The organism is Bradyrhizobium sp. Arg237L (assembly GCF_029990105.1).
Taxonomy (GTDB): Bacteria; Pseudomonadota; Alphaproteobacteria; order Rhizobiales; family Xanthobacteraceae; genus Bradyrhizobium.
In genome coordinates this window covers 1-108,641 of the sequence record NZ_JAQMIL010000026.1, presented here as the reverse complement: position 1 = coordinate 108,641, position 108,641 = coordinate 1, and the positions used below count along the sequence as shown (strand labels likewise).

Genomic DNA, 108,641 nt, shown 5'->3' with positions numbered 1-108,641 from the left:
AACGCCAAAGCACGCGAGGCGCGTGCCGCTTACGCCAATGCAACTTGACAATCCAGATAGTCGCTCATCCGTCGCGCATTTCATGCGCGCCACCTTCTCCCACAAGGGGAGAAGGGCGCTAGAATCGCGGAATATCCGGAAATGCCAGCTTGCCGCCATGCACGTGGACGCGGCCGAGTTCGGCGCAGCGGTGCAGGGTCGGAAACACCTTTCCTGGATTGAGCAGGCCTTGCGGATCAAAGGCGCATTTCAGACGCTGCTGCTGGTTGAGATCGATCTCGGAAAACATTTCCGGCATCAGGTCGCGCTTCTCGATGCCGACGCCGTGCTCGCCGGTGAGCACGCCGCCGAGTTCGACGCAGCAGCGCAGGATGTCGGCGCCGAAGGCTTCCGCGCGCTCCATCTCGCCGGGCTTGTTGGCGTCATAAAGAATGAGTGGATGGAGATTGCCGTCGCCGGCGTGAAAGACGTTGGCGACGCCGAGCTGGTATTTTTCCGACAGTTCGCGGATGCGCGCCAGCGCCTTCGGCAACGCGCCGCGCGGGATGGTGCCGTCCATGCAGAGATAATCAGGCGAGATCCGCCCGACCGCGGGAAAGGCCGCCTTGCGGCCGGCCCAGAACAGGTTGCGTTCGGCTTCCGAATTGGAGATCTGGCAGGTGGTCGAACCGCAGCCCTGCGCGATTGTCTCGACCCGGCGGATCAGTTCGTCGACCTCGATGCTCGGGCCGTCGAGTTCGATGATCAGGAGCGCCTCGACGTCGAGCGGATAGCCGGCATGGACGAAAGCTTCGGCGGCGTGGATGGCGGGTTTGTCCATCATCTCCATGCCGCCAGGGATGATGCCGGCGCCGATGATGCGCGCGACGCATTCGCCGGCGGCCTCGACCTCGGCAAAACCGACCATCAGCGCGCGCGCCGTCTCCGGCTTCTGCAGGATGCGCACGGTGATTTCGGTGATGACGCCGAGCAGACCCTCCGAGCCGGTGATAATTCCCATGATGTCGTAGCCGGCGTTCTCCGCCGACTTGCCACCGATGCGCAGGACCTCGCCGTTCATCAGCACGATCTCGCAGCCGAGCACGTTATTCGTGGTCATGCCGTATTTCAGGCAATGCACGCCGCCCGAATTCTCAGCGACATTGCCGCCGATCGAGCAGGCGATCTGCGATGACGGATCGGGCGCATAGTAGAAGCCGGCATGCGCCACCGCCTGGCTGATCGCGAGGTTGGTGACGCCGGGCTCGGTCACGACGACGCGGTTGTCGAAATCGATCTCGCGGATGCGCTTGAACTTACCCAGGCCGAGCAGCACGCCGTCCGCCAGCGGCAGCGCGCCGCCAGACAGCGACGTGCCGGAGCCACGCGGCACCACTTTGATGCCCTGCTCATGGCAATATTTCAGCACCCTTGAGACCTGCTCGGTGGTGTCGGGCAACACCACGACCATCGGCGGCTGGCGATAGGCCGTGAGGCCGTCGGATTCGTAGGCCAGCATCTCGGCCGCACTATCGATCACGCCCTCGCCCGGCACGATCGCCCGCAATGCAGCAACGATCTCACTGCGGCGATTGAGAACCGCCTGATCGGCAGCCGGCATCATGATGGCCATGCGGGTCCCTCCAAGCTTTGCGCTTTATCGATTTGTCCGGGAAAATCAAGCATTTCCGGGCTCAAATGGGAAGGCCGGGCGAAACTTGCTGCCCCGCAGATCAAGTTCTCTCTCGGGCAAGCCTGCCGCCGTGAACACTGTCAAAGTTTCGTCACTTGTCCAATCGAGGCAGGCCTGCCACAAGCGACCCGCCCACCTACCAGGGAAGAAACAAAGAGCACCACATGAAAACATCGATCTTGAGCGCGCTGGCCGTCGTCACCTCAGTGTTCGTTGCATCGGGCGCGCAGGCGCAGGATGTTGCCGCCGGCAAGACCTCGTTCAACAAGTGCCTCGCCTGCCATGCGATCGGCGAAGGTGCCAAGAACAAGGTCGGCCCCGAGCTCAACGGCATCGACGGCCGCCACTCCGGTACCGCGCCTGATTACAACTATTCGGACGCCAACAAGAATTCCGGCATCACCTGGAACAAGGAACAGTTCCTCGAATACATCAAGGACCCCAAGGCCAAGATCCCCGGCACCAAGATGGCGTTCGCCGGCATCAAGAACGAGACGGAAGCCAACAACCTCTGGGCCTTCCTCTCGCAGTTCGACAAGGACGGGAAAATCAAGCAGCAGTAACGGTCTCTTCGGTGGCGACGCCCATACAATGCGGCGTTGCCACCTTGTACCATAGTGTGGTACACTGCCTCGTTAAGGCAGTTCGCCTCGCATGATCGTAAGCTTCCGGGATGATTGGCTACGGGCTTTTTTCGTCGAGGACGTCAAGTCGCGAAATATCCCGCCCGATCTCGAAAGTCGGTTGTTTCGTAGGCTTCAGATGCTGGACGACGCGACCACCGAGCGAGATTTGAGGGTACCGCCGAGCAATCATTTCGAGAAATTGCGGGGCAATCTGGCGGGTTTTCACTCTATCCGCGTCAACAAGCAATGGCGGCTTGTATTCCGATGGTCAAACTCCAAGGGCGAAGCGGAAGGCGTCTACCTTGACGACCACAGCTATAGGTGAAGCAGGAGACGGTCATGCTGACGACCAAGCGCAAGCCGGCCACGGTCGGCGAAATCCTCAAGGAAGAATTCATGCAACCGCTTGGGTTGACTCAAGGCGCGCTGGCCGAGGCCATGGGGGTTCAACGCAAGCATGTCAACGAACTCTGCAACGACCGCCGGAGCGTCACTGCCGCGACCGCGCTCATTCTTGCCCGTGTATTCGGCAACAGCCCGGAATTCTGGCTGAACATCCAGCGGCGCAGCGACTTGTGGCAAGCGATGAATTCACCTGGCGAGCGTAAGCGGATCGAGCGTGCGAAGCCGATTGGAAGAGCCGCATAGCTCACTGCTAGACTTTGCGTAACCTTTTCCCTATTCCCCGGTCGCGACACTCCGCGGCTTCCCGATCATCGCTTCGATCTCCGCGATCACAAGGCTAGGCGCGGCATTCTGGATCATGTGGCCGGTGCCCGGCAGCACGATCAGCTTGGCATGCGGCACGGCGGCGGCGAGCGGGCGGGAATGGATGTCGGTCGACACCGTCCTGTCGGCGTCGCCGGCAATGATGGTGAGGGGCGCTTTGATCATGCCGTAGCGCGGCGCCTGCTCGGCGACTGCCGCCTTCAACGTCACCAGGTCGCGCGCATTGGCGATGAATTCGCGCGGCCGCAGCAAGAGCGGCGTTGCTGTATCCTTCACGAAACCGTCCGGCATGGTCTGCGGCAGGAATACACCGCGCGCGCCCGGCGCGGCGAGCAGCGTGCCGAGCGGCAGCGTGATCGTGTAGGCGAACAGCGGGCCGATCACAGGCGTGGCGATCAACTCGTTGTACTTGCCGACGCCGCCCCTCCAGGGATAGGCGACCGGCGCGAGCAGCACGAGGCCGGCCATGCGGTCGGGATCATCGAGCGCCAATCTCAGGCCCAGCGCGCCGCTCCAGGAATGCGCGACCACGACCGCCCGCTCGATGCCGAGCTTCGTCAGCACCTCCGAGATCATCCGGCCCTGAATCGCGGGCGTGGAGCCGCTGGCCCGTGCGCGGGTGCTCCAGCCATGGCCGGGACGGTCGATCAGGATCACGCGATGATCCCGCGCGAGGCGCTCGCCGAGCGGCCGGCGCATCACCTCGAGATTGGAGCTTGCGCCGTGCAACATCACGATCGGTGGCGAGGCCGCCTCGCGCGGACCGATATCGACGACATGCAGCGCATCGCCTGTCACCTCGACCATCAGGCCCTGCGCGGGAAAGGCCCGTTGCACCAGCACGACGCCTAACTGCGTGGCGGCGGCCAGCAGCGCCAGCGCCGCCACTGCGATCACAATCGTCATCGGTAAGGTCCGGTTGATCTGTTGCAGGGGAAAATTACGGCGCCCGGCGACGCCCATGCCCTATCGTCAGGCCACGCCGGTTTTCCACAACGCGCCCATCCTGTGGATAGCGGGTTCATACCAGCGTCATTACCTGTTCCGTAGATTCTCGCCGGCATTCTGCCAAAACGCGCGGCTTGATCGAGATGGAACACGGCAAGCCTGTCCACGCAATCCACAGGAACAGGACGCCGCAGCAACAGTTCATAAGGAAATTCGGAGGAGTATCAATGAGTTCCGATCCCTGCGAGACGGCTATCGACCAGATCGTCGCAAGCTGCAATGGCGACCTGCATGGCGCATTAAGGGCGCTGCTGTTGGTCAATGAGCAACTCGAGGCCGAGCTGCAACAGCTTTATGCGGCAGCGGCGCGCGACCAGTTCACCCGTAGCGGCAGACTGCTGCACTGAGTTCAAGGGCTCAACCCGGCGCCGTCACTTGAGCCCCTATTTGGGGTTGTCGGCCGGCGGTTGATCCCTTGGGCATTGGCTGATCGTGGAGCGGGCGAGCTTGGCGTCATCGACCGAGTTGTAGGGACCGTCGGCAAACCAGATGTTCCCGTCGACGATCGGGTTGCTGGTGACGATGTCGCAGGTGTTGGTGGCGCGATTGCCCACCACCCAATAGAGCCCTTCGGCAAGACCGACGACCGTCGTCGCGACGATCACCGTGCCGGCCAACAGCAAGGATTTCATGGCTTCGCTCCAGGCGGGTTCGAGCGGGAACCAAGCCGGGTAGCGGCAATTGTTCCGCGCCGCAATCGGCTGCCGGAAGTCGTGGTTAATCCCGTGAAACTAGATATCGCGGCCTTCGACCTTTTCGCTGAGCTGCTTCACCAATTCCGGCACCTTCTCCAGGTGCGGATTGATGGCAAGCGCCTTGCGGAAGGCGTCCAGCGCGCGCTTGTCGTCGCCGAGGTCCTGCATGATCATGCCGAGGCCGGCCAACGCGCCGAAATGGCGGGGTTCGCGGATCAGGACCTGCTGGATGTCCTCCAGCGAATGCGCATAGTCATTCTTTAGGTAATAGAGCGTCGCGCGTCGGTTCCAGCCCTCGATATAGTCCGGCCGCAGCTTCACGACGGCATCGAGCAGTTTCAGCGCGACATCGGCGTTCTGGGCGTCCATCGCAGCCTTGGCGCGCACCATCAGAAGCATTGCGGTATCGCTCGGCGTCTGCAGCCACTGCGCCCAGATCCGCGCCTCCACATGCTTGGCGCTGGCCTCATCGGGCGCCGCCTTCAGCGCGCCGAACAGGAAATCCAGTCCGCGGGTACGATCGGCGCCAACCTTCGGCAATTTGCTGGGCGCTTCGGGGAGCTTCTTCTGCTCCTTGGGCGGAGGGATGACCCGGGGATCGCCCTGGGCAAACGCCGCCGCAGGCGCCGCAATCACGATCGCGGCGATCAAAAACGCAAGTTTGCGAGTTATGAGCCTCAGGAATCTCAATTCCATCCGCATAGCTTAAACGCACAACGCCGCGCTGCAAAGCGGCGCGACGTCAAAGACGTGTGAAACGATGCGTCAGGGCGAGCCGACGGAAGGACCCGCGATCAGCCTTGGCGGGCCTTGAAGCGGCGCTGCACCTTGTTGATCACATAGACCCGGCCCTTGCGGCGGACCAGACGGTTGTTGCGATGGCGGCCGCGCAGCGATTTCAGCGAGTTACGGACCTTCATGGGACAATCCTGATGCGTTGAAAGGCCGTGCTCAAGCCCGAACCTAAAACCTGCCCAAATGTGGCGAAATGGGATTCGTCCCGAAAAACGGCCCTGCCGCCCGGGACGGCCGCGTTCTAAGCGATCAGGGGCATAAATGTCAATCTAATAGGCCCGCTACCCGCGGCTTTCTGGCTGTCTTGCGAAAATCGTTATATAGTATAATCAATTTGGAAGCCCCAGGAAGCAAGCCGCTGGGAACCCCAAGGACCTCCAAGAATGCCAAAGCTCAAGCTGCCCGACATCGACAATGTCGTCGCGATCGACATCCACACCCATGCCGAGGAGCCCTGCGGCATGCATGGCGACGACGGCTATGACGACTTCCAGGCGCAGATGGCGGAGTATTTCAAGTCGCCACACAAGCATCCGCCGACGGTGCCGGAAACCGCGGCCTATTACCGGTCCAAGAACATCGCGGCCGTGATCTTTCCTGTCGATGCCGAGCGCGAGACCGGTTTCCGCCGCTACAACAATTACGAGATGCTGGAAGTCGCATCGGAAAATCTCGATGTGCTGATACCCTTCGTCAGCATCGATCCGCACAAGGGCAAGCTCGGCGTGCGCGAAGCGCGGAAGCTGATCGAGGACTATGGCGTCCGCGGCTTCAAATTCCATCCGACCATGCAAGGGTTCTATCCGAACGACCGCCTCGCCTATCCGCTCTATGAAGCGATCAATGACGGCGGCGCGATCGCGCTGTTCCACACCGGCCAGACCGGCGTCGGCAGCGGCATGCCCGGCGGCATGGGGATGCGGCTGAAATATTCCAATCCGATGTATATGGACGATGTCGCCGCCGACTTCCCCGACCTGAAGATCATCCTCGCGCACCCGTCCTTCCCCTGGCAGGAAGAGGCGCTCTCGGTCGCGACCCACAAGCCGAACGTGTACATCGACCTCTCCGGCTGGTCGCCGAAATATTTCCCGCCGATCCTCGTGCGCTACATCAACTCGATTCTGCAGGACAAGATGCTGTTCGGCTCGGACTGGCCGGTGATCACGCCGGACCGCTGGCTTTCGGATTTCGCCAAGCTCGACATACGCGAGGAGATCCGCCCCAAAGTGCTGAAGGCCAACGCGCGGAAGATTTTGGGTATATAAAGTCGCCGGCAGACGATCGAACGGGAGGTGGTCGATGCCAAGCCTCGCCAAGATCGCTGCCATCGTCGCTGCACTCCTGACCGGAAGCGCGACCGCGTGCCTCGCGGGCGATGCACCAGAAGGCCGCCTCGTCGAGATCGAAAATCCGCTTGCGAGCTCGCAGCCTTTGCAAGGTTACCTGCGGCAGCCCCGCAATGCCGGCGCTTTGCCCGCGGTGGTGCTGCTTCATGGCTGCAATGGCGGCTGGCGCCAGCTCGACGACCGCTGGGGCAAGCTGCTCGTATCCTTGGGCTATGTCACGCTCACAGTGGACCGCTTTGGTCCGCGCGGCCTCAGCAGCACCTGCGCCGGCGGCCCGCCACCCGCAACCGTCTTCGATGCCTATCGCGCACTGGACTTCCTCCTGCAGCAGCCGTTCGTCGATCGCGATCGCGTCGCACTTATCGGCTTCTCGCAGGGCGGATTGCTGGCGCTTACCTCGGTCGAGCGCGGCATGATCGAGCGGACATCGAACAACAAATTCCGCGCAGCGATTGCATTCTATCCGCCGTGCCTCGGCATCAAGGATAGCATGACTGTGCAGACGCTGATCCTGATCGGCGAGCTCGACGACTGGACACTGGCCAAGGAGTGCCGCAACCTTGTCGAAGGCCGCGACGACTACGGCATTTCGCGCCAGAAGGGCCTGGGCGTTCCGATCGAATTTATCGTCTATCCCGGCGCCTATCACGCCTTCGATGTTCCGAGCCTTGCAACGCCGGTAAAGTTTCTCGGGCATCGTCTCGAATTCAACCAGGCAGCCAGAGATCAATCGGTCGACGCGGTGCGCAAATTCCTGTATGCGACGATCGGCGGGCAAGAGAGGTTACAATGACCATCAAAGCCGTCGTCTTCGATGCCTATGGCACGCTCTATGACGTCCAGTCGGTCGCTGAAGTGACCGAGGATGCGTTTCCCGGCTATGGCGAGATCATCACGCAGATCTGGCGCATCAAGCAGCTCGAATATAGCTGGCTGCGCTCGCTGATGCGGCACTATCAGGACTTCTCCGTCGTCACGCGCGACTCGCTCGCCTACACGCTGCGGAGCCTTGGCCTGCAATATGACGCCGGAACGTTCGACAGGATCATCGACAAATACCTGCATCTCGATCTCTATCCGGACGCGCTCGCCTCGCTCGAGGCGATGAAGGACAAAAAACTCGCGATCCTCTCCAATGGCAGCCCGGACATGCTGAATGCCCTGGTGCGCAACAGCGGGCTCGACCGCCTGCTGGACGCAACCATCAGCGTCGATGCCAAGAAGGTCTTCAAGCCGAGCCCGGAGGCTTACACGCCGATCGAAGAAGTCCTTGGCGTGCCGCCCTCGGACGTCCTGTTCATCTCCTCGAATCCGTGGGATGCCTGCGGCGCCAAGGCGTTCGGCTTGAATGTCGCCTGGATCGAGCGGGTGACGCCGCAGGCCATGGCGCTCGCCTGCGTCGAAAGCGAGACCTTGCCACCGCTGACGATGTTCAAGGCGCTACGCACACAGATGGATGAGCTCGGCGTTGCGCCGGACTATCGCATCCATGGTCTATCCGAGCTTCCTGCGCTGGTCTCATCCCACAGGTCCTAGAATATGAGTCTGGAATCCGTTCGCGCCTTCTTCGCCGAGAAGGCGCCCGACATTGCCGTGATCGAATCGGCCAAGAGTTCCGCGACGGTAGCACTGGCGGCGGAAGCCCATCGCGTCGAACCGGGGCGCATCGCCAAGACACTGTCGCTACGGGTCGGCGAGCGCGTGGTGCTGATCGTCACCAGCGGCACCTCGCGGATGGACAACAAGAAGGTGAAGGCGCCGTTCGGCGTCAAGCCGAAGATGCTGGGGCTGCACGAGGTCGCCGATATCACCGGGCACGAGGTCGGTGGCGTCTGCCCCTTCGGCCTGAGGACACAGCTCGCGGTCTATTGCGATGTGTCGCTGAAGGCTTTCGACATCGTCGTGCCTGCTGCGGGCTCGACCCACAGCGCGGTCAGGATCGCGCCGTCGCGGATGGCGGAATTGACGTCGGCCGAATGGGTCGACGTCTGCGAGCATCGGCCGCAGGAGGAAGTGTCGGCCTATTCGTCATAACGTCTCGACGGCGCCGACTGATGCTGCACTGGCGGCGCGCCGCGTGCGCGTGGCGCAGATTGCGGCGTCGCACGTGAAGGCGCCTGTTGGGCGCTCGCACTGGATTCGAATACCGCACGACAATCATGGGAGAGTTGCGGCGTGTTCTGCCGCAAACATGCCGTGATCCGGTTGGTATCAGGGATTTGATCGCTGCACAGCCGCCACACATCGGGCGTGCAGGCCATCTGCTGTTCCCAGGTTCCGCGATACTCTTCTGAGAATGCCGGGTTTTGCACGACCAGTCCGGTGCCGATCAGGATCGCACAACCCAGGACAATGCGCGGCGTTCGCATGCAGGATCCTCTTCCAATATCTTGTCGACAAACGTCTCGTTCGATTGCATCTCGGCGTGCCGGTTCCAGGCACATGCCGATTTGCAACTATGACAAATGAATGAGACTTCGGAAGGTTCGCGACCCGCAACAAAACGTGAAATCGCCTACTCCACTTTGCCGATTTTCTTGACCGCTGCGATCAGCCGCGCGCTGTCGTCGGCGACGAATTCGGAAAACTCCGGCGCATCGAGATAGGCAACCGGACTGCCCGCGGTCTCGAACGTCTTGACGACCTCCCGCGCTTTCACCGCTTCCGCCATCGCCTCCCGCAGTCGCGTCATGATCGGCGCGGGCAATGCGCGCTGCGCGAACAGGCCGGCCCAGATGTAGAACTCGACGTCCTTGTAGCCGAGCTCCTTGAACGTCGGCAGGTCGGGAAAGCTGGCGACGCGTTCGGCGCCCCAATTGGCGAGCACCCGCATCTTGCCATCGGCGACCTGCTGCTTCAGCGTGCCAGGCGCGGATGCCACCGCCTGCACCGTGCCGCTCAACAGCGCGGTCAGCGCCGGGCCTGCGCCGCGGAACGGCACATGCAGCAATTTGATGCCGGCGCTCGCGGCAAACATTTCCATCGCGACGTGAAGCGTGCCGTAGGGACCGGACGAGCCATAGGGGATCTGGCCAGGGCGCCGTTTGGCATCGTCGACAAAATCCTGCAGCGTCTTCCATGGAGCGGAGGCCGGCACCGCGAGCAGCGTCGGATCGGCGAGCACGCGCGCGACCGGCGCGAATTGCGACACCTCATAGGCGACCGGGCGGTCGAACAGCCGATCGGCTTCGGGCAGCACGGCGAGCGAGGACAGCGTCATCAACAGCGTGTAGCCGTCCGGCTCGGCGCGCGCCGCCTGCGCATTGCCGACGGAGCCGCCGGCTCCACCGGCGCGGTTGTCGACGATCACGGGCTTGCCGAGGATCCGCTCCAATGCCAGCGCCACCGGCCGCGCCGCGAGATCGGCCTGCCCACCGGCCGGAAACGGCACGATCATGGTGATGTTGCGGTTGGGATAGACAGCGCCTTGCGCGAAAGCAGCGTGCGAAAGCGCGGTTTGCGCGAGCGGCAAGACGGCGGCAGTTTTCAAAAGCTCGCGGCGGTTCATCGGCAGTTTCTCCCCGGTGGTTTTGTTTGGTTTGTGGGGAGAGCCTAACCACAAATTGTAGGGTAGGCAAAGCGCAGCGTGCCCACCCTACACTCACCGAACGATCCTCGAATCTCCTTCATATTCCCACCCCACTCCGCATCGAGCAGGCCACGTTCGACGTAGCGATGAAAACTGCTGTGCGGCCAGTCCGCCACGCGCGTGACGTAACCGTGCTTCACCGGATTGAAGTGAATGTAGTCGACATGCCGTTCGACATCAGTGTCATCGCGGATCGCATGCTCCCAAAAGCGACGCTGCCAGATGCCTTTCTCCCGCTTGACGATCTTGCTTGGGGAGGATCGCGGCTTGTCCTCGACACCGCGTGAGAAACCATCCTTGATGAGGCTCCAGCGAGCGGAGAAGTCAGCATCTTCCTCTGGAAGGGTCCAGACGGCGTGAATGTGGTCCGGCAGAATGCAGATTGCGACGGTCTCAAACGGACGACGTTCGCAGACCGTCCGATAGATCCTTCGCAGGCGGTCTATTTCGCTGACAGGCAAGGTGCTCGCTCGATCGGCAAGAACGACCGTAAAGAAAAAGGTGCTGCCTTTTGCGCGTCGGTACTGCGGCATGATCCCCCCACCGCGCTAGATTGGTGGGCACGCTTCGCTTTGCCCACCCTACGAGACCGTCAACGCCTCTTTCCCTTTACAAAATGCTTCGCCAAAAACTCCGCGAGCACTTCAACGCGCGCGGGGCGCGGGCCGCCAGGGGGCGTCACCAGGTGCACGGCGCCTTCGGGCAGCTTCCAACCCTTGAGGATCACCTCGACCTCGCCGCGCGCGATGGCTTCCCCGACGATGAAATCGGGGAGATCGGCGATGCCGAGGCCGGCGAGAACTGCCGGCAGCAGCGCTTCGCCATTGTTGACGCGCAACTGCCCAGCGGGACGGACGCTCGCTTGTTCGCCGGCCGCGTTGGTGTAGTGCCAGACGCCCGCGGTCGAGAGATAGGCGTAGCCGAAGCATTTATGCTCGGCGAGATGCATCGGATGCGTCGGCCGGCCGTAGCGCTTCAGGTAGGACGGCGCCGCCACCGTGTAGCGCGGCATCGCGCAGAGCCGCCGCGCGATCAAGGATGAATCGGGCAAGCGCGCGATGCGTAGGCCGGCATCGAAACCTTCGCCGATCAGGTCGACGGTGGCATCGCTCAAATGCAGGTCGATCGACACCTCCGGATATTTCTCCAGAAACTCCGGCAACAGCGGCGCGACTGATTTCACTCCGAACGTCATGGGCACCGCGAGCCGCACCAGGCCGCGCGGAGTGACCGATTGTGCCAACGCCTCGTTCTCGGCGGCCTCCCCGTCGGCAAGCAGGCGCGCGGCGCGCTCCGACAGCTTTTGCCCTGCATCCGTTAGCGCCAGCCGCCGCGAGGTGCGGTTGAACATCCGCGCGCCGAGCCGATCCTCGAGCCGGCTGACCGCCTTTGAGACGGTGGCCTTCGACAGCGAAAGATCGGTTGCGGCCCCCGCGAATGACCGCAATTCAACGACTTTTGCGAATATTGCGAGCGCTTCGAAATCCGGGAGTTTTGACATTCTGGCGATTGCCCCTGCCACAAATGGAAACAATGAGTTTCGATAGTTTCTATTTCTATACCACGCCCGACGGCATATCCAAACGAAATCGAAATTTGAGGAACATCCGATGATCGAACTCAGACCCTATGCGAAGCTCGGCGGCGCCGACCATGGCTGGCTGAAGGCGAAGCACCACTTTTCGTTCGGCAGCCACTACGACCCGAACAATATGGGCCACGGCGCCTTGCGCGTGTGGAACGATGACGAGATCGCGCCGAACACCGGCTTTCCGCCGCATCCCCATGCCAATATGGAGATTATCACCTATGTCCGCGAAGGCGCTATCACCCATCAGGACTCGCTCGGCAACAAGGGCCGTACCGAAGCTGGCGATGTGCAGGTGATGAGCGCGGGAAGCGGCATCCGCCACGCCGAGTACAATCTCGAACCGTTGCAGACGAAGATCTTCCAGATCTGGATCGAGCCGACGACGCAAGGCGGCGAGCCCACCTGGGGCTCCAAGCCGTTCCCGAAGGGCGATCGCTCCGGCAAGCTCGTCACGATCGCGAGCGGCTTTAAGGGCGATGCCGACGCACTGCCGATTCGCGCCAAGGCGCGGGTGCTTGCGACCACGCTGAAAGCCGGCGAAAGGGCGGAATATGCGCCGGAGCAAAAGCGGCATCTCTATCTCGTGCCCGCGGCCGGCAGCATCGAAGTCAACGGCGTGCGTGTCGATGCCCGTGACGGCGCCGCGATCCGCGACGAAGCCAAGCTGACAATCACCGCGCTGGAAGATTCCGAGCTGGTGCTGGTCGACGCGGCATAACTTCACTCGTCATGCCCGGCCGCCTGTCCCCGACCTGATCGGGGATGACCCGGTCATCCATCCCCTTCGACAGGTTTCTCGATTGTGATCGATTGCCGGGTCACAAGCCCCGGCAATGACGCTCTAACTTCAACAATACCCAACCAACGGAGAGCCATCATGGCCAAAGTTCTCGTCCTCTATTATTCCGCCTATGGTCACATCGAGGCCATGGCCAATGCGGTCGCCGAAGGCGCGCGCGAAGCCGGCGCCACCGTCGATATCAAGCGCGTGCCCGAGCTGGTGCCGGCCGAAGTCGCAAAAGCGTCATACTATAAGCTCGACCAGGCAGCGCCGGTCGCGAAGATCGATGATCTCGTCAATTATGATGCTGTTATCATCGGCACCGGCACCCGCTTCGGCCGCATGTCCTCGCAGATGGCGAACTTCCTCGATCAGGCCGGCGGTCTCTGGGCGAAGGGCGCCTTGCATGGCAAGGTCGGTGGCGCCTTCACCTCGACCGCCACCCAGCACGGCGGGCAGGAAACGACGCTGTTCTCGATCATCACCAACCTGCTGCATTTCGGCCTCACCGTGGTCGGGCTTAATTACGGCTTTGCCGGCCAGATGAAGCTCGACGAGATCACCGGTGGTTCGCCCTATGGCGCCACTACGATCACCGGCAGCGACGGCAGCCGGCAACCGAGCGCGAACGAGCTTGCGGGCGCCCGTTATCAAGGACGTGTGATCGCCGAGACCGCGAAGAAACTGCATGGCTGATGCGAGTTCGAGGGCGTTCTCGTTTGTGAGCGTGGCCCTATGTAGAGCGTGCGGTCGGAGCCTTCATTTCGATCGCACCTTCATGTTCAAAACCGCATGACTGCAGCCGCCAGGTCCTTGCCCCCCGGACCTGGCGGCACATGCGCGTCGGGGATCACGACATGGTTGAAATGCTTTTCATGGCGCAATTGGTGCGCAGGCCGCTGCAGGCGATGGCGCGGCGCTGGTGGTGCAAGAGTCTTTTCCGCGCCACGCGCGGGCAACGCCGTTGTCCTGAATGCACGAAGTCGTGATGTCGATTTGTCGGCCCGCATGCTTGGAGCTGCCATAACGAACTCGTGATAAAGTGATTGCGTTCACGGTCACTGAGCGCGGGGTCCTGGCATGAGCAACACCAAGCAAACGCAATGGCCGGAACTGCCGACTGCGGCATGGCGTGACACCAGTGCCACGCTGCAGCTCTGGACCCAGATCGTCGGCAAGATCCGGCTGGCCAAGTCGCCCTGGCTGAACCATTCGTGGCACGTCACGCTGCATGTCACGGCGCGCGGGCTGACCACATCGCCGATCTCCGACGGCATTAGAACGTTTCAAATCGATTTCGATTTCGTCGATCACGCCTTGCGTATTTCGACTAGCGACGGCGCTGAGCGGCATTTTGCGCTGGCCGGGCTCTCGGTGGCGGGCTTCTACGCGGCGGTGCTCGCTGCGCTGAAACAGCTCGACATCGACGTTACGATCGACGAAATGCCAAACGAGGTGCCGGACCCGATCCGTTTCCCGGAGGACAACCAGCATCGCTCCTACGATGCTGACGCCGTGCGACGCTTCTTCCAGATCCTCTTGAACTGCGATCGGCTGTTCAAGCAATTCCGCACCGGCTTCCTCGGCAAAGCCAGCCCCGTGCATTTCTTCTGGGGCAGCTTTGATCTCGCAGTGACGCGTTTCTCCGGCAGGAGCGCACCACGCCATCCCGGTGGCGTGCCGAACCTGCCGGATGCGGTGGCGCACGAAGCCTATTCGCACGAGGTGAGCAGCGCGGGTTTCTGGCCAGGCGGCGGCGCCATCGATTATCCGGCGTTCTATTCCTATGCCTATCCCGAACCCGCGGGCTTCCGCACCGCCAAGGTGCGACCCGACGCGGCTTTCTTCAGCGAGTCGCTCAGCGAATTCATCCTGCCCTATGATGCCGCGCGTACCTCCGGCGATCCCGACCAGGCGGTGCTGGAATTCCTGCAAAGCACCTATGAGGCCGCCGCTATTGCCGCAAAATGGGATCGCGATGCGCTGGAATGCCCCCTTGGCCGACCCGGCGTGGTGCGGCAGCTCTGAGTCGCGCCAACTTTAAGGGCGTAGGGTGGGCAAAGCGGCTTCTTGCACCGGTGCTCAAACAGGCTAAGGCGGAAGCGTGCCCACCATCCACGTTCCGCTTGTGACGGTGGGCACGCTTCGCTTTGCCCACCCTACATCCTGCTCAAGCGTGATCGCTTCCGCGCTCTTAATTCAACAGCTCCGGCTTGGTTACTGTTTGCCTGATCTGCGCACCACAATCGGAGCATTCATAGGTGAAGTCGATCTTCGCCAGGCTCCAATGCGGCGCAACATCCGTGACGAACATCGGAAGACCTGCGCAGCTCGGGCACATGATGAAGTCCGGTTCCACGGCATGGTGATGGATATAGGCTGGCATGTCGGCTCTCCTTGCGGAACATTCCCCGGTGGCCCAGCCCGGGAGCCAGCATACGGCGCTGCAGCGATCACAATTGTGGACTTTTGCGAACATAGAAGGAACGCCCACACAATCCTCGTGAGTGTGACAATTCTGCATTGAAGCAGATCAGCTCTGAATCAGTCGGCGCGTAGGGTGGGCAAAGCGACGCGTGCCCACCTTCACGAGCGGAGTGCTTGATGGTGGGCACGCTTCGCTTTGCCCACCCTACAGAATCGTAGTCAGCTCTCTTCTCGCGAAGGCGGCTTGCCGAGCGCGCGTTTCAGATACGTCGCCAGCTTCGGATATCTGCGCAATTCCTGCGCGGTCCGATCACGGAGCGCATGGGGCAATCCGCGCCAACTCAAGGCGGCGCTGATGTCGAGCAATGGCAGGCGTTTCACGCCGAAACGGCGCTTATAGGCATAGTTGCCGATCGAGAAATCGAACTCGCGAACGCCCTGCTTGTGCAGCGCTGCCATGGTGCGCTCGATGATCAGCCGGCCCGGCGAGCAGTTACTCCATTTGTCGCCGGCGTTGCTGATGCGGATCATCACGTAGCGCGAGCCGTTGCGGACACCGAGCAGCGTTGCCGCCACCTCCTCGCCCACCGTCAGCGCCGACACGATGGCATAACCGCTGGCGACACCGTTGCGGACCAGGCTGCGATAAAACGCGGCGCAATTCTCGTCATTGAGGATGAAATTGACTCCCAGGCTCTGCATCCGCGAGCCCTGTTGTGCCTCGGTCGTCGCGAGAATGCGGAGCGCTTCGTCACTGTCCGCGGCGATCGTGAAGCTCGTCGCCGGATCGCGCGTAAACACGCGCCAGCTTCGCTCCAGCTCCTTGCGCACCGTCCGCTCCAGCGTGTGGCGCCAGGCGTCGTAATCGTCGCCCGTGGTGACCAGGTTGCCATTGACTGGGCAAGCCGCCGCACGATCGAGCAGCGACAGCGGATTGGGCCAGCCGTCGAGATCGGGCGCGACCTTGCGCAAGCGGATGAGATCGGCGCCGCCGGGCAGCTTGCGCAACGCGGCGCGCAGGTCGCGCCAGAACGCGCGCGCTGCCGCGGCATCGCGCGGCGCCGCGGACCCAAGCAACGGCGCGTTGTAATCGGTGAGATCAAGGTCGGCGAACTCGATGGTTCGAATGCTGCCCTGCCGACGACGGATCAGCGGCAACAGCGCCGCCGGCTCGCCGGTCGCGGCGTCGGTGATGAAGGCGATCACGGGCGAGACGCCGTCGGTGTCGGCGAAAGCAGCGTACCAGGCTTCATACCATTGCGGATTCTGGAACGCGGTCGGAGGCGCGAACGTACCCCACCGCGCTGCTGCCGGCTTCCAGTCTGTAAAGATCTCGACGAGGTAGCCGGCCGCCCGCGCTTTCGCGTGCGCGGAGAGCCTGCCCGCCGATGTCGCAAGTACCGTCATCGCCACACGCCGCGCTTACGCCGCCTTCGGCAGATCGACGATCTTGCCGAGCTCGATCTCATCGAGACGGAAGTCGATCGGGCGGCGCACGGCGCGCTCGCGCTTCACCCACTTGCCGTCGCGCAAGAGCTTCTGCATCACCTGCTTGGCAACGAAGGATGGACCGTGAAGGTTGCGGCTCTTCGGCGCGTAGCCGAAACGATGACGCAGCATGCCATTGGCGAGATGCAGGATCTGCGCGCGCCGGATCTCGTCGTCGACGTAGGACACCGTCATCGAAATGTTGACGACGCCGAGATTTTCGACCCGATGCGGCGCGTTCAGCGGCCAGTTCAACATCTGGCCAGGCTCGAGATCGATCACCTGGGCATGCTGGTCGTACCAGGAGGCATAGGGTATATCGACCTCGACGTCGAACAGCGCGATGTCTTCGAGGTGCTCCGGCCGGATGAATGGCGGTGTGTTCGGATAGATGTAGACCCGCTTGCGTCCGGCGATCTGGATCAATCCCTGCCCCGGCAGGTCGGAGTGGTAATAGACCTGGGCGTCCGGCGAGGAGACGAGGATGCCTGCCCGATGCGTCGGCGCATCAAAGCGCGGAACCTTGGCGGCGATCTCCGCAAACATCTGGTCGACCATCACGCGGAAACGGCGATCGATGGAGGTGACATTGCGCAGGTTGAGCCAGAGACCACCGCGCGAGATCGCCTCGATCACCTCGCGACCGCTGAGCTTGCCGATTTCGCCTTCGCGCCAGACCCGGCCGGAACCCTTCGCACCTGTCTTGACGAGGCTGTAATGCTCGCGCGGATAGTTCTCGATCAGCTTCGCGAGCTCATCCATCGAGAACGCGGGTTGCTTGTGCATCGCGTGCTCGAGCCGGATCGGCTGATGGCTCCAGAGCTCCGAATGGGTGTCGTCCCATTTGGTGAAGATCTTGCCTGTCGTCATGTCGCGCTCCTGGTCGCCTTGCGTCGTTTTGATCTTCCGATGTCCCGTTACGGGACGACCGGGCAGCCTTCACACGAGGATTGGCAAGATCGGTGCCGGCACTGTTTCGGGCGCTTACCGGAAGCTAAGGTCTGCGCGGTATGCTAACCGAGATCACCCCGGAAGCCCTGCCGCTGCGCGATGACCTCCACACCCCGATATCGGGCGCTGTTCCTCGGCGCGGGAGCCGAGATGCATTGCGGCGTCGGACAGTTCACGCGCTTATTGACTGACGCGATCGAAAAGCTCGACCCCGGCAGTAGCCAAACATTAACCCTGACGCGCGGCCAAGGATCGCTCCACGACATCTGGCGCGCAGTCGGTTCGGCGCAGAGCGTGATCTGCAATTTTCCGATCGTGGCCTGGAAGCGCGTGATCCTGCGGCCGCTTCTCACGCTCGCGATCGCAAAGCTGCGGCGGCGCGAGATCATCCTGGTCGAACATGAATGGGCCGGGCTGAACTGGATGCGGCGGATCACCTACATTCCCGCGGTGTGGGTTGCCGACAGCATCGTCATGTTCTCGCCGCTGGTGCGGAAGGAACTTGCCGATGACGCCGTGGTCAGCTCCGCCGTAACGAAATCCGTGCTGGCGCCACTGCCGCCCAACGTCGAGGCGCCCTCGAAGACCGAAGACTCCGAATTGCGGCGGCGGCTATCAGCGGCACGCGTCAGCGGACGATTGGTGATCGGCCATTTCGGCTCGATCTACCCGGGCAAGCAGCCGAATGCGCTGCTCGAGATCGGCGCGATCCTGAAGGCGCGCGGATTGCGGCCGCTGCTGGTCTATATCGGCTCCTTCATTCGCGGCGTCGACAAGGTCGAGGAGAATTTCCATGCCCGCGCCGCCGAGCTTGGCCTCGGCGAGGACGTGATCGTCTCCGGCTTCGTTGCCTCCGATGCCGAAGTATTCGGCCTCTTCGGCGAGGTCGACGCCTTCTGCTATCCGCTCGACGAAGGCATCACGGCCCGCCGTTCGAGCATCCTCACCTGCGCGCAAGCGGGCCGGCCGCTGGTCGCGACCGGCCCCGCGCTAGCGGACGAGTTCGACCATCATCCGCGCTTCAGGCAGTTGATCGATCGCGGCGCGATCGTGCTGGTTCCGCGTGGATCGGCAGGCGAGGTCTATGCGGATGCGATCCTGGCCGCGGCGAAACGACCACCGCCGCAGGCGCCATTCGATTTCACCGGCTGGTGGCGCGATGTGGCAACGACGGTGGCGGCCGTCATCTATGCCCGCAAACGGAACCGCGCGAGATAGTGCAGGCCGAACACGGCGATCAGGAACGTCGCCCAGATCGGATCGGCGCGGTCGAGGAAGAAGCTCTCCATCGACGACAGATAGAGGCCGAACAGCCATATCCGCAGGAACATCATCGACAGCGGGCCGTCATTGCCGTCCTCGTCGGCGGCCTGGAAATCGCGCAGCGGCTTGACGACAACAGCGGCGATCAGGAACACAAGACCCGGCAGGCCGGTGCCGAGCGCGGTGTCGAGATAACCGTTATGGCTGTGCGAGGCATAGCCTGCCCATTCCTTGCCTTCCTTCAGATTCGTGATCGCATTGCTGCCCCAGAAGGCTTCGAAACCATAGCCGGTCAGGAGCCGCTGATGCAGCGAATCGACGGCAAAGACCCAGATGTCGGAGCGGCCGGTGAAGCTCGTATCCAGCGGCAGGAGCTTTGCGATCGACGCGAGCGTGTCGCTCAGCACCGTGCCGACGCTGAACAGGTTGAGCACGATGAGCGGCAGCAGCAACATCAATGCGCGTCCCCAGAAGGAACGAACGACCGACGTCAGCGAGGTCAGCAGCAGCACGGCCAGGCAAAGCGAGATCGAGCTCTTGCCCGCGGAATAGACCAGGAACAGGGCCGAGAGCGCTATGACGATGACGCCGGAGATCCATCCGCCGGCACGGATGAAGTAGACGCCGAGGAACATCGTCATCGCCATTATCGCAGCGGCGACGTTCTTGTGCCCGAACGCGCCACGCCAATTGCCGGCGAGCGCCGGCTCCTGCGGGTCGGTCGCCAGATGGATCGACAGGTTCGGAGCCAGCAAGATCCCGAGATAGCAGGTCGCGAGCAAGACCAGCGCGGCGATGCTGAACCACCGCATCAACTCGCTCTGCGACTTCGGCAACAGCATCACCGTCGCCGTCACCACCACGACGAATACCGAGAGCGCAAAGCGGCGACTCGAGGTGGCCGGATCGAACGACAGTACGACCGTCAGGCAAAGCCAGGTCCCGAACAGCACATAGGCCGGGGTCAGCAGCGACGCCAACGCCGGCATGTTGTCGCGCATGGTCAACACGAGCATCAGCACCATGAGCAGGCCGAACAGCGCGTAGAGCACGGCCTCCTTGCCGGAGGTCACCTCTCCGACGCGCATGTCGCTGAGATCGTCGAACGGATGCAGCGAAATCCACACCAGCAGCAGGATGCCGATGAAGACCGCGGCGCGGACGAAATCCATCACCGGCCGCCGCCACACATCGGCGAAGACGGCCCGGGCTTCGGACGTGATGAGAAACTCGGTCACGAAACGATCTTCGCCGCGGCGTAGGGTTGCGGCTCGATGCCGAGCACCGCAAGCGCGCTGCCGACGGCCACCATCATCGGATGCATGGCGATGATGGCCTTCCGTTCCCTCAAGACGATGCGCGTGGCGCGGAATAGCGAGAACGGCACCAGGCCGAACATCTTGGCCATCACAGCGGCACGCGACCACGTCGACTGCGCGCCCTTGCGCTCGATGTGATAGTTGATCGCCCCGATCCGCAGGCCGCGCCGCACAATCCAGCCGAGCTTGGTCCGGCTCCGCGGCACCGTCTCCGAGATGGCCGCTTCCGTCGCCCAGTAGAATCGGAAGCCCGCACGGCGGGAGCGTGCAAAGAAATCATGGTCGCCGCCACCTAGGAAATTGAAGCGCAAATCGAACGCGGGGCTGCCGAGGCCAGCGAACACCTGGCGCCGGATCAGGCAATTGCCGCAGCCATAGATCACGGGCACCGGCCCGCTGCTATGATAGGCCGGCGCAAATGCCGGATGACGCTTCAGGCCGCGCTTGCGCTCGTCGTCGAAATTCGGCCAGACCGGCCCGCCGATCACGTCCGCCCCGGTCGTCTCGGCGGCCTCGATCATGCGCTCGAGCCAATCCGGCGAGGCGATCTCGTCGTCGTCAATCATCAGGAAGTTCGCGGCTTGCGGGAAGGTTGCGAGCGCCGTCTCGAACGCTGCGTTGATGGCGTGGCAGTTACCCTGCCGCGGCTCGACGAGGCAAAGGCCATTCAGCTTTCCAGACGCCAGGAATTCCGCGGCCACCGGTGCGCTTTCACAATTGGCCGCGTCGTTCTCGACCACCACGACCGCAAAGCGGCGCGCGGTGCGCTGCGCGGCGACCGATTCCAGCGTCAGCCGCAGATGCTGCGGCCGGCGGAAGCTCGGGATGCAGACTACCGTCTCGACGGAGCAGTCGAGCCCGGGCGAGGCCGCGACCCAGGCGCGGTCCGTTACAAGAAACTCGGTCGCAATCGACATCTTGTTCATGGCTTCAATCCCAGTCCGCGACACGCCGTCCCAGAACGGGTCACGCCACCATCATGGGACGCAATCGTCCCGAAATCGTTGATGGGCGGAGCCGCACGAAAGCGATTCGCAGGGTATGGCCAGGTCATGGCAAAATCCGATCCAGCCACGCGCGGCGCGGCGACGATCTCTTGCGAGGGTTAATCGGAGGGCATTTCGCGCGCTTTCCGCTCCACTGCCATTCGATGAGCATTGACGAGCGCGCGATGGCGCGCGCGTTGGCAGCAATTCGTTAAGGTTAAACACCGTCGAGAGCGCCGGCACGAAGAGCCTTCATCCCCACTGGCATTCGATTTGCTGTTCCTCGGGACGACAAAGAAATCGACCGAGACCGTAACAACACTCGCAAACGTCTGAGGTTTCACCTTGAAAGCGCTAGACCTCGTTTCGCTGGGCACAAAACATGTCCGCAACGCGCTGTCGGAAGAACTCTATCTGCGCACCGGCCGCGATGTCACCCGGCCGGCCGCGATCTTCGCGGAGGTCGTCGAGCGCTGCAACTACAAGTGCCGTTATTGCGATTATTGGCGCCGCCCGAACTACCGCGAGGAAATGTCGATCGAGGAATGGCAGCGCGCGCTCTCGAGCCTGAAGGAATTCATCGGCGCCTATCATGTCGAGTTCGCCGGCGGTGAGCCCTATATCAAGAAGGGTTTCCTCGACCTCGTCCGGTTCTGCCGCGACAACGACATCCATTGGGGCGTGACCACCAATGGCGGTGCCTATCTGAACAAGAAGATCGTTGCGCAGACGGTCGAAGCACATCCCTTCAACATCAACATTTCGATCGATTCGCGCGATCCGAATATCCACAACTATTCGCGCGGCGTCGAAAACTCGCTGAACGACATCGTGCAGGGGATCCGGAACGTCTCCGAGAAGCGCCGCGCCGAAGGATTGGATTTTCCGATCATCATCAAACCGGTCGTGCACAGACTGAACTTCCGCCAGCTCCCGCAGATGGTCGACTGGATCCAGCAGATCGGCGCCACTGCGCTGAGCTTCCAGCCCGTCGAGATGGGCACGCAGGAGGTCGAGGACGAATTGTGGATCGGCGAACGCGAGATGGATGATCTGATCGCGGTTCGCGACGAGTTGCTGCGGCTGAAGCGCCAGGGCGCGCCGATCCTCAATGGCGAGGCCGTGCTGAACGCCTGGCCCAATCATTTCCGCCGCGAGAAGGCGCCGCCGGAGGTCATGCCCTGCCGGGTCGGCATGCGCAACTATTTCATCCGCTCCGACGGCCGCCTCGAGGTCTGCTGGTTCTTCAAGCCGATCGGCAACGTGCGCACCCAGACCGCGCGCGAGATTTGGTACAGCGAGGAAGCGCGCATGCGCCGCAAAGAAACCGTGGCCTGCGACAAGCTCTGTCTCTTCACCTGCCTCGCCCAGCGCACGCTGCAGGACAAGCTTAAGATGGGCCTGACCCTGCTGACGGGAACAAAGGCGCAGGCAAACGAGGTCAACAGCAACCGCAGCCCGGGTGAAGCGGCAGCGTAACCCCTGGCCGCTCGTAATCGCTGATGCAGTTGTCCCGGGTTGCGCTTCGCTTCACCCGGGCTACGAGGTCACTTGGCTGCGAACAGCTTTCGGAACAGCTTTTCCGATTCCGGGAAGCGGCCGGTGTCGATCTGCGTCGGCCACAGGCCATCGACGTTGAAGTAGGCCGCATAAGCGATGCTGTCGCGGTTCTCGACGAACCAGTCGTGCATTTTCTGGATAAAGTAAGGATTGTCGCCGGCGTGGCCGACGCCCCACTCCGGAAAGCTGATGCGCTTGCCGTGGCGCGCGGCGAAATCGCGATGCCATTCGAGACCGAAAGGCGCCTTGAGATAAAGCGTCTGCCAGCGCTCCTCCACCGAGCCTTCCGATTTGAAGTCGTAGACGTCGAGCCCGATATAGTCGACGACATCATCGCCGGGATAGGCGAGATCGGCCGGCATCTCCTGCGCCCCCCAGCCGGGACACCAGTCGAACTTGAACTCATTGGACGCGCGACGGAAGATCTCGGTCACGCGCCGGAATGCCCTGATGTAGTCGGCCTCCTGGCCCTTGGCGAACCAGCCCATCTGCGAAAGATTCATCTCCCAGCCGAGCCGGATGATCGCGCGCGGCTGCGCATCGGAGATCGCGCGTGCCGCCGCCTCGAACTCGGAATCATGCAAGCCGTCTGCGACATCGGCGAGCGGCGTTCCCGTGATCGTCAGCGGCATCGACCAGACCACGTTCCGTTTTGGATTAAGCCGTCTCCAGATGCCCGGCACCCAATCCACTTTTCGAAAATCTTCCCAGGTCGATTGGCCGTAGAAGTCCACACCGAGCACGGACGACGGCTTCTGCTTCAGCCATTTCTCCCAGGCCTGCAGCATGTGCTCGCGGCCGTCGGATCCCCAGTCCACAAAGGCGCCGGCAAACCGCGCGGGATCGGCGCCGAGACGGGAGGCTGCGCCGGCGGCGTCCCGCGCAGGGGTGGCGCCGCCGAGAACTGCGCCGGCCGAGGCCGTCAGCATCCCGCCGACGAAGCGACGCCGGCTCAATCGTTCAGTTCGAGCCATCTGCTCTCCTCGCGCGTTTGCGAAAGAATGGCGCCAATCTCTTGCCCACCGTTTCAAAAGCGGACACCGCGGACGGAACGGTTGTGCCGAAACGAACTGGCGGCACAGCCTTGGTATCACCCGCGGCGCGATTCCGCCCGGAAATCCCGTAATCCCACATGCACTCATACCCGCGCCGAACTGCATCGGCGATGCGCGGATCCGGCTCTGCAATATCCGGGCAAGCCGCGCAGACGGACACGAAACACGGCTTCTTATGGTTACTTCGCGCCGTCAGCGCCGCGGCGATCATCAGCGGCAAGCAAAATTAACCAACGACGATCCCAGCCGCGGCCAATGCGCCGGTTCGGCATCGATCTTGCTGAAAGGTTCGCCGAGGACGAACGGCGGCTTGGAAAGCGACAACCGTGAACGCGATCGCCAGAGAGATCTATGAGATGGACCCAGTTGCGTTGTTAACCCCGACTTACGGGCGCGACCTGGAGATCTGCACCTTGCTTTGTGAGAGCGTGGACCGGCACGTTACCTCGTTCTCCAAGCATTATCTCCTGGTTCCCGACTGCGACCTGCCGCTGTTCGCGCCGCTTGCCGGCGAGCGTCGCGTCGTCATCCCGGCCTCGACCTTCCTGCCCGACTGGCTGCGGCCGCTGCCACGCATCATCCAGCGCCGCCGGCGCCAGTTCTGGTGGTCGCTGCGGGCCAAACCGGTGAACGGATGGCATGTGCAGCAGATCCTCAAGATCGCCGCCACCATCGGACTGCCTCACCAGCGCTTTTGCATCCTGGATTCCGACATCGTGTTCTTCCGCGACTTCGACCTGACACGGTTCGAATATCCAAACGCGATCCCGATGCTGACCATGTCGAATGTAGTGACGGCGGACCAGCCGCGACATTCACGCTGGCTCGTGACCACCCATGAACTGCTGGGGCTGCCGACGCCGCCGTTCCCGGCCGACGATTTCATCGGGCACATCATCTTCTGGGACAAGCAGACCACCCGAGCCCTGGCCGAGCGCATCGAGACCGTCACCGGCCTCGACTGGATCGACGCGCTGTGCAAGACCCGCGAATTCTCCGAATACATGCTGTACGGCTATTTCGTGCAGAACGATGCCGCGGCCTCGCTGCGGCATGCCGCTGTCCCGGACACCCCCTGCGTCAGCTATTGGGACGATCCGAGGCTCAGCAAAAGCGAGCTGCAGGATCTCTTGCGTCGCGCCAACAAGGACGACGTCGCGTTCTCGATCGCATCCTTCTCCGGCACGCCGGTCGAGACCATCCGCGCTGCGATCGCCGAGAGCAACGAAATCCTTTCGCTCACCGGCAGCGGCAAACGCACGGAGTTTGCGGCGTTATGCTGATCGGGCAAGCCAGCATCAACCTGACCGCCAACATCCTCTCGGCGCTGCTGGGGCTGCTCAGCGTGTTCGTTTTCACGCGGCTGTTCTCGCCGCATGATTACGGCGTCTATTTGCTCGGCATCGGCTTCGCTTCCGTGATCAGCGTGTTCCTGGTCGGCTGGTTCCGAAATCTGATCCTGAGCGGGCACGCCCGCAACGACGGCACCGACGTCCGCGGACTTGTACTGTCAGGCTATATCATTTGCTGCCTGACGGCACCGATCGCCTATGTGCTCGCCCGGCTCGCCGGCCTGGACAACACCGCGGCGTTCGCCACGGTGGCGCTCTCGGTCGCGATCGGCCTGTTCGAGCTGACGCAGGACCTGGTTCGCGCGCGGCTGATGGCGCTTTCGGTGATGAAGGCGACGCTGGTGCGCGCCGTCTCCGTGCTCACACTCGGCGTCGTCGTCGCGCTGGTGAGCCCGAATGGCTTCTGGCTGTTGCTTTCCTCCGCCCTCGCCTATCTGCTCGCAGTGCTCGTGCAGTCGCGCACCGCCTGGCGTGGCACGCATGTCAGCTTCGACCGTACTGGTCTCATGGCCGTGGCCAAGACCGGCCTGCCGCTGACGCTGTCGCTGACCCTGCTTGCGATCGCCAGCGTCACCGACCGTTTCATGATCGCCAACCTCGTCGGCGCGGCCGATGCTGGCCGATATGTCGCCTCGCTCGACCTCGTCAGGCAGACGCTGATGATGCCGGCGATGAGCATGGCGGCAGCGTTCTTTCCGCTCGCCGTCCAGATCCACGCCAAGCAGGGTGATGGCGCGGTGCGCTCGCATCTCGCCGAATGTCTCGAGCTATTGCTATCAGTTACGCTTCCGGCTTCGCTCGGCTTTGCCGTGGTCTCCGGGCATGTCGCCAACATCATCCTCGGCCCTGACTTCCGCGAGCTCGCGGCGGAAATCATGCCTGTGATCGCGGTCGCCGTGGTGTTCCAGGTCCTGACGCAGCAGTATCTGCACGCGAGCTTCCTGCTGTCGGGCCGCAACGGCTTCTATCTCGTCAACACCGCCTCGCTGATCGCGGCCAATGTGATCCTGTCCTATCTGCTGGTTAGCCACTACGGTGCCGTCGGCGCGGCCTGGGCGCGGCTCGGCGCCGACATCATCGGCTTTGCCTGTGCGCTGGTGCTGACCCGTTATGCCTTCCGCGTTCCGCTGCCGCTTGGCCGGCTGGCGCTGGTCCTGATCGCCGCACTCGCGATGGCGCTGACGGTCGCCGCACTCGATCGCATCCTGCATATTCCGGATCTCGCCGCCTGCATCGTGCTGGCGGTGGTTGGCATCCTCACCTACGGCGTTCTGGCCTGGCTGTTCGACATCGCAAGGATTCGCGGCCGGCTGAAACACAGCTTCACGGCCTTCAGAGCAAAATTCGCAAGCAGCAATATTGGATAACAGCCAATGACCGACATCCTTACTTTCGGTGCCATCCATGCAACGCTCGCCAATGTCGACACGGCGGGGCCGGCCGCGCATCCGCAGTCGCTGCTCGACCTGCCGCCGGGCGAGGCGCGGCAGAGCCTCCTCACCGTGCACAGCATCCTGGAGGCAACGCTGCCGGCGGGCCCGCTCGCGATCTACGAGGCCGGCGGCGGCTCGACCAGCTTCCTGCCGCTCAAGGTGCTGCGCCGCAGCCACATCACCGTGGTCGACATCGACGAGGATCAGGTCAAAAACAATCAGTACGCGCAGGCAACGATCCTGGGCGACATTCAGACCTACCGTTTCGCACCGAAAAGCTTCGATTTCATCGTCTGCTACAACGTTATCGAGCACGTGCCCGATGTCGAGGCCGCGCTCAGCGGTTTCTGCGAGGCGATCAAGCCGAACGGCTTGATCCTGATCGGCGCACCGAATCCGAAGTCGCTCTCCGGCGTGGTGACGAAGTATTCACCGCATTGGTTCCACGTCTGGTTCTATCGCTATGTGCGCGGCGACAAGAAGGCCGGCCTGCCGGGCGAGGCGCCGTTCCCGACCCATTTCCATCCGCTGGTCACGCTGGGCAAGCTCGAAGCTTTCGCCAGGGCGCACGGCCTGCAGGTGATCTACCGCAAGGTCTATGAGAGCCCGCGCTATCCGGAGATGCGCCTGCGCAAGCCCCTGCTCGCCGCGCTGGTCGACGCCACCGCGAAGGCGATGAACTTCTTCCTGCCCGGCAAGACCGACGTGCGGCACGGCGACTATCATGTGATCCTGCGGAAACTGTGAGAAGATGCACGCGCTGTGGTCCGAAGCCGTCGTGAAGGTCAGCCACCGGCTGGCGATGCATCTGCCGGTCGATCGGGTCCGGCTGCGCAATGCCACGCCGATGGTCAGCTTCACCTTCGACGACCTGTCGAAGAGCGCGGTGACATCTGGCGCCGACATGCTGGAGGCCCATGGCGCCCGCGGCACGTTCTATGTGTCGGGCGGCCTGGTCGGCGTCGACACGGCGAACTGGACGTCAGGCAACGATGACGACGTGCTGTCGCTGCATCGCCGCGGCCACGAGATCGGCTGCCACACCTTTTCGCACCGCCGCACCAGCGATCTCGATGTCAGCTCGCTTGCCGGCGACATCGCCTGCAACCGCCGCTACTTCGACTTGCTCGATCCGTCGATGCAGATCGAAACCTTCGCCTATCCGTTCGGCTACGGCTCGTTCGCGCACAAATACCTGCTCAAGTCCAGGTTTGCGACCTGCCGCTCGATCGTGGAGGGCGTGAACTTCGGCAATGTCGACCTGCAGTTCCTGCGCGCGATGCCGCTGATCGATCGCCAGATGGATCGCGATGCAATCGAGCGGGCCTTCGACGAGGCGCAAATCCATAACGGCTGGTTAATTTTCTACAGCCACGACGTTGCCACCCGGCCCAGCCTGTATGGCTGCTCGCCGGGGCTCCTGAACCACGCGCTGGAAACGGCGGCGAAGCGGAATATTCCGGCGCTCACCATGGCGGAGGCGTTCCGATGCGCGAGCGCTTAAACGCTTTGTTTGCCTTTTCAGTGAATAGTCCCTCAAGGACTATGGTTAATTTTTACTGCTGCGTTGTTGCCGCGCGGTCCGCTCTCGCACATCGCACAGCCCGAAGAGTAACCCCTCAGCCGATGTGTGCGGCGTTTGGAATGGAAGCTGGGGTCGATGCTTGATTACGACCAGCCGATAAACAGCCAGGCCAAGAGCCAGGGCGCCGGCGAGCCGCGCCGAAGCCAGGGCTTCAACGTGGTCGACCTGGTCCTGCTGCTGTGGCGTCGCAAGGCTGCGATCGCGGCTGCCGCGCTGCTCTGCGCCTGCATCGCGGTTGCGATCGGCAAGAGCCTGACGCCGAAGTACGCCGCAACCGCGCAGCTCTATGTCGACCCGCGCGAATTGCAGCTCGTCGAGCGCGAACTGACCCCGCGCGCGCAAGACGTTTCGGGTCTCGCGATGGTGGTCGACAGCGAGGCGCGGGTGATCACCTCCAACAGCGTGCTGTTGCAGGTCATCAAGAACACCAATCTCGACAAGGACCCGGAATTCGGCGGCGGCGGCGATGGCAAGAGCCTCCTCGGCGCGCTGCTCGGCCTGGTCGGGATCGAGCAGCGTCCAACGGCAGAACAGCAGCACCAGGCGACGATGAGCGCGCTGGACGCCCTCAGTCGTCACATCAATGTGCGCAAGACCGACCGCACCTTCGTCGTCGACATCGACGTCTGGTCCTATGAGCCAGCCAAGGCGGCGATGCTCGCCAACGCGCTTTCGACTGCCTACCTCGCCGAATCCAAGCAATCGCAGGCCGCCGCCGCCCGGCGCGCCACCAGGGATCTCTCGGGGCGACTGAAGGAATTGCAGGAACGGCTGCGCAACGCCGAGAACGTGCTTGCCGTCTACAAGGCGCAGAACAATTTCGTCGGCACCCAGGACACGCTGATCGCCGACCAGCAGCTTTCCGCCAGCAACCAGCGGCTCGCCGCCGCGCGGGCACTGACGCTCGATGCGCAGGCGAAGTACGACCAGATCGAGGCCAGCCGGCGCAATTCGAGCGACCCCGGCGCGATCCCCGAGGCGCTGCAGTCGCCGACCATCGCTAACCTGCGCGCGCAATATGCTGATGCCAAAAAGCGGCAGGCCGAACTGCAGAGCGAACTGGGCCCGCGGCATCCGGCGCTCCGGCAGGTCGAGCAGCAGGTCGAGGATCTCCGCCGTACCATCAGGGAAGAGATCGAGCGCTTCGCGCAGGCCGCGAAGAACGATTTGACCCGCGCCCGCGACTATGAGGCATCACTGAACAAGGCGCTGGACGCGCAGAAGCGCCAGAGCGTGCAGATGAGCCAGGCCTCGGTGCGCCTGCGCGAACTCGAGCGCGATGTCGAGGCGAGCCGCGACGTCTACCAGTCCTTCCTCAAGCGCTCGCGCGAGACGGAGGAACAGGAGAGCCTGAACACCTCGAGCGCGCGCGTGATCGGCGAAGCCACCGTGCCGCAGCGGCGCACCTTCCCGCCGGCGATGAGCCTGCTCGCCATGATCGGCTTCGTGCTCGGCGGGCTCGCGGCCGCGGCCTGGATCATCGCCGTCGACCAGCTTGCGCCCGGCGCCGACCCGATTCGGCCGAGCAAGTCGACCTCGCCCGAGAAGCAGACGACAGCGGCGCCGGCGAAACAGCCGGTCCTCGGCAAGCCGGCGCCGCAAGCGGCGGTCAGCGTCATCGAGAAGCCGGTGATTGCCCGGCTGCAGGAATCGGACGTGATGCGCACGCTGGGCGGCATCCTCACCGCCGGCCAGGTCGCCGACGTCACGCGGCTGGGTTGGCCGACATTGCGCGCGGGCTTTCCGCTGATGACCTTCCTCGGCGCCATCCGCGACATGTGCGCGACGCTCAAGAAGCGCGCGCCCGCGTCCGGCACGCCAGTCATGGCCGTGATCGGCGCGGGTTCATCCGTCGACCGCAGCGTGGTGGCGCTGAACGTGGCGCTCTCGGCCGCACGTGACGGCGCCAAGCTGCTGATGATCGATGCCGATCATCAGCAGCGCGAATTGTCGGGCAAGGTCGTCCGGCTTGGCAAGCGCGAGGCCGGCCGCCTCGGCTGGCTCAGCATCGGCAGCAAGGCAACGCGCGCCATCAACACGGCGAACGGAATTTCCATCCTGCCCGTCATCGAAGGCGGAGACGCCAGAGCGGCGGAAGCCATCCGCAAGTCGGTCGCGCAGGCGCGATCCGTCGGCGGTTACGATCTCATCATTCTCGACGGGCCGGCGATGCCGTGGAGCGCGGCTGATCGCAAGCTCTTCGATCTCGCCGACGGCCTCCTCGCCGTGCTGCCGGTCCATCTCGATATCAACGACTGCATGGAAGACATCCTCACCGCGCTCGGTGGCGCGGAGCGCAAGCTGGTCGGCGTCGTCCTGAACGAGCTCAATCCCATGGTGGAGAGCCGTCAGCAAGACAAGCAATATGCGTGAGCGCCGCACCGGCGCTCTCTGACCAGCGAAGGTTCGAAGCGCAGTTGACCGCACTCCGCGCTTCCTTCACCTCCCCTTGAAAAGGGGAGGTCGGTTTGCGCGTGCAACGCGCAAGCCGGGTGGGGATCATCTCTCTCCACGCGCACCTGCGCCCGCGGCTTGACCCCCACCCCGCCCTCCCCCTTTCAGGGGAAGGGAGAACGCCGCTACAGCGGCTTGATCTGCACGTTCCGGAACTTGACCACGCCGGAGCCATATTGAAGCGCGATCGGACCACTCGCGTGCTTGCTGTCCTGCACGTCGACGGTCTTCTGTCCGTTGAGCACGACGACGAGATGCGGGCCCTGCGCCGTGATCTCATAGGTGTTCCACTTGCCCGCCGCCTTGGGCATCGGATTGACCTTGCCGACATCGACGATCGCGCCGGTGCCGTAGGTCGGATCGGGCCGCTTGTCGAAGATATTGACCTCGTAGCAGACCTTGGAATCGATGGTCTTGTTGGTGTCGCAGCGGATGAAGATGCCGCTGTTCGCTTCTTCGTCAGTCCAGAACTCGGCCTTGATCTGGAAATCCTTGTAGGAATTCTTGCTGACGAGATAGGACAGGTCCTTGCCGTCGAGCTTGTCGGCGACCAGCGCGCCGTCCTTCAACGTCCAGTTCGCCTTGCCCACCTCGTCCCAGTCGCCTTTCTTGGTACCGTCGAGCAATGTGACCCAGCCGTCTCCCTCGGCGGAAGCGAGATTGAAGGACATAGCGGTACCGATCAGAAGACCGGCCGCAAGCGTCCACGCATGTTTCATGAAAAGCATCCTCCCGATGTTGTTTTGATTTGTGCGGGCAAACTAATCACTGCCGCGTGCGAGCGCAAATCGATTTCGATGCTGCAGTTGCGTTGTGCGGGGAAGCCGCGCATCCGCCGATCACGCATGCACGCGTGCGTCTTGTCCAGCACCAGCGCCCCCGAATAGCATCGAGCGCAACAGAGATGGACCAACCAAGCGTCCATCCGAAAACGGGAGGAAGTGATGATCGTCAGTGCCTGGCGTTACCTTGCAATCCCGCTTGCCCTCGCCGCCACACTGAGCATCGGCTCCGCCGCCGAGCTCAATCCCGCCGCCGTTGTCTATAAATTGCCTGACCAGATCCCCTGGGGGCCGGTAGATGCGCGCGGCGCGCAGAACGCCGTGGTGGTCGGCGATCCCGCAAAGCCCGGCTTCTACGTGGTCTATACCAAATGGACCAAGGGCAACCATTTCAGCCATCCGCATTTCCATCCGAACGACCGCTATATCGTCGTGCTGCAAGGCACCTGGTGGGTGGGATCGGGAGCGAAGTTCGATCCGGACAAAGGCACCGTGGCGATGCCCGCCGGCAGCTTCGTCACCCATTACGGCAAGCAGGTGCATTGGGATGGCGCCAAGGACGAGGACGCCGTGCTCCTGATCATGGGCGAAGGACCGGCGACCGCGACCGCAGCGGAAGAGAAGTAACGACTTCGTAGGGTGGGCAAAGCGCAGCGTGCCCACCGTCAAGCACTCCGCCCGTGGTGGTGGGCACGCTGCGCTTTGCCCACCCTACACGCACAGCAACCTTTGCTCGGCTGCCGCGTTCATCCTCTCCAACTGTACGGAGATCAACGATGGCAATGGCCACAGAGATCAAGGAACATATGGACGTCATCTCGTCGGACCGGAAGACGGTTGGAAAGGTCGATCATCTCGAAGGAACCGACAAGATCAAGCTGACCAAGCAAAGCTCACCGGACGGACAGCACCATCATTTCATTCCGCTGTCCTGGGTGGACCATGTCGACCAGCACGTTCATCTGAACAAGACCGGCACTGAGGTGACCACGCACTGGCAACACGGCCAGCAATAGCGGCTTTGCGCGGGGCGCGGAGGCGGATATCATGGGAGCACAACAGAGAAGCCCGATGCATCCAGCCGCGAAACTGCAATTTGAGCGCATCGTCGACGAATATGGACGCTGGCGCGCCATTCCGGAAAGCGAACGGCCGCCGGCGCCTGCGTGGTGGTGGGGGCCGGCATTCGAACTGCGCCAATCCATGGTGGAATTGCCGGCCCACTGGAGTATCCGATTGCGCCTCGCCAAGGGCGCGACTTACGCGGCAGGCGCCAGCGTCCTGCTCAAATCGCTTGCCGGCCAAACCTATCTGCCGTGGCCTTATGATTTCTCGCGCAAGGTGAAATCGACCGATTCGGATGTGCGCGACCTGCATGTGCAGCCATCAGATGACAGCGCGTTTCCGCCCTAAATCCGACGCTGCCTGATCGTCCGCGGCATCTTCCTCCGGCTGCAGCGGCGGAGAGATAAGCGCCGGCGCGGAGCGCAACAACTCGGCGAGCTCCCGCGGCGGCAGCGGCTTGCTGAGCCGAAAGCCCTGCATCTCGTCGCAGCCATGGTCGCGCAGGAAGCGCTCCTGCTCGGCCGTCTCCACGCCCTCGGCGATCACGGTCATGCCGAGCGCCTTGCCCATGCTGATGATGGCCTGCGCGATCGCCTGGTCCTCGCTGTCGCGGGCGAGGTCGCGCACGAAGGAGCGATCGATCTTGATGGTGTCGATCGGAAACTGCTTCATCAGCGACATCGACGAATAGCCGGTGCCGAAATCGTCGATCGCCAGGCGGATGCCGCGGCTCTGGATCGCATCCAGCACCCGGATCGTCCAGGGCACGTTGCGCATCACCATGCTTTCGGTGACCTCGAGCTGCAGCAACGCCGGCGCCATGCCGCTTGAAAGCAGCGCCTCGTCGACGTCGTGCAGGAGATTCTCGTCGCCGAATTGCCGCGGCGAGAGGTTGACCGCCATCGTCACCGGTCGCAAGCCGCGGCGCTGCCAAGCCATGTTCTGCGCGCAGGCCTCCTTCAGCACCCAGCGACCGATCGGCACAATCAGCCCGATTTCCTCCGCAAGCGGAATGAACTGGGCGGGCGCGACCTGCCCGAGATCGGGATGGGTCCAGCGCAGCAGCGCTTCGACGCCGGTGATCTGGCCGCTCGCGATGTCGATCTTCGGCTGGTAGAAGAGCGAGAACTGGTCGCGCTCCAGCGCCCGGCGCAGGGCATTCTCCAGCGTCAGCCGTTCGATCGACTGCGTCTTGATCTCCTTGGAGTAGAAGCGGAAGCCGTTCTTGCCGTCCTCCTTGGCGAGATACATCGCCATGTCGGCGTTCTTGGTCAGCGTCTTGGCGTCCAAGCCATCAGCAGGATACATCGCAATGCCGATCGAGGCCGTGGTCTGGCATTCGTGGCCGCTCAGTTGCACCGGCCGGCTGAGCGCCGACAACAGGCTCTCGGCGATCGTCTCGACATCGGCGCGGTCGGTCTCTTCCAGGATGACGACGAATTCATCGCCGCCGAGCCGGGCGATGACGTCGCTCGAACGCAAGGTCCCGCGCAGCCGATCGGCGATCTTGACGAGCAGCAGGTCGCCGGCGTCGTGGCCAAGCGAGTCGTTGATGACCTTGAAGCGGTCGAGATCGATGAACAGCAGCGCGAATTGACGCTGGTGGCGGCCGGCCACCTCGATCGCGTGGCGCAGCAATTCGTTGAAAGTTTCCCGGTTGGGCAAACGCGTCAGGCCATCATGCGAGGCGAGATATTCGATCCGCTCGTCGGCCCTCGCCTTCTCGTCGGCGCGATCGAAATTTTCCAGCGCGAACGAGACGTTCTCGGCGAGACGTCGCAACAGCCCGATCAACTCGGGGCTGAAGGCGCCGATCTCGCAGGAGAGGAAGATGATGGCGCCGATCGGCTTGCCGTTCTTCAATAACGGAAATGCGGCGCCGGAGCGGGTGCCGGCGTCGCGCAGGACCTGATAGAACGGGCTCGAATTGCCGAAATCGCCGAGATAGTCGTTGCTGATGCAGGGTTTCCGCGTGCGGAACGCGATGCCGGTGAGGCTCCGCCCTTCGGGATGCGCCGCATTGATGGACAGACGCACGTTGAAGGCGCGCTCGCCGTCCGGACCGGCCGAGGCGACGTTTTCCAAGTAATCGTCGCCTGGCCGCTCCAGCGCAATCGCGGTCGAGGTGAAATTGCCGCCGACGACGGCGGCCTCGCAGACCAGGTGGAACAGCTCGGTCCGCGACTTCGCCCGCATGATCGCTTCGTTGGTCGCGCTCAGCGCCGCGAACATCCGCGTCAGCCGCTCCTTCTGCTCCTCGGTCCTTGCCTTCTCGTCCGCGCGCTCGAAGCTGCCGAGCGCGAACGACACGTTGTCAGCCAGCCGCTGCAGCAGTTCGGCGAACTCGGCGGTAAAGGTGTCGTGTTCGGACGAGATGAAGAGCATCACGCCGACGGGCTCACCGTCGACGAACAGCGGAAACGCCGCGCCCGATCGTGCGCCCTCGCGTTCGATGATGTCCCGGAACGCACTGTCCTCAATGTCCTTCAGGAAGTTGTTGTTGATGCTGGCCTGCCTGGAACGGAATGCCGTCCCGCAAAGCCCGCGCCCCTCCGGAACGGCCTCGTCGATCGATACCTTGAGATTGCGGGCGTTTTCGGACGTCGGTCCTGCGGTCGCCGCCATCTCGAAATAGTCGCTGCCGGCTGCGACCAGGAAGATGCTGGTCGAGTTGAACCTGGCGCCCTTGCCGGCCGCCTGGCACACCAGCTTGAACATCTCCTCTCGTGACTTCGCCCGCATGATCGCTTCGTTGGTCGCGCTCAGCGCCGCGAACATTCGCGACAACCGATCCTTCTGCCGCTCGGCCCTGGCCTTTTCATTGGCACGTTCGAAATTGTCGAGCGCCACCGATACGTTCTCGGCGATCCGCGCCATCAGCGCGACGATCTCTTCGTCCGTCGCCCACGACCTGCCGACAAAGAACAACAAGACGCCGATGCTCTTCCCGAACTTGGTCACGGGAACCGCGATGCAGGCCATGACGCCGGCGTCGTGTCCCACCTGTCGCCACGGACCGTCCGATTTCGGGATATCGTTGTTGATGCACGGCCGCTGCGTCCGGAACGCCTGCCCGCAGACGCCCTTGCCGTAGATATTGTCCGGATCGATCGAGAAGCGCGTTTGCGTGATCAGGTCGATTGCGTCGCCAGTGCCGGCGACCGGCTCGAGCCAATGGGAATCCGGGTCGGCGAGCAGGACCACGGCGGCAACGGATTTCCCGCTATGGACGGCGGCGTCGCAGACGCGCTGGTAGAGATCGTGCTCGGTCTTGGCGCGAAGGATCGCTTCGTTGGTCGCGCTGATGGCGCCGAACATCTGGTTCAGGCGGCGCATCGCCCGCTCGCTGCTCTTGCGCATGCGCTCATGCTCGAAATTGTCCAGCGCAAACGACACATTGGCGGCCATGCGCGCCAGCAGCGACACCAGCTCGTTGCCGAGCGAGCCGACCTCGCGCCGGGTGACGAGGAAAACGCCGACGCTACGGCCATTGCAGATCAGCGGCATTGCCGCTGCCGCGGCAACCTCGCTATCGCGGGCGCCGGCGCGCCAGGCGAGCGAGCGCTGGTCATTCAGATAGTCGTTGCTGACACAGGCCTTCTGGTCCCGAAACGCCTGTCCGCACACCCCCTCGCCCTCAGGCGTATTCGCAATGATCGAGATGGGGATGCCGCGCAGCCGCGCGACATCCTCGCCGAACCCGACCGCAAAGCGCAGCAGGCTGGTCTCGGCATCCACCAGGAAGACCGCCGTCGCCAGGAAGTCGCCGCTGGAAAACGCGGCCTCGCAGACCTTGGCGTACAGCTCCTCCGGCGATTTGGCGTACAGGATCGCTTCGTTGCTGGCGTTCAACGCCGCGAAGGTACCCCTGATGGTCTGCTCCAAGCGATCAACTCCCTGCGGCCAGTCTCGGCCGGCCCCGCGGGATTTTATGCGGAGCAGAGACCTAAGTGGACGTTAGGAACAGCTATAAGTTGCGAGTCAGAGTAAATGTGGGGCGAACAAAGTCGGATAGAACCCCCGCAAAATTACCGGTTTGTTGACGATTTCTTCTGACGCGGCGCGCCACTGACTGAGGCGCGACGCGACCCCTGCAGGGGCTCGGTTCCCTGCCATGAGACCCGCTGCCCTGAAAAGCCGCGCCGGCGTCATGGCGGACCGGACATTCTGGCCTTGCTCGTCGCCTACTCCTTTGAGACCATGGCGAACCACAAACAAGCAAGACCCGCCACGTGACGCGGGCTTCAACCTGAGGAAACCCCATGCCGATCGTCCACGCCGATCGTCTCACCCGCATCAGTGCGGCGCTGCTGTGCGGCGCCGGCGCGTCGGAGGAGGAAGCCCAGGCGGTCGCGGTCGGCTGCGTCAACGCCAACCTCGCCGGTCACGACTCGCACGGGATCATCGCGGTCCCGACCTATATCGACCGCATCAAGGCCGGCCATATCGTGCCCGGCGCGAAATGGACCATCGTCCAGGAATCGCCGACCACGACCGTGATCGACGGCAATTGGGGCTTTGGCTTCCACGTCAATGCCAAGGCGATGGAATTGACGATTGCGAAGGCGAAGACAGCCAATGTCGCCGCCTGCACCGTGCTCCGGCAGAGCCATGTCGGGCGGCTCGCGCACTATCCGCTGATGGCGATGCGCGAGAGCATGATCGGGATTGCCACCGCCGATTCCGGCCGCTCGCCAAAACACGTCGCGCCGTTCGGCGGCCGTGAAGCGCGGCTCGGCACCAACCCGATCTCGATCGCAGTGCCCTCTGAGCTCGAGGCGCCGTTTTATCTGGACATGGCGACATCGGCGGTCGCGGCCGGCAAGATCCAGCTCGCGGTCGCACGCGGCGAACGGATTCCGACCGGCTGGATCATCGACGCCGAAGGCCGCCACACCACCGACCCGACAGACTATCGCAAGGGCGGCGCGTTGCTACCGCTCGGCGGCAGCGAGGGCTATAAGGGCTCTGGCCTGGCAGCAATGGTGGAAGTCCTGTGCGGCCTGCTCACCGGGCTTGGATTCGGCGTTGAGCCGACCGGGCGCCACAATGACGGATGCTTCATGGCGGTGTTCAATGTTGCCGCCTTCCGTCCGCTGCAGGATTTCAAGCGCGAGGTGGCGGAGTTTGCGCGCTACCTGAAATCGACGCCGCCCTCGGAAGGAAGTCCGGGCGTGTTCTATCCCGGCGAGGTCGAATTTCTGCGCGAGCAGGAGCGCCGGAAGAACGGCATCGAGATCGAGGATGCGACCTGGGACAAGCTCCGCGCGCTCGCCGGCGAGTACGGGCTGACAAAACAGCTCGATCTGGCGTGAAACAGGGATAACGGCATGACACGGCAAATGGCACTAGTCGGCTTCCTGCAGGCGCAGAACTGCACCAATCTGCCGGGCTCCTGGCGCCATCCGGAATCGCGCGACGATTCGATGTCGGCGGATTACTACCAGGAAATCGCGCGGATCCTCGAGGCCGGAAAATTCCACATGGCGTTCTTCGACGACCGTCTGGCGATGCCGGACCGCTATGGCAACGATCACGCCCATACCGTCGAATACGGCATCCGCTGTGTGAAGATGGACCCGGTCATCGTGCTGACCACGATGGGCATGGTCACCGAGAAGCTCGGCCTCGCCTCGACCTGTTCAACCACCTATTACGAGCCGTTCGACGTCGCGCGCCGTTTCGCCACCCTCGACCTGATGACCGGCGGCCGTGCCGGCTGGAACGTGGTGACGTCGGTCAATGACGGCGAAGCGCTCAACATGGGCCGCGAGCACCATCTCGAGCACGATTTGCGCTACGATCGCGCCGACGAATTCATGGAGGTCGTGCTCGGCCATTGGGATTCCTGGGAGGACGGCGCTGTTATCATCGACAAGAAGAGCGGCCGCTACGCCGATCCGACCAAGGTGAAGCGGCTCGATCACGACGGAAAGTTCTTCAAGTCGCGCGGACCCTTCACGGTGCCGCGTTCGCCGCAGGGCCATCCTGTCATCATCCAGGCCGGCGCTTCCGGCCGCGGCCAGCGCTTCGCCGGGCGATGGGGCGAGGTGATCTTCACCGCCGCGCGCAATCTTGCGAGCGCAAGGCAAGGCTATGAGGCGATCCGCAATGAGGCCGCAACGGCCGGCCGCGATCCCGAGCAGATGTTTCTCTGCAATCTGACGACGCCGGTCTGCGGCGCAACCAAGGCCGAGGCGGAAGACCGGATGGCGCTGATCCAGAAGCTGCCGCTGGAGATCGACGCGCTGTCGCTGCTCGCCGAGGGGCTGAATTTCGATTTCGGCGCCAAGGGCATCGACGAGCCGCTGACGACGAAAGAACTGCAGGGCATGCAAGGCATGCTCGGCATCCGCGACGGCGTGCTGAAAACCTCCGGCAAGGCCAATCCGAGCACGCGCGACTTCATCACCTTCTCCGGCCGCGGCCTGGTGCAGGATGCGATCGTCGGCGGACCGAAGGAAATCGCCGATCGGCTGGAGGAGATGTTCGTCGGGCGCGGCTGCGACGGCTTTGTCATTGCGGCGAGCTATGTGCCCGGTTCCTACGCTGATTTCGTTCGCCACGTCGTGCCGGAATTGCAGCGCCGCGGGCTCTTCCACCGTGACTACGCCGGCAAGACGCTGCGCGAGAATCTCGGCCTGCCCCGTCCCGTCGCCGGTGTGTGGAAAACCCAACCGCAGGTCGCGGCCGAATAAGAGAGAAAATCGATGCGTTGGCTCAAATTCACCGCCCAGGGAAAAACCTCCTGGGGTCACGTCGAGGGTGAGAAGGTCATCACCGTGGACGGCGATCCCTTCGGCGAATGGCGGCGCACCGCGCTGACGCATGCACTTGGCGACGTGAGGATCGAGCTGCCGCTGATCCCGCGCACCTTCTATTGCGTCGGGCTGAATTATCTGAAGCACCTGAAGGAAGCCGCCGACAAGCGCGGCGAGATTCCGGCCGTGCCTGACCGGCCCGAGATCGGCTACCGCGCCCAGAACGCGCTGATCGCCCATGACGAGGACGTGGTGATCCCCGCGACTGCAACGGAAAAGATCCACTACGAGGGCGAGCTCGTGGTCGTCATCGGCAAGAAGGCAAAACATCTCGATGCGGCAAACGCGATGTCTTGCGTGTTCGGCTACACCATCGGCAACGACGTCAGCGAGCGCAGTTGGCAGAAGGCCGACCGCGGCCTGTGGCGCTCCAAGAATGCCGACACCTTCAAGCCGATGGGCCCATGGATCGAGACCGATGTCGATCTCGACACCATGGAGACGGTGGTGCGGGTCAACGGCAAGGAGACCAACCGCTTCCGCACCAACGACATGATCTTCGGCATCGTCCCCTTCATCGTCGAATTGACGAAGTATTTCACGCTGTGGCCGGGCGACGTGATCTGGATGGGCACCGACGGCGCCTCGCCGGACCTGAAAGCGGGCGACGTTGTCGAGATCGACATCACCGGCATCGGCACGCTGCGTAACCGGTTCGTGAGGGAGCAGCGATAAGGCTGTAGGGTGGGCAAAGCGAAGCGTGCCCACCATCACGAGCGGAGTGCTCGAAGGTGGGCACGCTTCGCTTTGCCCACCCTACGTCTCAATCCTTCCGCGGCCGCCTGGTGTCGAACGGCAGAGCGACGCCGGTTTTGATCTCCTTCAGGATCATGTTGGTGCGGACATAGCGGATGCCGGGCACGCGGAACATGAATTCGTCGAGAAACTGGTTATACGCGTGCATGTCGCGCACCACGACGCGCAGGTGATAGTCGGCGTCTCCCGTGGTCGCGAAACATTCCAGGACCTCGCTGCGCCGCTTCACCCGCGCCACGAATTCGTCGACGAATTTTGCATCGTGCCGCTCGAGCGAGACATGAAGGATTGCCGAGGTCGCAAAGCCGGCGCGCTCGCGTTCCACCAGCGCCGAATAGCCCGATATCACGCCGGACTCCTCCAGCCCGCGCACGCGCCGCCAGCAGGCCGAGGTCGACATGCCGACCGCCTCGGCAAGTTCCTGGTTGGTCGCGCGTCCGTTCTTCTGCAGCTCGGTGAGGATGCGTTCGTCCTGCTCTTCGACCATGAGGGCATCTCCGTTTGGTAAATTCTACCGAGAATTACAACTCTCTACAAAATCCTACCGCTATGAGGCGCGTCGCAGGGATAAATTGGTAACACTTGCCGGACGGACAGGATTACCGTCGGCTGACCCGAATCCGATGCGAGGCCGGCCATGGACGCCATTCCCTCCCTCGACACCTATCAGCTTTCCGACCGCTACGAACGCGGTGACGGCCGCGTCTTCCTCACGGGCACGCAGGCGATCGTCCGCATCGTGCTCGACCAGGCGAAACGCGACCGCGCGGCGGGGCTCAACACCGCCGGCTTCATCTCCGGCTATCGCGGTTCGCCGCTCGGCGGCGTCGATCTCGAACTCTGGCGCATCGCCGATCGCCTCAAGGCGGAGCGCATCGAATTCCTGCCCGCAGTCAACGAAGACCTTGCGGCAACCGCGGTGCTCGGCTCGCAGCAGGTCGAGACCCAGCCCGACAGACAAGTGCAGGGCGTGTTCGGCCTCTGGTACGGCAAGGGTCCCGGCGTCGACCGTTCCGGCGATGCGCTGAAACACGGTAATGCCTATGGCTCGTCGCCGCATGGCGGCGTGCTTGTTGTCGCGGGCGACGACCATGGCTGCGTCTCCTCCTCGATGCCGCACCAGTCCGACGTCGCCTTCATGAGCTGGTTCATGCCGACGCTGCATCCGGCAAGCGTCGCCGAATATCTCGAATTCGGCGAATACGGCTATGCGCTGAGCCGCTTCTCCGGCATGTGGGTCGGCTTCAAGGCGATCTCGGAGATCGTCGAATCCGGCGCCTCCGTCGCACTGCGCCCGCCGCACGCTTTTCGCGCCCCCGATTTCACGCCGCCGCCCGGCGGCCTGCACTATCGCTGGCCCGATCTTCCAGGCCCTCAGATCGAGGAGCGATTGGAGGCAAAGAAGCACGCGGTCTACGCCTTTGCAAAAGCCAATCCGATCGACCGCCACATCTACGACATCCCGCACGCGACCTATGGCATCGTCACGACAGGCAAGGCGCATCTCGACCTGATGGAAGCGCTGCGGCTGATGGGCCTCGATGAGGCCGCCTGCCGCCGCCTTGGCATCGACATCTACAAGGTCGGCATGGTCTGGCCGCTCGCGCTGCACGATGCGATGGAGTTCGTGAAGGGCAAGCGCGAGATCCTGGTGGTGGAGGAAAAGCGCGGCATCATCGAAAGCCAGTTCAAGGAATATTTCTACGACTATCCAGGCTCGAAGCCGGAGCGGATGGTCGGCAAGCATGACGAGACCGGCGCACGCCTGATCTCATGGATCGGCGAATTGTCGCCACGCGCGCTCGCCGACGTGCTGGCGCAGCGCCTCGACCCAATCTTCCCCGGCCTCGATCTTGCGAAGCGCACCGCCGCGCTCGCGCCCGATGCACAGCGCGTCATCACGGTCGCGGGCGCAACGCGCACACCCTATTTCTGCTCCGGCTGCCCGCACAACACCTCGACCAAAGTGCCGGAAGGATCGAAGGCGCTTGCCGGCATCGGCTGCCATTTCATGGCAAGCTGGATGGACCGCGAGACCTCGTCCTTGATCCAGATGGGCGGCGAAGGTGTCAACTGGGCGGCATCGTCGCGCTTCACCGGCAACAAGCACATCTTCCAGAATCTCGGCGAAGGCACCTATTATCACTCCGGATCGATGGCGATCCGCCAGGCCGTCGCGGCCGGCGCCAACATCACCTACAAGATCCTGTTCAACGACGCGGTTGCCATGACCGGTGGCCAGCCGGTCGACGGGCCCGTGAGCGTGCATGCCATCGCCCACAGCGTCCGCGCCGAAGGCGTGTCGCGGATCGCGCTGGTCTCGGATGCTCCCTCGCAGTTTGCGCCCGCCGACTTCCCCATCGGCGTCACCATCCATCCGCGCGAGGAGATGGATGCCGTGCAACGCGAGCTGCGCGAAATTCCCGGCGTCTCCGTGCTGATCTACCAGCAGACCTGCGCCACCGAAAAACGCCGCCGGCGCAAGCGGGCCCGGATCGAAGACCCGCCCCGCTTTGCCTATATCAACGACCTCGCCTGCGAAGGTTGCGGCGACTGCTCGGTCGAATCGAACTGCCTCAGCGTCGAGCCGAAGGAGACGCCGTTCGGCCGCAAGCGCCGCATCAATCTCTCCACCTGCAACAAGGATTTCTCCTGCCTCAACGGCTTCTGCCCGAGCTTCGTCACCGTGGAAGGCGCCAAGCGCCGCGCGAAGTCTGCGAGCAGCATCGATCCACAGGCGCGTGCCGCCATGCTGCCCCTGTCGCCGCTTGCACCGCTCGATCGTCCCTATGATCTCCTCGTGACCGGCGTCGGCGGCACCGGCGTCATTACCGTGGGTGCGCTGATCAGCATGGCCGCGCATCTTGAGCGCCGCGGCGTCTCGGTGCTCGATTTCACCGGCTTTGCGCAGAAGTTCGGGCCAGTGCTGAGCTACATCCGCATCGCGTCGAGCCCAGACGAACTGCACCAGGTCCGCATCGACCAGGGCGCGGCCGACGCGCTGATCGGCTGCGATGTCGTCGTCAGTTCCTCGGCCAAGGCGTCGGGCACCTATCGGAAGGGCATGCGCGCCGCGATGAACAGCGCGGAGATGCCGACTGGCGATGTCGTACGTTTCCGCGATGCGGACCTTGCTGGATCAGCCCGCCTGCGCGCGATCGAGAACGTGATCGGCTGCGGTCATCTCAGCACGATCGATGCGAATGCGCTGGCCGAGCGGCTGCTCGGCGACACCGTCTATGCCAACATCATCATGCTCGGCTTCGCCTGGCAGCAGGGACTGGTCCCGGTCTCGCTGAACGCGCTGCTCCGCGCGATCGAGCTCAACGGCGTCGCCGTCGAACGCAACAAGCAGGCCTTTGCCTGGGGACGCATCGCCAGCGCCGATCCCGACTTCCTGCCGGGTGCAGATAGGGCGAGAACGATCGAAGCGGAAACGCTTGATCAGGTGATTGCGCGCCGCACCGACTTTCTGACGGCCTACCAGGACGCTGCCTATGCTGCGCGCTACCGGAAAACGGTGAGGCGCGTGCAGGATGCCGAGGCTTCGCTCGGAACCGAGGCGCTGACGGACGCGGTCGCGCGCGCCTTGTTCAAGCTGATGGCCTACAAGGATGAGTATGAGGTGGCCCGCCTTCACATGGAGACTGGCTTCCTCGACGAATTGCGCCAGCAGTTCGAAGGCGACTATTCGGTGAGATATCATCTGGCGCCGCCGTTCCTGCCGGCAAGCAAGGACGCGCGGGGCCGGCCACGCAAGCGCAGCTTCGGCCCATGGATCAGGACGCCGCTGAAGATTCTCGCGCGACTGAAGGCGCTGCGCGGCACGCCGTTCGACGTCTTCGGCTACACCGCCGAGCGCCGCGCGGAGCGGGACCTCATCGCCTGGTATGAAGAACAGATCGATGCTCTGCTCGGGAGGCTCGATGCACGACGCATGCCCGACATCCTCGCGATCGCCAGAGCGCCGATGGAAATCCGCGGCTATGGGCCGGTGAAGGACGCCGCAATCGCCAAGGTGAAGGTGGAGGTCGCGCGCCTGTCGGCGCAGCTCGTGTGAGCTGCGCCGAACGCCGCTGCGTCAGGATCGCGCCGGGGCGTCGCGTTGAGCCGCCGGTGACAGCCAGGTGACCACCACCGTCGCGATCGCCGCAACGGCGATGTTGAGGATCAGCGCGCCGAGCCCGACATAGAAGGTGTAGCTGTCGCCACCGAAGCTGATCGTCGCCAGCGGCTTCAGCCCATTGCTCCAGGCGGTCCACGATCCCCAGCCGATCCCGGCCGCCCAGCCGAGCAGCAACCCCTCGGCGCGGAACCAGCGTGTGAACAGGCTGAACACCAGCGCCGGCAGGATCTGCATGATCCAGAGGCCGCCGAGCAGTTGCAGGTCGAGCGCATATTGCGTCGGCAGGAACAGGATGAAGGCCAACGCGCCGACCTTCACCACCAGCGAGGCGATCTTCGCCACCGATGCCTCGCCGGCATGGGTGATGTCTGGATTGACGTAGGACTTCCAGATATTGCGCGTGAAGAGGTTGGCGGCGCCGATGCTCATCACCGCCGCCGGCACCAAAGCGCCGATCGCGATCGCCGAGAAGGCGAAGCCTGCGAACCAGGACGGGAACAGCGCCTTGAACAGCATCGGCACCACGTCGTTCGGCGAGGACACCTGGATGTGCGCGGCATGGGCCATGTAGCCAAGCAGCGCGATCAGGCCGAGCAGCAGCGTATAGGCCGGCAGCAGGATCGCATTCTTGCGGATCGTCTCGGCAGATTTGGAAGCAAAGATGCCGGTCAGCGTGTGCGGATACATGAAGGCCGCGAGCGCCGAGCCGAGCGCGAGCGTCGCGTAAGGGAGCATCTGCGACGGTTTCAGGATCAGGCCGGTGGCGCCGCCCTTTGCCGTGAAGGCATCATTCGCGGCGGCGAACACTGCGGCGTAACCGCCGAGCTTCGCCGGCACCACTACGACCGCCACCAGCACGACGATATAGATCATCACGTCCTTGACGAAGGCGATCAGCGCCGGCGCGCGCAGGCCGGAACTATAGGTATAGAGCGCAAGGATGACGAAGGCCGCGACGAGCGGCAGTTCGCCGGTTAGTCCCATCGCCTTGATCACGACGCCCATGCCGATCAACTGCAGCGCGATATAGGGCATCGTCGCGACGATGCCGGTGAGCGCGACGACGAATTCGAGCGCGCGCGATTCATGGGTGCCGTGCACGACGTCAGCAGCGGTGACGTAGCCTTTGGCATGCGCCACTTTCCACAACAGCGGCATCACCGCGAACACGAAGGGATAGACGATGATGGTGTAAGGCAGCGCGAAGAAGCCGTAGGCGCCGACCGCATAGACCAGCGCGGGCACCGCGATCACGGTATAGGCGGTGTAGAAGTCGCCGCCGACGAGGAACCAGGTGATCCAGGTGCCGAATTGCCGGCCACCGAGCCCCCATTCATCGAGATGCTCGCTGGTGGCGCCGGATTTCCAGCGCGCCGCCATGAAGCCCATGACGGTGACGAGCGCAAAGAAGAAAACGAAGACGGAAAGGGGAATCCATTCGATCTGATCGGCCATGACGCGCGTCCTCAGGCTTCGTCAGGCTTGCGGCTGCGGTAGACCAGCCAGATCAAGAGTGAAGTGATCGGCACCCAGGCGAGCTGATACCAGTAGAAGAAGGGAAAGCCGAACAGCGACGGTTCCATGAAATTATAGAAGGGCACCCACAACAGGCCGACGAACGGCAGCAGCAACAACAACCACATCGCAGGATTCTAACTCCAGGCTCGCCGGCGACCTCGCGCCGGCTCGTGACCGGAAACGCTGTAACCAGTGGATCGTTGCTGAGCCAAGCACATTTCGACATTGCTGCGTTGCGCGAGCGAGCTTTCATCTCAGCGCTTGGGGAAACAGCCTCGTAGCCCGGGTGGAGCGTCAGCGTAACCCGGGGAAACTCGTAACCGCTGATGCAGATGTCCCGGGTTCCGCGTTCCGCTCCACCCGGGCTACGGTACTAGATCATCCGCGCCACGATCGGGATCCTGCGCAGCGCCATCGTCAGCGCCCAGCTTGCCGCGAGCGTACCGGCGAACACGATGGCGGCCTTCACGCCGGCCGGCCAGGCACGGTCGTAGACCAGGTATTGCAGGTAGATGATGAAGATGTAGTGCAGGAGATAGATGCCATAAGCCGATGGCTGCATGGCATCTAACATGGGTAATTTGGCCTTTGCGAAACGCAGGAAGGTTGCCGGCAGCGCGAACGCCATCGCCGCGCTGAACAGCGCGAAAGCAAAGGCGTAAGCCACTTCCCACCACGTCGGCGGATTGTTGAAATCGATCCAGTTGTGGTGAGCGTAGACCAGGAACAGGATCGCGCCGTAGAACGCGAGCGCGTAGCCAAGCCACAGCAGCCAGCGCTTCGCCACTTCGCCGTCTTCCGCGAAAATGCCCGTGCGCAGGCTGACCACGCCGATGCCGACGCCGGTGAAGAAATAGGCGGCATAGAGCAAGATGCGGCTGGTCTGTATCGGCAGCGGATAACCGCCCGGCTCGAGCCAGCTCGCATCACCGAAGATCAGGCGCATCGGCACGTAGGAGACGAGCGAGACCATCAGGAATGCGGCGAACACCGTCGTCGGCCGGTTGCGTGTCACGAAGATCGCCTGGCCCAAGCCCTTGAGCAGCCGCGGCCCGAGCGACCACACGGCGACGGTCAGAATATTGAACGCGAGCAGCACCCACAAGAACCACGCCGGTCCCGACGGCCACGGCCCGATGGTGAGCGTGTGCCACCAAAAATGGAAGAAATTGAAATCGGTCGTGCCAGGCAAATGATAGCGCAGGAAGGTCGGATAATAGGCCACCGGCATCAGCACGAAGATCGATACCAGATAGGGAATGCCGAGGCGCCAGGTGCGGCTGGCGATGAAATTCGCTCCTCCCCGGCGCGTCAGGCTGTCGTGTACGAACAGGCCCGAGATCAGGAACATGCAGGCCATGAAGAAACTGTCGTTGAACAGCACGACGAGATCGAAGCCGAGCCAGCGCGCTTTGTCGCCGCTGCCGAAATGAGTGTAGTTCACCACCGAATGATGGATCAGCACCAACAGGATGATGAAGGTGCGCGCGCGGTCGAGCGCAACGATGCGGGTCGTCGCGATTGCGCTTTGATCGGTTCCATCGGTCTTGCGCAGCATCGGGGCCGTTCCGGATCAGATTTCTGTTCGATCACTTTTCGAATGCGTCGTAAACGATCTTCTTGACGTTGACCTCAACGTGCCATCGCCCGGAGGGCGCGTTCAAGAGCAGCACGAAGAACATGTCCTGGGCCGGGTCGACGACGATATACGCCCCCGACGCGCCGTCCCACTTGATCTCGCCGGGCGAGCCCGGCGGAGGCGGCACGGCGTTGCCGGCATCGGTGCGGATGCCGAACCCGTAGCCGAAGCCAAAGCCGTCGCCAGGATAATAGAAAAAGTTGCGGGCGACGCCCGATCCCGGCCCGATATGGTCAGTCGTCATCGCCTTAAAGGTTTTCGGGCCGAGGATGGTCTTGCCATCCAGCGTGCCGCCATTGAGCAGCATCTGGCCGTAACGCGCCATGTCGGCTACCGTCGACACCAGGCCGCCGCCGCCGGATTCCCAACGCGTGACGTCGAGCGGATTGCGCTCGACACGCTCGTCACTGCGCAGCCGCCGCGCGTAGCGGGCGCGCTCCGGCGGATCGGTCAGGAAATATTTGGTCGTGGTCATGCCGAGCGGCTCGAACAGCGCCGTCTTCTCGAACTCATAGAGCGATTGCCCCGATGCGACCTCGATGACGCGGCCGAGCACGTCGATTGAATGGCCGTAGTCCCATAGCGTGCGCGGCTGCTCGGCGAGCGGCAGCTTCGCGATCCGCTCGGCGAATTCGGCATTGTCGAAATCGCCGAGATAGATGCCGTCGTAGGCCGCCTTTACCAGTCCCGCGCCATAGAATCCGTAGGTGATGCCCGAAGTATGCAGCAACAGATCCTCGATCGTGACTGGACGGACCAGCGGCACCAGATCGAGCACCGGGCGGCCCGACTCGTCCTTGCGCTCGACGCCGACCTTCATGTTGGCAAAGGAGGGGATGTATTTGCTGACGGGATCGTCGAGCGCGATCTTGCCGCGATCGATCAGGATCATCGCCGCCACGCTGGTGACGGTCTTCGTCACCGAATGCAGCGGAAAGATCGTATCCGCGGTCATGTCGATGTTCGCTTCGACGTCGCGCTTGCCGAAGCATTTGAAATAGATCGGCTTGCCATGCCGCTGGATCAGCAGTGCCGCGCCAGGAATCTTTCCGGCCGCGCTCTGCTCGGTGAGGAAGTCGTCGAGACGCGAGAGCTTTTCCATCGACAGCGGCGCATTCGGTGGCGGTCCGAAGCCTGCGGCCGGCAGCGGCGCGATCAGGCAGGCGAGCATCACGGCAAGCGGCGTCATGATTCGGCGCAATGACACCCGCTTCAGCGCAAACATGCTGCTCCCTCCTGCCCTCCGGTCACCGGCAATTTATTGGATTGCGGCGCGCTGCGCCATCATCTCGTTACAAGCGATGATTTATCGGCGGGCGAATAGGAAAAGGCCGACGAATTGTAGGGTGGGCAAAGCGCAGCGTGCCCACCGTCCATCCACCACCACCCGTGAATGGTGGGCACGCTGCGCTTTGCCCACCCTACGCTTCCGACATCACGAATACGGGTCGATCAGCTTCCGCTGCTCGGCGCTGTGGTCGACCAGCATGTCGATGAAGGTCCGCACCTTCGCCGATAGATGATGGCGGTGCGGATAGACCGCGTTCAGCGAAAGCTCGACGGGCCGGTATTCCGGCAGCAGGCGGACCAGTCGCCCGGCCTCGAGATCGCCGTGAACCATGAACCCTGCAGCGAGGCAAATGCCGGCGCCCTGCAGCGCCGCCATGCGCAGCGCCTCGCCGCTGTTGGTGATGAACCGGCCGGACACCTTCACCGATGCCGGCGCGCCGCCGCGATCGATGAACCGCCACTCGTCCTGGTAAGGATAATTCACATGGCGGACGCAATCGCGCTCGCTGAGCTCGGCGAGCTCATGCACCGTTCCATGCCGTTCGATATAGTCGTGCGAGCAGCACAGCACGTGGCGCCAGGTGGCGAGACTGCGCACGATCAGGCTTGAATCCGGCGGCCGGATCATGCGCACAGCCACGTCAAAGCCCTCGTCGATCATGTCGACCGTGCGCTCGCCCATCGAGAGATCGACCTTGACCTCCGGATAAGTCTTGAGGAACTCGGCGACGACGGGCGCGACATACGGCACCGTGTGGGTATGGGTATAGACGCGCAGCGTGCCTCGCGGCGTCGAGTGCAGCGCGCCCGCGATGTCGTCGGCCTGCTCGATGTCGGCAAGGATTTGGACGCAGCGGTCGTAATAGGTGCGCCCCACCTCGGTAAGGCTGACCTTGCGCGTGGTGCGGTTGAGCAGCCGGACGCCGAGCCGATCCTCCAGCGCCTGGACGTGGTTGCTGACCATCGTCGTGGACATGTTGAGGCGGCGCCCGGCAGCCGAAAAGCCGCCGCTATCCACCACCCGGACAAAGGCCGTCAGGCTGGTCAACCGGTCCATGAGCGAGTTCCCGATTGTTTGCTCTCACTGGATAATCCTTCCAGTTTTTGCGGGATTATCACAGCGCTGGAGACATCGCATCTACCCCACGGATTTGGCGCCCTCCTGCGTGAGGAGGCGCGCCTAAACGCATGCGGGGTAGCCATGTCGACGACATCCTATGTCACTGATACAAAAGAAAAAATAAGCCTGCGCCCGTCGCGGCTGGCGATCAGGCGGGCGGCATTGGCGCTGGCTGCCGTGCTCGGCATCGCCGGCATTGCCGATTTCGGCTACGACTACCTCACCACCGGCCGCTACCTCGAATCGACCGATGACGCATATGTGAAGGCCGATTCCACGATCGTCTCGCCAAAGGTCTCCGGGTACATCGCGCAGGTGCTGGTCGGCGACAACCAGCCGGTCAAGGCCGGGCAGTTGCTGGCCGAAATCGACGACCGCGATTTCCGCGCCGCGCTCGCCCAGGCCCACGCCGATGTCGACGCCTCCGAGGCCGCGGTGCGCAACCTCGATGCGCAGCTCGCGCTGCAGCAGCCGATCATCGAGCAAGGAACGGCCGACGTCGCCGCCGCCGAAGCCAATCTGAAATTCGCGCAGGAAGAGCAGGCTCGTTACGAGGGGCTGATGAAGACCGGCTCCGGCACGGTGCAGCGCGCGCAGCAAACCGATGCCGCGCTTCGTGCGAGCAACGCGCAATTGCAGCACTCCAGATCCGGCCTGCTCGCCGCCCAGCGCAAGGTCGATGTGCTCACCACCGAACGCGCCAAGGCAGTCGCACAGCTCGACCGTGCCCGTGCTATGGAGCAGCAGGCATCGCTGAACCTCAGTTATACGCGCATCACCGCGCCGGTCGACGGCACCGTCGGCGCGCGCTCGCTCAGGGTCGGACAGTATGTTCAGGCCGGCACGCAGTTGATGGCGGTCGTGCCGCTCGACGCCGTCTATGTCGTCGCCAACTTCAAGGAGACGCAGCTCACGAATGTGCGCAACGGCCAGCCGGTCGAAGTCGAGATCGACAGTTTCCGCGGCACCAAGCTGCGCGGCCATGTCGACAGCCTGTCGCCCGCGAGCGGGCTCGAATTCGCGTTACTGCCGCCGGACAACGCGACCGGCAACTTCACCAAGATCGTGCAGCGGGTGCCGGTCAAGATCGTGCTCGATGATATCAGGCTGAAGGGCCTGTTGCGCCCGGGCATGTCCGCGGTGCCGACCGTCGACACCAAGGCCACCGTGCTGGCCGAGCGCGAAGCCAAAAGCCGGCTCGCCTCCGGCGCCGCGCATCCGAACGGGGGCTAGCGGTGAGTTCATCATGCGCTAGCGGACGAGACTAATGACTACGCTACAGCCCACGCTCGACGCCGCGTCCTCCGCGGATCTCAGCCCAAAACCCGCCGCCGCACCGTCCATCCCCGCAAAAATCTGGATCGCGGTGGTTGGCGCCAACCTCGGCGCCTTCATGGCGGTGCTCAACATCCAGATCGTCAACGCCTCGCTGGCGGACATCCAGGGCGCGATCGGCGCCGGCATCGATGACGGCGGCTGGATCTCGACCTCCTATCTGGTCGCCGAGATCGTGGTGATCCCCTTGAGCAGCTGGCTCGCGCAGGTGTTCTCGATTCGCCGCTATCTCCTGATCAATGCGGTCCTGTTCCTCGTCTTCTCGGCGGCCTGCGCGCTGGCACACGACCTGCCGCAGATGATCGCGCTGCGCGCGGTGCAGGGTTTCACCGGCGGCGTGCTGATCCCGATGGCGTTCACCTTGATCATCACGCTGCTGCCGAAGGCGAAGCAGCCGGTCGGGCTCGCGCTGTTCGCGCTGTCGGCGACATTTGCTCCCGCCATCGGCCCGACCATCGGCGGCTATCTCACCGAGAACTGGGGCTGGCAGTACATCTTCTATGTCAACCTGGTGCCCGGCGCGATCATGGTCGGCATGCTCTATTTCTCGCTGGAAGCGAAGCCGATGAAGCTTTCGCTTCTGCGCGAGGGCGACTGGCCAGGGATCATCACCATGGCGATCGGCCTATCCGCACTGCAGACCGTGCTGGAAGAAGGCAACAAGGACGACTGGTTCGGCTCGCCCTTCATCGTCCGCCTCTCCGTCATCGCGGCGGTGGCGCTTGTGGCTTTCATCGTGATCGAGCTGACCACGAACAAGCCGCTGCTCAACCTGCGCCTGCTGCTCCGCCGCAACTTCGGCTTCGGCATGCTGGCTAATTTCCTGCTTGGCACCGCGCTCTACGGCTCGGTGTTCATCCTGCCGCAATATCTGGCACGGATTCAGGGCTACAATGCCGAGCAGATCGGCATGGTGCTGGCATGGACGGGGCTGCCGCAGCTCGCGCTCATCCCGTTGGTGCCGCGCCTTATGCAGCGCTTCGACCCACGCATCATCATCGGGGTCGGATTCACGCTGTTCGCGGCCTCGAATTTCATGAACATCTACATGACCAACGACTACGCCACCGACCAGTTGTTCTGGCCCAACATCGTGCGCGCGATCGGCCAGGCGCTGGTGATGGCGCCGCTGTCGGCGGTCGCGACCGCGGGCATCGAGGCAGAGAATGCCGGCTCGGCATCGGGGCTTTTTAACATGATGCGCAATCTCGGCGGCGCCGTCGGCATCGCGCTATTGCAGACGCTCTTGACCAAACGCGAGCAGTATCACTCCAACGTGCTGATGCAGTCGGTCTCGCTGCTGGAGCAGGCGACCCGCACGCGGATCGAGCAGCTCACGCAATATTTCATGAGCCATGGCGTCGCCGACCATGCCGACGCGACGCACCGCGCCATCGTCGCGGTCGGCAGGATCGTGCAGAAGCAGGCCTATATTCTAGCTTTCAGCGACACCTTCTACGTGATGGGCGTTGCACTGATCGTCGCCCTGTTCGCCGCGGCGCTGCTGAAGAAGCCGGGCGCACTTGCCGGCGGTGGCGCGCATTAGACTAGGACCAGCTCTCCACCGTCATGCCCCGCGAAGGCGGGCATCCAGTAACCGGCGGCTTCTCGATCCAGCACTGACGTCTCTGGAATACTGGATCGCCCGCCTTCGCGGGCGATGACATCGGAGTCTGGGCAGCGGAGCGCCTACACCGCCGTCGCCTTGGCGAATTCGACATAGATCTCGCGCAGGCGGTCCGTCATCGGACCGGGCTTGCCATTGCCGACCTTCTTGCCGTCGATGGCGACCACCCCTTGCACGAACAGGCTGGCGCTGGTGATGAAGGCTTCCTTGGCGGCCAGCGCTTCCTCGATCGAGAACGCACGCTCCTCGACCCGGAGCTGGCGCTCCTCGGCGAGCGCCACCACGGCCTTGCGGGTGCAGCCGGGCAGGATTTCGCTGCCGTTCTGCCGGGTCACGATGACGTCGTCCTGGGTCAGGATGAAGGCGGAGGACGAGCCGCCCTCGGTGACCTTGCCGTCCTCGATCATCCAGGCCTCGCCGGCGCCGGCTTCGGCGGCCGCCTGCTTGGCCAGCACCTGGGCGAGCAGCGCCACGCTCTTGATGTCGCGCCGCTCCCAGCGGATGTCAGGCACGGTGATCACGTTGATGCCAGTCCTGGCCGAGGGCGCGCCGACGATGTCCTTCTCGGAGGTGAACATCACCAGCGTCGGCTTCACCCCCTTGGGAAAAGCAAAATCGCGGCCGGTATCGGCGCCGCGGGTCACCTCCAGATAGACCATGCCGTTGACGAGCTTGTTGCGCGCCACCAGCTCCTTCTGGATTTCCTGGATCCGCGCAATGGTTTCCGGCAGTTCCAGCCTGATCTCGCCGACCGAGCGCTCCAGCCGCGCCAGATGCGAGGCGTTGTCGACCAGCTTACCGTCGAGCACGGCGGCCACCTCGTAGATCCCATCGGCGAACAGGAAGCCACGGTCGAGGACCGACACTTTGGCCTCCGAAAGGGGCACATAGGAGCCGTTGACGTAAGCGATCTTTTCCAAGCGAAGTCTCCCCGGACGTAGTGATGCGACCAGGTTTTCTATACGCAATTCGCTGATGCCGATAGACCTTCCGTCCCAACTCTCTCGCCGTCATTCCGGGGCGCGCGAAGCGCGAACCCGGAATGACAGCGGGGGGCTAATGCTGCAAAATCTTCGACAGAAACTTCTGCGCGCGGTCGCTGCGCGGCTTGCCGAAGAAATCGGCCTTCAACGCATCTTCGACGATCTCGCCCTGGTCCATGAAGATCACGCGATGGGCGACCTTGCTGGCAAAGCCCATTTCGTGGGTGACGACCATCATGGTCATGCCCTCGCGCGCGAGATCGACCATCACGTCGAGCACTTCGCTGATCATTTCCGGATCGAGCGCCGAGGTCGGCTCGTCGAACAGCATCGCGACGGGGTCCATCGCCAGCGCCCGCGCGATCGCGACGCGCTGCTGTTGCCCGCCGGAAAGCTCCGCCGGATATTTCTTCGCATGCTCCTTCAGCCCGACGCGATCGAGCAACTTCATGGCCTTTGCCACTGCCTCGTCGTGTTTGCGGCCCAGCACCTTCTCCTGCGCCAGGCAGAGATTGTCGATGATCCGCAAATGCGGAAACAGTTCGAAGTGCTGGAACACCATGCCGACGCGCGCGCGCAGTTTCGGCAGGTTGGTCTTGGGATCGTTGACCTTGATGCCGTCAAGGATGATCTCGCCGCCCTGGATCGGCTCCAGCGCGTTGACGCATTTGATCAGCGTCGACTTGCCCGATCCGGAGGGGCCGCAGACCACCACGACCTCACCCTTGGCGACGCTGATGGTGCAGTCCTTGAGCACCTGGAAGGTCGGCCCGTACCATTTGTCGACGTGGCGAAGTTCGATCATGCGATTGGTTACCTGACGATGGCGATGCGCGCCTGGAGGCGGCGGACGCCGAAGGAGGCAAGGCAGGAGATGGTGAAATAGACCACTGCCGCGAACAGGTACATCTCGACCAGCCGGCCGTCACGCTGCGCCACCTTGCTGGCGGCGCCGAGGAAATCCGGGATCGACAGCACGTAGACCAGCGAGGTGTCCTGGAACAGCACGATGGTCTGGGTGAGCAGCACCGGCAGCATGTTGCGGAATGCCTGCGGCAGCACGACGTAGCGCATGCTCTGCGCGTAGGTCAGGCCGAGCGCGCTTGCCGCCGCCGGCTGGCCGCGCGAGATCGACTGGATTCCGGCGCGCATGATCTCGGAGAAATAGGCGGCCTCGAACATGATGAAGGTGATGAGCGAGGAGGCGAACGCGCCGACGCTGATCGGGCGCGACGCGCCGGTGAGCCACTGCCCGATATAGGGCACCAGGAAATAGAACCAGAAGATCACGAGCACCAGCGGCAGCGAGCGCATGAAGTCGACATAGAGCCCGGCGATGCGGCCGAGCAGCTTGAAGCCGGACAAGCGCATCAGCGCGATCAGCGTTCCAAACACAAGCCCGCCCAGCGCCGACAGCGCGGTCAGCGTCAGCGTGAACGTCATGCCGTCGACGAAAAGGTAGGGCAGCGAGCGGCGGATGACGTCGAAATCGAAGTTGCCGAGCATGCTATTTCCCCGCGATATAGCCAGGGATCGCGACCTTGCGTTCCAGGAAGCGCATGCCGGTGACGACGACGATATTGACCAGGAGATACATGATGGTCGCGGCCGTGAAGGCCTCGAACACCTGGAAGGAGAATTCCTGCATCGCGCGCGCCTGCCCGGTCAATTCGATCAGCCCGATGGTGATCGCCACGGCCGTGTTCTTCACGGTGTTGAGGAATTCCGAGGTCAGCGGCGGCAGGATGATCCGGTAGGCCATCGGCAATAGCACGTAGCGATAGGTCTGTGCCGTCGTCAGCCCGAGCGCGGTCGCCGCCTGCTTCTGGCCTCGCGGCAGCGCGGCGATGCCGGCGGCAAGCTGCACGGCGACGCGCGCCGACATGAACAGCCCGACGCCGATCGAGGCCGTCCAGAAGGGCGCGTTCGGCATTTGCTTCAACCACAGCCCCGCCGCGCGCGGCAACAGTTCCGGCAGCACGAAGAACCACAGGAAGAGTTGCACCAGCAGCGGCATGTTGCGGAAGAATTCGACGTAAGCGAAGCCGATCCAGCCCGCGACCTTCGATGGCAGCGTGCGCAGCACGCCGACCACCGAGCCGAACACCAGCGCGATGATCCAGGCCGTGAGCGCGGTCTTGATCGTCAGCGCCAGCCCTGACAGCAGCATGTCGAGATAGGTGCCGCTGCCGGTCGGGTTCGGCTCGAAGAAGATCTGCCAGTTCCAGTGATAGTTCAAAGCTCCCCCGCTTCGCTACACGTCCGACCCGCCCATGCAATGGCCGGGCCACCTGAGATGGTTCGGCCCTGCTTCTCCTCATCCTGAGGAGCGGCGTCTTCGCCGCGTCTCGAAGGATGAGGCCACAGGCGGGCCTCATGGTTCGAGACGGCGCTACGCGCCTCCTCACCATGAGGGTCTACAGCTACGCCTACTTACTACTTATACGAATCCGGGTCCGGCGAGTCGGAGGGCTTGGCGAACTCGTTCTTCAGCTCCGCGGCGATCGGCGTATTCAGGTTCAGCCCCTTCGGCGGGATCTTCTGCGTGAACCACTTGTCGTAGATCTTCTGGCCTTCGCCGCCGGTGTAGAGCGCGGCGGTTGCCGCATCGACCACCTTCTTGAAGGCCGGATCGTCCTTGCGCAGCATGATGCCGTACGGCTCGGGCTTTGAAAATGCGTCCTTCGAGATGACGTAGTCGTCGGGCGCTTTCGACCCTGCAACCAGGCTTGCGAGCAGGATATCGTCCATCACGAAGGCGACCGCGCGGTCGGTCTCGACCATCAGGAATGCTTCCGCATGGTCCTTGGCCGGGATGATGTTGACGTTCAGCGCGCGCGCGGCATTGGCCTCGGTGAGCTGCTTGATGTTGGTGGTGCCGGCGGTCGACACCACGGGCTTGCCCTTGAGATCGTCGATCGAATTGATCTTGCTCGACTTCTTCGAGACGTAGCGGCTCGCGGTGAGGAAATGGGTGTTGGTGAAGGAAATCTGCTTCTGCCGCTCGGCATTATTGGTGGTCGAACCGCATTCGAGATCGATGGTGCCGTTGGCGAGCAGCGGGATGCGGGTCGATGACGTCACCGGGTTGAGCTTCACCTCGAGCTTGTCGAGCTTCAGTTCCTTTTTCACGGCGTCGACGATCTTGTAGCAGATGTCCATCGCGTAGCCGATCGGCTTCTGGTTGTCGTCGAGATAGGAGAAGGGGATCGAGGAGTCGCGGTGGCCGAGCGTGATCGTGCCGGTCTCCTTGATGTTCTTCAACGTCCCCGTCAGCTCCTGGGCGCCGGCCTCAGCCGCGCCGAGCGCGGTGGCGAGCGCGAAGCCGATCGAAAGAAGGCGTTTCATGCGTGGTCTCCTCGGTTGGATAGGTTCGATTGTGTCAGAATGTCTGTCAGCCGGCGCAACGTGGCCGCGACACGGCTCTGGATGTCTCGCTCATCGCAAAATGACCGAGCTTCGCCATCGTCGTAACTCTTGCGCCCCCTGTTGCCGCAGCTATCAGCCCATGTCCCCGGCGTGCAAACGAAATCATACTCGCCTGGAAGAGAATAGAGCGGGCATACTTTAGTCTCGATTGTCTCCCGTCCCGCCCGCAGAGGTTGCCCCCACCTGCCGGCATTCGCGCCCGCGGGCCGCCGCTCCAATTCCGCAGCTCGGCATACCACGGTAGGCGAATTGTCGCACGTGCCGTTTCATCCGGCGGCATCGACAAACCTTTCCCCCAACACGCTTTTCTTCTGTTTCGTTTTCAGGAAAGATCGCCGCATCAAAGAGAAAACAAATCCGGCCCGGCCAACGGGACCGCAGAGGGAGTTGTAGATGCCTCGTTACAGTCGTTTGATGCTTGCAGTCGCGGCCATCGGGATGCTGATGGCGACTTCCGCCACCGCCCAGGAATATCCGACAAAACCAATCACGCTGATCGTGCCGTGGCCGGCAGGAGGATCGACCGACATCTCGATGCGCGCCATCGCCGACAGCGCCTCGAAGATCCTGGGCCAGCCGATCGCGATCGACAACAAGGCCGGCGGCGGCGGCACGGTCGGCCCGGCCACCATGGCGGCCGCCGCGAAGCCGGACGGCTACACCATCGCGCAGATTCCGATCACCGTGTTCCGCCTGCCCTTGATGCAGGACGTGTCCTGGGATCCGGCCAAGGATTTCAGCTATATCGTCCACCTCACCGGCTACACCTTTGGCGTCACGACCAGCGCCGAAGGTCCGTTCAAGACCTGGCAGGACGTGATCGATTTTGCCAAGAAGAATCCTGGCAAGGTCACCTATGCGACGCCGGGCGCCGGCACCTCGCTGCATATCGGCATGGAGCAGATCGCGGCTCTGGCCGGCATCAAGCTGACGCAGGTGCCGTTCAAGGGCGGCGCGGAGACCAATGCCGCGGTGCTCGGCCAGCACACTATGCTGCAAGCGGATTCCACCGGCTGGCGGCCGCTGGTCGATGCCGGAAAACTGCGCCTGTTGATGGTGTGGACCGGCGCGCGCTCGCCGAACTATCCCGACGTGCCGACGCTGAAGGAGCTCGGCTATTCCATGGTCTATGACTCCCCGTTCGGCATCGCCGGGCCGAAGGGCATGGATCCCAAGATCGTGGCCAAGCTGCACGACGCCTTCAAGAAGGCGATCGAGGACCCGGCCGTGATCGCAACGCTCGCCAAATACGACATGGTGCCGAACTACAAGAACACCGAGGACTACAAGAAATTCGTCGTCGAGGTCACCGCGTCAGAGCGCAAGGTGATCGAGTCGCTCGGTCTCGCGAAGAAGACGAACTAGCCCCTCGCACAGGGCAACGCCGGTGGCAGCGCGAGCATCTGGACGCACGACATGAGCAACGACGCGAACGTAAAATTCCGCCTCAGCAATTCCGAGCTCTGGGGCGGGCTGATTGGCTTGGCCTTCGGCGGCTTTGTGATCTGGTCGGGTGTGAGGCTCAAGCTCGGCACCATCAACGATCCCGGCTCCGGCTACGTGCTGTTCTACACCGGCATCCTGATCTGCCTGTTCGCTCTCACGATCATTGTCTCTGCCGTCACCGAAGGCGGGCCGACTTTGGCCTCGCGCTGGGAGAACACGCGCTGGAGCAAGCCGCTCCTGATCATCGCCTGCCTCACATTGTTTTCGTTCGCGCTCGACACGTTCGGCTTTCTGCTGTCGGCGATTCCGCTGATGGTGCTGCTGCTCCGTGTGATCGATCCCGTGCGATGGTCGTTGACCATTCCGCTGTCGATCATGTCCCCGCTCGGCATGTGGTGGGTGCTCAAGCATCTGCTTGGCATTCAACTGCCCTCGGGCGTGTTCGAGATCGGCTGAGCGCGTCATGGAAACAATCCTCAACGTCGCCCACGGGTTCGGCGTCGCGCTTCTGCCGGTCAACCTGCTCTATTGCTTCATCGGCGTCTTCATCGGCACCTTGGTCGGCGTGCTGCCCGGCATCGGCCCGATCTCGGCGATGTCGCTGCTGTTGCCGGTGACGCTGTCGGGAACGCCGGAATCCGGCATCATCATGATGGCCGGCATCTATTACGGCTCGATGTATGGCGGCTCCACCACCTCGATCCTGGTCAACATTCCCGGCGAAGCCGCCTCCGTCGTCACCTGCATCGACGGCCACGAGATGGCCAAGCAGGGCCGCGCCGGCCCCGCGCTCGGCATTTCCGCATTCGGCTCGTTCATCGCCGGCACGTTTGCCCTGATCGCGCTGATGCCGGTCGCGCCAAAGCTCGCCAGCGTCGCCATCGCATTCGGCCCGGCCGAATATTTTTCGCTGATGGTGCTGGGGCTGGTGGTCCTGACCTTCCTGACGCAGGGATCGATGGCCAAGGCGCTGCTGATGGCCTGCATCGGCGTCGTGCTCGGACTGGTCGGACTCGACAGCATCACCGCGATGCCACGGCTGACATTCGGCCGCGTGGAGCTGATTGACGGCATCGGACTCGTGCCTGTTGTGATGGGGCTGTTCGGTATCGCCGAAGTGCTGCTCAACACCGAGCAGGCGATCAAGCGCGACGTCATCAACACCAAAATCACGCACCTTCTGCCGAACAAAACGGACTGGAAGGCCAGCGCCGGACCCATGTCGCGCGGGACGATCCTTGGATTCTTCCTCGGCATCCTGCCGGGCGGCGGCGCGGTCGTCGCCTCGTTTGCATCCTACGCACTGGAGAAGCGGCTTTCCAAGACGCCGGAGCGGTTCGGCAAGGGCGCCATCGAGGGCGTCGCCGGCCCGGAATCGGCGAACAATGCCGCCGCCGGCGGCGCCTTCATTCCGCTGATGACACTCGGTATCCCGCCGAACGTGGTGATGGCGCTGCTGCTCGGCGCTTTCGTGATCCACGGCCTGCAACCAGGCCCGCTCATGATCACGCAGAATCCCGGGCTGTTCTGGGGCATCGTCGCCAGCATGTATATCGGCAATTTGATGCTGCTCGTGCTCAACCTGCCGATGATCGGGATGTGGGTGCAGCTCTTGAAGCTGCCATACAACGTCCTGTTCCCGCTGATCATCCTGTTCACCATCATCGGCGTCTATTGCTCCAGCAACAATGTCTTCGATGTCTATGTGATGATCGCTTTCGGCGTGATCGGTTATTTCATGCGCAAGCTCGGCTACGAGCCGGCGCCGCTGGTGCTCGCCTTCGTTCTCGGCCCGATGCTGGAGAACAATCTGCGCAAGTCGCTGATCCTGTCGCAAGGCGACCTGATGACCTTCGTGCAGCGGCCGATCTCGGCGGCATGTCTGGCGCTGGCGGTGGTGCTGCTGGTCGGGCCGCTATTGCCGGCGTTAGGCAAGAAGCGCGAGATGGTTGCGCTGGACGAGGGCGCGTGAGCTCCACAGAGCCCCAACCAATCGTGATCGCCTTCAAATGTAGCCAACTATGTCTCCACTGAAACACAACTGCAATCGGAGCTCCCCAGCATCCACCGACGCATCGGTTGTACCAGGTGGAGTTCACGAGCTATGTCCCCAAGGTTCGACGGCAAGGTGGTCATCGTCACCGGCGCTGGAAGCGGTATCGGCGCGGCGACCGCACGCCGATTTCATGAGGAAGGAGCGACCGTCGTATTGAACGGACGCCGAGCGTCCAAATTGCAGGACGTCGCCGCAACCTTGACAGCCGATCGCTGCATGATCCGGCCGGCTGATGTCTCCAACGCGAATGCGGTTGAAGACCTCGTCACCGATGTCGTCCGCAGACTCGGCAAGATCGACATTGTCGTCAACAATGCCGGAACGGCAACTGCCGGCGCTTTCCTCGATCTGCCCACCCAGGGTTGGCGTGAGGTCTTCGCGGTCAACGTCGATGGGGTCCTCAACGTAACGCGGGCGACGCTTGCTCATCTTATCGAGAGCAAAGGCTCGATCATCAACGTGTCATCCATTTCGGGACTTGGCGGCGACCGCGGGCTCAGCTTTTACAACGCCACGAAAGGCGCGGTCAGCAACCTCACGCGGAGTCTGGCTCTCGAATTTGCCGAGAAGGGAGTACGCATCAATGCGGTCTGCCCAGGCACCATATTCACCGACCTGACGATGCGCGTCTTCGAACGCTTCCCTGACGTGCTTCAACGGCTACAAGAACGCATTCCCCTGGGACGGGCAGCCCAGCCGGAAGAAGTTGCTGGTGTCATCGCGTTTCTTGCCAGTGATGATGCGAGCTTTGTAAATGGCGTAAACCTGGTGATCGATGGCGGCGTCAGCGTATCGACGGGCTCGGCATCCTTCATATAGACCGTCCTATGCAGAACCCGCTCGGTACATCGGCGGCGATCACAGCGCCCTCGCCATCTCGCCGAGATCCCAGAACAGGCCGGCCATGATCATGAGCGCCTCTTCCGTCACCGGCAGCAGAATGTGCTCGTCGGGTGCGTGCTGCGAGCAGCCGGGATAGGAATGCGGCACCCAGATCGTCGGCAAGCCCAGACCTTCCGAAAACACGTCATTCGGTAGCGAGCCGCCGAAATTCGGCAGCACCGCCGGCGCCTTGCCGGTGGTCTTGCGGATCGAGCCCGCGGTCCAGTCGATCCAGGGACTGTCCATGTCGGTCCGCGACGCCGCAAAGCGTTGCGCGTCGCTGACCTCGACCATCGGAAAGCCGTTGGCATGGAGATGCGCACGCACGGCATCGACGACCTCGCCAATCTTCGTGCCGACGACGAAGCGAAGCTGCAGCACGGCATTCGCCTTTCCGGGAATCGCATTCGCCGGACTTGCGATATTGCCCGCCGACATCGCCAGCACTTCCAGCGTATTCCAGGCATAGAGCCGCTCGGCGGGCGACAGCCCCTCCTCGCCCCAGTCCGGCGACAGCGCCGGCTCGTCCGCGCTCGGCTCGACCTTCACGTCCGCCAACGTGGCGCAGACCCGATTCGAGATCGGCGGCGGCTTCAACGCCTCCAGCTTCATCTGCCCCTTGCTGTCGACCAGGCTCGCAATCGCGTTCGCCAAGATCGTCGCGGGATTGGCGAGCACGCCGCCCCAATTGCCGGAATGATGCCCGCCCTCGCGCAGGTTGACATCGAGATGGATGCGCAGGCCGCCGCGGCAACCGAGGAAAATCGTGGGCCGCTCGGCCGAAAGCCGCGGCCCATCGGATGCCAGGAACAGATCGGCCTTGAGTTCCTCGCGATGCGCTTCGCAGACCGCCCGCAGGTCCGGCGAGCCGATCTCCTCCCCGGTTTCGATGATGAACTTCGCGTTGAAGCCGAGCCTGCCGCCGCGGGTCTCCCGCACCGCGCGCAGCGCCGCGATATTGATGCTGTGCTGACCCTTGTTGTCGGCGGTGCCGCGGCCATAGACGCGGTTGCCCTTGATCGTGGTCTTCCAGGGGTCGAGATTATCGCGCCATTCGCCGATCATGCCGTCGATGACATCGCCATGGCCGTAGGTGAGCACGGTCGGCCGCGAGGCGTCCTCGAGATATTCGGCCAGCAGATACGGACCCTTGCCCGTCGGCGACTCGATCAAACGCGTCTTGAAATCGAGTTCGGCCAGCGCTGGCTGCAGATTATCAGTCAGATACCCGCGCAGCGCGGCGCCGCTGCCGGGATTCTGGCTTTCGGTCCGGTAGCCGATACGTTGGTCGAGTTCGCGAAGAAACTCGCCCGATTGAAAATGCTGTCGGACGCGAGCGATCGCATCACCCCTGTCAGCCATAACTTTCCCTTTCGCCGCACCTAGTCGATCGAATTATTCTCTCGACCTCATTATCGGGATACGCCCTATGCTGGAAGTGGCGCAGCGATGCCGGGCTCTGCTAAAATTGCATTCGGCACGCCACAAAGTAAGTATCGAAAGCTTAGCACATGACCAAACAAATCCGGCTCAACGCCTTTGCCATGAACTGCGTGGCGCATCAGTCGCCGGGATTGTGGACCCATCCGCGCGACCGCACCGCGGAGTATAACCGGCTGCCCTACTGGCTCGATCTCGCGAAGACGCTGGAGCGCGGCCGGTTCGAGGGCCTGTTCCTCGCCGATGTGCTCGGCGTCTATGACGTGTTCGGCGGCGGCCCGGATGCTGCGCTGCGCAACGCCGCACAGACGCCGGTCAACGATCCCCTGCTGCTGGTTCCGGCGATGGCCGCGGTGACGAAGCATCTCGGCTTCGGCGTCACCAGCAACCTCTCCTTCGAGCCGCCCTACACATTCGCGCGGCGGATGTCGACGCTCGATCATCTGACCGAGGGCCGTGTCGGCTGGAACGTGGTGACCGGCTATCTCGACTCCGCCGCACGCGGCGCCGGCAAGGACAAGCAGACGGCACATGACGACCGTTACGACGTGGCCGACGAATATATGGAGGTGGTCTACAAGCTCTGGGAAGGGTGCTGGGAGGATGACGCCGCGATCCGCGATCGTGCGCGCAGCATCTTCGCCGATCCCGCGAAGGTGCATCCGGTCAGGCACGAGGGCAAGAACTTCCGTCTCAGCGCGCTGCATCTGAGCGAGCCGTCGCCGCAGCGCACGCCGGTACTCTACCAGGCCGGCACCTCGCCGCGCGGCCGGCAGTTTGCCGCGGAGCATGCCGAATGCGTGTTCATGTCGGGACCATCGGCCAAGGTGATCGCGCCGCGGGTCTCGGCCATCCGCGAGCTCGCCGAGCAGAAGGGGCGGAATCCGGCCGAGGTCCTGATGTTCAGCATGATGACCGTCATCCTCGGCCACACCGAGGCCGAGGCGTCAGCGAAATATGCCGACTATCGCCGCCACATCAGCCATGAGGGCGCGCTGACCTTGATGTCCGGCTGGACCGGTGTCGATTTCTCGACCTACGGCCTCGACCAGGAGGTGCGTCATGTCCACAACGACGCCGGCCGCACCGCGATGGACAACATCACCCGCGCCGATCCCGATCGCATCTGGACCGTGCGCGAGGTCGCCGAGCATGTCGGCATCGGCGGCATCGGCCCGGTCATGGTCGGCACGCCGGAAAAGGTCGCCGATGATATCGAGCGCTGGTTCGAGCAGACCGACGTCGACGGCCTCAATGTTGCCTTTGCGATCTCACCCGGCGATTTCGAGGATATCGCCGACATGCTGGTGCCGGAATTGACCCGCCGCGGCCGATACAAGCAGGACTATGCGCAGGGCACGCTGCGCGAGAAACTGTTCGGCGCGGGCCGCGCGCGATTGACCACCGAGCACCCCGCAGGCCGCTACCGCATCAAGGCGCACGCGACGGCGGCGGAGTAGGAGCGACACCGTCTCAGACCGTCATTGCGAGGAGCGTAGCGACGAAGCAATCCATGCCTCCGCTAGCGGAGAGATGGATTGCTTCGCTCCGCTCGCAATGACGCGTTGATAGAGCGCGGCTTAATTCACCGCGTTGCTCACCACCACCTCGATCAGCTTGGCGCCGGGACGGCTGAAGGCGGAGCGCAGCGCGCCCTTCAGCTCACGGGGATCGGTGATCCGTGTCGCTTCCAACCCCAGCGACTTCGCGACGCCGGTGAAATCAACCGCCGGATCGACGAAGTCCATGCCGACATAATGGTCATCGCCATGGAAGGCGAGCAGGCGCTGCTTGATGATGCGGTAGCCGCCATTGTTGACGATGACGAAAGTCAGCGGCAGCTTGTGGTTGGCCGCCGTCCACAGCGACTGGATCGAGTACATCGCGCTGCCGTCGCCGGAAAAACACACCACCGGCCGCTGCGGATTGGCGAGGCTGACGCCGACCGACGCCGGCAGTCCCCAGCCGATACCGCCGGAAGCGAGCGCATGATAGCCGTAGCGGTCGCGGTGCGGACGTAGGGAGATCATCTGCCGCGACGAGGTCAGGCCTTCATCGACCAGGATCGCATTGTCAGGCATCGCCTCGACCACCTGCAGCGCCAGCCAGTCGGGATCGATCGGCGAGGTGCCCTCGGCTTTCGATATCTGCTCGACCAGCGCCCTCCGCTTCGCGGTCCAGTTCTTCGACGCCAGCGCCGCAAGGCCCTGCTTCGCCCGCGCTTCCAGCGCGGCGCCGCCGGCCGCCTTCAGCGCCGGAATCAGCGCGCGCAGGGTTTCCTTCACGTCCGCCTTCAGCGCGATCTCGGCGCCGTAATTCTTGGCTAGGTCCCAGTCGACCAGGCCGACCTGCACGATACCCAGACCATCCGGCAGCGGATCGACCTCGCTATAGACCGACATCCGCAAGGGATCGCCACCGAGTGCGATGATGAGATCGTAAGGCGCCAGCGTCTCGCGCGCGAGCTTCTGCACCCGCGCGATCGCGCCCATGAAGCACGGGCTTTCGGAGAGGAAGTGCGCGCCATAGGGCGTCGACGATTGATAGGCCGGCGCGCCCAGCACCTGCGCGAGCTCGGCGGCTTCCTGCAGCGCATCGCTTTTGACGATCTCGTCGCCGGTGACAATCACCGGCCGCTCCGCTTTCAGGATCCGCGCGACCAGGGCCTGCAGCGATTCATCCGACGGCTTCACCCGCGTGTCGACGCGGGTCGCGCGGCCGAGCTCGATGCCGGCTTCGGAATTGAGGATATCGCCGGGCAGCGAGATGAACACCGGCCCGGTCGGCGGCGTGGTTGCGACCTTTGCGGCGCGGCGCACGATGCGCGGCAGGTCTTCCAGTCGCGTCACCTCGACCGCCCATTTCACCAGCGGCTCGGCCATCTGCACCAGCGGGCCGTAGAGCACCGGCTCGGTCAATCCGTGACCCTGCTCCTGCTGACCGGCGGTGAGGATCAACGGCGTGCCGGTGAATTTGGCGTTGAACAGCGAGCCCATCGCGTTGCCGAGCCCGGGCGCGACATGGACGTTGCAGGCGACGAGCTTGCCGGAAGCGCGGCTGAACCCGTCGGCCATCGCCACCACCAGGCTCTCCTGCATCGCCATCACATAGGTGAGATCGGGATGGTCCTTCAGCGCGTGCATGATCGGCAATTCGGTGGTGCCGGGATTGCCGAACAGATGCGTGATGCCCTCGTCCTTCAACAGCGCCAGGAACGCCGAACGCCCGGTAATGCGATTCTTCATGTCTCCTCCTACCCTCGGGCTCATTGGCGCGCGGGAAGAGGCATCATGACCAAACTTGCCGGCCTCGAGCAATCGCGCCTGCGCTCATGGCTGCCTTGCGCAGAGGCTTGCGGGCACACGGCGTAGCCCGGATGAAGCGCAGCGCAATCCGGGGTTTGCACCGTGTCGCCGGATTGCGCTTCGCTCCATCCGGGCTACGAAGAATCAAAACATCCCCTCGCGATCCGGCCGCTTCTTCTTTTTCGAGCGATGCCAGACCACGCCAGGATAACCCTTCAGCGGCACCAGCGGTTCGCCGGTATAGGCCCACTCCTGCAGCTCTTCGATTGCGATGTGATAGAGCGGTTGCCGGCCGGTACGGCCCAAGAACAGCGCGCGCGGAATGTTCACCATGTGCGCCGAATGCGCGCGCTCGTAAAACAGCGGCGTGCCGCAGGTCGCGCAGAAGCTGCGCACGGTCTTCGTCGCCGGATCCTCATAGCGCGTGATCGCATCCTCTCCCGCGATGATGCGAAACCGCTTGCGCCAGCTCCCGACATAGGTCGCGTAGGCCGCCCCATGCGCGCGGCGGCTCGGCGCGGAATGATCGTGCCAGGCCCAGCGCGCCGGCACGTCGATCTCAAGCCGAACTGCGCCGCACAGGCATTGGCCCGACGCGATACCTCCTGCAGCGGCAGCTTTGGCCATTCTCGCTTCTCGTTTCCTCGTCATTGCGAGGAGCGAAAGCGACGAAGCAATCCATCTCTCCACGCGCGGAACCATGGATTGCTTCGCTGCGCTCGCAATGACAGCGATGTTTACGCCTGTGCCATCTCGTTGTGCGCGGGATAATCGGTATATCCCTTCTCCTCGCCGCCGTAGAACGTCGCGCGATTATACGGCGTTATCGGATAGCTGCGCTGCAGCCGGCGCGGCAGGTCCGGATTGGAGATGAAGATGCGGCCGAAGGCGATTGCGTCCGCGTGTCCCGCGGCGATTGCGGCATCCGCCGTCTCGCCGGTGAAGCCGCCGGCGGTGATCAGGACGCCGCTCCACATCGGGCGGTACAACACCATCGCCGACGGCACGTTCTGGTGATTGACCTCGGCGCGGCCGGCGCCGGAGGAGCGCGGCTCGATGAAGTGCAGATAGGCAAGCCCGAACGGATCGAGCGACTTGATGGCGTGGCTGTAGAGCGGCATCGGGTCCGCCTCGCCGCTGCCATTGGCGATGCCGTAAGGCGACAGCCGCACGCCGACGCGGTTCGCACCCCAGACATCGACGACGGCCTTCGTCGCTTCCATCAGGAAGCGCACGCGGTTCTCGATCGACCCGCCATACTGGTCAGTGCGCAGATTGCTGCGCGACTGCAGGAACTGCTCGATCAGATAGCCATTGGCGCCGTGGATCTCGACGCCGTCGAACCCGGCTTTCATCGCGTTCTTCGCGCCTTCGCGGTAGGCCTCGATCACGCCGGGAATCTCAGAGGTCTCGAGCGCGCGCGGCGTCTCGTAATCGACCACCTTGCCATCAGCCGTCATCGTCTTGAACTCGGAGGAGATCGCCACGGCGGAAGGCGCGACCGGCAGCGCGCCGCCCGGCTGGAAGGAGGAGTGCGAGACGCGCCCGACATGCCAGAGCTGCAGGAAGATGATGCCGCCCTTGGCGTGCACGGCGTCGACCACTTTCCGCCAGCCGGCAATTTGCTGCTCGCTGTAGATGCCGGGAATACCGGGGCTGCCGAACCCGGTATTCACCACAGGCGAGGCTTCCGCGATGATCAGGCCACCCGGCGTCGCACGCTGAGCATAATATTCCACGTTCAGCGGCCGCGGCGCCAGCGACGGCTTTTCCGCGCGCATCCGCGTCAAGGGCGCCATCACCACGCGATGCTGGAGCTGGTAGGGACCGAACTTGAGAGGAGAGAAAAGCGACGGGAATTTCATGCCTGCCCCGGATTTTGTGTTGTCGTTGCCGGCACTATAGGGGAGGCACGCGCCGCTGAAAAGCGAGTGGCGGCCACGAGGGCCGCCACTCGGAAGAACACCGCGCCGCTTAAATATCAGGCCGTCTTGATCCAGACCGCCTTGACGTTGAGATATTCCTCCAGATGCTGCTTGCCGGATTCACGGCCATAGCCGCTCATCTTGTAGCCGCCGAACGGCACCGCAGGGTCCATCGCCTGGTAGCAGTTGACCCAGACCGAGCCGGCGCGCAGCGCCCGCGCAACCTGATGCGCCTTGCTGACATTGGTAGTCCAGACACCGCTGCCGAGCCCGAACATCGTGGCATTGGCGCGCTGGATCAATTCGTCGGTATCCTTGAAGGCGATTGCGGAGATGACAGGCCCGAAGATCTCCTCCTGCGCGATGCGCATATTGTCCTGCACATGGGCGAACACCGTGGGCTGCACGAAATAGCCTTTGGCGAGCGGCCCTTCGGTCAGCCGTGCGCCGCCGGCAACCGCCTTCGCGCCCTCCTTCTGGCCGATCTCGAGATAGTCGGAGACACGATCCATCTGCTGCTGCGACACCAGGGGGCCGATCTGCGTGTTCGGGTCGATGCCGTTGCCGACCTGTAGCTTCCTGCCGAATTCGGCGACGCGGCCGACGAACTCGTCATAGACCTTCTGCTCGACGAACAGCCGCGTACCCGCGCTGCAGATCTGCCCGGAATTGGCAAACACCGCCATCGCCGCGCCCGGCACCGCCTGGTCGAGATCGGCATCGGCGAACACGATGTCCGGCGACTTCCCGCCGAGCTCGAGCGAGACGCGCTTGAGGTTGCCGGCCGACGCCCGCACGATCGCCTGTCCCGTGACGTGCGAACCGGTGAAGGCGACCTTGTCGACGCCGGGATGTGAGGAGAGCGCCGCGCCCGCGGTCTCGCCGTACCCCGGCACCACGTTGACGACACCGGGCGGAATGCCGGCTTCCATGCAGAGCTCGGCGAGCCGCAGCGACGTCAGCGGCGCTTCCTCGGCAGGCTTGAGCACAACCGTGCAGCCGGTTGCGATCGCCGGGCCGATCTTCCAGACGCTCGCCGCCAAGGGCCCGTTCCAGGGAATGATCGCGCCGACCACACCGACCGGCTCCTTCAGGGTGTAGGAGAAGATCTCGCCCGGCAGCGAGTTCTCGATGGTCTCGCCATGCAGCGCTGTCGCCTGCCCGGCGTAATAGCGGAGCATGCCGAGCACGCGCAGGCGGTTGCCGCGGGTGCGGCTGATCGGCGCGCCCATGTCGAGCGTATCGAGCTGCGACAGTTCCTCGAAATTCTTCTCCACCAGTTCGGCGAGCTTCAGGAGCATGCTTTGCCGCTCGAACGGCTTGACCTTGCTCCACGGGCCCTCAAAAGCGCGACGCGCCGCTGCCACCGCGCGGTTGATGTCTTCCGCGTCGCCTTCGGCAACCGTCGCGAGCAATTCGCCGGTCGCGGGATTGTGGGTCTCGAACTTTTTACCGGAGGCCGCATCGACCCATTGGCCGTCGATCAGCATCTTCTTGTAGGAACCGTCCGCGTAAGGGTGACGCGTGATCGGAATTGCCTGTGTGACAGCCATGTTTGCACTCCCTTGATATGGAACGAGATTTATATGACGGGCCTTGCCGGTTTCAGACCCGTTATATGCGGAACTCTACAACGGCGACCCGAATCCGTAAAGCAGCCGGCCTCATAGCGGGCAGTGCGGCAATGAAGACCTCCCATGCACCTTCGCGCATGGCATGCCCGCCATGTTAGCCTAGAGATCGCTGCCACATATTTGTCGGAGAGAGACGATGCCACATCCCGCCATGTCGCCAAATCATGTCGCCGTAATCACCGGAGGCGCGTCCGGTATCGGACTCGCCGCCGCCATGCGCTTCGCCGCTTCGGGCATGAAGGTCTGTGTCGCCGATATCGGTGTCGACCGTCTCAAGGAAGCCGCCACAAAACTGTCATCGATCGCGCCCGGCGGCGCCGGCAGCATCATGACCGAAACCGTCGACGTCAGCCGGTTCGAGGATCTCGTGAAGCTGGAAAGCGCGGTGCAACAGCGGTTCGGCGGCACCGACATCCTGATGAACAACGCCGGCATCCAGCCGGGCGGCCAAATGTTCGGTCCGCGCGAGAACTGGCAGAGGATTCTCGGCGTCAACCTGTGGGGCATCATCAACGGCACGCATGCCTTCGTGCCGCGCATGATCGAGCGCGGGCGCGACGGCCTCGTCATCAACACCGGTTCCAAGCAGGGCATCACGACGCCTCCGGGCGATCCGGCCTACAACGTATCCAAGGCCGGCGTGAAGGCCTTCACCGAGGCGCTGCAGCATGAATTGCGCAACACGCCGGGCTGCCGCCTCACCGCGCATCTGCTCATCCCCGGCTTCGTCTTCACCGGCCTGACCGCACGCGGCCGCGCCGAGAAGCCGGCCAGCGCCTGGACGTCGGAGCAGACGATCGACTTCATGATCGAGCGCCTGGATGCGGGCGACTTCTACATCCTTTGCCCCGACAATGACGTGCCGCGGCAGCTCGACGAGCGGCGCATCCTCTGGGCCGTCGGCGACATCGTCGAGAACCGTCCCGCGCTGTCGCGCTGGCATCCGGATTATGCGGACGCCTTCGCGGCGTTCGTGAAGGGAAAATAGTCGCCCTATCACCGTCAAGTCCAATCTTGGGAATGGCCGGCCTTCTCCAATCGTGATATCCATGTGAATATAACGTGGTTCGTAACCGGCGAGGCCCCAAGGGCCCGTTCACAGGGAGAGCAAGCCAATGAGTGACTACAATCTTCTCATCGACGGAGAGATGGTACCCGGCGATCTGACCATGCCGGTCCTCAATCCAGCGACCGAAGACGTGCTGGCGCAATGTCCGCGCGCGTCCAAGCAGCAGCTCGATCAGGCCGTCGCCGCCGCCAAGGCCGCCTTCCCGGCCTGGGCCGCCACGCCGATCGAGGAGCGCCGCAAGCTCGTGATCAAGATGGCTGAGACGATCGAGGCCAATGGCAACGAACTCGCGCGGATCCTGACCAGGGAGCAGGGCAAGCCGCTGGCGGATGCGACCGGCGAGGTCATGGGCATGGCTGCCTTCTTCCGCTATCTCGGCTCGCTCGACCTGCCGATGCGGGTGGTCGAGAATTCCGGCGACCGCCGCGTCGAAGCCTATCGCCGCCCGCTCGGCGTGGTCGGCGCCGTCATCCCCTGGAACTATCCGCTGCTGATCCTCAGCTTCAAGCTGCCGTCGGCCCTGCTTGCCGGCAATACGCTGGTGGTCAAGCCCGCGCCCACCACGCCGCTCTCGACGCTGCGCTTTGCCGAGCTCGTGCAGGACATCCTGCCGAAGGGCGTGCTCAATGTGATCGCCGATGCCAATGACCTCGGCGACCACATGACGAAACACCCTGACATCCGCAAAATCTCGTTCACCGGCTCAACGGCGACGGGACAGAAGGTGATGGCGAGCGCCGCGCAGACCTTGAAGCGCATCACGCTGGAGCTCGGTGGCAACGACGCCGGCATCGTGCTCGACGACGTCGATCCGAAGAAGGTTGCGCCCGGCATCTTCGAAGGCGCGTTCCAGAATTCCGGCCAGGTCTGCCTCGCCATCAAGCGGCTCTATGTGCACGAATCCGTCTACGACGAGATTTGCAACGAATTGGTCGCGATAGCGAAGAACACCGTGGTCGATGACGGCTCCAAGCAAGGCACCAAGCTCGGTCCGCTGCAGAACAAGATGCAGTACGAAAAGGTGAAGGCGTTCCTGGAGGACGCCCACAAGAACGGCAACGTGATCGCCGGCGGATCGGCGATGGACCGTCCGGGCTACTTCATCGAGCCCACTTTGGTGCGCGACATCAAGGAGGGGTCGAGGCTGGTCGACGAGGAGCAGTTCGGGCCGGTGCTGCCGATCATCAAATACTCCGACAACGAGGATGTGATCCGCCGCGCCAACGCGACCAATTACGGGCTCGGCGCGTCGGTCTGGTCGTCGGATACCCAGCGGGCTCACAAGGTCGCGAGCCGCATCGAGGCCGGCACGGTGTGGATCAACAAGCATCTCGACATGGCCCCGAACATCCCGTTCGGCGGCGCCAAGCAGTCGGGCATCGGCACCGAATTCGCCGAAGAGGGTCTTGCCGAATTCACCCAGCTTCAGATCATCAACGCGCCGCCGGCGTAACGCGAACTAAAAATCAAACGACCGCGGCCTTCGTGCCGCGGTCGTTTTTTTCGCCCGCAACGAAGCGGGCGTTTTTCATTTCGGATGTAATACCGCAGCGCTACTCCGACTGCGCCGTTCAACTCTCTCTAAACTAGAATTTAAACTCCGCTCGCACGGAGTTGAGCGGTGTGTGCATCGCGATCTCGCAAATGATCGCCACCTGATCGTTACCGCGGGCTGGGTGCGATACTGACGGAGTGGTGTAATGTTACGCAAGATGGTTATCGCATTGTTGGCGGCTGCATCGGTTGGTCTTGCGGCGGCGCCGACGGTAGCGTTGGCGCGCGGTGGCGGAGGCGGCGGCGGCCATGGTGGTGGCGGCTTCGGTGGAGGCGGCGGCCATGGTGGCGGCTTTGGCGGCGGTGGATTCCACGGTGGCGGATTTGGCGGTGGTGGATTCCGTGGCGGCTTCGGCGGCGGTGGTTTTCGCGGCGGCTTTGCTGGCGGAGGCTTCCACAGCGCGTTCGGCGGCATTCATCAGGGCTTCGGCGGATTCCGCGGTGGCGGATTCCGCGGCCGCGGCTTCCATGGACGGCGCTTCGCCTTCGGCACAGGCTTCGGTGGCGGCTTCTATGATCCCTACTATTACGACGACTACGCCTACGACTATCCGTACTACGGCTACGGCGACACCTATTACGACAACGGCAATTGCTACGTCGTGAACCGCCGCGTCCACACCACGCACGGCTGGCGCACGCAGCCGACGCAGGTCTGCGGCTGATAGGCGAGCGAGAATCCAAAAGGGGCCGGCGGATCTCCGCCGACCTCACACCCTCTCCGGCGTCAGCGCCAGCAGCCTCCGCACCAGCGCGAGTGCGGTTTCGGTGGCGGGGTCGGCTGATGTGACGGGCACGGCGAGCACGATCAGGTCGACCGGATCATGCGAGAGCACGATCACATGCGTGGCGCTGTTGGCTGCAATCAGCGACAGCACGCGCTCGACTGCGGGATCATCAAACGAAGCTCCCCAGGGCGCGTCGGACCGGCGCAGCACTCGCTCCGTCGCCAACAATTCCCGCAGCAGCGACGGATCGTAATGCGCGAGCTCGACCTCACGGTAGCGCCGGGCATGCTCGAAAATCGGATGCCGCGCCAGTTCGGCGATCAATTCATCACGCGTCCTCGCCGTCGACAGCACGGCCGCGTTCAGCACCCCCGGCTCCTGCGCCTCGAACACCGCGCGCAGCGCATCCGTCATCAGGGCGATCGTAAGCACGCCGGCGACCGCGACCGCGCAGAAGCGCTCAATCTGCGCCGCATCGACATCGCCGGTGATGAAGGCGGCGGCGATGCCGAGCAGCGCCGAGCTGCCAAGCCTTAAGGTCATCAGCGCAAGCCCGTGACGCCGCGTCTCGGCACCGCCGCCTGCGATCAGGATCACGGTGACGGTCAAGAGCGCGCCGATCGCACCGAGCCGAACCGGGATGTCCGGAAACAGCGTGCGGAAATCGGTGATCACGAACGGAATCACGATCAGCGCACCGGCTGCGAGGCGTCCGATGCTGCGATTTTCCGACGCCATCAGCGAAGCGCGATCGCGGCTCGCGAGCAACAAAGCGCAGACGACAAAGCCCGCAAGCTGGAATAGCGACAGGGATACGGCATAAGCGGTCGTGAAGCGGGCAAGCCCGAGCGCGCCGCCAAGGCCGAGCAGGATGCCGCCGAACACCGCCAGCATCTTCACCACGCGCGGTGCATGTCGCCGCAGCATCCCCTCGGTCACGACAAGCGCGCCGAGCGGGATCAGCGCCGCCGGAATCACGCTCAAGCGGTCCAGCACATCGCTGCCGCTCCACCACGCCACGCCGCGCACCAGGAACAGGAGCGCGATCACGCCGAGTCCGAACAGCAGGCGCCGCGTCAGCGGGCTGTTCGGGTCGCGCCAGTAGAACGTCATCATCGCGACGCAGAGCCCGATCGCGCCGCAGAGATTGACGATGGAATCGGCGATGATCCCGGGATTCATCGGCGCCCATCCTTCTGGTCGCGAGAACGCGGCCGCAGCGAGCCGAACGCGCGCGTATCATCCATCCAGTGGAAGAACGGCAACACCAGCCGCTGCAACGCCAGCACGGCGGAGGCGGCAATCAGCGCCGGCAGCGAGCCCGCCGGCACCTCGCTCGTGAGATAGCGCCGCGCGCCGGCCAGATCGATGCGGCCGAGCTGCAGCACGTCATCGCCGCGCGCATAATCGAGCTCGCGGGCGCAGAACTCGCCATGGATCGCATTGCGATGCTTTGGCGCGATCTCGAAACTTTTCTTCAGCGCATCCGAGCCGCCGGTGTAAGCATCGGTGATGACGAAGCGTTCCTCGTCAAAGCCAGCCTCGGGGCCAACACCAAACACCGCGCGGTGATGCGCCATGATCCCGCGTGCGAGCTGCAGATGCGCGAAACTCCGCCGCGCGCCTGACAGCGGCGATGGATACACATCGGAAAATGTCTCAGAGACCATGCCGACCACCGCCGGCACCTGCGTGACATTCGAAATCCATTTCGGACGTAGCCCGTCGCGCGCGAACAGCACCAGCGCGGTCATGCCATAGAGCACCCAGGACAACCCCTGCCCGCGCACTTCAGGGTCGACCATCACGAGGCCGAGATGGGTGACGTCGATCGGCGCGCCGTCGAGCTCGACCTCCATCACCGACAGCGCATTGAAGGCGATCGGCCGCCCGGTTTCCTCCTCACAGATCAGCGTGATGATGGCGCGCGCGAGACGCTCTGGCTCGCCGGAGAAGATGCCGTAGGTCAGGCTCTCCTGCGGCAGCGTCTTGGCGGCCACGACGCGTAGCTGCGAGGCCAGTGCCTCCAATTCTTCCGGCGGCAGCGAGCTGCCCGGACGCTCGACGATCCGCGTGCGAAGGCCCGCATGCGTGCGCAAGGTGAGATCGATGTTTGGCTGCGACAACGCCTTGAGCCAGAAGGTGGCGTGGCCGGGCAAGCGCGTCAGTGCCGCGCCGGCTTTGCCAAACCTTTCGCGCAAGCGCGAGACCGAAATGCCGCTCCAGGAAGACGCCATGCCGCTGCCCGTTGTCGGGCCCAATTACTGCCCGTCACCCATTAAGGCGCTGTGAGCGCCGGACGGCGCTCATCGCCAGAAGGTAAATGCTCCCTTGTGCGCCGTCATCGATGCATCCTCGCGGCAAAAAGCGGCGGATGCCAGACATCCGCCGCCTCGAAAAGTTCGGTCCGTCTCCAACTGCCCTGGTCAGGCCACCTTGGACACTTCCATCAGGATCCGTTCAGCCTTGGCATCCTCGATGCGGTTTACGAGCCGGCCGCTTTCGTGGACGTCGCGGACCGTCTTGGTCAGGGTGACGCAGGTCTGCACCAGCATCACGATCCCCATGGTGAGATAGCCCTTCATCCAGAGATCGACGGGCAGGAAGAATATGCCGACGCCGACCAGGAAGGCGGAGCCGAGGAAGGAGGCATAGGTGAAGGTAACCCAGGCATTGCTGTGGGGCTGGACGTTCTGGTTCATGGCAATCTCTCCTTAAATGAACAATGTTGAGGACTTGAAGGTTCAGGCAGTAGCTGCACGCCCGGCTTTGAGCCGTGCGAGCACGTCGTCGGCGGTCGATTTCATGCGGGGCCCAAAGCCCTGCTCAGCGAGCTTCTCAGCCGTGGCAAGCGGTCCGCTGGCGGTATCGAGTTCGATCAGCGCCTCGTCGGCGGCCTGGGCTTCCATCTGCCGTTCGCGCAACTTGCGCAGCGTGTTCTCCGCTTCCGGCAGCGTGGATTCGTATGGGCGCACCGCCTCGATGCCGCTCCGGCGCAGCGAGCGCACTGCGTCCGAGGCGCGGGCGATGCGGCGGCCGCGGTCGAGTTCGGTGAGCCGCGCCTCGGCATTGGCGACATGGCGCTTCAACCGCGCGATCTCCTGACCGAACAGCGTGCGCGCGGTCATCGCGGCGTCGCGGTCGGCTTCGAGATTGGCAATCGCCTGCGCCGCCTCCCGCGCCAGATCTTCGCGGCCACCTTCCAGCGCGGCCGTGGCCCGCGCCTCGAGATCCGCGATCCGCGCATTGGTCGCCTCAAGCCGACGGCCCTCCTGCTGGTCGCCGGCAATCGCCAGAGCCAGCGTCCGCTTGGAGCGGTCGACGGCCGAGGCCGCGTCGCGCATCTGCTGGTCGAGGATGAGGAGGGCCGACCGATCCTGCAACTCCTCCTCTGCCGCGGCCACGGTGCCGCGAAAAAGCGTGAAAACGGTTTTGAACATTTGCCAGCTCCCTGTTATGAGCATTGCTCACATCATCTTTGTAACGGGAACCTGAGCATGGTTCAAGAAAATCTTGAGCGTTGCTCATGTATTTAGTTAACAAATGTCCAAGGCCTTGGAACGACGAGCTAAAAACCGCGAGCGGCTGATCGAAGCGGCAGAACGATCGATCGCCGCCGGCGGATTGGCCGGCCTGAAGACGCGCGATCTCGCCAGCGAGATCGGCATCGCCAATGGCGCGGTCTACAATCTGGTCGAGGACGTCGACGAACTGATCCTGCGGATAGGATCGCGCACGCTGGCCCGGCTCGACGCGGCCCTCACCGCGGCAGAGCGCGACGGTCCCGCGGATCCCATCGACACGCTGGTCCGCATCGCGGTCGGCTATTGCGATTTCGCCGCCGACAATCTCGAGTTATGGCGCGCACTGTTCGAGCACCGGATGGCACCGGGCAAGCCGGTCCCGGACTGGGCCATCTCCGAGCAGATGGACCTGTTCCGCCACATCTACCACCCGCTCGCCGCACTCTTTCCGGCGCGCTCGCCGCAAGACCTGAGCGTCACCGCGCGCAGCCTGTTCTCGGCCGTCCACGGCATAGTCGCGCTGGGGTTAGAGCAGAAGCTGATCGCAGTGCCGATCGAAGCGTTGCGCAGCGAAGTCGCCTCCATCGTCCGCGCCATGGTCGAGGGATTGATGGCGAAGGCTAGTTCGTAGCGTCGTAGGGTGGGCAAAGGAGCGCAGCGACGTGCCCACCATCAAAGACTCCGCTCGCGATGGTGGGCACGCTGCGCTTTGCCCACCCAACAACTCTACAACTCTCTCCGCGTCGTCCCGGGCTTGACCCGGGACGATAACCACAGGAAGTAGTTTTGCGAAGCTGACTATGACCGAATCCTATCGAGACATCACGCGGTATGGGTCCCCGCCTTCGCGGGGACGACACGCGGAAGAGGCAGGAATGACGCGCGTTGGATGTTTGGCAGCCCTGATTTTCTTGTCTGCACCTGCCGGCGCGAGCGCGGCCCCAGCTACCTCCGCTTCAGGTTCGGCGGCACTGGCGCTCGCCGCCGTGGTCGCCCAATACTCGCCGATCGCCGCCGCGCCCAAGCGTACCGTCGCTTCCTTCTTCAAGGGCGACACCAATTTTCCCTATGGCGGGAAGATCTCCGTCACCGCCGACAACATCGTCTGCCGCACCAGCAATGTCGACATCACGTCGCGCTCCTGCGACATCACCTTCAAGATCGCCAAGCGCGCGCTGAAAGGCCGCGACGCCAACGAATTGTTTGCAACCATGCTGATGGCGGGCGTCCCCGCCGAGGGCGCCGCCGGATCGAACATCGCGGGCTTGTCGAAGCTGAACTGCACGATCGATCCCAGGGTGATCGAGCAAAAGGCCGGCGGCGGCGCCGACTGCACTTTCGAGCCGGGCAATCAGCCGTAGACCGTGCAGTGGTTAGGGGGAGGCCTTAGGATGGATCGAAGGCCAGTTGAATCTGGACGTTGAGGCGATCCGGAAGTTCGGCTGGGATGGATGGAAGAGGTTGCGCCCTCTTGATGGTCTCGATCGCCTCGGTATCGAGCAGTGTCTGGCCGGAGCTTGTTTTCACCCAAACACCCAGGAGGCGCCCTCTCCGGTCGATCGAGAAGAACGTTTCGACCGTGCCTTGAAGCCTATTGTGGGCCGCCGCGGGATACCGCTGAAATCTTGCGATGTGCTTGAGCAGGCTTTGTTGAAACTTCACCAGGGCATTGTTCGGCACCACATTCGTCACGGTCGAACGACGTGAGATGCTGGGGATGCTGGGACTCGCTTCAACAGGCAGGGACGCCTGGTCAGGCGATTTGATCACAACCTCATCCTTCGCCTGATCATCCGGCTGTTCGGCTTCAGGATTCGAATGGGCGACATTCGCCGTCGTCGCCTGCGAAGTCGAATCGATTGGAATCGGTGTCTCCTCGCGTTGAGGAACCAGGCGCACCTGTATTGTAGACGTCGGTCCTTGATCGACCGATGATGCGGCTGGGTGCTGTACCTTGATCCAATAGACGCCACCGGCGAACAACAGCACCACCAGAGCCGGGATGATGACGAGACGCGCCACTTCTGCGTTGGACCAGGCCGTCGGATCTCCTGCAGTGAGCGCGGCCTTTATCCTGTCCGTCTCCCTCGCGGGCAACGGATCATCTGAACCGTCCATCTTCATATGGCGGGCGCTTTCGCCGGGATAACAATTCTGGTCGGTACGCACATCTCTGGAGAAGGCCACTCAGATCATTTGGGGCGCGCCGAGCCCCTCGGCGAAGGCACGATGGCTATCTCTATATAGGATTTGTGACATGTCTCTAAAACCGGACTGGCGCCGGAGGCCGAGACGGGCCGTCCTATAAAATGGAACTGCCGAACAGGCGTCAGCTCATCGCTTGCGCACGGTTCCGCATCCTGACCGTCGGAAAAATTTGGCGGACATTACTGAGGCCGACATGAAGCGTCGCCATTTGAACCACGCGACATCGGCCGGACTGCCCCGGCGCAAGCCGTCGGAATCACGCCGGGGCCGCCTTTGCTCTCCCGGCCGACCACGGGGGCTTTGGCGCTCGGGGTGTGATCGGCGAGAAGTAGCGTCGCAAATAAGCACAACCATTGCGCGTTCGTCAGTGCACTTTGTGCCAGAGCGACGCCAGAAAGTGTGAGGTGTCGCGCGGATGCGCGGTTTGTGCCATCTCGCTCGCGCTTTCCTCGCGTCGACCGTTAACCATAGGGACACGCGCGCAGGCATTAGGACAGCCGCACTGATGGAAAGTTGCAGCGCTCCGGGATTTCAATTGCCAATATTTTATCAATTGGAGCGTCCGGTCATGATTGAGCGTCGTGCCCTAGAACGTGTTCAGTTGAACCAGCTCGCATTGCTTTCGTTTAGCGGGATTTCGGGAGTTCATCCCTGCCTAGTAAGAAATCTCCATATGCGCGGTGCTGGTTTGTACTCGAATTCATTTCACTTCTTCGCCAACGACTTCCTCATGTCGTTCGACGGCTTCAAGTCGAGCACGCACTGCCACGTCGTCTGGAGGCGGGGCGACGAATGCGGCGTCGTGTTCCCTTCAGGATATCTCCACAGCGAGCTCGAGATCTTGTCAGCGCAGATGTAACCGACCGCGCATCCCGGGAAGACGCGCTTCGACGCTTCTGTGGTTGCTTCCGCAGGCGCAACGGAACGTAGGATGGGTAGAACGGAGCGAAACCCATCATCGCGCGGCTTGCTCCATCGCGATGGGTTTCGCTCCACCCATCCTACTGAATCGTCGCCTTCGCGAACGATGACAGCGGCGAGTCATTTGACTCTTGGATCAGGAACCCAAGCCGTCGATGCGGCCTGCTCCGCTTGGCTGCGCCACGCGTAGCCCTCAAGGAACGAACAAGTGGCTTGCCGAGCCGTAGCTCGCGGACGCAAGCCCGCCTGCGCCCGTGGGGCTTCGGCGCGGCAGCCTTCTCTCGCTTCGCGAGCGAAGGCTGGTGGGCGCGACAGGGATCGAACCTGTGACCCCTACCATGTCAAGGTAGTGCTCTCCCGCTGAGCTACGCGCCCGAAAAATCGGCTGGGTCGGGTCCCTATAACGGACCCCAGGCGGGCAGGCAAGGACGCTTGAAGGCGAAATCTTGGCCGCGGGTCAGGCCGCCAGCATCTTGTTCACTTCGCTGACCAATTCGCGCAGGTGGACAGGCTTTGCCAGCACCTTGGCGTTCTTGGGCGCCTCCGAATCGGAGTTCAGGGCGACGGCGGCGAATCCGGTGATGAACATGATCTTGATGTCGGGATCGAGTTCCGAGGCGCGGCGGGCGAGCTCGATGCCGTCCATCTCCGGCATCACGATGTCGGTGAGCAGCATCTCGAACGGCTCCTCGCGCAGCCTCTGATAGGCCGACATACCGTTATCGTGTGGGGAAACCTGGAATCCGGCGTTTTCGAGCGCCTTGACCAGGAAGCGGCGCATATCGTTGTCGTCTTCGGCGAGGAGGATTTTGGGCATGGCGTTGATTTCGTCGAATCCCGGCTTGGGAGGATCGGTCCGCACACTAAGCCCGATAGGCAGTAAATTTCGAGTGAAAGATGAGCCGTCGCGGCCGACCGGATGCTTAACTTAGTTGTGGACCGGAACGCCGCGCGAATCAATCACGTCAGGCGTTACCCGCTCTTAAGAGACATTCCAGCCCGGCTCACGATTTTTTTCGCTTGGCAGAAGGGTTGTGATTACCGACAATGCCCGCACATAAATCCTCCGTTTTTCCGGCAGAATCGTGCTGGAAGGCCCAGCGGAATTGAAGGGACGGCGCCGGACGATGAGCAGGCCTGACGGCGAATTGCCGCCTCCGTTCGAGATCGTCGAACCCGTCAATTGGCGGGCGCCGATCATCTTCAACTCGCCGCATTCGGGCTCGGTCTATCCGGCCGAATTCCTCAACGCCTCCAGGATCGATCTGACGTCGCTCAGGCGCTCGGAAGACTCCTTCATGGACGAGTTGATCGAAGGCTTGAGCGAGCGCGGCTTTCCGGTCGTGCGGGTGCATTTCCCGCGCTCCTATGTCGACGTGAACCGCGAGCCCTATGAGCTCGATCCGCGCATGTTCACGGGCCGGCTTCCGAGCTTTGCCAATACGCGCTCGATGCGGGTCGCCGGCGGGCTTGGCACGATCCCGCGCGTGGTCGGCGACGGCCAGGAGATTTATCGCGAGCGGCTCAATGTCGACGAGGCGCTGTCAAGGATCGAGGCGCTCTACAAGCCCTATCACCGGGCGCTGCGCCGGCTGATCAACAAGGCGCACCAGGCGTTCGGAACCGTTGTTGTGGTGGACTGCCACTCGATGCCGTCGATCGGGGTGTCGCGGGACGAGCCGCGACGGCCCGACATCGTCATCGGCGACCGCTACGGCACAAGCTGCGCGCCGCTGCTCCCCGACGTGGTCGAAGACATCATGAGCGGGCTCGGCTATTCGATCGGCCGCAACAAGCCCTATGCGGGCGGCTTCATCACCGAGCACTACGGCAACCCGGCGAGCGGCCTGCATACCGTTCAGCTCGAACTCAACCGCGCGGTCTACATGGATGAGCGCCGGCGCGAGCGCGGCCCGCGCTTTGCGCAGTTGGCCGCCGATTTCGCGACCTTGGCGGAGGCACTGGCGGAAGTCCCGCTCGGCGACCTCGGTCCGTTCCAGGCAGCAGCGGAATAAGTTTCCTCGTCATTCCGGGTTCGCTTCGCGCCGCGGAATGACAGCAAGAACCCCAAAAGAAAAAAGGGCCGCTTGAATGAACAAGCGGCCCAAGTCTAGGGAGGAAACGCCCAAGGAGGGCAGCGATAGCGCAAGGCGCTACCGCACCGCAACAATATGCCGCCGCGCCGCACAAAACGCAAGCGGTTTTAGATTCATTTCCCATGCATTATCCGCAGGGCTTGCAGACCTGCAACACAGGGCTAAAGTCGAACTTTGTCGTTTTCTTTCAACATCTTCCGTCAAGAAATGAATGATTAATACCCCACTTCGACCACAGCCTCCCATTTCGTGATTGCACCTAGTCCCAAAACTCATAGCGGCGCATGGCATCCCTTGCGCACTCAAAAATGCCGGCGACAAAATTCCTCAATGTCGGTGCGGATTACGCCGGATTGAGCTAGGCAGTAGCGTTAAGTTGCCAGTTCGCATCGCGCTTTAGGGAACAGCCGTGCCGGTCATTGATTTCACTGCCTTCATCGGCCGCCTCGCGACCGCCGCCGGCGAAACCATCCTGCCGTTCTTCCGCACCTCGCTCTCGGTCGACAACAAGAGCGTCAACGATTTCGATCCCGTCACCGAAGCCGACCGCACAGCGGAAGCGGTGATGCGGCGGTTGATCAAGGCCAATTTCCCCCAACACGGCATCGTCGGCGAGGAATTCGGCAATGAGCGCGAGGACGCCGAATATGTCTGGGTGCTCGATCCGATCGACGGCACCAAGTCGTTCATCGGCGGCTTTCCGATCTGGGGCACGCTGATCGCACTGCTGCACAAGGGCACGCCGGTGTTCGGGATGATGCATCAGCCCTATATCGGCGAGCGGTTCTCCGGCGACAATGGTTCAGCGCATTACTCCGGCCCGTCCGGCGAGCGGCGGCTTTCCGTCAGGCGCTGCGCGTCGCTCAAGGACGCGACAGCCTACACCACGAGTCCGCTGTTGATGAACGCCACCGACCGGGCATGCTTTGGACGGATCGAGAGCGCCACGAAGCTCACGCGCTATGGCGGCGACTGCTACTCCTACTGCATGCTGGCCGCCGGCCATCTCGATCTCGTGGTCGAGACCGAGCTCAAGCCGTATGACATCGCAGGCCTGATTCCGATCGTCACCGGCGCTGGCGGCATCGTCACCACCTGGGAAGGCAAGCCGGCGCAGAGCGGCGGCCGCATCATCGCCGCGGGCGACCCGCGGGTGCACGAAGCGGCGATGAAGCTGCTCAATGGTTGAGCGAGCCGCCCGTCAAGGCGCGGCCTTGCGCAGGTAGTCGACGAGCAGCTTCGCCGGGCGCGGCAATGCCTTGAAGCTGCGGGCGCAGATCGTGAGTTTGCGGTCGGCCCAGGAGTCGCGCAGCCGGATCGACGCAATCGGCATCGATCGGGCGCAGCGCCGGGCGGCCGTCTCCGGGATCACGGCGATGCCGACGTCGGCCGCGACCATCTGGCAGATCGCGTCGAAATCGCGCAGGCGCGCCCGGAACCGCAGACGGGCGCCGAGCCGGGCCGCATGCTTGGCGATGTGGGCCTGCAGCGCGGTCGAGGCGGTCAGCCCGACGAAGTCATAGTCGGTCACGTCCTGGAAATCGATCTGGCGGCGCCCTGCGAGATCGCTGCGGCGCGAGGCCACCAGCGTCAGGCGATCCTCGCTGAACAGGAAGCGCTCGACGCTTTCGGGCAACGCATGCTCGGCGGCGAAGCCGAGATCCGCAGCACCGGTCGCGATCGCAGCCGCAATGTCGGCGCTCTCGCGCTCCTCGACGTCGACATTGATGTCGGGATGCTCGCGCAGGAAGGCGGCGAGCGCCCGCGGCAGATGCTCCGACAGGCCCGAGGTATTGGCGAGCAGCAGCACGCTCGCCCTGACGCCGCTGGCATAGGCGGCGAGGTCGCCGCGCAGCGCTTCGACATTGTGGATCACGATCCGCGCATGATCGAGCAGGCTTTCGCCAGCGGCGGTGAGTTCGACTCCACGGCGGCCGCGCTTGAGCAGCGACACGCCAAGCGCAGCCTCGAGCCCCTTGATCCGTTCGCTCGCGGACGCCAGCGCCAGATGAACGCGGGAGGCGCCATTGGTGATGCTGCGTGTCTCCGCCACCGCAATGAAGAGCTGCAGATCGACCAGGTCGAAGCGCATGTCAGGCTCCGTTCAGCTTCGGCAAAGCCGAAGGCATTCTCCGTAATCTCCAGATTGTGCCGCTCGCGGCGATCGGTCAATGTGCAGACATGTTCGACTCGATGCTTATCCTGATCGCCTTCGCCTTCCTGCTTGCCGGTTTCGTCAAGGGAACGCTGGGGCTTGGCCTGCCGACGGTTTCTATGGGACTGCTGGCCGTGACGATGCCGCCTGCGCAGGCGATCTCGATCGTCATCGTGCCGGCGATCGTCACCAACATCTGGCAGACCTTCGTCGGCCCTTATCTGCGCGACATCCTCAAGCGGCTATGGCCGCTGATGCTCGGCACCGTGGTCGGCATCTGGCTGAACAGTGGGCTGTTGACCGGACCTTATGCGCCCTATGGCACCGTCGTCCTCGGTCTCCTGCTCATCATCTATGCGGTCGTGGGCCTCAGCCGCTTCAGCTTCAAGGTCGCCCGCCGCGACGAGAAATGGATCGGCGGCATCGTCGGCGTCGTAACCGGGGTGATCTCGGCGGCGACCGGCGTGCAGGTGATCCCGTCGATGCCATTCATGCAGGCGATCGGCATGGAGAAGGACGAACTGGTGCAGGCGCTCGGCCTGTTCTTCACCACCGCAACCGTCGCCCTCGCCTTCAATCTCACCGCCGCCGGCGTATTGACCGCCGCGACTGCGCTGCCCGGCGCGGTGGCAATGGCGGCGTCCTTCATCGGCATGTTCGTCGGGCAGGCGGTGCGGTCACGGCTACAGCCGGAGGCGTTCCGCCGCTGGTTCCTGATTGCGATGATCCTGCTCGGGCTCTACCTCGCGGCCAGCGCGCTCGTGAAGATCCACGGCTAACGCGCCTCCAGCATCGCCACCCGGAAACCGAGATAAACGAACAGCCCGCCCAGCGTACGGTTGATCCAGGCGATGACGCTGCTGGAGCGGCGGATCCGCCTCGCCGCCCGCGCCGCAAAGGCTGCCACGCCGAGACACCACAGCGTGCCGTTGATGACGAAGATCGCGCCGAGCAGCAGGAAGGCGGCGGTCTTGTGCGGCGAATCAGCCGCCACGAACTGCGGCAGGAAGGCGAGGAAGAACAGCGCCACCTTCGGATTGAGCGCATTGGTGAGCGCGCCCTGCCAGAACACCCGGCGCAGCGTCGGCGCCTCACCCTGAAGGGTGACATCCGCGATCGGGCGCTGCCGTGACAGCAGCATCTGGACGCCCGTGAACAGGAGATAGGCTGCGCCGACCCATTTGAGGGCAGTAAAGGCCACCGAGGAGGTCATCAGCAGCGCCGAGAGACCAATCGCAGCGCCGAAGACATGAAAAAGGCAGCCACAGCTTATGCCGAGCGCGGCCGCCGCTCCGCCACGCCATCCGAGTTGCAGGCTCCTGCCGATGATATAGGCGGTGTCCGGCCCCGGTGTGACGTTAAGCAGCAGCCCCGAAAGGATGAAGAGCCATAGTTCGTGAATTCCGAGCATCGTCGTCATCTCTCACGCGGACGTTGGCAAACCGACAAGGACAGCCCTCCCGCATTATTTCCACGACATAAAAATCATGCAGCTAACATTTCCGGGGCCATCCGCTGCCAATTCCGGAACGTTTGCATTACTATGATCTCCGGTTCGGGCTTCCGCCAGCCACATCTTGTTTTATAAGAGTTGGAACGGTCGGCCGCGCACGCAGCGGTCATCGACCGATTCCGGAGCATAGATACGGTTATGGAGAGACGGCTAGCTGCCATAGTCTGCGCCGACGTCGCCGGCTACTCGCGGATGATGGGGGCCGACGAGGCGGGCACGCATGCCGCCTTCAAAGCTCATCGGACCGCGATCCATCCGATCATCCTCAATCATGGCGGCCGTATCCTCAAGAACACCGGCGACGGCTTCCTGCTGGAGTTTCCGAGTATCGTCGGCGCGCTGGAGGCCGCTATCGAGATGCAAATGCTGATGGCGGAGCGCAACAACCAGCTTCCCGCCGACCGTGTCATGCAGTTCCGGATGGGCATTCACATGGGCGATGTGATGGCCGACGAGGACGAATTGTTCGGCGATGACGTCAACATCGCCGTCCGGCTCGAGACGGTTTCCCCACCGGGCGGACTGGCCGCTTCGGCCAAGGCCTATCAGGAGGCCGGCAGGCACCTCAAAGCCACCCTGATCAACACCGGCAGCCATCGTTTCAAGAATATCGCGGACCCTGTCGAGGTCTTGACCTGGGAGCCGGGCGGCTCGGAGGCGCGTGGGCGTCAGGTGCGGGATTCGTCGGGCCTGCCAGGGCAGTCGCGGACAGCGATCGTCGGCGTGCTTCCCTTCGCCAATTTGAGCGACTCCAGCGACGAGTATTTTTCCGACGGATTGACTGAAGACCTGATCCACGCGCTCTCGCTGCAATCCTTCTATCGGGTGCTGAGCCGCAACTCGACATTCTCCTTCAAGGGCAAGAATGTGAGCACCCGCCTGATCGCCCGCGAGATCGACGCGACCTACCTGATCCAGGGCTCTGTGCGGCGTGCCGGCAGCAAGATCCGGGTGACCGCCGAGCTGATCGCGCCCGAGAACGGCGAGCAACTGTGGACCGGCCGCTATGACCGCGACATGGGCGATCTGTTCGCGATGCAGGACGAGATCACGACCAGTCTCTCTGCAGCGATCGCCACCGAGATATTCCGCGCGGAAGCTTCCGCGCCGGCCCGCCTTTCCAACGATGTCACCGCGTGGGATCGATTCCTGAAGGGCCTTTCCTACTATTACCGGCACACCAGGGAAGATTACGAGGCGTCCATTGCGCTGTTCAAGGAAGCGATCGCGCTCGATCCCGCGCTTTCGATCGCGCACGCCTATCTCGCCACGATCCAGGTGCAGAGCATCCAGTTTGGCTGGCTCAAGCGCACGCGCGAATTATGGACGTCGATCGTGAGTCTTGCGGAGGCCAGCGTTCGGCTCGACCCGCGCTCGTCCTTCGCCTTTCAGATCCTTTCCTATGTGCGTTCGGTCGAGGGACACTACGAGGCTGCCCTGGATGCCGCGAACCGTGCCGTGGCGCTCAACCCATACGACATGGGCGCGCGCGGCGTGCTTGGATATGTTCACCTCGTGAGCGGTGAGCATCGCCAGGCGATCGAGCTGTTTTCGATGGGGGCGCAGCGCGGCAACAGCGACCCGCGCTATCAATGGGCGGCCTTGAACGCGTTCAGCCACTACCTCCTGGGACAATACGACGCGACCCTGTCCTGGGCGCGCGAGCAGCTCTACATCAATCCGAACCATATGCCGGCGCTGGCGATCCGCGCCGCCGCGCTGGCCCAATTGGGACGGACCGAGGAGGCGGCGGACGCGACCGGCGTCCTGATGTCCAACTATCCGATTTTCACCGTCGATCGGCATTTGAAGAACTTCCATTGGAAGCTGCCGGCGGATATCGAACACTATCGTGAGGGACTCCTGAAAGCCGGCGTACCGCTCGCCCGGCTGACCCTTGTCGAAAACCGGAAGTTTGCCGCCGAGTCGTGAACGAGCCCGCAGCCGAGCGCCGCGCCCTCCGATCGTTCACCGACTTGCGGGATTCAGCCAAACCTCGTCACACGCTGTAGTCGTGTAACATCCCGCGCGTATTCTGGATGTTAAGATTTCGTCCGCTTCTATCGGGCGATCGCTTTTCATGATTCGTTGCGTCCAGGATTTTGCGCCATGCACGACCTCCGCACCAAGAAGCTGGTCGCGCCGCCGATCGACGTTTCTCCGAACAATCCCTGCCCGTTCCTGCGTGCACTGGTCGCGGAAGGATTTGTCGACGGCCATGTCGTCCCTCTCTCGACGCTATCAAGGACGATCGGAGCGGCGAGCGGGAAGAAGGGGTTGAGCAATATCCGGGTGCGCATCGAGACTAGTCTCGTCGCGCTCGTGGCGAATGGCCTCAGTCCCTGGCGCCTGCTCAAGAGCTGGTGGTCCGGTGCCGAACTGGATGCACTGCGCCACGGCCCGCTCGACAAGCACGGCGGCGGCTCACGCATCCTTGACGCCCACGCCCATGTCCACGAGGACCAGATCGCGCGCCTTGCCGGGTTCGGCCAGGAGTGCAGAGATCCCGCTGGCGGCGTCGAGCACGGCCTGACGGCGTCCGAAATCACGACCTTCATGCACGCCAATTTCGAACGGGCGAAAGCCAACCGGCGCTGGTACGACCCGCTGTTGATGAAGGGCGAATGGCCCGTCCTGCTTCGCATCCTGGGCAAGGGCGAAGGCAAGGACCGCTACCTCAGCGTTGCGGAGGTGAGGACATTGTTCGTCGATCGCCGGATGCCCGAGCGGATCGTCGAGCGCATCGAGTCCCCGCGGCAAGTCGCCCCCGGCAGGCGTGCGCTTCGCGTTCTCGGCAGCGCAGCGGCCTTGCTGATCGCGCTACTGGTTGCGGTTACGCAATTCCCGGATCGCGTCAGGGCCGTCCTGCCCGACAAGCTCGCGCAATTGCTGCCGCCTCCGCTGCCGGACGCGCCAGCGACCAAAGCCGCCTACTGGCTCGATCAGAATTGGTCGCTCGAGGACCGGTACTGGTTGCACCATGTCAGCCAGGGCACCGCGACATTCCCGGTACCCTACGCCTGGTTCGTCGCGCTGGAGCAGCCGTACCTGCGTCTGTTCAGCGCGCCCGGACTGATGAAGGAGAGCGCCTATCTCGAGCGCTTCGGCTTTATTCCGAGCCCCCAGACCATCCATACCGACGACACCACGCTGCGCCGCTTCGGTTATGCAAGCATCTTCGAGACGACACCTGCGCCGGCATCTTCAGGGTTGTGGAAGACAGCGGTCGAGAATGTCGACGGCTTGCCGGTCGGCTTCGCGCGGATGACCGGCGTTGTCGATCCGGCGACGGGCCGTCGCGAGGACGACAAGATCGGGCTGACCTGCGCGGCCTGTCACACCGGACAGCTTCACTACAAGGGCGTGGCCGTGCGCTTCGACGGCGGCCCGGCCATGACCGATCTGAAGAAGCTCGAACTCGCGACCGGCCTGTCCATTGCCTATACCTTGTATGTGCCGTTCCGTTTCAAGCGCTTCGCGGATCGCGTGCTCGGGCCCGACGCAAGCGATGCAGACCGCAGCGCGCTCAAGCAAAAGCTGGCGGCGATCGGAAAATTCCTGCTCGACCGGCAAAACACCTATGACAAGACCATCGCCGGCAAGACGACCGAGGACGGCAAGCAGCAGAAGGATACCGAGGAAGGGTTCGGCCGCCTCGACGCGCTCAACCGCATCGGCAACCAGGTCTTCTCGCAGAACCTGGCCATCAACGGCCTCACCGGCTTCGAAAAGAACCTCCACGCCCAGGACGCGCCGGTCAGCTACCCGCCGATCTGGACCGTGCCGTGGCTCAAATATGCCCAATACGACGCCTCGATCGAGCAGCCGCTGATCCGCAATGCCGGCGAGGCGTTAGGCGTGACCGCGCTGATCAACATGTCGCCCGAGTATCCCGCAGACACGCTGTTCCGCTCGTCGGTGGAAGTGCAGAATCTGCTGTGGATCGAATCGATGCTGCGCGGTCCCGATCCCTTCAGCCAGACGCCACAGCGCTTTGGCGGTTTGGCCGCGCCCAAATGGCCGTCGCAGCTCTTCGACGATCAGGCCTGGAAGCTCAAGCCCGACCGCGTCGCCAAGGGCCGCGAGCTGTACGCCGAGATCTGCGTCGAATGCCATCTCGGTCCGGTCAATGATCCCGTGTTCGACGCTCAATTTCCAGACAAGAGCTTCTGGTCGTCGCCGCGCTGGGACCGTACCGGCGAGAGCCCGGTGCTCGATCCCGTCCAGAAAAAGGCGGATGACATGGGAACGGACCCGGCGCAGGCCAATGTCCTGACCATGCGAACCGTTCAGGTCCCCGGCTTCCTCGGCATCGACCCGACGCGCGACCTCACGAAGTGGTGGGAATGTCCTGACCTTCAGCCGACCTCTACCACCGAGATGTCCTACGCCCTCGCCTTGATGGTGACGGTGGATCTGGTCAGCCGGAAATGGATGGACGAGCGGCATATCCCGCCGGCGGAGCAGAAGAAGCTCTGGGGCGACCGAAAGAACTGCCCCAACCCTTCGCCGGCGCCGCGCTATCGCGCGCGCCCGCTCAACGGCGCCTGGGCCACGGCGCCCTACCTGCATAACGGCTCCGTCCCCTCGCTCGACTGGCTGCTCCGGCCCGCCGCCGAGCGCCCGACGAAGTTCTGCATGGGCGCACGTGATTTCGATCCGGAGCATGTCGGCTTCGACGTGAAGGGCGACGAGACGTCGTGCAAGAATGGCCAGACGCTGTTCTCGGCGACCGATCGCGACGGAAACGACATCCACGGCAACAGCGTGGGCGGCCACTCGCTCGAGGGAGCCGCGCCGTATCCGAAGGGCATCATCGGCCGCGCGCTCGACAAGAACGAACGCGAAGCCTTGATCGAATATCTGAAGACCTTGTAGCCGATCGAGGAAATGCTCTAAAGCGTGATGACTTTTCTTCGAATCGTCATCCCGCTTTAGCTCTCTGTTTGAGCATGATCTTTTTCGGAAAACCGGTGCCCACTTTTCGGGATCATGCTCTAGCCGAACAGCGGCGTGCCCGGCACGAAAGCGTCGAACGCCGCCCAGAACTGCGCGCGGTAGCGGTCCTGCTCCTGCAGGATCTCGTGCTTGGAGCCGGCGATCACGAGGTGCGAGCCGGCGCGCAAGTGATAGGCGAACTCCTCGATCGCAGGCGTCGACACCACGCTGTCGTTGCTCGCCGCCAGCATCAGGATCGGCTGGCGGATCTGCGACGGATAGTAATATTCGCGGAACGTACGCATCGCCTTGAAGGCGGTGTCGGCCCAGGCAATCGTTGGCGCACCGAGGCCGAGCGTGGGGTCTTCTTCCAGGACCGCAGCATTGCGCGCAAAGCGGACGGGATCGCTGGTGAGGGGATTGTTGATGAAAGGCGAAAGCCCGACCAGTTCGTCGCTGCCGCCCGGTACGTAACGTCCGCCCTGGCCGGCGAGCCGCATGATCCGCAGCAGCGCGGTCGGGATGAATGAAGTGCGGCGTCCCGGCAGGTCGATCATCGGTGCCGACAGCACCATGCGATCGAACCAGCGTTTTCCCGCATGCGCGAGGCGCAGCATCACGGCCCCGCCCATCGAATGCGCCAGCGCGAAATAGGGCGGCGGACAATCCGGCAGCACCACCTGCTGCACGAAGGTTTCGACGTCGATCTCGTAATCGGCAAAGTTGCGCACATAGCCTTTGCGTGGATCGCGCAATCGCCGCGAGGAATGGCCCTGCCCGCGCCAATCGATCATCGCCACCGCAAAGCCGCGGTCGCGCAGATCGCGCACGGTCTCGAAATATTTCTCGATCATCTCGCTGCGGCCGGTGAACACGCAGACGGTTCCCTTGCGGCCCGGCGGCGGCGCCCAGCGCGCAAAACGCAATTCGGCGCCATCAGGCGTCTTGATGGTGCCGCTGACGACGTCTTCCGGAACCGGATTGGCTGGAATGGAGACGAGCGTCATGAAGGGGAACCGCTAGGTGAGGGACGGCGGGAATCAAGGCGTGAGCGCCAAAAAGCGACGATATTTCCGCCTCTTGAACGCCTGATAGCCCCACCCATATCATCTTCGTGCAGGCCGCTACCAGTGTTTCGGAACCGGAACATCAGGCTGCACACAGACTAAAGCCCGGCCCGATGGCGGGCGGGTAATCAAATCGGTCGCTCATTGGAGGACTATCATGCGTACCTACGATCTGACCCCGTTCTATCGTTCCACTGTTGGCTTCGACCGTTTTTTCAACCTGCTCGACCAGGCGACTTCGGACGGCAGCCCCGGCTATCCCCCCTACAACATCGAGCGCACCGGCGAGAACGCCTACCGCATCAGCGTTGCGGTTTCCGGCTTCTCCGAGGGTGAGCTTTCGATCGTCGCGAAGGAGAACACGCTGACGATCAAGGGCGAGAAGATCGCCAACGAGAACGGCAAGGACAATTCCAACGTTCTCTATCGCGGCATCGCCTCTCGGGCCTTCGAGCGCGTGTTCCAGCTCGCCGACTTCGTACAGGTGAAGAGCGCTTCGCTTGAGAACGGCCTGCTCCACGTCGACCTCGTTCGCGAGATCCCCGAGGCCAAGAAACCGCGCAGCATTCCGATCACGACCGGCTCCGCCGCGCCGCAGGTCGCCGACGGCTCCAAGGCCGCCGCCTAATCGCGGCAGCAGCTTCGGCAGATATTGGCCGAGCGCAAAACGCCCCGGGAAACCGGGGCGTTTTTGTTTCCCCTCGGTCATTCCGGGATGCGCCGCAAGGCGCAGGCCCGGAATCCATTCAGCCACAGGGCAAGCGGCGAAATGGATTCCGGGTTCGATGCTCACGCATCGCCCCGGAATGACAGGGAAGTCTGCTACTCCAATCCCTGCACCTGCGGCATTTCCTGGGTCGGCAGAATGGTCGGCGCGGCGGGAGGAGCCGGTTTCGCCTCGCCGACGGTCGGGGCGGCAGCCGGCGGAATGGCCTGCTGCGTCTCCGCAGGCCTCTGCTGCACCGCGGCCGATTGCTGGGCCGGTTCCGGCGCGCGCTTTGCTGCCAGCGGGTTCGGCCTTGGCTTCGGCACGGTCCGGCTCGCCACATGCGGAATGGGTGCCGGCGGCCGTGGCACGCTGCTGCGAACAGGGGTTGCCGGCGGCAACGGTCCGGCGGGGCCATAGGCGCCGCTCAGATCGCCTCGGTAATCGTCATCCATCCCGTCGGCCGGAATGAAGCGGATGATGCGTCCGCTGCGCGCGTCGATCACCAGCCTGCCGTCGCTCCCGCCAGGCTCGATCACCGCGATCGTGTAGACCAGCCCGCGTTGCCGCGGGATGCCGAGCGGCAGGAACCCGTTTTCGCGCAGCACGGCGTAGACTTCGATCGGCGGCAGCAGCCCCGGTCCCGGTCCGTAGGCCGGCCCATAACGCGGCGCCGGCACTTCCGGCGGCATCGCCGCATACGGGCCGTCGAAATCGGACACGGTCACGATCGACGGATTTCCGACGTGATTGGGCGCCAGCAACTGCGCATTGGCGGTCGGGGCCGAGAGAACGAGCCCCGCAGACAACACCCATCCCGTAAACAGCTTCATCACCGGTAGCTCCTGTAAGACGCTGGGCGTGGAGCATTTTTGCTCTCTGGTGCCCGCAGGAAACTTCATCGGCAATTCCGGCGGTCCTTGGGCCGGATCACGGCGCGTTTGCTTCAAATCGGGGGCGGCCCTCCCGCCGCGCTCCACGCAAAACTACATGCGGACGAGGACTCTCATGCGCTTGTGTGATAGAAAAAAATTTGGCAAGGTCGGAGTTAGGACAGTATAGCTGTCTTAATCGCGGGGCAGTCCCGGCATAGGGATTGCAACGGAAACTCGGCCCTTCGGGCTCCGAGAATGCTGCGGGCAAGGCCGTTCCTCAGGGACGTTGAACGCTCCTCGCCTGATTTAGGACATTGCGGCTCGCGGAGGACGAGCGGTGGCCCGATGGGTGCCGCAACGCCCAAGGTGCGCCAACGACCATGAGGCCCTTTAGCCTTAATTTGAGAGGAAACATGAGCGGGTCGGAATTCGAGCGCGAAACCATCGTGACAGAAACGCTGTCGGCGACCGCAGCCTCGAAAGCGGACGAACCGGCGCGCGAACACGATTGGCGTCCCAAAGCCGAAGGCATGTACGACCCGAGCCTGGAGAAGGATGCCTGCGGCGTCGGCTTCATCGCCAACATCAAGGGCAAGCCCTCGCACCAGATCGTCTCCGACGCGCTGAACATCCTTTGCAACCTCGAGCACCGCGGCGCCGTCGGCGCCGATCCGCGCGCCGGCGACGGCGCCGGCATCCTGGTGCAGATCCCGCACGCTTTCTTCGCGCGCAAGGCGGCCGAGCTTGGCTTCAAGCTGCCGCAGCCGGGCGACTATGCAATCGGCGCGCTGTTCCTGCCGCGCGACGCCGCCTGGCGCAACGTCATCAAGAGCATCATCGCCGACGAGATCAAGAACGAGGGCTTCAAGCTGCTCGGCTGGCGCGACGTGCCGACCGACAACTCCTCCCTCGGCGTCACCGTGAAGCCGACCGAACCCTATCACCTGCAGGTGTTCATCGGCCGCAATGGCGTCGGCAAGACCGAGGACGAGTTCGAGCGCCGGCTCTACATCCTGCGCAAGTCGATCTCGCAGGCGATCTATCAACGCCGCGATCGCGGCATGGCCGGCTACTACCCGGTCTCATTCTCGTGCCGCACGGTGATCTATAAGGGCATGTTCCTGGCCGATCAGCTCGGCAAGTATTATCCCGACCTGCACGAGGACGACTTCGCGAGCGCGCTGGCGCTGGTGCACCAGCGCTTCTCGACCAACACCTTCCCGGCCTGGTCGCTGGCGCATCCCTATCGCATGATCGCGCATAACGGCGAGATCAACACGCTGCGCGGCAACGTCAACTGGATGGCGGCGCGGCAGGCTTCCGTGCATTCGGAGCTCTACGGCAAGGACATCAGCCGTCTGTGGCCGATTTCCTACGAAGGCCAGAGCGACACCGCCTGCTTCGACAACGCGCTCGAATTCCTGGTGCAGGGCGGCTACTCGCTGCCGCACGCGGTGATGATGATGATTCCGGAAGCGTGGGCCGGCAATCCCTTGATGGATGAAGAGCGCCGCGCCTTCTACGAATATCATGCCGCGATGATGGAGCCGTGGGACGGCCCGGCCGCGATCGCGTTCACCGACGGCCGCAAGATCGGCGCGACCTTGGATCGTAACGGGCTCCGCCCGGCACGCTATCTGGTGACAAAAGACGACCGCATCGTGATGGCGTCCGAAATGGGCGTGCTGAAGATCCCGGAGGATCAGATCGTCACCAAGTGGCGGCTGCAGCCGGGCAAGATGCTGCTCGTCGATCTCGAGCAGGGCCGACTCATTCCCGACGACGAGATCAAGGCCGATCTGGCCAAGAGCCATCCCTATCGCGACTGGCTGGCCCGCACCCAGATGCAGCTCGAAGAGTTGCCGGATGCGCCGACCAAGAGCGTGCGTTCGAACCTGCCGCTGCTCGATCGCCAGCAGGCATTCGGCTACTCGCAGGAAGACATCAACATCCTGATGACGCCGATGGCGGCAACCGGCGAGGAAGCCGCGGGCTCGATGGGCAATGACACGCCGATCTCGGCGCTGTCGGACAAGCCGAAGCCGCTGTTCACCTATTTCAAGCAGAACTTCGCGCAGGTGACGAACCCGCCGATCGACCCGATCCGCGAGGAGCTCGTGATGAGCCTCGTCTCGATCATCGGGCCGCGGCCGAACCTGTTCGACCTGCAAGGTCTCGCCTCCACCAAGCGCCTCGAAGTGCGCCAGCCGATCCTGACCGACGCGGATCTGGAGAAGATCCGCTCGATCTCCGATGTCGCCGAGACGCATTTCAAGTCGCGCACGCTGGACACTACCTTCCACGCCGGCTTCGGCGCGGCCGGCATGGAGCAGGTGCTGGACGAGCTCTGCGCGCGCGCCGAGGGCGCGGTGCGCGAAGGCATCAACATCATCATCCTGTCCGACCGCATGACCGGCACCGACCGGATCCCGATCCCCGCGCTGCTCGCCTGCGCCGCCGTGCATCATCATTTGATCCGCACCGGCTTGCGCACCTCGGTCGGCCTCGTGGTCGAATCCGGCGAGCCGCGCGAAGTGCACCATTTCGCCTGCCTCGCCGGCTACGGCGCGGAGGCGATCAACCCCTATCTCGCATTCGAGACCATCATCGCGATGAAGGACCGCCTGCCGGGCGGGCTCGACGACAAGGAGATCGTCAAGCGCTACATCAAGTCGATCGGCAAGGGCTTGCTCAAGGTGATGTCCAAGATGGGCATCTCGACCTACCAGTCCTATTGCGGCGCGCAGATCTTCGACGCCGTCGGGCTGAAGGCCGATTTCGTCGGCAAGTATTTTGCCGGCACGCACACCCGCATCGAGGGCGTGGGGCTGGGTGAGATCGCCGAGGAAACCGCGCGGCGGCATGGCGATGCGTTTGGCGATGCGCAGGTCTACAAGACCGCGCTCGATGTCGGCGGCGAATATGCCTACCGCACCCGCGGCGAGGATCACGCCTGGACCGCCGAGTCGGTCTCGGCGCTGCAGCACGCGGTGCGCGGCAACTCGCTCGAGCGCTATCGCGCCTTCGCCAAGATCCTGAACGAGCAGCAGGAGCGGCTCTTGACGCTGCGCGGCCTGTTCCGGATCAAGGCTGCCAGCGAAGAAAAACGCAAGCCGGTGAAGCTCGAAGAGGTCGAGCCGGCCAAGGAGATCGTTAAGCGCTTCTCCACGGGCGCAATGTCGTTCGGCTCGATCTCACGCGAGGCGCACACCACGCTCGCGATCGCGATGAACCGGATCGGCGGCAAGTCCAACACCGGCGAAGGCGGCGAGGAATCCGATCGCTTCAAGCCGCTGCCGAATGGCGATTCCATGCGCTCGGCGATCAAGCAGGTCGCCTCGGGCCGCTTCGGCGTGACGACGGAATATCTCGTCAACTCCGACATGATGCAGATCAAGATGGCGCAGGGCGCCAAGCCCGGCGAAGGCGGTCAGTTGCCCGGCCACAAGGTCGACGCGACGATCGCCCGCGTCCGCCATTCGACGCCCGGCGTCGGCCTGATCTCGCCGCCGCCGCATCACGACATCTATTCGATCGAGGATCTGGCGCAGCTCATCTATGACCTGAAGAACGTCAATCCGGACGGTGACGTGTCGGTCAAGCTCGTCTCCGAGATCGGCGTCGGCACGGTTGCCGCCGGTGTCGCGAAGGCGCGCGCCGACCACGTGACGATCGCAGGCTTCGAAGGTGGCACCGGCGCCTCGCCGCTGACCTCGATCAAGCATGCCGGCAGCCCGTGGGAGATCGGGCTCGCCGAAACCCACCAGACGCTGGTGCGCGAGCGGCTGCGCAGCCGCATCTCGGTGCAGGTCGACGGCGGCTTCCGCACCGGGCGCGACGTCGTGATCGGCGCGCTGCTCGGGGCCGACGAGTTCGGCTTCGCCACGGCACCCTTGATCGCGGCCGGCTGCATCATGATGCGCAAGTGCCATCTCAACACCTGCCCGGTCGGCGTCGCGACCCAGGACCCGGTCCTGCGCAAGCGCTTCACCGGCCAGCCCGAGCACGTGATCAACTACTTCTTCTTCGTTGCCGAGGAAGTGCGCGAGATCATGGCTTTGCTCGGCTACAGGAAGTTCGACGAGATGGTCGGCCAGACCCAGATGCTCGACCAGACCTCGCTGGTCGCGCATTGGAAGGCCAAGGGGCTCGATTTCTCGCGGCTGTTCGTGCGGCAGAAGGAAGAGAAGGGCCAGAAGATCTACCGCTCGGAAGCCCAGAACCATCATCTGGAAGCCGTGCTCGACCGTCGCCTGATCGAGAAGGCCCGTGCCGCGCTCGACCGTGGCGCGCCTGTCAGGATCGAGGAGGAGATCAACAACACCGACCGTTCCGCTGGCGCGATGCTGTCGGGCCAGGTGGCGAAGATCTACGGCCACGAAGGACTGCCGCTCGACACCATCCATGTCAGCCTCAAGGGCACCGCGGGCCAGGCGTTCGGCGCGTGGCTTGCCAGGGGCGTCACCTTCGAGCTCGAAGGTGAAGGCAACGACTATGTCGGCAAGGGCCTTTCCGGCGGACGCCTCATCGTCAAGCCGCCGAAGATCTCCGGCATCGTACCGGAGGAGTCGATCATCGTCGGCAACACCGTGATGTACGGCGCGATCGCGGGCGAATGCTACTTCCACGGCATCGCCGGCGAGCGCTTCGCTGTGCGCAACTCGGGCGCGGTCGCGGTCGTCGAGGGCGCCGGCGACCATTGCTGCGAATACATGACCGGCGGCATCGTCGTCGTGCTCGGCAAGACCGGCCGGAACTTCGCGGCGGGCATGTCAGGCGGTATCGCTTATGTCCTGGACGAAGCCGGCGACTTCCCGAAACTGTGCAACCTCTCGATGGTCGAGCTGGAACCGGTGCTGTCGGAAGAGATGATCAACGCTGCCACCTACCACCATGCCGGCGATCTCGAGGCGCATGGGCAGGTCGACGTGTTCCAGAACCTGCTTGATTCCGATGTCGAACGGCTCCATGTGCTGATCACGCGGCACGCCAAGCTGACCGGCTCGAGGAAAGCCGCCGAGATCCTGGCGGACTGGAAGACGTGGCTGCCGAAGTTCCGCAAGGTGATGCCGGTCGAGTACCGTCGCGCACTGAAGGAAATGAAGGCGAACGCCGACGCCGAGCCGAAAATCGCGATCGGAGCGTAATCACGGAAGGTTATAAGACCGCCATTGCGAGCGCGGCGAAGCAATCCATAAACTCGGTCCGCGGACAGGTGGATTGCGTCGTCGCTATCGCTCCTCGCAATGACGAACGAAACAAGACGAACCAGGGTGCAGGGGCCTCAGGCTTAATGGGAAAGATCACAGGTTTCCTCGAGATCGAGCGGCACGACCGCAAGTACACGCCGGTCACCGAGCGGCTGAAGCATTTCCACGAGTTCGTCATTCCGCTCAGCGAGAAGGACCTCCGCGATCAGGCCGCGCGCTGCATGAACTGCGGCATTCCCTATTGCCACGGCACCGGATCGGTTGCGCCGGGCACGCCCGGCTGCCCGGTCAACAACCAGATCCCCGACTGGAACGATCTCGTCTATCAGGGCAACTGGGAAGAAGCCTCGCGCAACCTGCATTCGACCAACAACTTCCCTGAATTCACCGGCCGTATCTGTCCGGCACCGTGCGAGGCTTCCTGCACGCTCAACATCGACGACAACCCGGTCACCATCAAGACCATCGAATGCGCGATCGTCGATCGCGCCTGGGACAATGGCTGGCTCAAGCCGGAGATCCCGGCCGAGAAGACCGGCAAGAAGGTCGCGGTGATCGGCGCCGGCCCGGCGGGCATGGCCTGCGCGCAGCAGCTCGCACGCGCCGGGCACGACGTGCATGTCTATGAGAAGTATGCCAAAGCCGGCGGCCTCCTTCGCTACGGCATTCCCGACTTCAAGATGGAGAAGGACATCATCGACCGCCGCGTCACGCAGATGGAGGCCGAGGGCGTCACCTTCCATTACGGTGCCCAGGTCGGCGGCGACGCCCCCGGCGCGATCGATCCGAGCGATCTGCAGAGCCAGTATGACGCGATCGCCCTGACCGGTGGCGCGGAAGCCCCGCGCGATCTGCCCATCCCCGGCCGCGACCTCGACGGCATCCATTTCGCGATGGACTTCCTGCCGCAGCAGAACCGCCGCGTCTCCGGTGAGCAGCTCAACGGCGTGACCGACATCCTCGCCAAGGACAAGCATGTGGTGGTGATCGGCGGCGGCGACACCGGCTCCGACTGCATCGGCACCTCGCTGCGCCAGGGCGCCAAGTCCGTGACCCAGCTCGAGATCATGACGGCGCCGCCCGAGCGCGAGAACAAGGGCGTGACCTGGCCGAACTGGCCGTTGAAGATGCGGATATCGTCGAGCCAGGCCGAAGGCGCGATCCGCGAATACGCCGTGCTGACCCAGAAATTCGAGGGCACTGGCGGCAAGGTGAAGAAGCTGCACTGCATCAAGGTCGACGACAAGTTCAAGCCGGTGCCCGGCACCGAGTTCGAACTCGACGCCGAGCTGGTGCTGCTGGCGATGGGCTTCGTGCATCCCGTACACGATGGCCTGTTGAAGCAGCTCTCGGTCGAGCTCGACCAGCGCGGCAACGTCCGCGCCAATACGAGCGACTACCAGACCTCGTTGCCCAACGTCTTCTCCGCCGGCGACATGCGCCGCGGCCAGTCGCTGGTGGTCTGGGCCATCCGCGAAGGCCGCCTCTGCGCACGCGCGATCGACACGTTCCTGATGGGCAAGACGGATCTGCCGCGATAAGGCGCCGCCTAGTTCTGCACCCTGACCCCCAGCAGCATGACCGTCGACTGCGAGCTCGATCCTGGCGAGCTCGAGTCCAATATGTCGTGGCGGACGGTGCCCTTGATCCAGAGGCTGCGGGTCATCTTGTAGATGAGATCGCCTGACAGCGAGTAGATCTTGTCCAGGCGGTTGTCGCCCTGATAGTCGAGCGTGCCGTAGGTGAACCTGCCGATCGCGGTCAGCCAGCGGCGAAAGTCGTGATCGACCTCGACAGTGTAGGTGCGCGCCAGCACGCCTGATGTGCCCGGCAGCGTGGTCTCGGCGAGCTGGGTGTCGGAGTAGAATTTCGCCGTCGTCAACGGCGTCGCGGTCCAGGTCAGCGATGCCGTGGTGAGCAGGCCGTCCAGCCGGTTCAGCCGCGGATCCTGATAGTCGCGTGCGGCGTAGCCGATCGAGACTTCGCCGAACAACAGCCGCGAGAACTCGAAGGACGAGCCGGCCTTTGCATAGCCGCCCGCGGAATCGCGTGCGAAGCCCGAGCGGTCGAGCCGCAGATCATGGACGCGGCTGTCGCCCTGGATTTCCACGAACGGCTTCACCGCGGGGTTGACTTCGTAGCTGACGCGCGCGACGCCGCCATACTGGCTGAAGTTGCGGTCGTCGTTCGAACTGAACGAGCCGTCGGTGAGCCTGGACCATTGGTAATCGGTGCGGTCGACGGTGGCGCCGGCGGAGACCTGCAGACGGTTGAAATTCTGATCGACGCCGAAGGTGCCGCCGAGCGTGGTGTAGATCGGATATCTGGCGAGGCCGGCCGGCACGTTCGGGCTGCCGGGGATGTCGGTGGAGACGAGCAGCCGCGCCTGCCCCAGCAGCCTTGTGTCACGGGTGACGTCGAGCCGCCCATCGATATGGCCGATGAAGTTGGGGCGATCGATATCGAGCGGCGCGGAGAGCGCTGTGCCGTCGGCATTCGGCGTCAGGTTTTGGGTGTAGCCGGTGAAGGAGCCGCGCAGGTCCGCGACCAGCGCGTGGCGCTCCCAGTTGGACACCGCCAGGAATTCCGGGGCGATCACATACGTCGGCGAGCCCCGCTGCACCGACAGCCGGCCGGGATTGGTTTCATAGCCGGCGCTAAGTTCGACCGCGGACTTGATCAGGAAGCTGCCGGCATAGTCGCCGACCGCGCCGAACGGATCGTCGTCGATCCTGAGCCGCTTGCGCGGCGGCTGGCCCACCACATTGCCAGCCATCGCCGGCGGCACCGGCGGCTTGTTGGCGGTGTCCGAGGGCGGGATCGACAGGCGCAACTGTCCGGCCAAATTCCTCGGCGGTGGCGCGGGTGGCGGCGTCCCGGGGCCGGGCGGCGGTTTCGGCCTCGCCTGCGCCGGATAATATTTCGGCTGCTGGCGCTTGCGGTTGAGCGAGTCATAGCCGGAGGTCGAGGCGCCGTTCGCAGCCGGCAGGCCGTAAGACGGCACCTGGCCAATGCGCGACGGCGCGCGGCCATCGCGATCCCGGTCACGCAATCGAGCATCGTTGAGCGGATCGGCCAGCTCAGCCGCGGTCCTGCGCAGGGGCGAATCAGGCGGCGCTACCTGAGTAGTGCGCGACGGGCTGAACAGGTCCGGCGTGACCGTCTGGGCCTGCGCGAAGGGGCCGCTCAGCGCGAGCGCAGCAAGGCATACAGGCGTGCGCAAATAGCGCGCGCGCCCAGCCCGGCCCCATGCTCGCCCTCGTCCCACGATAGAAATACCTCAACAAATTCCTTGACTTACACGGCAAACGCGGAACGGGGCCGAGAACGTCCTTAATGGAGTTAAAACAATTATGGTTAATGGCTCGTTGAGAGCGGCTGGCTGCGTCGCCTCCCGCGGCCGGCCGTGCTAAGGGAGGCGCTCTGGGCGCACCGCCCCTCCTCCCTGGAAACAGACTCTCTGGAAAGAGACATGGCCAAGCCCAAACCGCTGATGCCGAAATCGTCGGACACCGAGCCCGCTGACGCCGCCGTGCAATCGGCGCTGCGGACGCTGGAGGCGGAAGCAAGCGGTGTCGCCGCGATCGACGCCGCGCTCCGCTCCGACCTCGGCGCGCCCTTTGCCGCTGCGGCGGAGATGATCCGCAACGCCAAGGGACGGCTGATCGTCACCGGGCTCGGCAAGTCCGGCCATATCGGCCGCAAGGTCGCGGCGACCTTTGCCTCCACCGGCACGCCGGCATTCTTCGTCCATGCTGCCGAAGCGAGCCATGGCGACCTGGGCATGATCACCGCCGACGACGTCATCCTGGCGCTGTCATGGTCCGGCGAGCAGCCGGAGATGAAGAACCTGATCTCTTACGCCGCGCGCTTCGGCATTCCCGTGATCGCGATGACAGCGGAAAAGGGCTCGAGCCTGAGCAAGGCCGCCGATATCGCGCTGACGCTGCCGAAGGCGCGCGAGGCCTGTCCGCACAATCTGGCGCCGACCACCTCCTCGCTGATGATGCTGGCGCTCGGCGATGCGCTGGCGATCGCGCTCCTGGAAGGCCGTGGCTTCACCTCAACCGATTTCAGCGTGCTGCATCCCGGCGGCAAGCTGGGGGCGATGCTGAAATATACCCGCGATCTCATGCATGCCGGCGAGGCCGTGCCGCTGAAGCCGCTCGGCACCAGGATGTCGGACGCGCTGGTCGAGATGACCTCGAAGGGTTTCGGGTGCGTCGGCATCGTCGACCGCCGCAGCCATCTCGTCGGCATCGTCACCGACGGCGACCTCCGCCGCCACATGCGTTCCGACCTGATGACCGCCGTCGTCGACGACGTCATGACCAAGAATCCGAAGACCATCGGCCGCGACACGCTGGCCGGCGAAGCGCTGGAATTGCTGAACGCCTCGAAGGTCACCGCGCTGATCGTCGTCGACGCCGGCAAGCCGGTCGGCATCGTGCATTTCCACGACTTCCTGCGCGCGGGCGTAGCGTAGGCTCGCATTGGGAGCGTGTAGGATGGGTAGAGCGCAGCGAAACCCATCGCGATGAAGCAAGCGGCGCGAATGATGCGCTCTACCCATCCTACGACTGTCAGACCCTCGCCCTTCGAGACGACCGCTACGCGGTCTCCTCAAGGTGAGGAGATAGGCTGTAGGGTGGGCAAAGCGAAGCGTGCCCACCATCCAAAGCCGTGCTCATGGTGGTGGGCTTCGCTTTGCCCACCCTACAGCGTCGTCGCGACTTATGATTCAATTGTCAAACAGCGGAGCGGATGTGCGTTCGCATTCTCGCGGCGCGTTGCGCCCGAGCTTTGCGTCACTTTCCACCCTCCTCGATAGCAGAGGGCGCAGGGAAAGCCGGGTGCCGGTTGCACCCATGGGTCCCGTGCAACAAAAAGCACGGGGTAGGACCACAGGTTCAACCGAAGCATTCCGGCTTTCCCTGCGCGATGGTGTTACGGCTTACTTCGTGCTCTCCCCGGTGACCGGGCTTTCTTGCCACCGTCGCCTCTCGCGCAAACTTGTTTGCGCGAAAAACTTAGCGCCAGCGTCGGGGCGCCAGGACCACACGACTTCGCCGTCCACGCGCGCCACGCTCGTCAGTCGTGACACCCGCGTCCACCGCATCTCACCGCAACGTTCGTGACGATCGCGACCCGCCCCTCATCTTGGGTAAGACGCGCGGAGTTAAATCACTGATTTGCCCGACGGGTTAAGCGATTTATTTTCGCGTGACGATCTGGACAGACTTTCGGTGATTTGCCCGTCGGGTTGTTATGTCGCACCCAAAGCATCCACATCGTCATTGCGAGCGGAGCGAAGCAATCCATAGCGCCGCTTGTGGAGGCATGGATTGCTTCGCGGAGCCTGTCATCGGGCGCGCGTTCGCGCGACCGTTGGCTCGCAATGACGGGGACAGTCATTCCGGGGCGATGCGAAGCATCGAGCCCGGAATCCATTACTCCGCGACACTCGTGGCCCGATGGATTCCGGGCTCGCGCCAAGGGGCGCGCCCCGGAATGACGAAGGGTGGTGACACCGTCTTGTCCGCAACGACGCCGTCGTTATTGCGGAAACCGCGCGGCCTTCGCCTCCAGCGGCAACGACAGGCCGTTCGCGATGTAGGAGACCGTGCGATAGAAGCCGCAGAGCAGCATGATCTCCAGTATCTTTGCGTCATCATAATGCGCCGACAGCGCCGCGAATTCGGCGTCGCCCAGCGTTGCGCGGTGATGCAGCGCGTCGACGGCGGCGATCAGCGCCTGCTCGGTCGGCGACCAGCAGGGATCATCGGCCTCGCCGTGCACGGTGGCGCGGACCTGCGGTTCGGTCAGCGATGCGGCGTCGGCGAAGGTTGCGATATGGACGCCCCATTCATATTCGCAGCCGGTCAGCGCGCAGGTGCGGTCGATGACGATCTCGCGCTCCCGCAAGCTCAGTGGACCGCGATCCAAGAGGCTGCCGGCGGTGAATTTCTGCCAGGCGCGGTCCTGGCTTGCGATCACACGAAACAACAGAAGCGGCGGCGCGCCGCGCATGATGCGGTCGAACTGCTCCTTCAGTTCGACCGCATAGGGCGGCTCGAGCGGGGCGATCCGTGACATGGCCGGCTCCTCTGCTACAATAAACGTAGCAACACGCTACAATATCTGTAGCAAGACGCAAGCAGGAAACAGCGATGCCGAAGTCCCCCTCAGTCGCCGGAAAGCGCTCGGTCCGCGGCTCCCGAACCGGCCGGCCGATCATGGCGCTGCTCGACCTGTTGGGCCGGCGCTGGACCTTGCGGATCATCTGGGAATTGCGTGACGGCGCCCTCACCTCACGCGCCTTGCGCGAGGTCTGCGACCAGGCGTCCCCGACCATCCTGCAGACACGGCTGACCGAATTGCGCGAGGCCGGATTTGTCGAACTCGCTTCGGGCGAAGGGTACACTCTCACTGCGCTCGGACGAGAGCTGTTCGAAACTTTCCTGCCGCTGCACCGCTTCGCCGAGCAGTGGACCAAGCGCCAAGGGTGAATCGACGGTCAGTGCCGCACGCTCGGAAACATCCCCTCCGAAGGGAGAGGTGAAGAGACCGAGCTACGCCGCCGCCACCGTCAGGCTGGCGCCGTCGGCGCGGATCACCTTGACGCGGCTGCCGGCCGGGGCGTCGGGGCCGGCGACGCGCCAGATCGTGTCATCGATCCGCACCGTGCCTGAGCCGTCGATGATCGGCTTCTCCAGCGTGAACTCGCGGCCGATCAGGGCTTCGGTGCGCCGGTTGAGGAACGGGCTGCTCGCGCTTGCCGAGGTCCCGCTCTTGGCAAAGTGCCGCCATGCCGGCACAGCGGCGACCGCGAACGCGGCGAACATCAGGAACTGCGTCTGCCAAACCGGATTGATGACGAACGACACCAGCCCGACCAGGAGCGCTGACAGCCCGAGCCAGAACAGGAATACGCCGGGCGCCGCCAACTCCAGCGCCATCAGGATGAAGCCGAAGATCAGCCAGTTCCAGGTACCCAGTGTCGAAAACATCTCGGTCATGACACGATCTCTAATTCCGCAGGCGCAATGCTAGCACGCCCTCATCGCTGCGGCGCGACCGGGGACGGGGTTGGCCCAGTCGGCGGCACCGAGGAGCGGCGCGCGGCGGCGGCTGCCGAAGCTGTGCTTTCACCGAAGGTGGCGCGTGCGATCTCGCCGATGCCGGCAAGCGAGCCCAGCACGCTCGTTGCCTCGATCGGCAGCATCACGATCTTCTGGTTCGGCGAATCAGCCAATTGCCCGAACGCCTTGATGTACTTGTCGGCGATGAAATAGTTGAGTGCGGCGACGTCGCCCCTGGCGATCGCTTCGGACACCATCTGCGTTGCCTTCGCCTCAGCCTCCGCCAGGCGCTCGCGCGCTTCGGCGTCGCGGAAGGCGGCTTCGCGGCGGCCTTCGGCCTGCAGGATCTGTCCCTGCTTGGCGCCCTCGGCGCGCAGGATTTCCGATTGCCGCTGGCCTTCCGCTTGCAGGATGTCGGCGCGCTTGACGCGCTCGGCCTTCATCTGCCGGCCCATCGCCTCCACGAGGTCCGCCGGCGGCACGATGTCCTTGATCTCGATGCGGTTGACCTTGACGCCCCAGGGCGAGACCGCGGCGTCGACGACGCGCAAGAGCCGCTCGTTGATCTCGTCGCGATGCGACAGCACCTGGTCGAGGTCCATCGAACCCATCACCGAGCGGATGTTGGTCATGGTCAGCACCGTGATCGCCTGGTGCAAATTGGCGACCTCGTAGCTCGCCTTCGCGGCGTCGAACACCTGGAAGAAGGCAACGCCATCAGCGGTGACGGTGGCGTTGTCCTTGGTGATCACCTCCTGCTCCGGGATTTCGATCACCTGCTCCATCATGTTTATCTTGCGCCCGATGCGATCGAAATAGGGCACGATGAGATTGAGGCCGGGGAGCAACGTGCGGGTGTATTTGCCGAAGCGCTCGATGGTCCAGCCGTAGCCCTGCGGGACGGTCTTGACGCCGGCGAACAGCGTGACGATGACGAGCAGAACAAGGGCGATGGCGAAAATGTCGAAACCACTCATAAAGTCCTCCAAGACCGGCGAAAGCCGGCGCGGCCCTGCATTTGGTCTGCAAAACCGCGGCGCCGGTTCAGCCGGCTGTTGGTTGACACATAGTTAAGGAGCGGTTCGCGAGGCTGCCAGATATAGCCTGTGAACGTAAATGATGTGTGGGCCCGTCACGCGGATGCGCGTTTCCGTAGCCCGGGTGAAGCGAACGCGTAACCCGGGACATCTGCATCCGCGTTTGCGACTGGCCCCGGGTTGCGTGGAGCCTGTCATCGGGCGCGCGTTCGCGCGACCCGTTGGCTCCACCCGGGCTACGGGGCTACGCGCCGACGTCAGATCCAGCCCTGAAGTTCGCGCAGCACGAGCTGGCGGATCACGTCCATGCCGGGCTCGCTGTCGTTCAGGCAGGGAATCGCCGCAAACTGCTCGCCGCCGTTTTGCTTAAAGATGTGCGCGTTCTCCTGCGCGATCTCTTCCAGAGTCTCCAGGCAGTCGGCGGAGAAGCCGGGCGTGACGACGGCAATTCGCCGCACGCCATCCTTGGCGAGCTTTTCGACGGTCTTGTCGGTATAGGGCTGCAGCCACACATCGTTGCCGAAGCGCGACTGGAAGGTGAGCATCAGCCGGGAGGCATCGAGCCCGAGGCGATTGCGCAGGCTTTCCGTCGTTGCGACGCACTGGGAGAAATAAGGATCGCCCTGGTCGACATATTTCTGCGGCATGCCGTGGAAGGACGCCAGGATCAATTCCGGCTCGAACGGCAGCGTCGCCAGATGCGCGTTGATCGAAACCGCCAGCGCATCGATATAGACGGGATCGTCATAGTACGGCGAGGACACCCGCAAGGTCGGCTGCGCGCGCAAACTTGAGAGCACCCGGAACGCTTCGTCGCAGACGGTCGCCGATGTCGCGGCGGAATATTGCGGATAGAGCGGCACCACCAACAGCCGGTTGCAGCCCCGCGCCGTCAGGGCCTCGATCCCCGCCCGGATCGAGGGATTGCCATAGCGCATCGCCCAATCGACCACGACATGGTCTTCCCCGATCGCCGCCGCAAGCTTCTCGGCCTGCGAGCGTGTGATCGTCTTCAGCGGCGACTCGTCCTTCTCGGTATTCCAGATCTTGCGGTAGTCGAGCGCCTTGGTGCGCGGCCGCGTGCGCAGGATGATGCCGTTGAGGATCAGCTTCCACAGCAGCCCCTGATCCTCGATCACGCGCGGGTCGGAGAGGAATTCCTTCAAATATACCCGCACGCCCGGGGCGTCGGCGGTGTCGGGCGTGCCGAGGTTGACCAGCAGCACGCCGATGCGATCCGGCTGGGCTTGCGCTGCCGGCATCGCGTTTCCGACTGGGACGGCCACGGTCATGACCGCCGTGGCTTCGCGCGTTGCCCCATTCTTGTCAAGACAACCGAGCGTTAGATCCTGATCCGAAATCGGATCAGGATCTAATCTCTCTGTTTGAGCATGATCTTTTCGGAAAACCGGTTTCCACTTTTCCGGATCATGCTCTCTAGCTAGGCTCTCGGCGCAATGCGGGGAGGAACCATGACGGTTGCCGAATGGTGCGTGTTCGGAACGCTGATGCTGTATTTGTTGACGATCGCAGCCGCCAAGTGGACCGCGAGCGGCCGTTTCGACAATTCCAACCCGCGCGATCCCGCCTTCTACGACGACCCGATCCGGGCCCGCGCGCTCGGCGCCCACCAGAACGGGATCGAGGCGTTTCCGTTCTTTGCCTTCGCGGTGCTGCTCGCTGAATTCCGCGTCGGACCCTTGCGGCTGATCGATGAGCTCGCGGTGCTGTTCCTGATCGTGCGGATCGCCTACGTCTTCACCTATCTCGGCAACCGCCCGACCCTGCGCTCGATCCTCTGGACCATCGGCTTCACGATCAATGTCGCGATCTTCTTCCTGCCGATGATAAGGGGGTCTTTGAGGGTCTGAGTTCTCCCTCTCCCCGTTCTTACGGGGAGAGGATTGGGGTGAGGGGCTGTCTCCGCGAAAAAAGTAGAAGTTGTATTCGCGGAGAGAGCCCCTCACCCGGCGCTACGCGCCGACCTCTCCCCGCGCGCCGCTGTCATATTCGCACATCTTGCGAAGGAATTTGATCGCTGATTCCGTGAGTTGAACGATGATTCGCGGGA

97 protein-coding genes and 1 tRNA gene are annotated in these 108,641 nt (G+C 63.5%); 48 read left to right on the top strand and 50 right to left on the bottom strand.

Annotated features, from left to right (window positions below; translation table 11 throughout):
• Positions 1–118: 118 nt before the first annotated feature.
• Complete coding sequence (locus tag OZ411_RS18075) at positions 119–1,612, bottom strand: FAD-linked oxidase C-terminal domain-containing protein (RefSeq protein WP_282529033.1); 1,494 nt, start codon at positions 1,610–1,612, stop codon at positions 119–121.
• Between the two features lie 224 nt (positions 1,613–1,836).
• Here OZ411_RS18075 and cycA point away from each other — a divergent pair, with 224 nt between their 5' ends.
• The 3 genes from cycA (at position 1,837) to OZ411_RS18060 (ending at position 2,946) form a co-directional block, all read left to right on the top strand.
• Entirely contained in the window at positions 1,837–2,235 is a 399-nt protein-coding gene (cycA, locus tag OZ411_RS18070) for a cytochrome c-550 CycA (RefSeq protein ID WP_028166970.1), read from the top strand.
• Positions 2,236–2,326: 91 nt separating this feature from the next.
• Entirely contained in the window at positions 2,327–2,623 is a 297-nt protein-coding gene (locus tag OZ411_RS18065) for a type II toxin-antitoxin system RelE/ParE family toxin (RefSeq protein WP_130581428.1), read from the top strand.
• A gap of 14 nt (positions 2,624–2,637) precedes the next feature.
• Positions 2,638–2,946: a HigA family addiction module antitoxin gene (locus OZ411_RS18060; protein ID WP_130581429.1), complete on the top strand. Its 309-nt coding sequence runs from the start codon at positions 2,638–2,640 to the stop codon at positions 2,944–2,946.
• Positions 2,947–2,976: 30 nt separating this feature from the next.
• On the opposite strand, the gene OZ411_RS18055 is transcribed toward OZ411_RS18060, so the two are convergent.
• Positions 2,977–3,933: an alpha/beta hydrolase gene (locus OZ411_RS18055; protein WP_130581430.1), complete on the bottom strand. Its 957-nt coding sequence runs from the start codon at positions 3,931–3,933 to the stop codon at positions 2,977–2,979.
• A gap of 269 nt (positions 3,934–4,202) precedes the next feature.
• Here OZ411_RS18055 and OZ411_RS18050 point away from each other — a divergent pair, with 269 nt between their 5' ends.
• Positions 4,203–4,382 (top strand): hypothetical protein, encoded by a 180-nt coding sequence (locus tag OZ411_RS18050; RefSeq protein ID WP_028166972.1) that lies wholly within the window; start codon positions 4,203–4,205, stop codon positions 4,380–4,382.
• A 36-nt stretch (positions 4,383–4,418) separates the two neighbouring features.
• Here OZ411_RS18050 and OZ411_RS18045 read toward each other — a convergent pair whose 3' ends face one another.
• From OZ411_RS18045 to ykgO, 3 genes are all read right to left on the bottom strand, one after another.
• On the bottom strand, positions 4,419–4,667 hold the full coding sequence (locus OZ411_RS18045) for a hypothetical protein (protein ID WP_130581431.1): 249 nt from the start codon (positions 4,665–4,667) through the stop codon (positions 4,419–4,421).
• A 99-nt stretch (positions 4,668–4,766) separates the two neighbouring features.
• The gene (locus OZ411_RS18040) at positions 4,767–5,426 is read right to left on the bottom strand and encodes a tetratricopeptide repeat protein (protein WP_130581432.1); all 660 of its coding nucleotides are present in this window, start codon (positions 5,424–5,426) and stop codon (positions 4,767–4,769) included.
• 98 nt (positions 5,427–5,524) lie between these two features.
• The gene (gene ykgO, locus OZ411_RS18035) at positions 5,525–5,650 is read right to left on the bottom strand and encodes a type B 50S ribosomal protein L36 (protein WP_002718645.1); all 126 of its coding nucleotides are present in this window, start codon (positions 5,648–5,650) and stop codon (positions 5,525–5,527) included.
• A 258-nt stretch (positions 5,651–5,908) separates the two neighbouring features.
• On the opposite strand from ykgO, the gene OZ411_RS18030 reads away from it, so the two are divergent.
• From OZ411_RS18030 to OZ411_RS18015, 4 genes are read left to right on the top strand one after another with little or no spacing between them, the layout of a single operon-like run.
• Positions 5,909–6,793 (top strand): amidohydrolase family protein, encoded by an 885-nt coding sequence (locus OZ411_RS18030; protein ID WP_208823803.1) that lies wholly within the window; start codon positions 5,909–5,911, stop codon positions 6,791–6,793.
• A gap of 34 nt (positions 6,794–6,827) precedes the next feature.
• A complete protein-coding gene (locus OZ411_RS18025) occupies positions 6,828–7,667 on the top strand; it encodes an alpha/beta fold hydrolase (protein ID WP_282529032.1) in 840 nt (279 codons plus the stop codon).
• Positions 7,664–8,410 carry a haloacid dehalogenase type II gene (locus OZ411_RS18020; RefSeq protein ID WP_282529031.1) on the top strand — a complete coding sequence of 249 codons (747 nt, stop codon included), beginning with the start codon at positions 7,664–7,666 and terminating at the stop codon, positions 8,408–8,410. The genes OZ411_RS18025 and OZ411_RS18020 overlap by 4 nt, the downstream gene beginning before the upstream one ends.
• A 3-nt stretch (positions 8,411–8,413) precedes the next feature.
• A complete protein-coding gene (locus tag OZ411_RS18015; RefSeq protein WP_282529030.1) occupies positions 8,414–8,908 on the top strand; it encodes a YbaK/EbsC family protein in 495 nt (164 codons plus the stop codon).
• Here the strand turns inward: OZ411_RS18015 and OZ411_RS18010 are convergent.
• The 4 genes from OZ411_RS18010 to OZ411_RS17995 all read right to left on the bottom strand — a co-directional run bounded on the left by OZ411_RS18010 (position 8,896) and on the right by OZ411_RS17995 (position 11,964).
• Positions 8,896–9,243, bottom strand: a complete 348-nt coding sequence (locus tag OZ411_RS18010) for a hypothetical protein (protein WP_130581436.1) — start codon at positions 9,241–9,243, stop codon at positions 8,896–8,898. The genes OZ411_RS18015 and OZ411_RS18010 overlap by 13 nt on opposite strands.
• Positions 9,244–9,389: 146 nt before the next feature.
• Positions 9,390–10,382 (bottom strand): tripartite tricarboxylate transporter substrate binding protein, encoded by a 993-nt coding sequence (locus OZ411_RS18005; RefSeq protein ID WP_282529029.1) that lies wholly within the window; start codon positions 10,380–10,382, stop codon positions 9,390–9,392.
• Between the two features lie 44 nt (positions 10,383–10,426).
• A complete protein-coding gene (locus tag OZ411_RS18000) occupies positions 10,427–10,996 on the bottom strand; it encodes a transposase (protein WP_282529028.1) in 570 nt (189 codons plus the stop codon).
• A gap of 59 nt (positions 10,997–11,055) precedes the next feature.
• Positions 11,056–11,964 (bottom strand): LysR family transcriptional regulator, encoded by a 909-nt coding sequence (locus tag OZ411_RS17995; protein ID WP_282529027.1) that lies wholly within the window; start codon positions 11,962–11,964, stop codon positions 11,056–11,058.
• 109 nt (positions 11,965–12,073) lie between these two features.
• On the opposite strand from OZ411_RS17995, the gene OZ411_RS17990 reads away from it, so the two are divergent.
• From OZ411_RS17990 to OZ411_RS17980, 3 genes are all read left to right on the top strand, one after another.
• Positions 12,074–12,772, top strand: a complete 699-nt coding sequence (locus OZ411_RS17990; RefSeq protein WP_130581439.1) for a pirin family protein — start codon at positions 12,074–12,076, stop codon at positions 12,770–12,772.
• A 159-nt stretch (positions 12,773–12,931) separates the two neighbouring features.
• Positions 12,932–13,531: an NAD(P)H:quinone oxidoreductase gene (gene wrbA / locus OZ411_RS17985; protein ID WP_130581440.1), complete on the top strand. Its 600-nt coding sequence runs from the start codon at positions 12,932–12,934 to the stop codon at positions 13,529–13,531.
• Between the two features lie 384 nt (positions 13,532–13,915).
• Positions 13,916–14,863 (top strand): DUF5996 family protein, encoded by a 948-nt coding sequence (locus tag OZ411_RS17980; protein WP_282529026.1) that lies wholly within the window; start codon positions 13,916–13,918, stop codon positions 14,861–14,863.
• Positions 14,864–15,029: 166 nt separating this feature from the next.
• On the opposite strand, the gene OZ411_RS17975 is transcribed toward OZ411_RS17980, so the two are convergent.
• From OZ411_RS17975 to OZ411_RS17965, 3 genes are all read right to left on the bottom strand, one after another.
• Positions 15,030–15,221, bottom strand: coding sequence for a hypothetical protein (locus OZ411_RS17975; RefSeq protein WP_282529025.1), 192 nt, complete (start codon positions 15,219–15,221; stop codon positions 15,030–15,032).
• 260 nt (positions 15,222–15,481) lie between these two features.
• Positions 15,482–16,669 carry a GNAT family N-acetyltransferase gene (locus OZ411_RS17970; RefSeq protein ID WP_282529024.1) on the bottom strand — a complete coding sequence of 396 codons (1,188 nt, stop codon included), beginning with the start codon at positions 16,667–16,669 and terminating at the stop codon, positions 15,482–15,484.
• Positions 16,670–16,684: 15 nt separating this feature from the next.
• Positions 16,685–17,620, bottom strand: coding sequence for a cupin-like domain-containing protein (locus OZ411_RS17965; RefSeq protein WP_282529023.1), 936 nt, complete (start codon positions 17,618–17,620; stop codon positions 16,685–16,687).
• A gap of 180 nt (positions 17,621–17,800) precedes the next feature.
• On the opposite strand from OZ411_RS17965, the gene OZ411_RS17960 reads away from it, so the two are divergent.
• Positions 17,801–18,919, top strand: coding sequence for a hypothetical protein (locus OZ411_RS17960; RefSeq protein WP_282529022.1), 1,119 nt, complete (start codon positions 17,801–17,803; stop codon positions 18,917–18,919).
• Here the strand turns inward: OZ411_RS17960 and OZ411_RS17955 are convergent.
• A complete protein-coding gene (locus tag OZ411_RS17955) occupies positions 18,889–20,202 on the bottom strand; it encodes an O-antigen ligase (RefSeq protein ID WP_130583502.1) in 1,314 nt (437 codons plus the stop codon). The genes OZ411_RS17960 and OZ411_RS17955 overlap by 31 nt on opposite strands.
• On the bottom strand, positions 20,199–21,209 hold the full coding sequence (locus OZ411_RS17950; protein ID WP_282529021.1) for a glycosyltransferase: 1,011 nt from the start codon (positions 21,207–21,209) through the stop codon (positions 20,199–20,201). Before OZ411_RS17950 ends, OZ411_RS17955 begins: the two co-directional genes overlap by 4 nt.
• Positions 21,210–21,614: 405 nt before the next feature.
• Here OZ411_RS17950 and OZ411_RS17945 point away from each other — a divergent pair, with 405 nt between their 5' ends.
• Complete coding sequence (locus tag OZ411_RS17945) at positions 21,615–22,748, top strand: radical SAM protein (protein ID WP_282529020.1); 1,134 nt, start codon at positions 21,615–21,617, stop codon at positions 22,746–22,748.
• 68 nt (positions 22,749–22,816) lie between these two features.
• Here OZ411_RS17945 and OZ411_RS17940 read toward each other — a convergent pair whose 3' ends face one another.
• Both OZ411_RS17940 and OZ411_RS17935 read right to left on the bottom strand, forming a co-directional pair.
• Positions 22,817–23,803, bottom strand: a complete 987-nt coding sequence (locus OZ411_RS17940; protein ID WP_282529019.1) for a hypothetical protein — start codon at positions 23,801–23,803, stop codon at positions 22,817–22,819.
• Complete coding sequence (locus tag OZ411_RS17935) at positions 23,790–24,104, bottom strand: hypothetical protein (protein ID WP_282529018.1); 315 nt, start codon at positions 24,102–24,104, stop codon at positions 23,790–23,792. The genes OZ411_RS17940 and OZ411_RS17935 overlap by 14 nt, the downstream gene beginning before the upstream one ends.
• 106 nt (positions 24,105–24,210) lie before the next feature.
• On the opposite strand from OZ411_RS17935, the gene OZ411_RS17930 reads away from it, so the two are divergent.
• From OZ411_RS17930 to OZ411_RS17910, 5 genes are all read left to right on the top strand, one after another.
• Entirely contained in the window at positions 24,211–25,167 is a 957-nt protein-coding gene (locus OZ411_RS17930) for a DUF6492 family protein (protein ID WP_282529017.1), read from the top strand.
• On the top strand, positions 25,161–26,603 hold the full coding sequence (locus OZ411_RS17925; RefSeq protein WP_282529016.1) for an oligosaccharide flippase family protein: 1,443 nt from the start codon (positions 25,161–25,163) through the stop codon (positions 26,601–26,603). Before OZ411_RS17930 ends, OZ411_RS17925 begins: the two co-directional genes overlap by 7 nt.
• A 6-nt stretch (positions 26,604–26,609) precedes the next feature.
• Complete coding sequence (locus OZ411_RS17920) at positions 26,610–27,416, top strand: class I SAM-dependent methyltransferase (RefSeq protein WP_130583738.1); 807 nt, start codon at positions 26,610–26,612, stop codon at positions 27,414–27,416.
• 4 nt (positions 27,417–27,420) lie between these two features.
• Entirely contained in the window at positions 27,421–28,173 is a 753-nt protein-coding gene (locus OZ411_RS17915) for a polysaccharide deacetylase family protein (RefSeq protein ID WP_130583737.1), read from the top strand.
• A 156-nt stretch (positions 28,174–28,329) separates the two neighbouring features.
• Positions 28,330–30,627 (top strand): exopolysaccharide transport family protein, encoded by a 2,298-nt coding sequence (locus tag OZ411_RS17910; RefSeq protein ID WP_282529015.1) that lies wholly within the window; start codon positions 28,330–28,332, stop codon positions 30,625–30,627.
• Positions 30,628–30,833: 206 nt separating this feature from the next.
• Here OZ411_RS17910 and OZ411_RS17905 read toward each other — a convergent pair whose 3' ends face one another.
• Positions 30,834–31,427 carry a DUF1080 domain-containing protein gene (locus OZ411_RS17905; protein ID WP_282529014.1) on the bottom strand — a complete coding sequence of 198 codons (594 nt, stop codon included), beginning with the start codon at positions 31,425–31,427 and terminating at the stop codon, positions 30,834–30,836.
• A gap of 225 nt (positions 31,428–31,652) precedes the next feature.
• Between OZ411_RS17905 and OZ411_RS17900 the strand changes: the two genes are divergently transcribed.
• From OZ411_RS17900 to OZ411_RS17890, 3 genes are all read left to right on the top strand, one after another.
• A complete protein-coding gene (locus OZ411_RS17900; protein WP_282529013.1) occupies positions 31,653–32,117 on the top strand; it encodes a cupin domain-containing protein in 465 nt (154 codons plus the stop codon).
• Between the two features lie 149 nt (positions 32,118–32,266).
• Positions 32,267–32,506, top strand: coding sequence for a DUF2171 domain-containing protein (locus OZ411_RS17895; RefSeq protein WP_130580714.1), 240 nt, complete (start codon positions 32,267–32,269; stop codon positions 32,504–32,506).
• A gap of 55 nt (positions 32,507–32,561) precedes the next feature.
• Positions 32,562–32,903, top strand: a complete 342-nt coding sequence (locus tag OZ411_RS17890) for a hypothetical protein (protein WP_282529012.1) — start codon at positions 32,562–32,564, stop codon at positions 32,901–32,903.
• Here OZ411_RS17890 and OZ411_RS17885 read toward each other — a convergent pair.
• Positions 32,877–36,440 (bottom strand): EAL domain-containing protein, encoded by a 3,564-nt coding sequence (locus OZ411_RS17885; protein WP_282529011.1) that lies wholly within the window; start codon positions 36,438–36,440, stop codon positions 32,877–32,879. The two genes, OZ411_RS17890 and OZ411_RS17885, sit on opposite strands and share 27 nt — an antisense overlap.
• 377 nt (positions 36,441–36,817) lie before the next feature.
• Here OZ411_RS17885 and OZ411_RS17880 point away from each other — a divergent pair, with 377 nt between their 5' ends.
• From OZ411_RS17880 to OZ411_RS17870, 3 genes are read left to right on the top strand one after another with little or no spacing between them, the layout of a single operon-like run.
• On the top strand, positions 36,818–37,870 hold the full coding sequence (locus tag OZ411_RS17880) for an Ldh family oxidoreductase (RefSeq protein WP_282529010.1): 1,053 nt from the start codon (positions 36,818–36,820) through the stop codon (positions 37,868–37,870).
• 15 nt (positions 37,871–37,885) lie between these two features.
• On the top strand, positions 37,886–39,253 hold the full coding sequence (locus OZ411_RS17875) for an LLM class flavin-dependent oxidoreductase (RefSeq protein WP_282529009.1): 1,368 nt from the start codon (positions 37,886–37,888) through the stop codon (positions 39,251–39,253).
• A 12-nt stretch (positions 39,254–39,265) separates the two neighbouring features.
• Complete coding sequence (locus tag OZ411_RS17870) at positions 39,266–40,051, top strand: fumarylacetoacetate hydrolase family protein (RefSeq protein WP_282529008.1); 786 nt, start codon at positions 39,266–39,268, stop codon at positions 40,049–40,051.
• Between the two features lie 88 nt (positions 40,052–40,139).
• Here the strand turns inward: OZ411_RS17870 and OZ411_RS17865 are convergent, their stop codons facing one another.
• Positions 40,140–40,619, bottom strand: coding sequence for an Lrp/AsnC family transcriptional regulator (locus tag OZ411_RS17865; RefSeq protein ID WP_028169319.1), 480 nt, complete (start codon positions 40,617–40,619; stop codon positions 40,140–40,142).
• 150 nt (positions 40,620–40,769) lie between these two features.
• Between OZ411_RS17865 and OZ411_RS17860 the strand changes: the two genes are divergently transcribed.
• Positions 40,770–44,192 carry an indolepyruvate ferredoxin oxidoreductase family protein gene (locus tag OZ411_RS17860; protein WP_282529007.1) on the top strand — a complete coding sequence of 1,141 codons (3,423 nt, stop codon included), beginning with the start codon at positions 40,770–40,772 and terminating at the stop codon, positions 44,190–44,192.
• Positions 44,193–44,213: 21 nt separating this feature from the next.
• Here OZ411_RS17860 and OZ411_RS17855 read toward each other — a convergent pair whose 3' ends face one another.
• The 5 genes from OZ411_RS17855 to OZ411_RS17835 all read right to left on the bottom strand — a co-directional run bounded on the left by OZ411_RS17855 (position 44,214) and on the right by OZ411_RS17835 (position 49,762).
• Positions 44,214–45,713 (bottom strand): sodium:solute symporter family protein, encoded by a 1,500-nt coding sequence (locus tag OZ411_RS17855; RefSeq protein ID WP_282529006.1) that lies wholly within the window; start codon positions 45,711–45,713, stop codon positions 44,214–44,216.
• An 11-nt stretch (positions 45,714–45,724) separates the two neighbouring features.
• The gene (locus tag OZ411_RS17850) at positions 45,725–45,901 is read right to left on the bottom strand and encodes a DUF3311 domain-containing protein (protein ID WP_282529005.1); all 177 of its coding nucleotides are present in this window, start codon (positions 45,899–45,901) and stop codon (positions 45,725–45,727) included.
• A 248-nt stretch (positions 45,902–46,149) separates the two neighbouring features.
• On the bottom strand, positions 46,150–47,334 hold the full coding sequence (locus OZ411_RS17845; RefSeq protein WP_282529004.1) for an acyltransferase: 1,185 nt from the start codon (positions 47,332–47,334) through the stop codon (positions 46,150–46,152).
• Positions 47,335–47,365: 31 nt separating this feature from the next.
• Positions 47,366–48,640 (bottom strand): serine hydrolase domain-containing protein, encoded by a 1,275-nt coding sequence (locus OZ411_RS17840; RefSeq protein WP_282529003.1) that lies wholly within the window; start codon positions 48,638–48,640, stop codon positions 47,366–47,368.
• Positions 48,641–48,850: 210 nt separating this feature from the next.
• Complete coding sequence (locus OZ411_RS17835) at positions 48,851–49,762, bottom strand: LysR family transcriptional regulator (RefSeq protein ID WP_130580726.1); 912 nt, start codon at positions 49,760–49,762, stop codon at positions 48,851–48,853.
• 144 nt (positions 49,763–49,906) lie between these two features.
• Here OZ411_RS17835 and OZ411_RS17830 point away from each other — a divergent pair, with 144 nt between their 5' ends.
• Positions 49,907–51,058, top strand: coding sequence for an HlyD family secretion protein (locus OZ411_RS17830; protein WP_282529002.1), 1,152 nt, complete (start codon positions 49,907–49,909; stop codon positions 51,056–51,058).
• Positions 51,059–51,092: 34 nt separating this feature from the next.
• Positions 51,093–52,706 (top strand): MDR family MFS transporter, encoded by a 1,614-nt coding sequence (locus OZ411_RS17825; RefSeq protein ID WP_282529001.1) that lies wholly within the window; start codon positions 51,093–51,095, stop codon positions 52,704–52,706.
• Between the two features lie 143 nt (positions 52,707–52,849).
• On the opposite strand, the gene OZ411_RS17820 is transcribed toward OZ411_RS17825, so the two are convergent.
• The 5 genes from OZ411_RS17820 to OZ411_RS17800 form a co-directional block, all read right to left on the bottom strand.
• Positions 52,850–53,707 (bottom strand): D-amino-acid transaminase, encoded by an 858-nt coding sequence (locus OZ411_RS17820; protein ID WP_130584108.1) that lies wholly within the window; start codon positions 53,705–53,707, stop codon positions 52,850–52,852.
• 136 nt (positions 53,708–53,843) lie between these two features.
• Positions 53,844–54,575, bottom strand: coding sequence for an amino acid ABC transporter ATP-binding protein (locus OZ411_RS17815; protein WP_282529000.1), 732 nt, complete (start codon positions 54,573–54,575; stop codon positions 53,844–53,846).
• 8 nt (positions 54,576–54,583) lie between these two features.
• Positions 54,584–55,276, bottom strand: a complete 693-nt coding sequence (locus OZ411_RS17810; RefSeq protein WP_282528999.1) for an ABC transporter permease subunit — start codon at positions 55,274–55,276, stop codon at positions 54,584–54,586.
• 1 nt (position 55,277) lies between these two features.
• Positions 55,278–56,009 carry an amino acid ABC transporter permease gene (locus tag OZ411_RS17805; RefSeq protein WP_282528998.1) on the bottom strand — a complete coding sequence of 244 codons (732 nt, stop codon included), beginning with the start codon at positions 56,007–56,009 and terminating at the stop codon, positions 55,278–55,280.
• Between the two features lie 197 nt (positions 56,010–56,206).
• On the bottom strand, positions 56,207–57,118 hold the full coding sequence (locus OZ411_RS17800; RefSeq protein ID WP_282528997.1) for an amino acid ABC transporter substrate-binding protein: 912 nt from the start codon (positions 57,116–57,118) through the stop codon (positions 56,207–56,209).
• A gap of 474 nt (positions 57,119–57,592) precedes the next feature.
• Between OZ411_RS17800 and OZ411_RS17795 the strand changes: the two genes are divergently transcribed.
• The 4 genes from OZ411_RS17795 to OZ411_RS17780 all read left to right on the top strand — a co-directional run bounded on the left by OZ411_RS17795 (position 57,593) and on the right by OZ411_RS17780 (position 61,520).
• Positions 57,593–58,564, top strand: coding sequence for a tripartite tricarboxylate transporter substrate binding protein (locus OZ411_RS17795; RefSeq protein ID WP_282528996.1), 972 nt, complete (start codon positions 57,593–57,595; stop codon positions 58,562–58,564).
• Positions 58,565–58,615: 51 nt separating this feature from the next.
• Entirely contained in the window at positions 58,616–59,101 is a 486-nt protein-coding gene (locus OZ411_RS17790; RefSeq protein ID WP_282528995.1) for a tripartite tricarboxylate transporter TctB family protein, read from the top strand.
• A gap of 7 nt (positions 59,102–59,108) precedes the next feature.
• A complete protein-coding gene (locus OZ411_RS17785; RefSeq protein WP_282528994.1) occupies positions 59,109–60,617 on the top strand; it encodes a tripartite tricarboxylate transporter permease in 1,509 nt (502 codons plus the stop codon).
• 132 nt (positions 60,618–60,749) lie between these two features.
• Positions 60,750–61,520 (top strand): SDR family NAD(P)-dependent oxidoreductase, encoded by a 771-nt coding sequence (locus OZ411_RS17780; protein WP_282528993.1) that lies wholly within the window; start codon positions 60,750–60,752, stop codon positions 61,518–61,520.
• A gap of 39 nt (positions 61,521–61,559) precedes the next feature.
• On the opposite strand, the gene OZ411_RS17775 is transcribed toward OZ411_RS17780, so the two are convergent.
• Positions 61,560–62,945, bottom strand: a complete 1,386-nt coding sequence (locus tag OZ411_RS17775; protein WP_282528992.1) for a M20 family metallopeptidase — start codon at positions 62,943–62,945, stop codon at positions 61,560–61,562.
• A gap of 149 nt (positions 62,946–63,094) precedes the next feature.
• On the opposite strand from OZ411_RS17775, the gene OZ411_RS17770 reads away from it, so the two are divergent.
• Complete coding sequence (locus OZ411_RS17770; RefSeq protein WP_282528991.1) at positions 63,095–64,483, top strand: LLM class flavin-dependent oxidoreductase; 1,389 nt, start codon at positions 63,095–63,097, stop codon at positions 64,481–64,483.
• A 120-nt stretch (positions 64,484–64,603) separates the two neighbouring features.
• Here the strand turns inward: OZ411_RS17770 and OZ411_RS17765 are convergent, their stop codons facing one another.
• From OZ411_RS17765 to OZ411_RS17750, 4 genes are all read right to left on the bottom strand, one after another.
• Complete coding sequence (locus OZ411_RS17765; protein ID WP_282528990.1) at positions 64,604–66,268, bottom strand: thiamine pyrophosphate-binding protein; 1,665 nt, start codon at positions 66,266–66,268, stop codon at positions 64,604–64,606.
• A gap of 204 nt (positions 66,269–66,472) precedes the next feature.
• Complete coding sequence (locus tag OZ411_RS17760; protein WP_130583572.1) at positions 66,473–66,955, bottom strand: GFA family protein; 483 nt, start codon at positions 66,953–66,955, stop codon at positions 66,473–66,475.
• 110 nt (positions 66,956–67,065) lie between these two features.
• Complete coding sequence (locus OZ411_RS17755; protein WP_282528989.1) at positions 67,066–68,193, bottom strand: alkene reductase; 1,128 nt, start codon at positions 68,191–68,193, stop codon at positions 67,066–67,068.
• A gap of 116 nt (positions 68,194–68,309) precedes the next feature.
• Positions 68,310–69,806, bottom strand: a complete 1,497-nt coding sequence (locus tag OZ411_RS17750) for an aldehyde dehydrogenase family protein (RefSeq protein ID WP_282528988.1) — start codon at positions 69,804–69,806, stop codon at positions 68,310–68,312.
• A gap of 217 nt (positions 69,807–70,023) precedes the next feature.
• On the opposite strand from OZ411_RS17750, the gene OZ411_RS17745 reads away from it, so the two are divergent.
• The 3 genes from OZ411_RS17745 to OZ411_RS17735 all read left to right on the top strand — a co-directional run bounded on the left by OZ411_RS17745 (position 70,024) and on the right by OZ411_RS17735 (position 73,175).
• Positions 70,024–70,875, top strand: a complete 852-nt coding sequence (locus OZ411_RS17745) for an SDR family NAD(P)-dependent oxidoreductase (protein WP_282528987.1) — start codon at positions 70,024–70,026, stop codon at positions 70,873–70,875.
• A gap of 127 nt (positions 70,876–71,002) precedes the next feature.
• Entirely contained in the window at positions 71,003–72,409 is a 1,407-nt protein-coding gene (locus OZ411_RS17740; protein ID WP_282528986.1) for an aldehyde dehydrogenase family protein, read from the top strand.
• 247 nt (positions 72,410–72,656) lie between these two features.
• The gene (locus OZ411_RS17735) at positions 72,657–73,175 is read left to right on the top strand and encodes a hypothetical protein (protein ID WP_282528985.1); all 519 of its coding nucleotides are present in this window, start codon (positions 72,657–72,659) and stop codon (positions 73,173–73,175) included.
• Positions 73,176–73,220: 45 nt separating this feature from the next.
• On the opposite strand, the gene OZ411_RS17730 is transcribed toward OZ411_RS17735, so the two are convergent.
• The 4 genes from OZ411_RS17730 to OZ411_RS17715 form a co-directional block, all read right to left on the bottom strand.
• Complete coding sequence (locus tag OZ411_RS17730) at positions 73,221–74,420, bottom strand: hypothetical protein (protein ID WP_282528984.1); 1,200 nt, start codon at positions 74,418–74,420, stop codon at positions 73,221–73,223.
• On the bottom strand, positions 74,417–75,475 hold the full coding sequence (locus OZ411_RS17725) for a hypothetical protein (RefSeq protein WP_282528983.1): 1,059 nt from the start codon (positions 75,473–75,475) through the stop codon (positions 74,417–74,419). Before OZ411_RS17725 ends, OZ411_RS17730 begins: the two co-directional genes overlap by 4 nt.
• Before the next feature lie 189 nt (positions 75,476–75,664).
• Positions 75,665–75,940: a YiaA/YiaB family inner membrane protein gene (locus OZ411_RS17720; protein ID WP_130580975.1), complete on the bottom strand. Its 276-nt coding sequence runs from the start codon at positions 75,938–75,940 to the stop codon at positions 75,665–75,667.
• Between the two features lie 42 nt (positions 75,941–75,982).
• Positions 75,983–76,678 (bottom strand): PspA/IM30 family protein, encoded by a 696-nt coding sequence (locus OZ411_RS17715; RefSeq protein WP_130580974.1) that lies wholly within the window; start codon positions 76,676–76,678, stop codon positions 75,983–75,985.
• 103 nt (positions 76,679–76,781) lie between these two features.
• On the opposite strand from OZ411_RS17715, the gene OZ411_RS17710 reads away from it, so the two are divergent.
• The gene (locus OZ411_RS17710; protein WP_282528982.1) at positions 76,782–77,393 is read left to right on the top strand and encodes a TetR/AcrR family transcriptional regulator; all 612 of its coding nucleotides are present in this window, start codon (positions 76,782–76,784) and stop codon (positions 77,391–77,393) included.
• A gap of 280 nt (positions 77,394–77,673) precedes the next feature.
• Positions 77,674–78,123, top strand: a complete 450-nt coding sequence (locus tag OZ411_RS17705; RefSeq protein ID WP_282528981.1) for a hypothetical protein — start codon at positions 77,674–77,676, stop codon at positions 78,121–78,123.
• A gap of 25 nt (positions 78,124–78,148) precedes the next feature.
• Here the strand turns inward: OZ411_RS17705 and OZ411_RS17700 are convergent, their stop codons facing one another.
• The 3 genes from OZ411_RS17700 to OZ411_RS17690 all read right to left on the bottom strand — a co-directional run bounded on the left by OZ411_RS17700 (position 78,149) and on the right by OZ411_RS17690 (position 80,708).
• On the bottom strand, positions 78,149–78,886 hold the full coding sequence (locus tag OZ411_RS17700) for a TonB family protein (RefSeq protein ID WP_282528980.1): 738 nt from the start codon (positions 78,884–78,886) through the stop codon (positions 78,149–78,151).
• Between the two features lie 1,305 nt (positions 78,887–80,191).
• A tRNA-Val gene (locus OZ411_RS17695) sits at positions 80,192–80,266 on the bottom strand.
• Positions 80,267–80,348: 82 nt separating this feature from the next.
• The gene (locus OZ411_RS17690; RefSeq protein ID WP_027583737.1) at positions 80,349–80,708 is read right to left on the bottom strand and encodes a response regulator; all 360 of its coding nucleotides are present in this window, start codon (positions 80,706–80,708) and stop codon (positions 80,349–80,351) included.
• A 310-nt stretch (positions 80,709–81,018) separates the two neighbouring features.
• Here OZ411_RS17690 and OZ411_RS17685 point away from each other — a divergent pair, with 310 nt between their 5' ends.
• Positions 81,019–81,906, top strand: a complete 888-nt coding sequence (locus OZ411_RS17685; protein ID WP_282528979.1) for an N-formylglutamate amidohydrolase — start codon at positions 81,019–81,021, stop codon at positions 81,904–81,906.
• A gap of 490 nt (positions 81,907–82,396) precedes the next feature.
• Positions 82,397–83,176 carry a histidinol-phosphatase gene (hisN, locus tag OZ411_RS17680; RefSeq protein WP_282528978.1) on the top strand — a complete coding sequence of 260 codons (780 nt, stop codon included), beginning with the start codon at positions 82,397–82,399 and terminating at the stop codon, positions 83,174–83,176.
• A 12-nt stretch (positions 83,177–83,188) separates the two neighbouring features.
• On the opposite strand, the gene OZ411_RS17675 is transcribed toward hisN, so the two are convergent.
• Positions 83,189–84,079: a LysR substrate-binding domain-containing protein gene (locus OZ411_RS17675; RefSeq protein WP_130580969.1), complete on the bottom strand. Its 891-nt coding sequence runs from the start codon at positions 84,077–84,079 to the stop codon at positions 83,189–83,191.
• Positions 84,080–84,168: 89 nt separating this feature from the next.
• Here OZ411_RS17675 and OZ411_RS17670 point away from each other — a divergent pair, with 89 nt between their 5' ends.
• The gene (locus OZ411_RS17670) at positions 84,169–84,921 is read left to right on the top strand and encodes a sulfite exporter TauE/SafE family protein (protein WP_282528977.1); all 753 of its coding nucleotides are present in this window, start codon (positions 84,169–84,171) and stop codon (positions 84,919–84,921) included.
• On the opposite strand, the gene OZ411_RS17665 is transcribed toward OZ411_RS17670, so the two are convergent.
• Positions 84,918–85,553, bottom strand: coding sequence for a LysE family translocator (locus tag OZ411_RS17665; RefSeq protein ID WP_282528976.1), 636 nt, complete (start codon positions 85,551–85,553; stop codon positions 84,918–84,920). The two genes, OZ411_RS17670 and OZ411_RS17665, sit on opposite strands and share 4 nt — an antisense overlap.
• Before the next feature lie 240 nt (positions 85,554–85,793).
• Between OZ411_RS17665 and OZ411_RS17660 the strand changes: the two genes are divergently transcribed.
• A complete protein-coding gene (locus tag OZ411_RS17660) occupies positions 85,794–87,587 on the top strand; it encodes an adenylate/guanylate cyclase domain-containing protein (RefSeq protein ID WP_282528975.1) in 1,794 nt (597 codons plus the stop codon).
• Between the two features lie 177 nt (positions 87,588–87,764).
• Positions 87,765–90,533 (top strand): di-heme-cytochrome C peroxidase, encoded by a 2,769-nt coding sequence (locus tag OZ411_RS17655; RefSeq protein WP_282528974.1) that lies wholly within the window; start codon positions 87,765–87,767, stop codon positions 90,531–90,533.
• Positions 90,534–90,652: 119 nt separating this feature from the next.
• Here the strand turns inward: OZ411_RS17655 and OZ411_RS17650 are convergent, their stop codons facing one another.
• Complete coding sequence (locus tag OZ411_RS17650; protein ID WP_282528973.1) at positions 90,653–91,600, bottom strand: alpha/beta hydrolase; 948 nt, start codon at positions 91,598–91,600, stop codon at positions 90,653–90,655.
• Positions 91,601–91,817: 217 nt separating this feature from the next.
• On the opposite strand from OZ411_RS17650, the gene OZ411_RS17645 reads away from it, so the two are divergent.
• Complete coding sequence (locus OZ411_RS17645) at positions 91,818–92,288, top strand: Hsp20 family protein (RefSeq protein ID WP_130580964.1); 471 nt, start codon at positions 91,818–91,820, stop codon at positions 92,286–92,288.
• Between the two features lie 194 nt (positions 92,289–92,482).
• Here OZ411_RS17645 and OZ411_RS17640 read toward each other — a convergent pair whose 3' ends face one another.
• Positions 92,483–93,199 carry a hypothetical protein gene (locus OZ411_RS17640; protein WP_282528972.1) on the bottom strand — a complete coding sequence of 239 codons (717 nt, stop codon included), beginning with the start codon at positions 93,197–93,199 and terminating at the stop codon, positions 92,483–92,485.
• Between the two features lie 455 nt (positions 93,200–93,654).
• Between OZ411_RS17640 and gltB the strand changes: the two genes are divergently transcribed.
• Both gltB and OZ411_RS17630 read left to right on the top strand, forming a co-directional pair.
• Positions 93,655–98,388 (top strand): glutamate synthase large subunit, encoded by a 4,734-nt coding sequence (gltB, locus tag OZ411_RS17635; RefSeq protein ID WP_282528971.1) that lies wholly within the window; start codon positions 93,655–93,657, stop codon positions 98,386–98,388.
• Positions 98,389–98,534: 146 nt separating this feature from the next.
• On the top strand, positions 98,535–99,992 hold the full coding sequence (locus OZ411_RS17630; RefSeq protein ID WP_282528970.1) for a glutamate synthase subunit beta: 1,458 nt from the start codon (positions 98,535–98,537) through the stop codon (positions 99,990–99,992).
• Between the two features lie 8 nt (positions 99,993–100,000).
• Here the strand turns inward: OZ411_RS17630 and OZ411_RS17625 are convergent, their stop codons facing one another.
• Positions 100,001–101,674, bottom strand: a complete 1,674-nt coding sequence (locus OZ411_RS17625; RefSeq protein ID WP_282528969.1) for an outer membrane beta-barrel protein — start codon at positions 101,672–101,674, stop codon at positions 100,001–100,003.
• Positions 101,675–101,923: 249 nt separating this feature from the next.
• Between OZ411_RS17625 and OZ411_RS17620 the strand changes: the two genes are divergently transcribed.
• Positions 101,924–102,937 carry a KpsF/GutQ family sugar-phosphate isomerase gene (locus OZ411_RS17620; RefSeq protein WP_282528968.1) on the top strand — a complete coding sequence of 338 codons (1,014 nt, stop codon included), beginning with the start codon at positions 101,924–101,926 and terminating at the stop codon, positions 102,935–102,937.
• A gap of 1,070 nt (positions 102,938–104,007) precedes the next feature.
• Here the strand turns inward: OZ411_RS17620 and OZ411_RS17615 are convergent.
• Positions 104,008–104,547, bottom strand: coding sequence for a carboxymuconolactone decarboxylase family protein (locus OZ411_RS17615; protein WP_282528967.1), 540 nt, complete (start codon positions 104,545–104,547; stop codon positions 104,008–104,010).
• A gap of 74 nt (positions 104,548–104,621) precedes the next feature.
• Between OZ411_RS17615 and OZ411_RS17610 the strand changes: the two genes are divergently transcribed.
• Entirely contained in the window at positions 104,622–104,960 is a 339-nt protein-coding gene (locus tag OZ411_RS17610) for a helix-turn-helix domain-containing protein (protein WP_130578706.1), read from the top strand.
• Between the two features lie 63 nt (positions 104,961–105,023).
• On the opposite strand, the gene OZ411_RS17605 is transcribed toward OZ411_RS17610, so the two are convergent.
• The 3 genes from OZ411_RS17605 to hemH all read right to left on the bottom strand — a co-directional run bounded on the left by OZ411_RS17605 (position 105,024) and on the right by hemH (position 107,862).
• Positions 105,024–105,470, bottom strand: coding sequence for an NfeD family protein (locus tag OZ411_RS17605; RefSeq protein WP_282528966.1), 447 nt, complete (start codon positions 105,468–105,470; stop codon positions 105,024–105,026).
• A 41-nt stretch (positions 105,471–105,511) separates the two neighbouring features.
• Positions 105,512–106,510, bottom strand: coding sequence for an SPFH domain-containing protein (locus OZ411_RS17600; RefSeq protein ID WP_282528965.1), 999 nt, complete (start codon positions 106,508–106,510; stop codon positions 105,512–105,514).
• A 317-nt stretch (positions 106,511–106,827) separates the two neighbouring features.
• Positions 106,828–107,862 (bottom strand): ferrochelatase, encoded by a 1,035-nt coding sequence (gene hemH / locus OZ411_RS17595; protein WP_282528964.1) that lies wholly within the window; start codon positions 107,860–107,862, stop codon positions 106,828–106,830.
• 180 nt (positions 107,863–108,042) lie between these two features.
• Here hemH and OZ411_RS17590 point away from each other — a divergent pair, with 180 nt between their 5' ends.
• Positions 108,043–108,441 (top strand): MAPEG family protein, encoded by a 399-nt coding sequence (locus tag OZ411_RS17590; protein ID WP_282528963.1) that lies wholly within the window; start codon positions 108,043–108,045, stop codon positions 108,439–108,441.
• The last annotated feature ends 200 nt before the right edge of the window (positions 108,442–108,641 follow it).

Coding starts and splice junctions, on each gene's coding strand:
- OZ411_RS18075 (WP_282529033.1), bottom strand. CDS start 1,612: ATGGCCATCATGATGCCGGCTGCCGATCAGGCGGTTCTCAATCGCCGC.
- cycA (WP_028166970.1), top strand. CDS start 1,837: ATGAAAACATCGATCTTGAGCGCGCTGGCCGTCGTCACCTCAGTGTTC.
- OZ411_RS18065 (WP_130581428.1), top strand. CDS start 2,327: ATGATCGTAAGCTTCCGGGATGATTGGCTACGGGCTTTTTTCGTCGAG.
- OZ411_RS18060 (WP_130581429.1), top strand. CDS start 2,638: ATGCTGACGACCAAGCGCAAGCCGGCCACGGTCGGCGAAATCCTCAAG.
- OZ411_RS18055 (WP_130581430.1), bottom strand. CDS start 3,933: ATGACGATTGTGATCGCAGTGGCGGCGCTGGCGCTGCTGGCCGCCGCC.
- OZ411_RS18050 (WP_028166972.1), top strand. CDS start 4,203: ATGAGTTCCGATCCCTGCGAGACGGCTATCGACCAGATCGTCGCAAGC.
- OZ411_RS18045 (WP_130581431.1), bottom strand. CDS start 4,667: ATGAAATCCTTGCTGTTGGCCGGCACGGTGATCGTCGCGACGACGGTC.
- OZ411_RS18040 (WP_130581432.1), bottom strand. CDS start 5,426: ATGGAATTGAGATTCCTGAGGCTCATAACTCGCAAACTTGCGTTTTTG.
- ykgO (WP_002718645.1), bottom strand. CDS start 5,650: ATGAAGGTCCGTAACTCGCTGAAATCGCTGCGCGGCCGCCATCGCAAC.
- OZ411_RS18030 (WP_208823803.1), top strand. CDS start 5,909: ATGCCAAAGCTCAAGCTGCCCGACATCGACAATGTCGTCGCGATCGAC.
- OZ411_RS18025 (WP_282529032.1), top strand. CDS start 6,828: ATGCCAAGCCTCGCCAAGATCGCTGCCATCGTCGCTGCACTCCTGACC.
- OZ411_RS18020 (WP_282529031.1), top strand. CDS start 7,664: ATGACCATCAAAGCCGTCGTCTTCGATGCCTATGGCACGCTCTATGAC.
- OZ411_RS18015 (WP_282529030.1), top strand. CDS start 8,414: ATGAGTCTGGAATCCGTTCGCGCCTTCTTCGCCGAGAAGGCGCCCGAC.
- OZ411_RS18010 (WP_130581436.1), bottom strand. CDS start 9,243: ATGCGAACGCCGCGCATTGTCCTGGGTTGTGCGATCCTGATCGGCACC.
- OZ411_RS18005 (WP_282529029.1), bottom strand. CDS start 10,382: ATGAACCGCCGCGAGCTTTTGAAAACTGCCGCCGTCTTGCCGCTCGCG.
- OZ411_RS18000 (WP_282529028.1), bottom strand. CDS start 10,996: ATGCCGCAGTACCGACGCGCAAAAGGCAGCACCTTTTTCTTTACGGTC.
- OZ411_RS17995 (WP_282529027.1), bottom strand. CDS start 11,964: ATGTCAAAACTCCCGGATTTCGAAGCGCTCGCAATATTCGCAAAAGTC.
- OZ411_RS17990 (WP_130581439.1), top strand. CDS start 12,074: ATGATCGAACTCAGACCCTATGCGAAGCTCGGCGGCGCCGACCATGGC.
- wrbA (WP_130581440.1), top strand. CDS start 12,932: ATGGCCAAAGTTCTCGTCCTCTATTATTCCGCCTATGGTCACATCGAG.
- OZ411_RS17980 (WP_282529026.1), top strand. CDS start 13,916: ATGAGCAACACCAAGCAAACGCAATGGCCGGAACTGCCGACTGCGGCA.
- OZ411_RS17975 (WP_282529025.1), bottom strand. CDS start 15,221: ATGCCAGCCTATATCCATCACCATGCCGTGGAACCGGACTTCATCATG.
- OZ411_RS17970 (WP_282529024.1), bottom strand. CDS start 16,669: ATGACGGTACTTGCGACATCGGCGGGCAGGCTCTCCGCGCACGCGAAA.
- OZ411_RS17965 (WP_282529023.1), bottom strand. CDS start 17,620: ATGACGACAGGCAAGATCTTCACCAAATGGGACGACACCCATTCGGAG.
- OZ411_RS17960 (WP_282529022.1), top strand. CDS start 17,801: ATGACCTCCACACCCCGATATCGGGCGCTGTTCCTCGGCGCGGGAGCC.
- OZ411_RS17950 (WP_282529021.1), bottom strand. CDS start 21,209: ATGAACAAGATGTCGATTGCGACCGAGTTTCTTGTAACGGACCGCGCC.
- OZ411_RS17940 (WP_282529019.1), bottom strand. CDS start 23,803: ATGGCTCGAACTGAACGATTGAGCCGGCGTCGCTTCGTCGGCGGGATG.
- OZ411_RS17925 (WP_282529016.1), top strand. CDS start 25,161: ATGCTGATCGGGCAAGCCAGCATCAACCTGACCGCCAACATCCTCTCG.
- OZ411_RS17920 (WP_130583738.1), top strand. CDS start 26,610: ATGACCGACATCCTTACTTTCGGTGCCATCCATGCAACGCTCGCCAAT.
- OZ411_RS17915 (WP_130583737.1), top strand. CDS start 27,421: ATGCACGCGCTGTGGTCCGAAGCCGTCGTGAAGGTCAGCCACCGGCTG.
- OZ411_RS17910 (WP_282529015.1), top strand. CDS start 28,330: ATGCTTGATTACGACCAGCCGATAAACAGCCAGGCCAAGAGCCAGGGC.
- OZ411_RS17905 (WP_282529014.1), bottom strand. CDS start 31,427: ATGAAACATGCGTGGACGCTTGCGGCCGGTCTTCTGATCGGTACCGCT.
- OZ411_RS17900 (WP_282529013.1), top strand. CDS start 31,653: ATGATCGTCAGTGCCTGGCGTTACCTTGCAATCCCGCTTGCCCTCGCC.
- OZ411_RS17895 (WP_130580714.1), top strand. CDS start 32,267: ATGGCAATGGCCACAGAGATCAAGGAACATATGGACGTCATCTCGTCG.
- OZ411_RS17890 (WP_282529012.1), top strand. CDS start 32,562: ATGCATCCAGCCGCGAAACTGCAATTTGAGCGCATCGTCGACGAATAT.
- OZ411_RS17880 (WP_282529010.1), top strand. CDS start 36,818: ATGCCGATCGTCCACGCCGATCGTCTCACCCGCATCAGTGCGGCGCTG.
- OZ411_RS17875 (WP_282529009.1), top strand. CDS start 37,886: ATGACACGGCAAATGGCACTAGTCGGCTTCCTGCAGGCGCAGAACTGC.
- OZ411_RS17870 (WP_282529008.1), top strand. CDS start 39,266: ATGCGTTGGCTCAAATTCACCGCCCAGGGAAAAACCTCCTGGGGTCAC.
- OZ411_RS17865 (WP_028169319.1), bottom strand. CDS start 40,619: ATGGTCGAAGAGCAGGACGAACGCATCCTCACCGAGCTGCAGAAGAAC.
- OZ411_RS17860 (WP_282529007.1), top strand. CDS start 40,770: ATGGACGCCATTCCCTCCCTCGACACCTATCAGCTTTCCGACCGCTAC.
- OZ411_RS17855 (WP_282529006.1), bottom strand. CDS start 45,713: ATGGCCGATCAGATCGAATGGATTCCCCTTTCCGTCTTCGTTTTCTTC.
- OZ411_RS17850 (WP_282529005.1), bottom strand. CDS start 45,901: ATGTGGTTGTTGTTGCTGCTGCCGTTCGTCGGCCTGTTGTGGGTGCCC.
- OZ411_RS17845 (WP_282529004.1), bottom strand. CDS start 47,334: ATGCTGCGCAAGACCGATGGAACCGATCAAAGCGCAATCGCGACGACC.
- OZ411_RS17840 (WP_282529003.1), bottom strand. CDS start 48,640: ATGTTTGCGCTGAAGCGGGTGTCATTGCGCCGAATCATGACGCCGCTT.
- OZ411_RS17835 (WP_130580726.1), bottom strand. CDS start 49,762: ATGGACCGGTTGACCAGCCTGACGGCCTTTGTCCGGGTGGTGGATAGC.
- OZ411_RS17830 (WP_282529002.1), top strand. CDS start 49,907: ATGTCGACGACATCCTATGTCACTGATACAAAAGAAAAAATAAGCCTG.
- OZ411_RS17825 (WP_282529001.1), top strand. CDS start 51,093: ATGACTACGCTACAGCCCACGCTCGACGCCGCGTCCTCCGCGGATCTC.
- OZ411_RS17815 (WP_282529000.1), bottom strand. CDS start 54,575: ATGATCGAACTTCGCCACGTCGACAAATGGTACGGGCCGACCTTCCAG.
- OZ411_RS17810 (WP_282528999.1), bottom strand. CDS start 55,276: ATGCTCGGCAACTTCGATTTCGACGTCATCCGCCGCTCGCTGCCCTAC.
- OZ411_RS17800 (WP_282528997.1), bottom strand. CDS start 57,118: ATGAAACGCCTTCTTTCGATCGGCTTCGCGCTCGCCACCGCGCTCGGC.
- OZ411_RS17795 (WP_282528996.1), top strand. CDS start 57,593: ATGCCTCGTTACAGTCGTTTGATGCTTGCAGTCGCGGCCATCGGGATG.
- OZ411_RS17790 (WP_282528995.1), top strand. CDS start 58,616: ATGAGCAACGACGCGAACGTAAAATTCCGCCTCAGCAATTCCGAGCTC.
- OZ411_RS17785 (WP_282528994.1), top strand. CDS start 59,109: ATGGAAACAATCCTCAACGTCGCCCACGGGTTCGGCGTCGCGCTTCTG.
- OZ411_RS17780 (WP_282528993.1), top strand. CDS start 60,750: ATGTCCCCAAGGTTCGACGGCAAGGTGGTCATCGTCACCGGCGCTGGA.
- OZ411_RS17775 (WP_282528992.1), bottom strand. CDS start 62,945: ATGGCTGACAGGGGTGATGCGATCGCTCGCGTCCGACAGCATTTTCAA.
- OZ411_RS17770 (WP_282528991.1), top strand. CDS start 63,095: ATGACCAAACAAATCCGGCTCAACGCCTTTGCCATGAACTGCGTGGCG.
- OZ411_RS17765 (WP_282528990.1), bottom strand. CDS start 66,268: ATGAAGAATCGCATTACCGGGCGTTCGGCGTTCCTGGCGCTGTTGAAG.
- OZ411_RS17760 (WP_130583572.1), bottom strand. CDS start 66,955: ATGGCCAAAGCTGCCGCTGCAGGAGGTATCGCGTCGGGCCAATGCCTG.
- OZ411_RS17755 (WP_282528989.1), bottom strand. CDS start 68,193: ATGAAATTCCCGTCGCTTTTCTCTCCTCTCAAGTTCGGTCCCTACCAG.
- OZ411_RS17750 (WP_282528988.1), bottom strand. CDS start 69,806: ATGGCTGTCACACAGGCAATTCCGATCACGCGTCACCCTTACGCGGAC.
- OZ411_RS17745 (WP_282528987.1), top strand. CDS start 70,024: ATGCCACATCCCGCCATGTCGCCAAATCATGTCGCCGTAATCACCGGA.
- OZ411_RS17740 (WP_282528986.1), top strand. CDS start 71,003: ATGAGTGACTACAATCTTCTCATCGACGGAGAGATGGTACCCGGCGAT.
- OZ411_RS17735 (WP_282528985.1), top strand. CDS start 72,657: ATGTTACGCAAGATGGTTATCGCATTGTTGGCGGCTGCATCGGTTGGT.
- OZ411_RS17730 (WP_282528984.1), bottom strand. CDS start 74,420: ATGAATCCCGGGATCATCGCCGATTCCATCGTCAATCTCTGCGGCGCG.
- OZ411_RS17725 (WP_282528983.1), bottom strand. CDS start 75,475: ATGGCGTCTTCCTGGAGCGGCATTTCGGTCTCGCGCTTGCGCGAAAGG.
- OZ411_RS17720 (WP_130580975.1), bottom strand. CDS start 75,940: ATGAACCAGAACGTCCAGCCCCACAGCAATGCCTGGGTTACCTTCACC.
- OZ411_RS17715 (WP_130580974.1), bottom strand. CDS start 76,678: ATGTTCAAAACCGTTTTCACGCTTTTTCGCGGCACCGTGGCCGCGGCA.
- OZ411_RS17710 (WP_282528982.1), top strand. CDS start 76,782: ATGTCCAAGGCCTTGGAACGACGAGCTAAAAACCGCGAGCGGCTGATC.
- OZ411_RS17700 (WP_282528980.1), bottom strand. CDS start 78,886: ATGAAGATGGACGGTTCAGATGATCCGTTGCCCGCGAGGGAGACGGAC.
- OZ411_RS17690 (WP_027583737.1), bottom strand. CDS start 80,708: ATGCCCAAAATCCTCCTCGCCGAAGACGACAACGATATGCGCCGCTTC.
- OZ411_RS17685 (WP_282528979.1), top strand. CDS start 81,019: ATGAGCAGGCCTGACGGCGAATTGCCGCCTCCGTTCGAGATCGTCGAA.
- OZ411_RS17675 (WP_130580969.1), bottom strand. CDS start 84,079: ATGCGCTTCGACCTGGTCGATCTGCAGCTCTTCATTGCGGTGGCGGAG.
- OZ411_RS17670 (WP_282528977.1), top strand. CDS start 84,169: ATGTTCGACTCGATGCTTATCCTGATCGCCTTCGCCTTCCTGCTTGCC.
- OZ411_RS17665 (WP_282528976.1), bottom strand. CDS start 85,553: ATGCTCGGAATTCACGAACTATGGCTCTTCATCCTTTCGGGGCTGCTG.
- OZ411_RS17660 (WP_282528975.1), top strand. CDS start 85,794: ATGGAGAGACGGCTAGCTGCCATAGTCTGCGCCGACGTCGCCGGCTAC.
- OZ411_RS17655 (WP_282528974.1), top strand. CDS start 87,765: ATGCACGACCTCCGCACCAAGAAGCTGGTCGCGCCGCCGATCGACGTT.
- OZ411_RS17650 (WP_282528973.1), bottom strand. CDS start 91,600: ATGACGCTCGTCTCCATTCCAGCCAATCCGGTTCCGGAAGACGTCGTC.
- OZ411_RS17645 (WP_130580964.1), top strand. CDS start 91,818: ATGCGTACCTACGATCTGACCCCGTTCTATCGTTCCACTGTTGGCTTC.
- OZ411_RS17640 (WP_282528972.1), bottom strand. CDS start 93,199: ATGAAGCTGTTTACGGGATGGGTGTTGTCTGCGGGGCTCGTTCTCTCG.
- gltB (WP_282528971.1), top strand. CDS start 93,655: ATGAGCGGGTCGGAATTCGAGCGCGAAACCATCGTGACAGAAACGCTG.
- OZ411_RS17630 (WP_282528970.1), top strand. CDS start 98,535: ATGGGAAAGATCACAGGTTTCCTCGAGATCGAGCGGCACGACCGCAAG.
- OZ411_RS17620 (WP_282528968.1), top strand. CDS start 101,924: ATGGCCAAGCCCAAACCGCTGATGCCGAAATCGTCGGACACCGAGCCC.
- OZ411_RS17615 (WP_282528967.1), bottom strand. CDS start 104,547: ATGTCACGGATCGCCCCGCTCGAGCCGCCCTATGCGGTCGAACTGAAG.
- OZ411_RS17610 (WP_130578706.1), top strand. CDS start 104,622: ATGCCGAAGTCCCCCTCAGTCGCCGGAAAGCGCTCGGTCCGCGGCTCC.
- OZ411_RS17605 (WP_282528966.1), bottom strand. CDS start 105,470: ATGACCGAGATGTTTTCGACACTGGGTACCTGGAACTGGCTGATCTTC.
- OZ411_RS17600 (WP_282528965.1), bottom strand. CDS start 106,510: ATGAGTGGTTTCGACATTTTCGCCATCGCCCTTGTTCTGCTCGTCATC.
- hemH (WP_282528964.1), bottom strand. CDS start 107,862: ATGACCGTGGCCGTCCCAGTCGGAAACGCGATGCCGGCAGCGCAAGCC.
- OZ411_RS17590 (WP_282528963.1), top strand. CDS start 108,043: ATGACGGTTGCCGAATGGTGCGTGTTCGGAACGCTGATGCTGTATTTG.